The following is a 115,343-nucleotide window of genomic DNA, read 5'->3' on the forward strand; positions in this document are numbered from 1 at the left end:
ATCTTACAACTATAAATTATAGACTTAATTCAGTAGCATGTAGTTCATTAAAATAATACTTTGATTTCTTTAAGCACTACAGAAACAACTTTATTATTTTTTAAGCGACTTTATTTTAAATTAAACAACTTTTTTGTCACTTTACAGTACCCCTGATTTGAAAAATTCACTTTACTGTACATAGCAAGAATCCTGTTATCTCCACTTATAAGTACACTTGTAAATATATTTGCAAGTGTACTTATAAGTGGATTATTTGTATTCCTGTCTATATAATTTAAACGAATAAATAGCTCCAATAAAGAATACAAAAGCTTCAAATAATATAAAGATTTGACGGAAATTCTCAATATCTTTACCAACTAAAGAAATAAATATAGCATTCATTAGAATTTGAGTAGTAAACATACGAGAAGTAATTTTTAAATAAATAGCATTTGTTCTTTCATCTGGTTTACCAATTTTTTTGTAAATAATAATAAGTGCAATTACTGAACCCAAAAATAGAAGTGCTGTAAGTCCTACAACGATATTGAAATTGCCTGTACTTTCTAACATCCATTTATTTAATAGATCAATCATTATTATCTTCCTTTCCTACATAAGAGAATATTTCGTTCTTCTTTTTCACTATAATAAAAAATGAAAAAGGAAAACATCGAACTTTCTTACAAACATTCGTGCATTCTTACAGTTTTGTCACTTTGTAAATGTATTCATCGTCTTGCCTTTCGCTATTTTCTTTGAAAAACATAGTGAATTACGAGAAAGAGTGCTACAAGATCAACTTCAAAGAAGTAGTGCACTAAACCTCTTAATTAATGCAATTAGTATGTGGAATATTATTTATTTAAGTGAAGCAATAAAAGCTTTGAAGAAAAAAGAACAATTTGATGAAGAATTATTAAAACATAGTTCTCCAGTAAGGTGGGAACACATTAACTTTCTAGGAGGATACCGATTTAGCAAAAGAGAAAGTGCACCAGTAGACTCTCTACAACCACTAGAAACAACTAAACAGTAAGAAACCGATGATCTCTTAGCGTACGAAATTCGCGTTTTGTTGGTGCTCCCCCATCGCTATCAAGCTAAGGTTAGATTGGGAAGAGAAAGAGAGCTATTATGAATGATTCTCTTTCAAAATCAAATAAATTTATTATTCCTGAAATATTGTACGATGAAAGCAGAAAAACGATTTTTAAATAACTTTAATAACCACCTATCCAGTAAATTTGATAGGTGGTTATTGTATTTCTGTGGCTTTAAAATAAAGATTGATAATTTATAAAAAGTCTGAATATTTAAAATGAAGATTGATAATATGCAAAAAAACACGGCTCTCTTTTTTTTATTTTCATTCGACAAAATATGACAATAATATGATTGATTGTTTGATACGATAAGTTCGGAAATCTTACATTTTACATAACTGGAGGAAACATAATGTATAAAAAAATGGGTACAATTGCATTAGCTGGAGCACTTACTTTTAGTTTAGCTGCTTGTGGTGAAACAGAAGTAAAGGAAGTAAGTAAAACTGATGCCCCTAAACAAGAGGAAAAAAAGGACAAAAAAGCATCTACTGAAAACAAAGTTTATAAAATCGGGGATACGGTAGAAGTTAATGGTCTACAACTAACTTTCAGTTCAGCTAAATTCGTTGAACCTAACGAATACATCAAGCCTGAAAAAGGAAAAGTTCTAGAAATCGCGTTCAATGCTAAAAATAATGGAAAGAAAGATATATTTTTCGGAACTTCTGAATTAAAAATCGCTGATGCAGAGGGTAACCAATTCAAAGAGTACTTTGGCGGAGAAAACACTTTTGTGACTGAAAATATTGCACCAGGTAATCAAATCACAAACAAAATGTTGTACGATGTACCAGAAGGCGATAAATTCACAGGTACATTCAAACCTACATTTACATTTGATGAAAAATCTGTGAAATTCGAATTCGAAGTAGCTAAATAAGGAGAAATTAAAATGAAAAGAACAACTGAATTTGTATTAGGACTTATTGGTGGTATTTTTGGTATTATTTGTGCGTTTATCGCTTTAATGATCGGTGGTATGGGAGCTGCGTTTGAAGCTGAAGGTGCAGACAGCATCATTGGTTTAGGATGGGGAGCTGTTGCTCTATCTATCTTAGGAATCGTTGGCTGCGTAGTAGTTAAGAAGAACGCTAAAATTGGCGGTATCATGATGACAGTTGCTGCTATTGGCGGATTTATCTGTATCTCTATCGTTTACTTATTACCAGGAGTATTATTATTAATTGGCGGGTTAATGGGTATCTTCCGTAAAGATAAAGCTGCTGTATCTGCTTAAAATAGGCACTCGAAAGAGTGCTTTTTTTATTTCTCAATAATCGAAATTACTTAACGTGGTAAAATAATATTTGGATTGGCATCCAATACCATATTACTATATGATGGTTCAAGTCGCAGGAAGGCACCTTAGGGTGTCTTTTTTTATTTCATTTCGACATAATATGACAAAATAGTTGTGATTATATTTGTTATGATAGTTCAGGTAAATCTTACATTTTAAACGCTGGGGGATACATACTATGAACAAAAAACTATTAACAACACTTACTTGTTTCACTTTATTTATGGGATTAGCAGCATGTTCATCTAACGAGACAGCAAGTACTTCCAAAGAATCTAAAGCTGAGCAAGAAGCACAAAAGGAAGCTGAGAAAGCGAAGAAAGCTGAAGAAAAAGGGACTGTGAAAAAGGAGAAAGCAGAACAAGAGACGGCTGAAAAGCAACGCAAACAGCAAGAAGAGGCTACAAAAAAGGAACAACCAACAACTACTTCTGGTAACACTATTAAAGGCTTAAAAGACGAACTATCCATTGGTATGCCATTTAAAGATTATCTTGCTAAAAAGAAATCATTAAATGTAGAGAATCCCTTCAGTATTTCACTCGGAAAAGGTAATGTAGGTAGTGTTCTTCAAGCTCAAGATGGAGTATTAGTTGTATGTATTGATGGAGAAAAGATATTCGATTTAAAAACATTTAAAAATGTTGATGAAGCTAAAGAATACGAAAAGAGCTTAAAAGTAAAACAATAGATTCGATTCATATTTTTCAATGACCAACATTACTTAATATGGTAAAATAATATTTGGATGGAAGTCCAATACATATTATTAAAATTAAGATGGTTCAAGTCGGAGGAAGGCACCTTAGGGTGTCTTTTCTTTATTTCTTAAAGGACCTTCTCATTCATCATTAAAAAGCATAAGGTTATGTAAACTTCATTTTTATTTTTAAAACAAATTGGTTAATTGATTTAGATCATTTTAATAAAGTATTGCATACTATGAAACTATAATCTATAGGTTATTAATCCTTTAATTTAGTGGGAGGTGAATTTAATATGCCTTTCTCTACTGGTCCAATTGAAAACGTAGGAAATCAACCTACTAATGCAACTAGAGCTAGGGTTAAAATTCTCAATCGTACTGCAGGTCCACTTACTGGGGTAGTTAGATCTTTTAGACTTGACGGTACAAGAACATTAATCGAACAGATAAACTTTAATGTGGCTGCTAATGCTTCTGAATTTATAAATCTAAGTTTAGTTCACTCTACTTTGGGACAAGCACTTCAATATGAAGTTGAAATTGTTCCTAATCAAAACGGTGGTTTATACAGTGTCTACGGAATAGCACCTGGTAATGTTATTATTACTGCACAACGAGTTTTGAATTCAGAACTAACGCAGATTCTTTAGTTTTAAAATTAAAGTGGTTCAAGTCGGAGGAAGACACCTTAGGGTGTCTTTTCTTTATGCCAAAAAATGTTATATTTAACTTATGGAAAGGGGAGAAAATAATGTTAAACGAATTAATAGCAATGGATAAGGATTTAAAAGATTTTCTTTGCAAACAAATATTCGAAAATCGTAATGCTGTAGAAATGAACTTAATTTTTGAAGGTGAAGATTATGGACATAGTGAACAAGCTATAACAAATGCGTTATACATCTTTAAGAATACGGGATTAATAAATCAACCTCCAATGGGAGTATTAGGAACAGTTCCTGGAAACTATGATTTTCTAATTGACGATCCAAGGTTCAACGAATTAAAGGGACAAGGATATCTATAAGGGGTACCTCCACATGCCCATCAAGTTAATATTTTGAGTACCCCAAAAACAAAAATTTTATCTCTCCACAGTTAGTTGTCTATGAGAATTCAGTTCATTTTTTTTTTTTGGATAGTTGCTTTTCTTAGCTTGATGGGTGTGTGGTGCTCCCCCTGTTAGTAGTAATTTTAATATCACTATGGATAAATTACTTTTAAAACTTTACTTCCGAGAACGATAATTATGTAAATAAGCTGTCCATATGGGCAGCTTATTTTATCTTTTGTTTAGCACGGGGATTTTTTCGTGAAGAAAAGACACCCATATAAGAGTGTCTTTTCCGATAGTTTTTTAGCAGAAGCAGCTAGCTCCAACTATGATTAATAAAATAAATAATACAACTAATAAAGCAAATCCTCCAGCGAAGCCGCCGCCGCCGCAACTACCACAACTACCACCAAAGCCCATAATAGTTCCTCCTTTAGATAAGAGGATAAAACAAGGGGTCACTCATGTATTTTAACGGGTTCACTTTACTTTATGTTTTTAAGCATGAATTGAGCAGGTCCTTTTGAAAATAAAGAAAAGACACCTTATAAGGTGTCTTCCTTCGATTTGAAACATTTTAAGTTTAATAATATACGGTCTCGCCACAGACCTATTAGGCTGGCATTTTATAGTGTTTCTGAACAAAATTTTGTGCTGATTTTGAATCCTTAAGTTGATGGGGATCCTTTTACGTTTTATCATTTTTAAAAAAATCCTTCATTATCTTAGCGCCTTTAATATTCACCGTCACACCTTCAACTTTATCTTTCTTCTCATCTTTAGCAATCGTAATTTGTTCCTTATTATCAACCCACACAAGAAACTCTTCTTTTGAGTCATCTTTATATGTAACGGTTATAGTAGAATGCGCAGATGCCCTCTTTTTTTGATCTAGTGTGATTGTTTTCGGTGTTCCTTTTTGGACTGCTGAAGCGATTGATTGTATCATTTCCTCGTTATCTGTTTGAGATTTGGAACTAGTATTACTTGTTGTTCTGAACATCTCAATGTTGGTAATGTCTGCAGAGTTTAATTGAATGGCATTTTTCGTATTTTCTTGCTTAGTTGTTGGAGTATTGTTTGTAGTAGAAGTGCTTGTACAACCTATTAAAGTGAAAGATAGAACACTTAGAGCGCATATAAATATGATTTTTTTCATAGTATCCCTCCTTATGTTTAATTATAATAATTTTCTGTTATTTTAGGTAGTTATTGTAAGGAGATAATTTTGTAAATCATAGGGAGACATGTTTACTAGTTTTAATGATGTTCGTATGAATAATATGAAGCGTATATATGAAAAATATGCGGTTCATTCTCTATCAAAATCAAAATTCACATAATTTTTTTCATATTTTATGTTTAACATTTCGAAAATGGGTGTATTACATATAATATAACAAATAATTCATTTTAGAGGAGGAAGTTAAAGATGGAAACGAAGTATAGTAAACCTTTTGTATATGAATTTATTACGGAGAAAGAGGTCATGAATGCAGCGAATGATCTAGTGAAGAAAGGAATAGACCAAAAAGATATTTACGTATTAACACATGAGAAAGAAAGGACAGATAGAATCGCAGACAATGTAGACGTGAATACAATTGGAATAAAAGAAGAGGGACTTGGGACAAGTATTATTAATGTTTTTCAAAAAACAGGAGATCAGTTAAGAAATAAGATGCAAGAATTAGGACTTAATGAGGAAGAAGCTAACTTTTATGAAGAAAAACTGGATGAAGGGAAAATCTTGTTATTCGTTAAGGATTTAGAAAGAGTCGGTGAATGGTTACAAGAAAGAAGATGCACGTATTCTATTTAAATTCATACTCTTTAAATCTACAAATCTATTACGAAAAGGAGATTGGAAATATGAGTGAGAGCGGGCTAAAAGAACAAATTACTGGTAAAGTTGAAAAGAAAAAGGGACAAGTAAAAGAAGGAATTGGTGAAGTTACAGAAGATAGAGAGTTGAAAAATGAAGGGAAGTGGGAGAAGACGAAGGGAACTGTAAAAGAAGAAGTCGGAAAAGTGAAACAAAAGATAAGTGATGGATTGGATAACAAAGAATAATACATGTTTATCAAGCTTTGGTTAAACGCCAAAGCTTGATAAATCCATTATAAAAATATATAGGAGGTCTAATTGTGGGACTTATTATTACGTGTATTGTAGGTGGACTTATTGGTGCGTTAGCTGGAATGATTACGGGAAAAGACTTTCCTTTAGGTATAGTTGGTAATGTTATTGCCGGATTAATCGGATCTTGGGTAGGTAGTGCGTTATTTGGTCACTGGGGCCCTGAATGGGGAGGCATCTTTATTCTTCCAGCTTTATTAGGTGCAATCGTCTTTATTTTAATCGTTACATTCTTTTCTAGAATGCTACGGAAAGCGTAAGTATGATAATGAATAGTAATCTTAAGTTTATTATATGTAGCTATAAAGTTAATAAACTGATAAAAATACATAAAAAAGCATCCAATTAAAATAATTTGGATGCTTTTTTAATGTATTTTACATAGGAATCAGTGAGGATGGCCCCACTGATTGAGATTACATATTAAGCTATCGTTACTTTTTTACAATTATTTATTCTTACGACCTGCCTTGGTTCTATATGAGATAAGTCCTCGCTATTACCTATATCAACTACAATTGTATTCGTTAGTATGTTAATAATGGAACCAATTAATTTTGTAGCATGATCGTGTCGATAAGAAAATTGAACAAAATCTCCCTTTTTAAAGCTGTGCTCTTCCATAGATAGATCCCCCTAAAAATAATGTTTATACATTATACATACACAAATTTATAAGGTTTAAACATTTGGTAGTATTTTTTTTAGTGTTAAGCTGAGAAAGGTGTAGAAAATTTATTTACAATTAAAATGAAAAAATATGTTTAAAACTAATTTTTATGGGTAATTACATAGTAGTAGTTTGAGATAAGGGGGCGGAAATGATGAATTTGGCAATAAATATTTTGCAAAATGATTTAGGTTATACGGTACAACTTAATGGTGAGATTGATGCGTATACGGCATCAGATTTAAAAAATAAGATTATGCCTATTGCAAGCGAAAAAGAGGTTCATATTGTAGTAGATTTTACTGAGGTAGAGTATATGGATAGTACAGGTTTAGGCGTTTTTATAGCTCTATTAAAAGCAATTAAGAAAAATGATGGAAAACTAGAGTTTATTGGTGTATCTAAAAGACTAAAAAGATTATTTGATATTACAGGACTAACAGAAATATTAAATTTGAATTCAGATATTGAAAAAGTAGAAAGAAGGTGACTAGGGATGATGGAGAAATTTGAAAAGATAGAAATGAAAATTCCTGCAAAAGCAGAATATGTGGCTATTATTCGTTTAACAATGGCTGGTGTTGCGAATCGAATGGGCTTTGCTTATGACGATATAGAAGATATGAAAATTGCTATTAGTGAAGCATGTACAAACATTGTACAACATGCGTATAAGGAAGACATTGGAGAAATTACAATTGTCTTTGGTCTATATGAAGATCGATTAGAAATTATGGTTGCGGATAATGGAGTTAGCTTTGATTTTAGCACTTTAAAAAGGAAAGTTGGTCCGTATGATATTAATAAACCAGTAGAACATTTGCCGGAAAATGGTTTAGGTTTATATTTAATAAATACGTTAATGGATGATATACAAATTATGCATGATGAGGGCATGACAGTTTTAATGACAAAATATATACAAAGAGAGCAGGTGGAGAATGATGGAAATCCAATCTCAACCTACAAATCTTACTAAAGAAGACGTTATTAAACTAATTGCAGAATTCCAACAAAACCAATGTGATGAAGCGCAGGAAAGGTTGGTTGATCACTATAAAAACCTCGTACATTCCATTGCATACCGCTATTCAAAAGGTGGGCCGATGCATGAGGATATTATACAAGTAGGGATGTTAGGGCTCTTAGGCGCAATAAGAAGGTATGATTATTCGATAGGGAATGCTTTTGAACCGTTTGCAATACCTACGATAGTAGGGGAAATAAAGAAGTATTTACGTGATAAAACTTGGGGCGTTCATGTTCCAAGGCGAATTAAAGATTTAGGCGGGAAAATTAAACTTGCGATAGAGGAGCTAACAGATCACCTACAACGTTCACCGAAGATTATAGAGATTGCGAATCATTTAGGACTATCCGAAGAGGAAGTTCTAGAAATTATGGATGCTAAAAATAATTATCAAGTATCTTCCTTAGATGATGTAGTTGAAAATTCATCTGATGGAAGTTCGGTAGCGAGAATTGAATCTGTAGGTGAAGTAGAGCAAGGATATGAAGAGACAGAAAGACGTCTCGTTTTAAAGGATATTTTTAACGTATTAAATGATACGGAAAAGAGTGTCATTCATTATATATTTGGAGAAAATTTAAATCAAAAGGATACAGGGGAACGGTTAGGTATTTCACAAATGCACGTTTCTCGTATTAAAAGACAAGCGATAAGTAAATTGAAGCAAGCGGCGTTTTTAGATACATAAAAATTTTAAAAAATTATGTTTAAAACATGAGAAAAGGGGTAGTTATTAAGTATAGGAGGAGATATTAAAATGTCACACGATGTGAAAGAACTAATCGAAGGATTGAATGAAGATTTAGCAGGAGAATACTCGGCAATTATTATGTATAACCATAATGCAGCTACAGTTTCTGGTATATATAGACAAGTGTTAAAACCTTTCTTTGAATCTGAAATTAGTGATGAACAAGGACATGCCCTATATTTAGCGGAGAAAATTAAGACGCTAGGTGGTACACCTACTACAATCCCTTTACCAGTGAAACAAGTAGAAGATGTTAGAGAAATGTTAGAAGCAGCTAGACAATCAGAATATGAAACAATTAAGCGTTATGAAACGAGAAAAGAACAGGCAGCGAAATTAAATATGACAGAGTTAGTTGTAAAGTTAGAAGATATGATTGCAGATGAAACAAATCATATGGAAGAATTAGATCGCCTTTTAAATGACAAAGCAATGGTGTTAAATTAAAAGTGGAAATTTATAGAGTGAAAGAACAAACTCTCATTTCTAGGGGGTTTGTTCTTTTGCTGTGTAAATATGTTTGAGTAGGAAATTTTCATTTTATAACTGAGTATGCAATACTAGAAAAATAGAAAATGATAATAGATTTACATTTTAAATAAGAAAAGGGGAAATAACTTGTGTCCATTTTAATTGTCGATGATAATCCGGTTAACATCTTTGTAATTGAAAAAATTTTAAAACAAGCCGGATATCAGGATCTTGTATCGCTTAATTCTGCACAAGAGCTTTTCGAATACATCCATTTTGGAAAAGATTCTTCCAGGCATAATGAAATTGATTTAATACTATTAGATATTATGATGCCTGAGATTGATGGACTTGAAGTTTGTAGGCGATTACAAAACGAGGAGAAGTTTAAAGATATTCCTATTATTTTTGTAACAGCTTTAGAAGATGCGAATAAATTAGCTGAAGCGCTTGATATAGGCGCAATGGATTATATTACGAAACCTATAAATAAAGTTGAATTGTTAGCTCGTATGCGTGTGGCATTACGCTTGAAATCGGAATTGAATTGGCATAAAGAACAAGAGGAAAATCTTCGTAATGAATTAGATTTAGCTACACAAGTACAAAGAAACTTATTAAGTAGCCCATTAAGAGAAGATCATATAAAAATTGAAGCAAGTTACTTACCTTCATTCAAACTAGCTGGAGATATGTATTATTGGTATAAAATCGATGAAAACCGCTACGGTATTATATTATTAGATGTGATGGGACATGGTGTATCTGCTTCATTAGTTTGTATGTTTATTTCGTCTGTATTACGTGAAACGATTAAATGTTTAATCGATCCAGAACTTGTCATTAAAGACTTAAATAAATATATGACTCTTTTACATAATGAGAATGACAATATTCCATATTATTTTACAGCAATATACTTAGTAGTGAATACAGAAAAGAGAACAATTGAATATGTAAATGCAGGACATCCTTCTGGATACGTTTTAGTTGATGAAGAGAATGTAGTGGAACTAAATCGCGGGAGTTGTGCGGTAGGATTTTTTGATGAAATAAAAGTTGAGAAGACAGTCATACCTTTTGAGAAAAACGCTCAAATATTATTGTTTACAGATGGTGTTCTTGAATCAATTGCAAATGATGAATTTGAGTCTGAAGAGAAATTACGTACTTTTACAGAAAGAAAATGGGGAGATTTAGAAGAAGAGATAGAAGGGTTTTATAAGGAAGAACAGAAGAAAACACAATCAGATGATATGTGCCTAATTATGATACAAACGAATGCGAAATAAAAAGCGTATGAAATCCAAACAGAGGATTTCATACGCTTTTTATTGTATTTTTTGATAGATTTGTTCGTTAGGGTTAAATTGGATATAATGCGGCATTATACCTGAAAAACGAAGAGTTTCTTTATTTCCTAAACATAGGAATCCATTGTGACCTAAGCTTTCATAAAATAGTTGCTGTACTTGGTTTTGAAGTTTACTCGTAAAGTAAATTAAAACGTTACGGCAAAGTATAATATGAAATTCGTTAAAAGATTGATCGGTTACTAAATTATGTTGCGCAAAAATAATGTTTTGTAACAGGGGTGGATTAAAATAAGCAAAACGATTATCTGTTGAATAATAGTTAGAAAATGCTTGTGTACCGCCAGCTTGTAAATAGTTTTTCGTATAAGTTTGCATTTTATTTAACGGAAGGATGCCTTGTTTTGCTTTTTCTAACACATTTGTATTCATATCTGTTGCGTAAATAACAGCTTTTTCACTTAATCCTTCTTCGTGAAGTAAGATGGACATTGATAACACTTCTTCACCAGTTGCGCATCCAGCATGCCAAATTCTAATTTCAGGATACTTTTTTAATTCAGGAATAACATGCTCTCTTAACGCTTTAAAAAAAGTAGGGTTACGGAACATTTCAGTTACATTAATGGAGAAATCATTTAATAACTGTTCTAAAAAACCTTCCTCATGAATTACTTTTTCAATTAATTTTGAAATGGTTGGGATATTAGAGAGCTGCATTCGATTACAAATTCTTCTATAAATAGATGTGCGAGCATATTGGCGAAAATCAAATCCTGACAGTTTAAATACCGCTTCCAATAGTAATTCAATTTCTAAGTTCGTACGCTTATCCATATCTACGGATGGATCAAAATTATAATACTTATTTTCCACTTAAACTAAACCTCACTTATTTTATTAACCATACACTCATTACCGAATAGAGTTGATGTAAATTTAATGGTTTACTTATATAATCTGAAGCGCCAGCAGATAAACATTTTTCTTTATCATTTGGCATTGCTTTCGCAGTTAATGCGATAATAGGTATTTCATGTAACCCTAAATTCATTCGGATATGTTCCATCGTTTCATAACCGTCCATATTTGGCATCATAATATCCATTAAGATAAGGTCAATATTTGTATTGCTTTTTAGTATTTCTAAACACTCTATGCCGTTTTGTGCAGTAATAATGTTGGCATGTTGTTTTTCTAATGCATTTTGTAATGCAAATATATTTCGGTGATCATCATCGACAATTAAAATAGTTTTCTCTTGGAAGACGTTATTTGTTTCTGGAGTAACTATAGTTTCCTCAACAACTTCAACAGGAATAATGTCATCTATCGTTGCTGCAACTTCTAAATTGGATACTTGTATATCAGTTAATCCATTTGGAAGGTTAGGAATATATACAGTGAAAGTACTGCCTTCTCCTACATGACTCTCTAACGTAATCCAACCACCTAACAATCTAGCAAACTCTTTACAAATCGATAATCCTAAGCCTGTACCACCATATTTTCGAATCGTTGCGCCATCTGCCTGTTGAAAGGCTTCGAAAATGAGTTGATGCTGTTCTTTTGCAATACCAATACCAGTATCTTTTACTGAAATTGTCATCCAATCATTACTTATAGACTGCATATCATGACTTAAATTAGTTGTTTCTATCGAATCGAAATGTAAAGAGACGGATCCTTTTTCCGTGAATTTAAATGCATTGGATAATAAGTTTTTTATAATTTGTTCAATCCGTTTTGCATCTGTATAAAACAGATCAGGAATAGCATCACTGTCTTCAATAGTAAATTCGACATTTTTTTGTGCAGCTATATGTAAAAACTTTTGATGCATACTTGCTGCCATGTCACTTATGTTCGTTGCTTCAAAAATAACATCTAGTTTTCCGGCTTCTACTTTAGATAAATCTAGTATGTCATTAATTAAAGTAAGTAAATCTTTCCCTGATGAATGAATAACGGTTGCTAATTCAATTTCATCATCGGATAAATGATTATCATGATTTTCTTTTAACATTTCTGATAATAGTAAAATACTATTTAACGGTGTGCGTAATTCGTGTGACATATTTGCTAGAAATTCTGATTTGTATTTTGAGCTACGTAATAACTCACTTGCTTTTTCCTCTAATTCTGATTTAGTAATTTGTAAGTCAGCTGTCTTTTGCTCGGCCTCTTCCGTTCTAGACTCTAGTTGTTCATTCGTTGTTCTTAATTCTTCAGCTTGCATTTGTAGTTCTTCAGCTTGCGTTTGCAATTCTTCTGATTGAACTTGCAACTCTTCTGTCATTGCTTGTGATTCATGTAAAAGAGTTTGAATTCGCATACGTCCCATAATACTATGGATCGTTAGACCTAGGTTATCAACGGTTTGTTGAATTAAATCTTGATGTAAGTCTGAAATCTCAGTTACACTTACTAACTCCATTACTGCGATCACTTCATCTTCAAATAAGATAGGGACGACTAGTAGGTTTTGAGGGCGTATTTCTAATAAGCCGCTAGTGACATAACGAAATTCTTCTGGTATTTCTCGAAGAATAAAGCTTTGTTTTTCTAAAGCACATTGCCCAATTAAACCTTCACCCATTTTAATGGATTGTTTTCCAATATCAGCACCTTGATCAGCGAAAGAAGCTTTCTTTACATAGTAGACAGTTTCTTCAATTTCTTCACGTACATAGAATGCACCGCAAGAGGTTTGCGTTTTTTGTATAACTCCACTAAGAATTTTTTTACCTAACATCTCAATAGAAGGTATACCTTGATACATTAAAATTAATTCTGCAAGCTCGGTTTGTAACCACTCTCTTTTAGATATTTCGTCTAGTAGGTGGTTCGTTGTATGAGCAAGCTCTTTTATTTCATCTCGCGTGTTTACATGAATTCTTTCAGTAATTTTTTCTTTAGAAGAAATGGATTTAATAGCTTGAATTACGTTTTTAATCGTTTTTGTAATGGAATTCGAAATATAGAGTGAAATGATAATAGAAATACAAGAAAGTAAGAACAATAAACTGTATAACCAAATCTCTAATTTATTATTTTCAGTATCTAATTGTGCAGCTCTTTTTTTCGTTAGTTGCTCCTCTACACCACGGAAGTTAGTTAGCTGCGATTGTAATGACTGAATTTGAGTCGTGTCGATTGCTTGTATGTTATTACTATTATGATTTGTAATTAATGGATGAATCTCTTTATTAATCCAACTATTAATATTTTCGTTAATCTGTTTTAATTTTTCTTGCTGAGAGGGGTTATCCTCTAATAGAGCCAAAAGATCTTGATAATGTTTTTCGTAATCCTTTTCCGCAGTGTTAAGGGATTGCACGTAATTTGCATCATTAGAAGTAATAAATCCTTTCGCTTTATTTTCAATTGTTAGCAATTCTTTCTCCACTTGATTCGTTAAATTAAGAACTTTAAAATCGTGATCAATAATAAAATTACGAGATTTTTGTAAATTGGAAATCTCATTGTTTAACATAATGAAAGAAATAAGTAAGAACAAAATCATAACTAAATAACCAGTCATAATTTTGTAGCGAATACTAAATTTTGCTTTCGATTTCATTAAAAATTCCTACCTTCAAGGTTATTCAAAGTTTTCTATTGTAAAGGATGAAAAACGTAATATATATTATATCAGTTTTCATAAGGCCAAACTAGAAATCCCCCTATTGTATTAGGGGGTCCCGTTTTGAATAGAGGAAATCATTTTGAAATATAAAAACATATATGAAAAGTAACGATCGAGGGAATAGGGGGATAATAAAACTTTTAAGAAGGAAAGAGTGTTCTTAAAGCTTTTTTTGCATCTATTCCTTCAAAGATAAATAATACAAGCTCTCTCTTTTTTACAGTAAGGAAAAAGGATATTAATGTGCTTAAGCTTTTAATAGAAGTAAGTGTTCCGTGTTTACTTATAAATAAATTAGTTTGAAATGTTGTCATTAAAGCATAAAAATGATGAATCTGCTTTATTGTAGGTGTTTCATTATAAAGAATAGTAGTAGATTGGATTGCATTCATCGAAATATTCCTTTCTGTATAGTAAGCATAACAATATAAACATACCCGTTTTAAAAAATGTTAAACATATAAATAAGAAAAAATATAATTATAGTTTTTTACGTTTAGAAAGGGTTACGAAGGGTATACATATACTACAAAGAGATTGACTGAAGATGAATTGTAAGATTTCTAGTCTATAAAAATATACTTTTACTTTAAATAAAAAGGAGTCTGGTATACATGAATGAAATGATGATTGATATTACATTTGATTTAATTTACTTGTTAAGTAGTTCGCTTGTAATGCTTTTACTATTCGCTTTTTTCGTAAATGGTTATGTTAATAAGAAGGTTAGTGTATACAGAAATGAAGAAAGATAAAGATACATTATATAAAACTTTAGGAGGTTAATAGTTATGGATGTAGATAGAAAAATAGTAGGTATTTTTAGAACAATTGATGATGCGGCATTCGTTATTAATGAATTAAAAGATAAAGGATACTCGGCGGGTAACATTTCAGCTATTGCGAAGGATCAAAAGGAAATTGAACATCTGGAAGAAAAATCGGGTGAAAAAGTGAATAGTGAAACGGCACATAAAGCGGATATCTTTTCAGCGACAGGGCTTGTGGCAGGAGGAGTAGCAGGCGGACTCGGTGGTTTATTAACAGGTCTTGGTATACTTGCCGTTTCTGGAATGGGTCCAATCGTAGCAGCGGGACCTATCGCAGCAGCTATTGGAGGAGCCGGTATTGGCGGAGGAGCTGGAAGTTTAATAGGAGCATTTATCGGATTAGGAATTCCCGAAGAACATGCTAAGAAATATGAAGAATACATTTACGATGGAAATATATTAATTTTAGTAGATGCAAAATTAGATGATAAGTTAGAAATCTATAAAATATTTGATAAACATAATGCTTATAACTCTGATTACTTTAAATAGTATGTACTTCATATATCATTTTTGGATCTTACAACTTTGGCGCGGCCGAGGAGTCGTATGAATATAAGAGAGGAAGGGCTTATATTAGCAGATCAAGTTCTATCATGTTATCCCGCATTAACGGGCAGTAAGACCCCCACCTCAAAATTCAGCGAAAGCAAAGAAGTTAGGTGGGGGTCGGGCTGCCCGTAAAAGCCCGATTGGTTCAACTAATAATCAGTGGGGGATGAACAAAACCCCCACTGATTAAAGTTTCACTTTATTGAAAAGGGAAGAGGTGTCTTTTCGTGATTGTAAAAATATTAAAGGATAGTAGTAATAGTTTCCTTTGTACGGTTCAAAATAAAAATGGAGAGAAGTATGTGAAGAAATGGTTTAGTAAACATGAAAACAATGAAGAATTAGGGCGACCAACCTTTAAAGAAGTAGAAAAGGACTGGAAAGAAAATAGAGAATCATTTGTGTATCCCGATATTAAAGCGCTTCATTCTTACAAAACTGTCACATTCATGTAAGGTAATTGAATAGATTCGTTACTTTTTTCATGTCATAATAAAGACATAAGAAAGCTAATCAAAAAACTATAAGTTATTAGGAGAGTGTCAGTCATGATTGTAACAACAACGTCTGGAATCCAAGGTAAAGAAATTATTGAGTATATTGATATTGTAAATGGTGAAGCTATTATGGGTGCAAATATTGTTCGTGATTTATTCGCTTCCGTTCGTGATGTTGTCGGTGGCCGTGCTGGTTCTTATGAAAGCAAGCTAAAAGAAGCTCGTGATATCGCGATGGATGAAATGAAGGAACTTGCAAAACAAAAAGGTGCGAACGCTATCGTTGGTATTGACGTAGATTATGAAGTTGTTCGCGATGGAATGTTAATGGTTGCTGTAAGTGGTACAGCTGTACGTATATAATTAAATAAAAAACAGGCTCACCCCTTGAAGCGTATGCTTTAAGGGGATTTTTTTGTTTTCAAGTAGTAGAAGTAAAAAGAATGAGCTTGATCCTTTAGGAAAAAGCTCATTCTTTTTATTTAAGCTATAAGATCTTTTGCTTCTACTTTCTTTTTGTTCATGACTAAAGTTAAAATGAACAAAATTAAGTTTAAAAGTGCCATTATAATAAAAATTTGCGTATAACCATCAAAATAGTCACGAGCGATTCCTGCTAGGACAGGAATGACTCCGCCCATAATGTATCCTCCGGACTGCATCATAGCGGTCCATGCACTCGCATCTTCTGAAGTTTTTGTTTCATATAGCGGTAGCATGAGAGCGAGTGGGAATACGCCGCCGAGTCCGATACCTAGTAAAATAGAAGGAATCCATGGTGTAGTTAGTGGGTAAATCATAAGCGATAAACCTACGAGTACGAAGCATATACTCCCTAATAACCAAAGTGCTCGGTTTTTATAAATATCCGCTAATGTTGGAATTAAAAAGCTGCATATCATTTGAACAACTGTAAAAACAGTTATGAGAGTACCAGCTTGTTCGCTACTGACACCCATATTTTGATTTGCGGGCGCAAGCCAAGTCGTAATGGAGTAAAAGATTCCTGATTGTAGTCCGAAAAAGATTGTGAACAACCATGCTTTTTTATTTCTTAAAGGTAAACTATTATTCTTTTTATCTTGTGTACTCGTATTCTTTTTTCGTTTCATAACCGGATACCAAAATATAATAGCGATAATAGTAAGTACACCCCAAAAAGCGAGTGCCATATTCCAATCGTCTTTTAATACATGTTGTAAAGGAATCGTTAACCCTGCACTTAAAGAAGCACCAGTTCCCATACCTACTGAATATATGCCAATCATTAAGCCGATTTTCGTAGGGAATTTTTCTTTAATAAAACCTGATAGTAACGGACCTGCAAGTGCAATTCCAATGCCGATAAATAAAGAGCTCGCGAATAATGTGGAAATGGAAAAGGTAAAAGCTCTCATGCATGTTGCCAAGCCAATTAAAATAAGACAAGCCATAATTGATTTTTCTGCCCCGTATTTCCTAATTACCTTCCCAGTCAGTAAGGCGAATGTCCCCATACAAAAAACAGGAATAGCTGTTAAAAAGCTAACGGAAAAATTGCTTATATTTAAGTCTTGTCGGATTGTTTCTAATACAGGTGAAACAGATGTAATTCCGATACGTAAATTAATAGAAACAAAAAATAGTGCTAGTATATACAAATAAGTTCGTTCTTGATGTTTCAATTTCATTTTCTCCTCTCTTAAACATCAGATGTTATTGAGTATATCATCTGATGTTTAAGTGTAATATATAAGGAGCTTATTTCAGCTCCAAATTTTGAACGGCGTATGTTCGTGCCTCTTCGGCATTTTGTTTTAAAATAGCTTGGAATAATTTTTCATGAATTTCAGAGTTATCTTCATAGTTCACTGTATTTAATATTAATTGGCTTAAAATGTGGCGAAGGGCAGGTACGAAAGATTGATACAAATCAAGTAGAACTTCGTTTTTGCTCGCCTTTGCAATTGCTAGATGAAACTGAATGTCTGCATCTATGTATGCCACATAATTTCCTTCTTGAAGGGTATTTTTTCTTTTATTCAAATGTCCTTTTAAGTATAAAAGATCCTCTTCACTTCGGCGCTGTGCCGCTAACATAGCTACTTCTTTATCTAACATATTTCTTGCTTCATACACATGATTAATATTAGCTGCTTGCAGTCGTTTTTCAAATGAATCTTGCGTTGTATTTAGTGAGACAATACGAGTACCTTGTCCTTGTCGAACTTCTAATATGCCGGCATGTACTAATATCTTTATGCTTTCTCGCAGCGTTGAACGTCCTACTCCTAACTCTTCCATTAATTGCGGCTCTGTAGGGAGGCGATCGCCAACTTCATACTCGCCAGAAAAGATTTTCTCTTGTAGACGTTCCAACACTTCATCGACTAATTTCCGCCGAGAAACTTTTGAAAAAGATTTCTTTTCTTTTATATTCATCTGCTCATCTCCTGTTATATTCGCTTTTATGATAACCAATTTAAGTTCTGTTGACAATGTTATTTTTTAGGTAGTTGAAGCGGGGATACTAAAATAGGGTTTATAAGACATAAAAAAATCTATTTTGAAAAAATCAATCAAAATAGATCTTTCAATAGCATTTACTAACCCGTCAAAAACACTTTCCCTTTCGTTTTTTCAGCAGACTGTACGACATCAACCGCACTTTTCACATCCGCTAAGTCATACGTAGAATGTACCGTCATAAAATATAATTGCTTATTTTCCACTAAACGAATTAAGTGATGAAACGTTTCTTGCCATTTATATGGTGACACTTCATTATTCCAATATCGTAAATGAAATATATTCGCGTGCACTTTTGCTTTCGTGATAATCTCTGACCAGTTTACTTGTATACCTGATAGAAGGCCGATAGTTAAAAAGCACCCATTTGGACGTAAGGAGAAAGCTAATTCATTTCCATCCGGTCCCCCGATAGAATCAATGGCAGCATCTGCACCAAGCCCGTTTGTTAACTCCATAACTGTTTCATAAAGCGGGGCAGTGGAAGTATCTATTACATATTCGGCACCAAGCTGAAGTAATTCCTCTGTATGTTTACTATTTCTCGTAACTGCAATTAATCGGAAGTTTAAAATTTGTGATAACTGAGCAAAAAGATGACCAATAGCGGATCCACAAGCATTTACTAATAAAACGTCATTCTGTTTTAAGTTTAGCGTTTCTGTGCATGTGACCCACGCCGTAAGGGGATTAATATACATTTGCGCCGCTGTAAAATCATCGATGGAATCAGGAATAGGCACTACAAAGTCAGCTGGCGTCTTCACATATTCTTGCCAAGTACCTTCTCCGCGTAACGGTAAAACCCGTTTACCGATAAGGTCTCTAGTAACGCCCGCGCCAACATCTTCTACAATACCAACACCTTCATAACCAGGAATGTTAGGTAAAGGGATTCTATGTGCATACGCTCCGGTTACGGGAATTAAGTCAGATGGATTAATCGGTCTAACTAACATACGAACTAAAACTTCATTATCTTTTAATGGTTCTATATTTTTATATTCAACCTGTAACACATCTTTTGGATTGCCAAACTCATGAAATTGAATGTGTTTTCCGTGCAAGATAAATGTTCCCCCTTAGTTTGATTGGGTTAATTATAGCATTTTTGGTTTAAATGATTATTTCATTAGCACTAAATAAAAGGGAACAGAAAGTCGTCGTTTATACTTTGAGGAGATTTTGATTGTGCAAACTTTTAAAATATACATTAATTATGTAGCATTGTATGGATTGCTGAATAATAATCTTACATAAACATCAATGCATTTCGATATACAATATTTCATATTTATATTTGGTAATGAGGATGAAGAGGAATCAGTGACTTATCCCGCTATTTGTGGGAGTCGGGCTGTATGTAAAAGCCTTCACTTTATCAAAATGTAAGTTGCATCTTGTATAATGTAATAGTGGAGGTCAGATATGAAAAAAATAAGTTTAAATATAGATTTGGATACAAATGTATTGGAAGTGGTATTTATTCCAAGAAGGTTTATTATTTTATGGGTTACACTCGTATATATAGCTTCAATGCTTTTAGAATTTCGTAATAATATTTTCTCTATGGATAGTTTTTTCTTTACAATAGTCATTGTTATTCATACTATTTTTCATTGGTATGCGAGTTCATTAAAAAATAGGCAATTGTTGTACTTCTTTTTTGTACAACTTTTCATTGTGTTTTTGGCTGCATTTATTGCAACAAATGCTTCGATAGCGATTTTTGTTGGATTAACTCCTATTTTAATCGCCCAAAGCTTATATGTTTATAACAATATATTTAAAGTAATGGCAGTTTTTACTCTTATGTATGCAATATTTTGTGCTGCAATTAGTATCAATTATGGTGTGAATAAATTAGCTATTCTTATCTCTATGTTTCTTTTAGTGTTAGCAATTATTATTCCTTTTTCTTATATTAATAAGCAGCAATTTGATGCACGTAATCGTATACAGAGCTATATTCAAGAGTTAGAGTCTGCATATATGAGAGTGGAAGAATTGACATTAGCTAATGAAAGGCAGCGTATGGCAAGAGATTTACATGATACGTTAGCGCAAGGTTTAGCAAGCTTAATTATGCAATTGGAAGCAATAGATGCCCATATGCAAAAAGGGAATACAGGACGATCTCAAGAGATTATGAAACAAACTATGATAAGAGCGAGACAAACTTTACATGATGCAAGGTTGGTTATTGATGATTTGCGTCATACTACTAATTCATTTAATGGAGCAGTAAAAGAAGAGGTTCAACGTTTTTCTGAAGCTACGTCTATACATGTGAGATTTACTATCCAAAGCCCACCGTATATTTCAAGCGTAGTAAAAGAGCACTGCTTATATGTAATTAGTGAATGTTTAACGAATATCGCAAAACATTCACAGGCAGCAGATGTAAATTTAAATGTTGAATATATCGATGATCTTGAAAAACTTACTATTGAAGTTGAAGATAATGGAATTGGTTTTGACACTAGATATATCGGTAAGAATCCTGGACATTATGGTTTAATTGGTCTAAATGAGCGTGTTCGATTGATTAAGGGAGAAATACATATATTGAGTGAAAAGATGAAAGGTACGAAAGTGTATATTCAAGTGCCTATAAATAAAGAAGGAGATAGCCATGAAGCATAACGTATTAATTGTAGATGATCATTTTGTTGTAAGAGAAGGTCTGAAATTAATAATAGAAACGAGTGATTCATTTCAAATTATAGGTGAGGCTGCAAACGGAGAAGAAGCCCTTTCTTTCATAGAAAAGAAGAAACCTGATGTCATTTTAATGGATTTGAATATGCCTAAAATGAGTGGTTTAGAAACAATTGAGGCTTTGAATGAAAAACAAAACCATACGCCGATTATTATATTAACTACTTATAACGAAGATGAATTAATGTTAAAGGGAATTGAGTTAGGGGCAAAAGGATATTTGCTAAAAGATACGGATCGTGAGAATTTGTTTCGAACATTGGAAGCGGCTATTCGAGGTGAGATTTTACTACAACCAAATATTATGGAAAAGATAGTGAAGTATAAAAGGAAAGAAGTACATGCTGATAAGGTTGCAGAAAATAACTTAACGGTTAAAGAATTGTTTGTGCTGAAAGCTATTGCGCGCGGATATAAGAATAAAGAAATTGCATTTGATATGGGAATAGCTGAGCGAACGGTAAAAGCATATTTAACAAATATATACAATAAATTAGGTGTTAATTCACGGTCAGAAGCAGTAGCTGTATCTATTGAAAGGAAGTTAATTCATTTTTAAAACATTATATATGCCCAATCGTACATTATAGGCTTGCCCTTTTGTACGATTTTTTTATTTCTTTCTCATGTTATGCTTCAGAAAGTATGAGAGATTTAAGAATAATCTAATTGCATTACAATTATAGACGTTTCTAATGTAGGAAAGGAAGAAGAATAATTAAATGGAAACTTTGCTTTTAATTCCTGTATTAATTTTCTTTATTTGGCTGCAAAGCAAACAAAGAAAATTAAACTGGATAGATATTATAACTTTTCTCATGATGATAGGGATTATTACTTATACGGCGCCGCAACCAATGACTAGGGATTTACAAGCAGAGTTACTGGCAGTTACGCTTATTTCTTTCGCTATTGGTGTTTGGCAAGGTGGGGGAATTACAGTCTGTTATGAGGATGAAATTTTATATATTACAAATGGAAAACAGTATTCCATTTCATGGATTCTCTTAATAATTGGCAACATAATTATTATTAATATATTTGAAGGTGGATTTACATTTAATGGACCGTGGTTTCTTTTGTGTAGTGTTGTCATTACATCTGGGGTGAAAACCAGTATTCTATGTGTTCTGTACAAATTAACAGTGCGAAATTGAATGGAAAATCAAAGCTGTTTTCTTTTATCCCGACATAAAACGTATTGCTGTAAGTTCATTAAAAGACTGTAGTTGATAAAAAATGAGAAGGAAGTATTGGAAGAATGGGGGAGTTAACGTAGATGTTTCTACCTATTACTATATTTGATAGGTTTAGTTGGCTGGGGAATGTTGCTTTCTCTTCAGAAAAGACTAGCAGGAATCGAGCGCTTTCGAGGGCTGAAGAAAGAGATGTTAATTTGTGTAATAAGAACTGTATAGGTTCAGTTAATAATATGCATCAAAAAATAACGATAGATTCTGTGGAATATGGTGATAATTGTATATTGGGCCGTGCAGAACCTCATTCAACAATTGTCATAACAAGTAGTGATATGTATGTTGGAAGCGGACGGGTTAATAAGTGTGGGGAATTTAAAATATATACAAATGATTATCTGGAAGAGTATTTGGTACTAGAGATTCAGTTGATAATGGGCGGTTTTTATCAAGGAAGTATAACGGTAAAGTTAAAGTATGATGATTTTCTTTTTATTTACTAAATAAAAAGGAAGCAACCGTAGTCGCTTCCTACATCTATTAAGCCGAAGCTTTCTTCATTCTCTCAAGTAAACTAGATAAAATATGTGTACGATAAGATTCTAGTTTTTTACCTTCGTAAGTACGAATCCCTAATTTTTTAAGTTCTTTTACATACCAACCTTTGCTTCCGAAATACATGTGATCGCTCCCCTTCAACTTTGTTTACTTGTCCTGATTGTACTTGGAGGTACGGGTAATATAATGAAGGAAATGAATTTCGCGCGAAAATGGTTAACTTTGTTGCAAAAGACATATATACTAAGGGTAGTATATAACGAGGTGGGCAAGACGTGATTATAGAGAAGCACGAAATTCAAATTGACCAAATTACGAGCGGTAAAGTGAATATCTTTACTTTCTATAGAAATAGAAAGCAAGTTGATGATCATTTTTTACGATTGCAAGAACCATCGCTTACAGCAAACTACTTCTTCCATTTTCATTTTGATGCAGAGAGCTTGCATCTTCTGCAGGAAGAATTTCCAGGCGTATATCCGTACGACCGTAGTGACACGATTCACGACTGGACGGAAAAGATGAAAGCGGAATTGCAACATCAGATCCAAACAGGAAAATGGAATAAACGCGTACGTATCGGTAATCGTATTCTAGATGTGGCGTTTACGTGGTGTGACGAAGATATAGTAGAGTGAAAAAGAAGCGGATGACGCTTCTTTTTTTAGCGCTGGAATAAAACGAGCTTACCTGCAGAAGATGTGCAGCGATGTGTTTTTTCATACAATCCTTTCTCTTGTAAAATAGATTCACCTTTTGCTTTCGCTTCTTTTTCAGTTGCCGCCTCGAATGATTCGTCTAATGCTTTAGAACCATCTTTTTCAAAGACTGTTAGAACGTATACTCCCATGAAAATTCCCTCCAATAATAAAAATCAGAATCTTATAACTATTTTGGCATAAATCACTAGAATATGCAAAGAAATATATGACATTGCGTGGTAAAATAAAGGGGAAGTTTTATGGGCACTAGATTTACTATTCGTAGTAAAGTACGGAAAAAGAAAGGATCGTTATTTGTGAAACAAGTGAAGTTTATACATGCGGCTGATTTGCATTTGGATAGTCCGTTTAAAGGAATGGAAATGAATGTTGCGCATTCTGTTTGGGAGAGAATGAAGCAAAGTACGTTTGAATCGTTCGAACGTATTGTTGATAAAGCGATTCAAGAGCGCGTTGATTTCGTATTACTAGCCGGGGATTTGTATGATGCGGAGACGAGAAGTTTGAGAGCGCAAGTGTTTGTGCGCGAGCAAATGAAGAGACTGTCGCAGTACGATATCCCTGTTTTTATTATTCACGGTAACCACGATCATTTAGGGGGAAGCTGGGCAGCAATTGAGTTTCCAGAAAATGTTCATGTGTTTACGGAGCCTTATGTAGAAGAGAAATCATTTTATAAAAATGGTGAGCTATTAGCTTCTATTTACGGGTTTAGTTATTTGCAGCAAGCGGTAACGGATAATATGACAGCGCAGTATACGAAAATGAGTGATGCGCCTTTTCATATTGGCATGCTTCACGGAAGTGTGGAAGGGGATGCAGAGCATAATCGCTATGCACCGTTTCAAATTCGTGAGCTAAAAGAAAAGCAGTTTGATTATTGGGCTCTTGGCCATATACATAAACGTGAAATTCTATCAGAAGATCCATGCATTATTTATCCAGGTAATATACAAGGACGTCATCGTAAGGAAACAGGAGAAAAGGGTGCGTACCTGATTGAACTCACGAAACAAGGAACGCAATGTTCATTTTTCCATACGGCGGATGTTGTATGGGATGAGATAGAAGTAAATATTGATGGACTGGAAACTGTTGATGACCTTATGACGAGCGCGTCAAGTGCGATGAATGAATGCAGAAGAGAAGAGGAAGGTACGCTTTTAACTGTCATATTTACAGGACAGGGACCACTTTCTCCTTATTTGCGTGAAGACAAGCGCGTGGAAGAGATTTTTCATATTTTAGCAGCTGGCGAAGAGCGAAAAGACTTTGTGTATGCGATGAAGTGGAAAAATGAGACGGTTTCTTTTGCGGAAATTGAACGTTTGAAAGAAGAAAATCATTTCGTCGGTAGTGTTCTGAAAGAGTTAGAAGCTTTCACAAATATGGATGGAGTATTGCGCACGATTTGGACATCTCCTGTAGCACGTAATAGTATTGAAGCTTTTACGGAAGAAGAGAAGAAAGAGATTCAAAAGGAAGCGGAAAATATTATTTTAGAGCAATTATTCCAGCAAGAGAGGGATAAAAAATGAGAATTGAAAAACTCCATATTTATGGCTATGGAAAACTAGAAAATGTGGAAATGGATCTGTCAATGTTGACGGTACTGTACGGTGAAAATGAAGCGGGGAAATCGACAATTCGCTCGTTTATGAAAAGTATTTTATTCGGTTTTCCGACGAGAGGACAGCGTCGTTATGAGCCGAAAGAAGGCGGGAAGTACGGCGGAGCGATGACTGTTCAAACAGAGAAGTACGGCCGTTTAAAAATTGAACGATTGCCAAAGACGGCAGTTGGTGAGGTGACCGTTTATTTTGAAGACGGGAAAACTGGCGGCGAAGCTATTTTAAACGATATATTAAGCGGTGTGAATGAAAGCTTATTTGATTCTGTTTTTTCATTTGATATGCATGGTCTTCAAAATATTCATCAGCTCGGCGAAGCGGATATCGGTAATTATTTATTTTCGGCAAGCGCAGTCGGAAGCGATGCGTTATTGCAGTTAGATAAAAAATTAGAAAAAGAAATGAATCAGCGTTTTAAGCCGAGTGGTCGTAATCCTGAAATTAACGTGTCACTGCAAGAGATGAAGAAAATTGAGGAAAAGATGAAAGAATGGCAAGGGAAGATTGGCACGTATGAAAAACAGGTCGAGCAGTTAAAAGAAAGTGAAGAGAAACTTACTTCTGTTCGTGCGGAAAAAGAGTCAGCCGAAAAACGAAAGCAAGATTATGAAATATTAGCGGCGCTTGAGCCTCTTGTTATTGAAAAGAGTGCGCACGAGAAAGTGTTAGAAAATGAGAACGGGCAGTTTCCTGTAAACGGAATGGCGCGCTATGAGGCGGTAAAGGCAAAGATAGAACCGCTCCAAGTACAAGTAGATTCACTTCAAAAAAAGATAGAAACAGTGCAATCAGAAATTGATTCCACAGAAATAGATGAAGCATTTTTACAAAAAGAAAGTTACGTAGAAGAACTTCGTATGCAGCACATGTCTTATGAAAATGCACGCCAAGAAATGCGTGATATGACGGGAAGTATTGCGAATATAAAAGAAGAAATCGCAGAACTAGAGCAACAAATTGGTGCTACTTTTGAACAAGAGACTGTTCTTTCATTTGATATAAGTTTAGCGACGAAAGAGTTAATTACGCAAACTGTGCAAAAAGCGAGAGAGTTAGAAACGCAAAAAACACAGCTTGATGAACGTTTTAAAACGGCTCAAGAGCAATTAGAAGAGCAAGAAGAAAATATAAGACAAATCAGCCAGCAAATGTTAGCTGATGAAGAAAAAAATATGTTAGTTGAGAAAGAAAAATCATTTCAGGATGCGGCATTTTTAGGAATGGGCGCAGAGAGAATGAAGCGCAAGTATGAGGAAAAAGCAGGGGCAGCTCAGCAAAAGAAAAAACAGTGGCAAAGAATTTGTCTTCTGTTACTTCTTATTAACACGCTTGTTTTATTCACGAGTCTATTTATAGATAACCGCGTGCTGTTATTTATTAGTGTGATTGTGTTTGTAGGGATTGTTTTAGCACTCGTTTTATATAAAGATCCTTCGGGTGGATTACAAGAAGAGCTTCTTACTCTTCAGCAAAGTGCTGGCGGGCGTCAAAGTGAAGAAGCGATGTCTGTTCGTTATCAGTTAGAAAAAGATGAAGAGATTCGTAAGCTATTTGAGCGTGAGTCGTATAAGTTGCAGCAAATGGAACGAGCTTATGATAAAGTCGTTTCATCGTATGAAGAATGGGAGAGAGAAACTTTCCAAATAGGAGAACAAGTAGATGCGTATAAAACGCGCTATATGTTCCCAGAATTTTATACGTATGCGCACATATTGCCGGCGTTTGAGCGTATTGAAAAAATGCAGCAATTATATCGTGATTTAGAGAAGCAAAGTAAGCGGAAATCTTCATTGTATGAAATGATTTCGCACTTTGAGCATAAACTAGAAACTGTTATCGGTAGCACGGAGTATAGCAATTTGCATGAGGCGCAAAGTCGTATGCAAAACGAGAAAGAGAAGCGCCAAACTTGTAAGCAGCTGAAAGAGAAGCTGGCGGAATGGCAAGAAGAATATGAGTTCATGCAAGAGCAATTAAAACAACTACTAGTAGAGCGAGATGGGTTATGGCATATCGCAGAATCTACAGATGAAGAGATGTTTTTAGAAGCAGGAAAATTGGCAGAGAAACGTGAAGACGCGGATAAGCAAGTGGGGCGTTTATTACCTCAAATTGATTTGTTAGAACAGCGCTTAACGAGTTTGTCATTAGCTGAGCATTATGAGGCTGACGGTTATGATGAAAAATTAAAGCAAGAAATTACAGCCGCGCAAAGCTGTCTTGCAGGGGAGAAAGAACTGACAGAGCGTATTGCGAAGCATCGAATAGAAATTGCGAATTTAGAAGAAGGCAGTACGTATGGTGATTTACTACATGAGTGGGAAATGAAAAAATCACAAGTGCGTGAACAAGTGAAGAAGTGGGCTGCTTATGCGGCCGCAAAGACAGTATTAACGAAAACGAAGCAATATTATCATGAAGTACATTTGCCGCGCATTTTACAAAAATCTGAAGAATATTTCGTGTATTTAACAGGCGGAAGATACAGTAAAATATTCTCACCGTCAGAAGCGGAACCTTTCATTGTCGAACGTAACGATGGTATGCGTTTTTACAGTCATGAACTAAGCCAAGCGACAGCGGAGCAGTTATATTTATCGTTACGATTTGCACTAGCGAAAACGTTTGAGCATGACTATCCATTTATTATTGATGATAGCTTCGTACATTTTGACGCGGTAAGGACGAATCGAACGATTGAACTTATAAAGGAAATTGCGAAAGATAGACAAGTTATCTTCTTTACATGCCATGCGCATTTACTAACGTATTTTACAGAAAATGAGATTATAAAATTAACACATAAGCGTAAAGAAAATGAGTTGTAGTATGCTATACTAAAAGTAACTGATTTGGTGGAGGAATTCGAATGAAAAAGAAAATTGTAGAATATGAAGTTGGTGAACAAGTCGATGTTTTCTTGTTAATTAAAACAGCGACAAAAGGTCTCGCAAGCAATGGTAAGCCGTTTTTAACAGTAATCTTACAAGATCCAAGTGGAGATATTGAAGCGAAGCTATGGGATGTATCACCAGAAGTTGAGAAACAATATGTAGCGGAAACAATCGTTAAAGTAGCTGGAGATATTTTAAACTACAAAGGACGTATTCAATTACGTGTGAAACAAATCCGTGTTGCGAATGAAAATGAAGTAACAGATATCTCGGATTTCGTAGAAAAAGCTCCAATAAAAAAAGAAGATATGGTTGAGAAAATTACGCAATACATATTTGAAATGAGAAACCCGAACATACAGCGTCTAACAAGACATTTATTAAATAAGCACCAAAACGAATTTTTAGAATATCCAGCAGCGACAAAGAACCATCACGAGTTCGTATCTGGACTAGCTTACCATGTTGTATCAATGTTAGATTTAGCGAAAGCTATATCAGCTCTATACCCATCGTTAGATAAAGACTTACTATATGCGGGCGTTATTTTACACGACCTTGGTAAAGTATTCGAACTATCTGGCCCGATCTCTACGACGTATACGTTAGAAGGAAATTTACTTGGCCACATCTCTATCATGGTGAACGAAATTGGTAAAGCAGCAGACGAACTACAAATCGATGCAGAAGAAGTATTAATCCTTCAGCACATCGTCCTTTCCCATCACGGAAAAGCAGAATGGGGTAGCCCAAAACCACCATTAGTAAAAGAAGCAGAAATTCTGCACTACATCGATAACTTAGATGCAAAAATGAACATGATGGACCGCGCATTAGGACGTACAAAACCAGGCGAATACACAGAACGTGTCTTTGCACTTGATAATCGTTCGTTCTATAAGCCAACTTTCCATAATTAAGATTGTGAATAGAATGGCCTCATTAAGTGTGGCATGACAATAAAATTGTTTAAAAAGATGGTGTGAAATTAAGTTTTCACACCATCTTTTATTGCCCTGATAAGGGAAGACACTGCAAACAGTTTTAAAAACCATTATTTATTCCTTGATGAGGAAAGAAATAATGAGAGAAAAAGATGTAAATCATACGGCAAATTTATATTGCATTAGCTCGTGTAAAGCTAATGGATGAGGGTCTGTTGTTAATAAAAAAACGGATCTTAAACAAAACAATTCTTTTACATATCATGTGATGCAAGAAAACGTGTTCGTTGATTGGAAATCTTTTGTAGAGTATTCTAAATATAGAGTTGTAGTAGGAATATTCTTTTAAGGAGAGTGATTACTTTATGCTAGGAAAATGGATGGATAAAGTAAGAGAACCTAGATGTATACACAATTATAAATTTATTAAAACTCAGGATAGTGAAAATTTTAAAACAGGGCAGATTGGGACAGCTAATATTTATAAGTGCGAAAAATGTGGTAAAGAAAAGGTTGATTATAAATATAACAGTGATATAAATAGTGATTTTTGGAATATATAAAGTGAAACTATAATCAGTGGGGGTTTTGCTCATCCCCCACTGATTATTAGCCCTCACCAATCGGGCGTTTACGGGCAGTGGGATCTCCCACCTAACTTCTTCGCTCCAGCCGAATTTTGAGGTGGAAGTCTTACTGCCCGTTAATGCGGGATAAAATAAATCATTTAATGAAACAGAGAATTACTAATATTAATTATTCGCTAAAATTACAAGTTATTGTAAGGATATTTAACTATTAAAGAATTTTAATAGCCTATGATTAGTTCATTGATCGTAGGCTATTTATTTTGGCGAGTGAAAAGGTTTTATTACCAGTAGATATGAAAATAATTACGCCACAAAACATATAGCATTTTAAACTAATACTGAGATATTAAAAATTATCTCGAATTCAAGATAATTTACTTGCTTTTTAATCACTTGAGTTGTAAAGTGAAAGTAACGAAAGGAATTATTACTTTCGGACGAATCGTTTTACACATTGAATTATTTTTTTAACTATCACTTGACTAGTAAAATGAAATGATTACTTTTATAAATACACGCTTTGTTGACCAGCGAGCAAAAATAAAACAGTTAAATATAAATTAAAACTATTGGAGGAATATAAAATGAACCAATTAAAAGGAATACACCACGTTACAGCAATTACAAGTAGTGCAGAAAAGAACTATGAATTTTTCACTCACGTTTTAGGAATGCGTTTAGTTAAAAAAACAGTAAACCAAGATGATATTCAAACGTATCATTTATTCTTTGCAGATGATAAAGGTAGTGCAGGAACAGATATGACATTCTTTGACTTTCCGGGCGTTCCGAAAGGAGTACACGGTACAAATGAAATTTCAAAAACTTCGTTCCGAGTTCCAAGTGATGCGGCATTAGCATATTGGGTGAAACGTTTTGACCGTCTTGAAGTGAAACATACTGGAATTAAAGAGCAATTTGGTAAGAAAACTCTTTCTTTCGCTGATTTTGATGATCAACACTATCAATTGATCTCAGATGAATTTGATAAAGGCGTGGAATCAGGTACACCTTGGCAAGACGGGCCAGTCCCATTAGAATATGCAATTACTGGCTTAGGACCTGTATTTATTCGTATCGCGAACTTTAGTTATTTCAAAGAGGTGCTAGAAAAAGTTCTATTATTTAAAGAGATTGCTCAAGAAGGAGAGTTCTACTTATTTGAAGTGGGTGAAGGTGGAAACGGTGCCTCTGTCATTGTAGAACATAATACGGTTCTTCCTGAAGCACAACAAGGTTTTGGTACAGTGCATCATGCAGCATTCCGCGTAGAGGATCGCGCTGTATTAGAAGAGTGGATTGAGCGACTAAGTCGAGTTGGACTCCCTTCATCTGGTTATGTAAATCGTCACTTCTTTGAGTCATTATACGCAAGAGTTGCGCCGCAAATTTTATTCGAGTTTGCGACAGATGGCCCTGGTTTTATGGGAGATGAGCCTTATGAAACGCTTGGAGAGAAATTATCTTTACCTCCGTTTTTAGAGCCAAAGCGTGAAGAAATTGAGAAGTTAGTTCGTCCGATTGATACAGTGAGAAGTACGAAGGAGTTTATTAAAGAGTAAAAATAGAAATAATAAGTAGAAGAGCAAGTAGTTTTAGCTGATAGCTGGAATTGCTTGCTTTTTTTATTTTCACTTTATAAGTATTTTGATAGAATGTATGTATGAAATTGATGGAGGAATAAAATGACGAAAATTAGTGGGTATACTTGTAGATGCTGCGATACATATCATGAAGAAATTCCAACGAGTTATGGATCATCAGCTCCTGTTTATTATTATGATGCTGAACCTGAAGAGCGAGAAGATAGATTTGAAATGAACGATGATTTATGTGTGATGGATGGAGAACACTTCTTCATTCGAGGGAGTATTGAAATTCCTATCATTGGTACAGATGAACATTTCATATGGGGTGTATGGGTTTCGTTAAGCGAAGCGAATTTTGATAAGGTGAATGAATTCTGGGATAAGCAACAATTATTAGAGCCGATGTTTGGTTGGCTTTCGACAGATTTACCATATGAGTTGGAGACAGTAAGCTTGAAAACGATGGTTCATCCGAGAGCAGATGGTATTCGTCCTTATATTGAACTGGAACCGACAGACCATCCTCTAGCAGTGGAGTTTAGAGAAGGAATAACGATGGAACGGGTACAAGAAATAGCTGAACAACTTTGCATAAATAACGATGATGATGAAAAAGAGTGCTGATGTCTGTTCGGCGCTCTTTTTTCATCATATGAAAATTAAGAGTGGAAACAAAGTGTACTATTTCATAAACCTGTCTTGGTTTTAAGGTATCCATAATGTGCTCTAAATTAACTTTGATGTAATAAGATTGTTTTTATGGTTCTAATTCGACAGTATTCAGGAAATACATTTTTGATATACACCCTATTGTTTAACTTGAGCCGAGATATAATAAGAATCATGAACATTGTACTTAAAGTAACCTTAGTTCGGGTATTCGCTGAGCCAAGGTTATTTTTATCCCGCTTTAATGGGCAGTAAGACCCCCACCTCAAAATTCAGGGAAAGCAAAGAAGTTAGGTGGGGGATCAACTGCCCATAAAAGCCCGATTGGTTCAACTGATAATCAGTGGGGGGATGAAGAACCCCCCACTGATTAAAGTTTCACTTTATTTAGAATTTCGTGCAACCATTTTAAAGTATATACAGTCTAATAGTTATATAAAACATAAATGGTAGATTTCTAAGGGGGAATTTAAAATGGAGCTGCTCATAAAGCGGGCTCAAAAAGGTGATGAGGAAGCCTTTATTGAGGTAATTGATATATTAATGCCACAAATCTATAAGGTGGCAAAAGCACGCTTGAAAAATGAAGAAGATATAGGAGATGCAATACAGGAAACAATTTTGTCTGCTTTTACAAATTTAAAAAGGGTAAAAGAACCAGAGTATTTTAAAACATGGATTACGAAAATATTAATGAATAAATGTAATGATATAGTACGAAAAAATAAAGTTTTATATGTGGATGATTATGGAAAAGTACAGGGAGATCAAATCGTAAAAGACAATATTGAACAAAAGCTTGAATTTGACAATCTGCTTAGTTATTTAAGTGTGGAGTATCGTTTAGTAATTGTACTCTATTATGTAAATAAATTTAAAACAAAAGAAATTGCAGAGATTTTAAATGAAAAAGAAGGAACAATCAAATCAAGACTACATAGAGCAAGGCAACAGTTAAAAGAATATTATTTAAAAGAAGACTGGGAGAATGTAAACAATGGGGGGAATTTAAAATGAATGATCAATTCGAGCATAAATTAGAAAAAGCATTAAATGATGATGTAACAATTCCTACTAGTGTTTTGAAGAAAAAAGAACTTGCTTTTGAAGAAATTAGAAAAAGTAAGAAACAAAAACAAACATCCTCCCATAAAAAAATAGTTGCAGCAATGATAGCAGGGTTAACGATTGTTGGAGCAAGTGTCGGAGTTGGCGTGTATGGTGATTCAGCATTAGCTGTGGTAAAGGAATTCTTTTTTGCGAAAGATCAGGGAGTTCAAAAAGCGGCAGATAATGGGTATATACAAAAAGTAGATGAGAATAATGTGATGAAAGATAATGGGGTTACAATCCAAATTAAAAATGTACTGTATGATAAATCTAAAATAGCAGTTTCCTTACAATTGAAATTTGAAGATAAAAGTTTAATAAGTAAATTGACAGATTTAAGAATGAAGTACGATTTAACAGATGATAAAGGACGATATATAGAGAAGGCGGAATACACAGAAGGGTTAACAAATGAAAATAGTAAGATGTTGGGAGGTAGCGAATGGAGTATTCAGGCAGGTGAAGAAGAGGGAGAAATAACTTATAATTTAATATTCCATCCTATGAATTCAATTGATAACATTGATAGTCTAAACTTTAATATTAGTTCTATATCTTTGTTTACGCCATTAGAAAATAAAGATGTTTCTTACAGGACAGTAGCAGAATCTCAATCAAATACTGTAAAAGAAAATATAGAAGTTTGGCATCAGAATGGTATGCAGCTTAATAAGGAAATTCAAGGGAAGTGGCAAGGGGAAATAAAATTAGACTCGAAGTTTAAAGGAAATCAAGAGATTCATTTTGTTCCTAAACAACAACCTGAGTCTGTAAAAATAGTGTCTGCAGAAGTACTACCAACAGGGACAAGTATTACATTTGAACGTGATACTTTTGGAGATGAGGAAGAAATAAAACGTCAGATAAAGACAATTGATAGTGTTATTCTTATGGATGAAAAAGGGAAAACATATAAGTCAACGTTGAAGGGGTACTCAAGAGCTGGGGATAATGGGAAAGTAATTAAGGTGAAAACGTTTGATGTTACTACTTTTGATAATGTGAATCATTTTAAAGTATTATTAAAAGATGGTGATGGAAAAGATGTTGTAATCGATTTAGCTCGTGAAGAGAAAAAATAAAGTATATGATAAAAAACGCAAACTTCTAATCAAAAGAAGCTTGCGTTTTTTATTAACTAAAAGAAGTAAGGGACACTAAGTATAGTGATAACAAGCCTTCTTTCGGATATCCAATTGTCCGACCAAGTCAAAGGAAGCTAGCACCAAATAGCGCTGAGCAAACAATTTTTGATGGTTCATCTCACACTGATTATTAGCTCACACTAATCGGACTGCCCGTTAACGCAGATAAAATAATTGACTTACTTTTTATATGTAACTATAATAGTTACAAAGTGACCATTAGTAGTGGCATTGAGTAATATTTTTTAATATAATTGTAACCGATGTAGTTACAATTAAAAAGAGAACATAAAACAACCAAAAAATGTAAAAACTTTAAATAGCAGCATGAGAAAGGAGACGGGAATTTTGAAACGGTTTAAGTTTTATATGATTAGCGGTATTGTACTCGTTTTGTTAATAGTATGTAACTTCGTTGATAAGCCGATTGCGAAGGTTGAAGAAGTGAAAGATACTGTTATGATGAAGATAAATACGAAAGAGAGTATGGCGCAGATTGATGGACAGACGATTTATTTTAAGCAAATTGGTGAGGGGAAACCGCCCTTACTTATGCTTCACGGGTTCGGTGGTTCTTCAGATGGGTTTAATGATATTTATCCGGAACTTGTAAAGGATCATACGATTATTGCGGTTGATATTTTAGGGTTTGGGCGTTCTTCTAAGCCGATTGATTTTCAGTATTCGTTTCCCACACAAGTGAATTTATATTATAAGTTAATGAAGAAACTCGGATACGATCAATTCGCAGTACTTGGTCATTCGATGGGCGGAGAGATGTCTCTAAATTTAGCGTATTTATATCCGGATGCAGTAACGCATCTCGTTTTAGCGGATTCTACAGGAATAGAGTCTTTCCAGCAAAAAGAAAGTTATGAAGTGCCGCCACTATCGACAGACTTACAAACTGTAACAGAGATTACGGATTATAATAAAAATGAAGTGAAAAATAGTCGCGATGATAAAGAGCATTATGATCAGCTTACGAAAATGAGAGAGCGCCGCATTGCGATGGAAGCAGATAAAATTAAGGTACCGACTTTAATTATATGGGGACGACACGATAAGAGTGTTTCTTGGAAAAATGGTGAACTGTATCATGAGCTATTTGCAAATAGTACGTTCCATATCATTGAAAAAGGATACCACGCACCGTTTCGCCAGGAACCAATAGAGTTTATGGAATATGTACAAGCGTTCTTCGCGAAGAATCCACAATAAAATTTTAAGCATAAAACCACTTCTTTCCTCATAAAGTGAAACTAATAAGGCTTGTCTAAGGAAAGGGATGAACGAAAGTGGAAACTTTACCATGGTGGATTTATCTTGTAATCATTGGGATTGTACTAAGTGGCTACATGGTTTTATATACTTCGAAAAAAGAGCAAGAGATGGATAATGATTTTATCGAAAAAGAAGGCGAAGTATATATGAAGCGCTTAGAAGAAGAACGAGAGAAACGGAATCAGGATAGTGATAAAGATTCGGTATTGCTTTAATAGAAACTTGTAAAGAAGAGAAAGGGATTTCTCTTCTTTTTTATATGTTAGTTTGCTGGATACTCCCTTTTAAATTAAGATCGCATCAAGATTTAGCGGATTGTTAAGGCAGAACCCCTTGTATCCATAGTCACAGTAACCATCCAAAGCCCAATTCATATACTATGCTGGAGGCTTTTTACTTAATAATCGGATGAAAAAGGAGTGTAATGATGAAAAAACGTACTGTTAATGAAGCGGGAGGGAGTATACCACAGCCAATCCGTAGCGATGGAGCTGGTGCGATAGATTCTGGACCTCGTAATGTTATGCGGGATATTCAAAATCCGAATATGCTCGTTCCGCCTATAACTGATGCTGGCTTAGTTCCTAACTTGAAATTTTCGTTCTCAGACACTTCTATGATTTTAAAACACGGTGGGTGGTCCCGGGAGATTACTGTTAGAGAACTTCCGGTTTCGACTACGATTGCTGGTGTAAATATGAGTTTAACGGCCGGAGGAGTACGTGAACTCCATTGGCATAAACAAGCAGAATGGGCATATATGCTTTTAGGAAAGGCACGCATAACTGCCGTTGACCAAGAAGGGCGAAATTTCATTGCTGACGTTGGTCCAGGTGATCTTTGGTACTTTCCCCCTGGCATCCCGCATTCGATTCAAGGATTGGAACATTGTGAATTTCTGCTCGTTTTCGATGATGGACATTTTTCTGATCTATCTACTTTAGCTATTTCTGACTGGTTTGCACATACGCCAAAAGAAGTGTTGTCGGCTAACTTCGGAGTGCCGGAAAGTACTTTTCACTCCATTCCTTCAGATCAAGTTTATATTTATCAAGGGGAGGTACCGGGTTCGCTTGAAAATCAGGAAGTTCAGTCGCCAGAAGGAGAAGTTCCTTTAACATTTAAACATGAACTGTTAAAACAAAATCCGATTAAGACTCCTGGTGGTAGCGTCCGAATTGTAGATTCTACGAATTTTCCTATTTCCAAAACAATCGCAGCAGCGCTCGTTGAAATTGAGCCTGGTGGAATGAGAGAGCTTCATTGGCACCCGAATAATGATGAGTGGCAATATTATCTTACCGGGCAAGCGAGAATGACGGTGTTTCTTGGAAATGGTACAGCTCGTACATTTGATTATAGAGCTGGTGATGTTGGATATGTACCGTTTGCGACTGGACACTATATTCAAAACACAGGCAATGAAACATTATGGTTTTTAGAGATGTTTAAAAGTAACCGTTTTGAAGATGTATCGTTAAATCAATGGATGGCACTGACTCCTAAAGAAATAGTGGAAAGTAATGTACATGTTGGCCCGCAATTGATGGATTCTTTACGTAAAGAAAAGTGGCCTGTTGTGAAATATCCGGGTTTTTCTTATAAACCGAAAACGGATGAGTAAACATGGATATATGCGTTATTCTTTCTGGAGAACTATAGGAAGGAATGGCGTATTTTTTATGTCTAGTCCTGTCTTTACTAGTATTCGTTATTTGTATTATTGTTCGGGAAATTATTATAGAAGAAAAACATATGAAATCTGCATGACATAGAGTATGAAATGGCGCCATTTTAAAGTGTAACGCACAAGTTGCACAACCTATGCAACGATAACTAGCTTTACTCTTCATCAGTTATTTGCCCATACTAGACGTAGAGAGGTGATAAACAGAGTATGATTTTTAGTGAACGTTTAAAAGAGGAACGAGAAAAACGAAATTGGTCGCAAAATGATTTGGCTGAAAAAATTCATGTAAGTAGGCAGTCTGTTTCGAAATGGGAGACGGGAAAGAACTATCCGAGCATTGAAATTATTATTCATCTAAGTGACCTGTTCGGTATTACGATTGATGAGTTGCTGAGGAGCGATGAAGAGTTGACGCAGAAAGTAATAGAGGATAGTAAGCAATTAGCGTATCCAAAATGGAAGGTGTTTTTCGATAGTCTATTTATGATGGGCGTATTTTTGTTTATTACAAAAATCGTTGTATGGACATTAAATAAGTTTGCAGGAGCAAGCATTACAATTGTCGCAGATGCACCATATGTAATGAATTTTTTACCGCTCCTATTAATGGTTGTAGGTGGCATGGCTTCTGATAAGTTGAAGGAAATATATAGGTAATGAAAGAAATTCCCCACACTAGCTGTTCTTTCCACTTAAATTGTGTACTATAAAGGATAGATAGGAAGGGGACGTTTAGAATGGAATTTCATGAGCAAAAGATTTTGCCGGCAGTGAGGCAAATTAAAGATTTGGAAAAGCTATTACATAGTTCGTATGAGTATATTGTTATTTTAGATATTCATGTCGGTCAATTGAAGAGTGTTGTGTCACTTGCGAAGCAGCATAATAAAAAAGTATTTTTACATGTTGATTTGATCCATGGATTACAAAGTGATGGGCATGCGACGGAGTTTTTATGCCAAGAATATAAACCGTACGGGTTATTATCGACAAAGGCGAGCGTAATTATGAAGGCGAAGCAAAAAGGTGTCGTCTCCATTCAACGCATCTTTTTAATTGATTCTAGCGCAATGGAAAAGAGCTGTAATTTGCTAGAAAAGACGAAGCCGGATTATATAGAGGTGCTTCCTGGTGCGTTAACAGGTGTGATCGCTGAAGTGAAAGAGCGTACAGGTGTACCAATTTTAGCAGGTGGTTTTATTCGAACGGTAGAAGACGTTGAAAGAGCGTTAAATGCTGGTGCGACAGCAATTACGACATCGAAAAAAGAATTATGGAAACATTACCAAAAAAAGTGACGAAAATGTGAAAAAATTCTGTTGACACCGCTTTCATTAAGGGTTAACATTATAGACAAGTTAATAAACGTGACGGAGAAAAGAAGAGATCCACATTTTATTGTTTCTATATATATTATATAGAAGCATGTAAGCTGTGGATCTTTTTCTTTTGAAAAAAAACGAATGGCCATTCATTTTACCTCTATCACTTTTCGAAAGCATTTAAATTGACTGTGGAGGGATTTTATGTCAGCATTTTTAGGGGAATTAATAGGGACTGCGTTGTTAATCTTACTTGGTGGCGGCGTTTGCGCTGGTGTAAGTTTAAAGAAATCGTTTGCGAAAGATTCTGGTTGGATTGTAATTACAATGGGTTGGGGTCTAGCGGTTGCTATGGCAGCGTATGCAGTTGGATCAATTAGTGGGGCACATTTGAATCCGGCTTTAACGATAGGACTTGCTTTTAAGGGAGCGTTCCCATGGAGTGATGTACCTATGTATATCGCAGCACAAATGATTGGGGCAATTATAGGGGCAGTTCTTGTATATTTACATTACTTACCACACTGGAAAGAAACAGAAGATCCAGGAACAAAGTTAGGTGTGTTTGCAACAGGTCCAGCAATTCCGAACACATTTACAAACCTTTTAAGTGAAATGATTGGAACATTCGTTTTAGTATTTGGTATATTAGCAATTGGAGCAAATAAATTTGCAGATGGTTTAAATCCATTTATCGTAGGTTTCTTAATTGTAAGTATTGGTTTATCATTAGGTGGAACAACAGGATACGCAATCAACCCGGCTCGTGATTTAGGTCCGCGTATTGCACACTTCTTCCTTCCGATTGCAGGAAAGGGCGGTTCAAACTGGAAGTATGCATGGATCCCAGTAGTTGGTCCAATTCTAGGTGGATCACTTGCAGGATTATTCCATCAAGTTGTATTTGAAGGAAAACAAAATTCAGCACTTATTTATGTGATTATTACAACTGTGATTGTACTAGCAATCTCTTATATGACAAGTAAAAAAAGTGGAGCTACTACAAATAGTAGAAAAGTAGCATAGGGGGAAACTGATATGAAAAAATATATTCTTTCATTAGACCAAGGAACAACAAGCTCACGCGCAATTCTTTTCAATAAAGAAGGAAAAATCGTTCATTCAGCTCAAAAAGAGTTTACGCAACATTTTCCAAAGCCAGGCTGGGTTGAGCATAATGCACAAGAAATTTGGGGATCTATTTTAGCAGTTATCGCAACTTGCTTAAGTGAAGCGGATGTAAAACCAGAACAAATCGCTGGTATCGGTATTACAAACCAACGTGAAACAGCGGTTGTATGGGATAAAACGACTGGAAAACCAATTTATAACGCAATCGTATGGCAATCTCGTCAAACAGTTGAAATTTGTGATGAGTTAAAAGAAAAAGGTTATAGCGAGATGGTTCGCGAAAAAACAGGTCTTTTAATTGATGCATACTTCTCTGGTACGAAAGTAAAATGGATTTTAGATAACGTTGAAGGTGCAAGAGAGAAAGCGGAAAATGGCGAGTTATTATTCGGAACAATTGATACATGGCTTGTATGGAAATTGTCTGGCGGTAAAGCGCACATAACAGATTACTCAAATGCATCACGTACATTAATGTTTAACATTCACGACTTACAGTGGGATGATGAGCTTCTAGACATGTTAACAGTACCAAAGAGCATGCTTCCAGAAGTACGTCAATCATCTGAAATATATGGAGAAACAATTGATTATCACTTCTTCGGTCAAAATATACCGATCGCAGGTGTAGCTGGTGACCAGCAAGCAGCATTATTTGGACAAGCTTGTTTCGGTGAAGGTATGGCGAAGAACACTTACGGAACTGGTTGTTTCATGTTAATGAACACAGGCGAAAAAGCAGTAGCTTCTGAGCATGGCCTATTAACAACAATTGCATGGGGTTTAGATGGTAAAGTGAATTACGCATTAGAAGGAAGTATTTTCGTAGCAGGTTCTGCAATTCAGTGGTTACGTGACGGCCTGCGTATGTTTAAAGATGCGAGCGAGAGCGAAGTGTACGCTAGCCGTGTTGAATCAACTGAAGGTGTATACATAGTACCGGCATTCGTAGGACTAGGTACACCGTATTGGGATAGTGAAGTACGCGGCGCTATGTTTGGTGTAACGCGCGGTACGACGAAAGAGCATTTCATTCGTGCAACGCTAGAATCTTTAGCATACCAAACGAAAGATGTACTATGCGCAATGGAAGCAGATTCAGGTATTGAACTAAATACATTACGCGTTGATGGCGGGGCAGTTAAGAATAACTTCTTAATGAAGTTCCAAAGTGATATTTTAGACGTTCCTGTAGAGCGTCCAGTGATCAATGAAACGACAGCTTTAGGTGCAGCATACTTAGCTGGTCTTGCGGTTGGATACTGGAAAAACCAAGATGAAATTAAAGCACAGTGGCATATGGACAAACGCTTTGAACCAACGATGGAAGCGGAAACAAGCGAAGAGCTATATGCTGGATGGAAAAAAGCAATTGAAGCAACTAAAGCTTTCAAATAATCATAAACAGTGTTATAATGATGACAAGTTAATAATTCGGTAGGAGATTTGGAGAGACCACAACACGCTATAGAGGCGAAATCTATAGCGGAGCTTGTGGTCTCTTTTTTCGTTATCAAAGGGAGGAATTACCATGAAATTTTCAAGTAAACAACGTAAAGACGTATTAAATGGAGTAAATAAACAAGAGTTAGATGTGATCGTAATTGGTGGAGGTATTACTGGTTCTGGTATTGCATTAGATGGGGCAACACGCGGTTTATCAACGATTGTGTTTGAAATGCAGGACTTTGCAGCAGGTACATCAAGTCGTTCAACGAAACTTGTACACGGTGGTCTACGTTATTTAAAACAACTTGAAGTGAAAATGGTAGCAGAGGTGGGGAAAGAGCGTGCGATCGTATATGAGAACGGTCCCCATGTAACAACACCAGAGTGGATGTTACTTCCGTTCCATACAGGCGGCACGTTCGGGTCATTTAGTACATCAATTGGTCTTCGTGTATACGACTTCTTAGCAGGCGTAAAACGAAGCGAGCGCAGAAAGATGTTTAACCGTGAAGAAACGCTAAATAAAGAGCCTCTTGTAAAACAAGAAGGATTAAAAGGCGGCGGTTACTACGTAGAATATCGTACAGATGATGCGCGTCTTACAATTGAAGTAATGAAAGAAGCGATTGAACACGGTGCGAAAGCTGTTAACTACGCAAAAGTAGACAGTTTCTTATATAAAGATGGAAAAGTATGTGGTGTACGTGTAAGCGATTTACTAGACGGAGAAGTGTACGAAGTTTACGGTAAGAAAATTGTAAACGCAGCTGGTCCTTGGGTAGATACACTTCGTGAAAAAGATAACTCTAAAAAAGGGAAAGTACTTCAGTTATCAAAAGGTGTGCATTTAGTAATTGACCAAAAACGTTTCCCATTAGGGCAAGCAATTTACTTCGATACACCGGATAAACGTATGGTGTTTGCGATTCCTCGCGAAGGAAAAACGTACGTAGGTACAACAGATACGTTCTATGATAAAGACGCAGCTGTACCGCACATGACAACAGAAGATCGCACATATATCATTAATGCGATTAATTACATGTTCCCAAGCGTGAAAATTACAGAAAAAGATGTGGAATCAAGCTGGGCTGGTGTACGTCCGCTAATCTATGAAGAAGGTAAGAATGCATCTGAAATTTCTCGTAAAGATGAAATTTGGACTTCTGAATCTGGTTTAATTACAATCGCGGGCGGTAAATTAACAGGATACCGCAAAATGGCTGAAATGGTAGTAGACTACGTAACGAATCTATTACAAAAAGAAGGCCATAGCGCATATAAGAAGAGCGATACGAAACATATGCCAATCTCTGGTGGTCATGTAAGTGGTTCACACGGATTCCCAGCATTCGTTGCGAAAAAAGCAGACGAAGGTACGAAATATGGTTTAACGAAAGTACAAGCAGAAGAATTCGCGAAATTCTACGGCTCTAACGTAGACGTACTGTTTGACTTAGCGAAAAAACATAAAGACGAAGCGAAAGAATACAACATGCCGCTAGACGTTCTAATCCCACTTGTATACGCAATGGATTACGAAATGACAGCGAAACCAGTTGACTTCTTCGTACGCCGCAGAGGCGCTGTATTCTTCAACATCCACTGGGTATACGAGTGGAAAGAAGCAGTAATCAACTACATGGCTGCGAAACTAGGCTGGAGCAAAGAAGAGCAAATGAAATACACAGCTGAATTAGAAAAAGCATTAACAGACGCTGTAATTCCTGTAGATCAACAAGAGCAGGCAGCTGCGTTAGCATAAAATAGAGAACCACCTGAAGGGGAGCCTTTAGGTGGTTTTTTATGAAATATTATTCTAACTATGTTGCATAACGACATATGTTGTTATACGATGTATATAAGGAGGTGGTATTGTTGGACAAAGAAATCTTGAAGGGAAGTATAGATATTTTATTACTTTCTATCATTGCAAAACGTGATACGTATGGATATGAAATAGCCCAAAGTTTAAAGGATACAAGTGGAGATTTGTATAGTATGGGGCAGGGAACTTTGTATCCAGCTTTAAAGCGATTAGAAAAAAAGGAATTTCTTGAATCTTATTGGAATCAATCTGAGAATGGGATGAAAAGGAAATTTTATACTATTACAAGTAAAGGGAAAAAAGAATTGCAGAAGAAAGTGAACTCTTGGGAGCGTGTAACATCATTAATTCAAACTTGTCAGAAAGGAGTTATTTATGAGTGAATTTGATGAGTATATTAAGTCCATTTTAGCTTATTCAGAACTTAGTAATATTGAACAGGATGAGCTATTTCTAGAAATATATGATCACTTGAACAGCTTGAAAGAAGAATATATGGAACAAGGTATGAATGAAAAAGAAGCGGTGTATAAAGCGATTCAAACTTTTGGCGAATCAAAAGTTATTGGTTTAGGGATTAATCAATCGGTATACGAAGTTCCTAGACCATTAAAGATATTATCAAAAATTTTATGTATTCCTTATATAATGATTTGTTTTATTGTCTTTTTGGGAACATTTATTTCAACTTCTACATTTGACTCTATTCGTAGTTTGACAGGTGGAACTGTCTATCATCCTCTTGAATTTTGGCAGCAATTTTTACATATATCTGATTTAGAAACGTTATTACAACTTTTTGGAATAACACTTTGGCAAATTAAAGATTTTATTGCGCATCCGGGTCTGTGGGGGAACTCAACTTATTGGTTAATCGTTTTACAACATATAATATTGTTAGTTCCATTTGGATTTTTCGTTCCAGTGTTGATTAATAAAGTGACGAACTATAAGAAAGCTTGTAAGTGGTATGCTATGACCTTTTTTGCTTGGGAGTTATTACATTTACTAACTTTGTCTGATGTTTTTGATGTGTGGCGGATTGCTATAAATATGATTGGTGCATCGATAGGATATCTTTTATTTATAAGCATGATACAAATGGATAATAAATTTAGGGTTATGTGCAAGAAGATATTTGAAAATTAACTTGCTATCATGAAGTTAAAATTATATACATTTAGTTCGATGGTAATAGAGTATCACTGAAAACATAGGTATTATGTATTGAGCCGATTTTTTATACTCGTAATAAGTGTTGTTAGTTATTTATTCATACTGTTATGAAACTGCTGCATAATCCGTCTTTATTGGTGCTATAGAAGATGAGAGCGTCGAAATGAAATACACAGCTGAATTAGAAAAAGCGTTAAGCGATGCTGTAATTCCTGTGGATCAACAAGAGCAGGCGGCTGCGTTAGCTTAAAAATAAACCGCGTGAGGGAGAGCCCTCGTGCGGTTTTTTGTTTTATTATATTTGTACAGAGTGTACTGAAATTAACTGAGTGTAGATTTTTGTTGCTTAACAGGATATGGATACGAAAGGTATAATAAGTATTATTATATCGTTTGAATAACTTAACAATTGTAGTAGTGTATTAGAGTTGAAATGAATCAATTTATTAATTTGCTTCTACAGTTAGGATTTATTGAGAAGGATTAATTTAAAGAGGTGAATGGTATGAATACTAATGTTCAAAAAGAGTTAAATCAATTAGTAGATAAAATGACTTCCTCTCTTTCTGATGTTAATAAAATTATTTTATTTGGGTCTCATGCTTACGGTATGCCTAATGAGGATAGTGATTTTGATTTGTGTGTAGTGGTTGATGGTATTGGTAAGAGGAAAAGAGAAGCCTTAAAGAAATTGAATTTAAGTATATTCGATGTAATGAAAACACCGGTCGATTTACTTGTTTACGGTTCTGAAGAATTTAATGAGAGTTCTGGTAATCCTGTAACAATGGAATACAAGATTGCTGAAGAAGGTAAGGTATTGTATGAAAAATTTCAGTGAGGCAAATTTATGGTTTGAAATTGCAGATTCAGATCTTAGAGCTTCTAATCATTTATTGTCTTTAATGCCTATTCCTTTTGCAATTATCTGTTATCATTGTCAACAGTGTGCTGAGAAATATCTAAAGGGGTATTTAACGTTTAAAGGAACTCATCCGCCTAAAACGCATAATTCATTGCTGTTAGCAAAGGAATGTGCTGAATTTAATATGGAGTTCAATGATTTAATAGATGATTGTGCAGAGTTAAATAGTTATGCGATTGAAGTCAGATATCCTTATTTTGAAGAACTTAATAAAACAGACGTATCGTAAGCTATAAAAAGTGCGGGGAATATTAAAAGTTTTGTTTTAGAAAAAATTAAATAGTAGAGGATGAACAAAACGGTATGGACATTTCCAACCGTTTTTTTATGAATTTATAAAACTTTTCCATACAGTGCGTCGTCTAATAAATGGGAAGGAGGAAATGATGTGGATGAATTAACGGTAGAAGCGTTTGAAATAGAAGATAAGGAACTCTTTATCGATGAAATAATGAACAAGTATGGACAAGAAGTCTTACAGCTTGTGTATTCATATGTGAATAATAAAGAAGTCGCTGAGGATTTAACGCAAGATATATTTGTGAAATGTTATAAATCTCTTCATACATACAAAGGGAAATCGAATGTGAAAACGTGGTTGTGGAGAATTGCGATTAATCAATGTAAGGACTACATAAAAAGTTGGTATAACAAAAAGGTGATCGTGACAGAGGATGAAGCTGCTTATATTGGGGTTCAAAATGATAGTGTCGAACAAACTGTTATTCAAAATGCGAAGGATCGTGAACTGGCTTCTGCAGTAATGAATTTACCGATAAAATATCGAGAAGTCATTTATCTATTTTATTATGAAGAACTATCAATTAAAGAGATTGCTATTGTAATAGACGTGAAAGAAAACACGATAAAAACGAGACTGAAAAAAGCGAAGGAGCTTTTGAAGAAAGGATTGGAGGAATAATCAAATGGAAGATCGATTAAAAGGCCTGCAAAAATCAATGGAGAATACAACGTGTAAACATTTGAGTTTTTCTGATCAACATCGAAAGCAGGTGCGCGAAAAAATCAATGCTTCAAACGAAAAGGAAGAGGACATCTCTTTAGCGATTTTACAACTCCTCAGTCATGAAAAAACAGGATACGAATTGTCACAGTTACTACGAGGGAGAGGGATTCGAAAATTCGAAGGAAATGAAGGGTTTTTATATACTGTATTACATCGTCTAGAACAGAATCGTTTTATCCAATCGAGTTGGGATCATGCAGGAGCGAAATATTATCAATTAAATTATAAAGGAAGAAAGATGCTGCGAAAGGCAGAAAAAGATTCTACGAAGGCACGGTTTATATTAAAAGGATTAGTACAGGAGTGAGATAAAATTGAACAAAAAAGGGGAGCGTTTTTTAAGCGAAGTTACTAATCACATTAAATCAAAAGAAGCAAAGAGCTTTGTAGCAACTGAACTAGATTTTCACTTGAAACAGGCGAAGAACACGTGGATAGAGAAAGGGTTAAGTGAGGAAGTTGCTGAAAATAAGGCTGTTGAACAAATGGGAAGTCCGATCAAGCTTGGCAGGGAACTTAACAAACTTCATAAGCCAAAGGTGGATTGGTTCTTAATTATTTTATTAGTGGCTGCTATGGGGCTAGGGTTTTTACCAATAATCGCTCTTGGGCATACGAATGATTTACTAATGAACAAAGTAATTTTTGTTATTCTTGGCATTGCAGCAGCTCTTGGGATGATGCTGATTGATTATCGGAAGTTAGAAAGAATCGGGTGGCTGTTTTATACAATTGGAATACTTATCTTGTTAGCTATAAAATGTTTTCCGACTATTTCTGTGAATGGAGAAGCATTAATAAAGATTGGTCCTCTCACAATTGACTGTTTAATGACGATACCATTCTTCTTTCTAGCTTGGGCTTCTTTTTTCAATAATAGTAGGTTAAAGTTTATGCACCTTCTCATGTTGTACGTATTTTCTTTATATCTATTTTCAACTACATCAATTCTGGTGCCAATTTTTATTTATATTACGATGGTATTCGTTATGCTTTGGTGGAGTAAGCTAGGAAAGAAAACGGCATGGCTCATTACAATTTTACCAATTTTACCCTTTGTTATTAAGGATCTATTTTCCTGGTCTGCCGTAAAAGAATACCGGATAGCTAGAATTTTAGGTTTTTTAAACCCAGAGCATGATCTATGGTATTTACGTTTAAAAGAGGCAATGTCGTCGGCAGGTTGGTTTGGTACATATGGAAATATAAAGTCTATCCCTGCTGCGCATACTGATTTTGTATTCGCGAGTTTGACTTACTATTATGGATATGTGCTTGCGCTGATTCTTGTCTTGATTCTTTCTCTTTTTGCAGTGAGAATAATGACCATATCGTATAGAATAAATGATGGTTATGGTAAATTGCTACTCGTTGGTGGAGTAACTCTTTTTGTAGTCCATTTCATTTGTAACGTTGGCATGATCCTCGGGATATTACCACGTGTTTCTATATCATTACCCTTTATTAGCTACGGATTGATACCAACTCTGTTCCATGCATTTATAATGGGGATTGTGCTGAGTGTATATCGGCGTAAAGATATTTCATTTAGAATGAAAAAAACACCTTGATAAAAATCAAGGTGTTTTCGTTATACATTCAAAACTCTCCGAAGCAGCCCCCGTTACAAAAGGACTAACCTCACCAACGCTATAAAGCTGCAATTCATGCATTGCGCGTGTACAAGCAGTGTAGAACAATCTACGTAGGCTCTCATCGCTGTACACATCTTTAGAAGCATCGTAAATAATAACAGCATCAAATTCGATACCTTTCGCTAAGTAAGCAGGAATCACGACAATTCCTTGCTCATACTCGGCTGAGTTACTTTTCACAAGTTTAATATTCTCGATATGACTGAGTGCCTCGTATGCAGCGGCACTTTCAGCTGCGGATTTACATATAATTGCGATCGTATTGTGCTGTTGTTTTTGTAGTTCAGCAACTTTAGAAGTGATACGATCATGCAGTTCGCTGTAATCAGAAACTTTAGTCACTGTAGGTTTCTCACCGTCACGTTCAAAGGCGTTAATGTTCTTTCCTTCCGGTACGAGATAGCGTGTGAATTCAATAATCGGTTTTGTTGATCGATAGCTACGAGTTAAGTTGATGCCGTTTGTTTCATCTGGTCCGTATAAGCTAGTAAGTGTATTGAAATTAACTGTTTCACTCGCATGAGCAAATATCGCTTGGTTAAAGTCTCCGAGTACTGTCATTTTTGCGGCAGGGAAGAGACGTTTTAAAAACTCGAACTGAAACGGAGAATAATCTTGTGCTTCATCTACGAGTACGTGTTTAATTGATCTGTTCGTTTGGAAGCCTTCAATTAATTCTTTTAAAAGTAAAAATGGAGTCGCATCCTCGTAATGTAGCTTTCCTTCATCAAGCATGTTCAAAGTTAGTGAACAAATGTCATCCCATTCTTTAGGCTTTTCGCCAGTAACCCATGATTCATCTGTGAAGAGTTGTTTATATATGCCTGTAAAATTGATAAAACGCAATGTTTGAACGCCTTTACGTAACGGTTTTAATTTTTTACGGACAATCATACGACCGAGTACTTTCGTTTCTTTTTCATAATCATTAAAGGAGTTGTCATCAAACTCGCCTTTTTTCTGTAAGTATTTATAAGCTTTTTGATACTCATCTTTACTAAGTAGTTCAATTTCTTCTTCTACCCAAGGCTTTTTCAGTTCTGTTTTTTCAATTGTGTCTATTTGTTTGTTTAGCCAATCCGTTAACTTCTCGATTCGATTATGGAAGCGGAGGGAGGAATCAGTATTATAAAATTGCTCTGTAATTTCTTTAGCAGAGGCAATCAGTTTTCCTCTAAATTTCATTCCTCTAAATAGCATGCCTGAAGATTCAAGAGATTGTCTGTACGCTCTAATCATCTCGAAAAATTGAGTAGATGCTTTAAATCGAATGCTCGCATTTCGAGTTTTATAATTTGCGCTATTCGTTTCAGTTAGCATATATTCTAATTGCTCGTAAGGATCCTCAACGTCAAATGACTTACTTAGTCTATGGTTTAAATATTCTTGGAATGTGACTTGCTGCATATTTTCTTCGCCGAGTTCTGGCAGTACGTTAGATACGTAGCTGTTGAACATGGAGTTAGGGGAGAAGAGAATGATTTGATCTGCTTTTAGCCATTCGCGATATTTATATAGTAAGTAGGCGATTCGCTGCAGGGCAGCTGACGTTTTACCACTACCAGCAGCTCCTTGAACGATAAGTAGTCGCCCTTCATCGTGACGGATAATTTCATTTTGCTCGCGCTGGATAGTAGCAACGATACTTTGCATATGTTTGTTTGTTCCTTTTCCGAGCGCTTGTTGCAGAATTTCATCTCCAATTGTGAGGCTCGTATCGAACATTGAATCAATCTCACCATTCTGAATAATATATTGTAATTTCTTCTCCACATTGCCGCAGATTACGCCTCCTGGTGTGCTGTATTCAGCCGGTCCTGGTGGATAATCGTAGTAAACACTTGAAATTGGTGCGCGCCAATCGTATATAAGAAAGTTTTCTCCGCTTGCATCGGTAAGTGTAGCCACCCCGATATAAATTTGTTCTACGCCAGATTCGCCTTCTTCTTTGAAATCAATTCGTCCAAAGTAAGGTGCTTTATGCATACGGCGTAGTGCGGCAAGTCGATTAAAGGTGTGCTTATGGGTAATTTGTGTTACGGCTAGTGACTGAGCTTGTTGTCTTAAGTTGATAACTGTTTCAAGATAATCGTCAAAAGTATCAGTATTAACTTTTACATCATCCCAAAAGTGTTTACGAATGTTGATTACTTCTGCCCGGCGTCTGCCAGTGTCGCTTTCCAGTTTATTAATTTGCTCCGTAATCGTTTCTATTACGTTATCCAATCGTTTTTGCTCTTGATCAAGTTTTTTGTTCATACGTAAGCACTCCTTTAAAAGTGAAAAATAGAGGTTGACTGAAGATGTGTTTTGTTGTACAATTAAGATACGGATAAATACATTCTTTTGTTTTTAACGAATGCGTTTCTGTACTAATTTAACATAGTTTTTTAATTTAATCAATGATAATAAGATAAACCTTGGTTTCGTGCTACACGAAACCAAGGTTTTTTTGGGTTGAATGGAGTAAGGTGAGGGAGTACATCAATTTATCGGCAAAAAAACTACTACAAAATAAAAAAGCTTGGGGCTACCCAAGCTTTTTTCACTTCATTATTTCTTTGCGTCTTTTTTAGCGTCAGCTTTTGGTTCTTCGAAAAGATCTTTCAAATCTTTATCGTCAACTTTTACGTCAGCTTTTTTGATTTCTTTCATCATAAGATCGTTCATGAATTCGCCGTCTTGTGCTTTCTTCGCAACTAACTCTTTTTTCAGGTCAGCTTTTGATTGCTCAAATGATTTTTCTGGTTCTTTAATGTCTGTTACTTTAATGATATGGTAACCAAATTGTGTTTTTACAGGCTCGCTTACTTCATCTTTTTTCAGTTTATAAGCAGCATCTTCGAATTCTTTAACCATTTTACCATGTTCGAAGAATCCTAAGTCGCCACCTTTTTCTTTTGAAGCAGTATCTTCAGAGTATTGTTTCGCTAACTCTTCGAAAGATTTACCTTGTCCAAGTTCTTCTTTAACCTTTTTAGCAGTCGCTTCATCTTTTACAAGAATGTGGCTTGCCTTAACTTGAGGCTTGTAGTTATCTTTTAATTCTTTATCAGTGATTGTTTTCTCGATAGCTTGTTCTTGAGCTAATGAAGCGCGAACGCCATTTTTAACTGTTTCTTCTTTAAGGCCTTGTTGTTTCATTAGTGTATCGAATTGGTCACCGACTTGCTTTTTCATTTCATCGAACTTTTTGTCTACTTCTTTGTCATCGACTTTGTAGTTTTTAATAAGTACTTTTTCCATAACCATGTTATTTAGTACTTGTTTACCAGCTTGTGTCTTCATTTGATTGTAGAACTCTTCTTTAGTGATGTCACCAGCTTTAGATGTAACAATTTTGTCTGATGATGATGTTCCACATGCTGATAATGCGATTACACTTGTTGCGGCTAAGGCAAGCATAGCTTTCTTCATTCAATAAACACTCCTACTATTATGTATTTTTAATTTATCCCATACGAATGAAGAAACGCCTTATGATAGGTTATTTTCGTTCATAAGAACCTGATTAAGTCTCACTGATGTCTTTGCTTTTTTTATATGTAAAAGCACGCTTAACAGGGCTTACCGAGGCTTTAGGATAAAGTTTAGATGCGTGTCGTTTGTTTCATAGTATAAGCAATATGTACAAAATTTAATATATCATATTTCGACGGGTTTTCCTATTGATAAAGAAATTTTAACCAGTTTGTGTCAGATTTTGAAAGGGTACCATATTGGGCGCATGTCGCATATACAGAAAAGAGGAGGGGATGGGGGATGAATTCAAAACTTATTTTATTACTTGTACTGTTTATTTTATTAGTTATAGTAGGTATAATTTGCTTATAGAGGAAAAAAATGAGGAAGGGGCTTCCTTCCTCACTTTCCATGAAATATAATTTCTACATAACTAGAAATTAATAGAATGGTAATACATACATTAATAACTCGAAAGACACCGGGCTGGCGGCTCGCAGATATTTGTTTTCGCTCACACAGTGTATGTGTCATGAAATTCGTGTAAAATATAACAAGAAGTGCGAATGCAACAAAAACAACGGTTATAAGAGTCATGAGGCGAGACCTCCTTTTGGCTAAAATACATATACTTTATATATTGTATCATACGATATTTTATTCGTGTTACAAAATTCAGAAATAGAAGACTTTGTGTTAGGAAGCGAGGGAGAAAATGGACGTTGTAAGAAGACTAGAACAAGCTGAATACTACGTAGACCTACTATTTAAAATGATTGATGAAGAAAAGTGTCCATTTTATTCTTTAATCATAAAGAAAAAAGCTCGTAAAAAAGACATTGAACGTATACTAAAACTTTGTGAAAAACTGAACGAACAATATGTAGTGGAGAAAGCAGAAGGCCTTCTATTGTTTGATGCGCTATTAGATCAATTTGAAAAAGCGCTTCCACATCAGCTCGAAGTACACGAAACTGCGGAAGCGCTAGCAAAACAGGGCTTATTTGTGCCACTTATGAATGAATTCTTACGCATGATTGCGAAAGGATAAATAGATTATTTCTTAACTAATTTTTGATCGGTCTCCGTAAAGTTCTCCTCAATATTCTCTAATGATTTCTCAAAAATATCGATGAAGTCCTGTCCGTAAATATTGCGAAGGATCGCAATAAGTTCGATATTTTCTGGGAACTTACCGTAAAAATTACGAAGTTCAAGTGCCCCATTAAAAACAGAATTATTTTCAGGGTCATACTCCTCCATTAAGCGAAGTAGTAATTCTTCCCCTTTGTCTGTAATTTCAATGTACGTATTTCGTTTATCATCTTCTTTTTTAGAGAATACAAGATAGCCGCGTTCTTCTAGCTTTTTAGAGAAGTTAAACGCCGTTGATACGTGCATAACTCCAAACTTAGCAATCTCAGAAATAGAAGCCCCTTTTAAATGATAAGCGATTGATAAAATATGATGCTCGTTAATGTTTAAATCGTAAGGTTTAATCCATTGTTGCCAATCTTTCTCTACGCATTTCCATAACGCTTTCGATAATTGAGCAATACGTTGGCTGAAAATCATCGCTTCTTTTACCGAGTAATTTTTTTCTCCACTTTTCATTTACTCACCCACTTTAACATTCTTTTTTCATTATTATCTATTATGCCAGTAAAATAAAAATTAATAAAGTCTTTTTGTGAGAATTGTGAAAATTTTTCGGAAAAATAACATTCTATACAAATCATGCATAACTATGGAAGCGTTTTATGAGTCAAGAATACATGTGTTGTCTTTACATGTTAAGGGATAACATATATTGTAAATGCATAAAAACACGGCATATCTATGTGATATGCCGTGTTAAGGTCAATTCGTATGAAAAATATTTGTTATATGCAAAAAACTAAGCAGGAATATGTTTACGCTTTTTCTGGAACGGCTTCTTGTAGTTTCTCAATTGACTTTTGAATGTCTAAAATTTTTTTTTCGATATGTCGTTTGTTTTGAGAAATATCTTGTTTCCAGTTAGAAAGCGTGTCATGCATATCGTCTTTTAGTTCTTGGAATACTTCTTTACCTTCTGAAGCAGTTTCAACGATTTGACGCTTTAATAACTTCGTATCAGCTGTAATATCAGCTAATGTTTTTTTAATATCAGTTCCTTTTTCTTTCAGCTTACCGCGCATAGCTTTACCAGAAGAAGGAGTTGAGAAAAGAACGGCTAGTCCAGCAACTGCTCCGCCGCAAAGTACACCTGTAATAAAGGATTTAGCTTTTGACATAAAAGGAAACCTCCTTATTTTTCGCTCGTATTCATGATGTATAAAAGTGTGCATATCTTTAAGACAAGGGGAAGAAAAGTGAGCTTTTCTCTCTTGTACATGCTATGCACAAAAAATCATATCCCCGGCATTTTTTGTGAAGAAAGAAGCCATACAATAAATGCCAGAGGAATCGGCTTATTATGTATTACTTCTTATTATAGTGGCACTATTTCACACTATTTGCAATTGTACTTGCGATGTTTTGTAAATTTTCCATTGTATATTCATTTTGGTGTGATTTCCAAACAGCACCGAAACCATCGTTTTCACCGTAGCGTGGAATTAAATGAAGGTGAAAGTGGAATACAGTTTGTCCAGCTTTCTCGCCGTTATTGTTAAGTAGGTTGAAGCCAACTGGATTAAATTCTGCTTTCATTGCATTTGCGATTTTTGGAACGACAGCAAAAATATGTGATGCGATTTCTGGCGTTAACGCAAAAATGTCTTGTTTGTGAACTTTCGGAATAACAAGAGTATGTCCTTTTGTTACTTGACTAATATCTAAAAATGCAAGTACATGTTCATCTTCGTATACTTTTGAGCAAGGGATTTGCCCGTCAATGATTTTACAAAAAATACAATTGTCCGCTGTATGATTCATCGATCTCATCCTTTCAAATGGTCTTAGCCGTATTTTACCATAATTACATAGGAGAACAAACACGAAAAACAGGAAGCTGACTCAGCTTCCTGTTTTCTGAAGAGGGATTGAAAAAGCATTTTTTATAATTTACGGTTCGCAGACACCTCATTTATATAAGAAATACATGGTAAATCGGCTGAAATATCTACCGTAGACACCCCATTTTCAAGTGAAATGAATTGCAATCTTGTATTAAATGAAATTGTTAGTGTTTAAAACAGTATATGCTCTTTCACAGACACCTCATTTATTTAAGAAATGCACGGTAAATCGGCTAAAGTCTCTGCCGTAGACACCCCATTTTCAAGTGAAATGAATTGCAATCTTTTATTAAATGAAATTGTTTATTTTTTAAAACAGTATATGCTCTTTCGGAGACACCCCGTTTCGAAAATGAAACAAATTATCTGGTTATGTGTAAATTTCATTGTCCAACTTGGACACCCCATTTCATGATGACTTCACTATGTTGTTGTACTCATCAATTGGTGGTTGCTTTTTCAAGTGTGTTCCTTCTTCCTTAATTATGATGTCCGCTTTCGTAAAAATATATGCGAAGAAATTTTAATTTTTTTTGGAGACATCGATACTATGTAGTACAGCACAATTTTTGGTAAGATGAATATAGAATGAATACTAATGAAGAAAGTGGTGTCGTATGAGCGAGTTATTGCGTGTAGAAAATGTTACAGGAGGATATACGAAACGACCTGTACTGCAAAATGTTTCGTTCTCTGTTAATAAAGGCGAACTTGTCGGCTTGATCGGTTTAAATGGGGCTGGGAAAAGTACGACAATTAAACATATCATCGGTTTAATGGAGCCGAAAAAAGGAACTGTCACAATTAATGGGAAAACAATTCGTGATGATATGACAGCGTACCGTTCTAGTTTCTCCTTCATTCCAGAAACGCCAGTATTATATGATGAGTTAACGTTAGAAGAGCATTTGAAATTAACGGCGATGGCGTACGGCGTAGATGAAAAACAATATGAAGAACGTGTAGGACAATTATTACATGAATTTCGCATGAAAAATCGCTTAAAATGGTTTCCGTCTCATTTCTCAAAGGGGATGAAACAAAAAGTGATGATTATGAGTGCATTTTTAGTTGAGCCATCACTTTACATTGTGGACGAACCTTTCGTTGGGCTCGATCCGTTAGCGATTCAATCACTTCTTCAAATGATGGATCAAATGAAAAAGAGTGGTGCGGGCATCTTAATGAGTACACATATTTTAGCGACAGCAGAGCGCTATTGTGATTCATTCATTATTTTGCATCAAGGTGAAGTGAGAGCGATGGGAACATTATCAGAACTTCAATCTGGGTTTAATATGCCTGGTGCAACACTTGATGATATTTATATTGCGTTAACGAAGGAAGAAGATTATGAATAGCACAGCGTTATGGAAAGAACGATTTCGGCACTTTCTAAAAGAAGTTCGTACATATAGTAAATACGTATTTAATGATCATTTGAAATTTATTTTCGTATTTATCATCGGTGCAGGAGCGTATTATTACCAGCAATGGTTACAAACGTTAACACCTTCGTTTCCGACAGCGATTGTTATGGCAGTCTTACTTGGCCTCATATTAACAGCTGGGTCCATCCAAACGTTATTAAAAGAAGCGGATCTCGTGTATTTGCTGCCAGTTGAAGAAAAGTTAAAGCCTTACTTTACGAAGGCATTTCTCTTTACGTTTATGATTCAGTTATACATAATCGCAATGGTAGCCGCTGCGCTTGCCCCGTTATACTTCCAGCAAATGAAACAAACAGGTGCCAATTACATATGGATTGTAATCGCGTTTGTCATTGTAAAAGCGTGGAATTTATTCGTAGCGTGGGAAAAATCATTTTTAACAGATCAAAATGTACAAAGAGCGGATTGGTTTATTCGTTTTATTTTAAATGGCTTATTTGTGTACGTCCTTGTAGAACGTACTTCAGTCATTTTTACCGGTGTGATTGTCTTTTTAATGGCGCTATACCTTGCTGTTATGCATCAAAAGGTGAAAGGAAAGCCGCTAAACTGGGAGTATTTAATTTCTGAAGAGGGTAAAAAAATGATGCTGCTGTACCGCATTGCGAATATGTTCGTTGATGTACCAGCGTTAAAAGAGAGAGTATCACGTAGGAAATGGCTTGATTTCATTCTTTCGATGATCGGTGAGAAACGTACATATTTATACTTATATACGAGAACATTTTTAAGATCGGGTAACTATTTCGGATTATATATGCGTTTACTCGTTCTTGGGGGAATTATTCTTTACTTTATCCCATTTTTATATGGACGTTTTATCGTAAGCATTGTTTTCTTATACTTAATCGGCTACCAGCTCTTAACCCTTTGGAAACATCACCGTATGAAAGTTTGGCTTGATTTATATCCGGTAGGGGGAGACGAGAAGAAGAGAGATTTCCTTACTTTATTAAATGCGATTCTTATCATTGGTAGCGTTGTATTTACAATTATATTTGCACTTGCGACGAAAGACTTCATAATGACCGGCATTTTATTTGTCGTAAGTATAATATTTAGTATCGGTTTCGTTTATCAATACGGTGCGAAACGAATTGAGCGTTTAAACTGAAAGGAATGAACCTATGATTACATATGAAGAGAAGGTTAGAAAAGAATTGGAGCAGTGGAAAGCTACATTCATGAAAGATTCTTCTATGATGACACGGTTCTCTAAAAAAGTGCAGGTGAAAGTGCAACAACTAGTGCCCGCGAAAGTGCAAAAGGTACTAACAGAAACGATTCGGATGATGGTGCAAACAATTAGCGCTGGATCAAACTTCATAAAACCGAAGCTAAAAGAAACGAACTGGTCACTGCAAAGACGAGACGATGAAGTACGTAAAAAGATGGACGAATATAAAAAAGTCGCAGCGGCAGAAGGGGCAGGAACAGGAGCAGGTGGTATTCTCCTTGGCCTTGCCGATTTCCCGTTATTACTGACCATTAAAATAAAATTTTTATTTGATGCAGCAACATTGTACGGATTTGATACGAGTAAAAAAGAAGAACGTCTTTTTATTCTTCACGTTTTCCAGCTTGCTTTTTCAAGTGACGATTACCGAAAAGAAGTATGGAAAGCGATTGAAACGTGGGATACAGAAGAAGAAAATCATATGGACTGGGAAAAGTTCCAAACAGAATACCGAGACTATATCGATTTAGCAAAAATGCTCCAGCTCGTCCCAATCATCGGTGCCCCGGTCGGAGCATATGCGAATTATCAATTATTGCAAAGGCTTGGGGAAGTGACGATGAATTGTTATCGAATGCGATTGCTTAATAGAAATTGATTTGTTTTATCAAAAAAGAAAGCCTCTTAAATGTGTAATTTAGGAGGCTTTTCTATTTATCCCGCATTAACGGGCAGTAAGACCCCCACCTCAAAATTCAGCGGAAGCAAAGAAGTTAGGTGGGGGATCAACTGCCCGTAAAAGCCCGATTGGTTCAACTAATAATCAGTGGGGATGAACAAAACCCCCACTGATTAAAGTTTCACTTTATTATTTTGGCTGTTTTCGTAGATATTGTTGCTTTTCAAAAACGAAGAGGGGCTTGCCGACTCTTCGTTCCTACTTCCTCATCGAACTCCCTACGATCTTACCTGATGGTTCGTCCACGAGTTTATTTATATCGCCTAACAACTCTCGCTGTTTAGCCGGAATGGTAACGAGTGTTACTTCTTTTCCTTTGAATGACGTATCAGCGAGTTGATATTTGGTTGTATCCGCTATTACTTTGCTGACTTTTGCATCTTTCCAACTGCCATCTACTTCATCTTTCTCTGCTTGTGATAACGAGCTCCAAACCAATTCCCTTACATCCTTTTTCGTTTGTCCCGTTTCTGTTTTCGGGGTTTCGTTGGTTTTTGTTGTTCCACAACCGCTTAAAAGGATGGATACACAAGTGAATGCAGATACAATCATGCCGATTTGTTTCTTCAAGATGCAAAACTCCCTTCATCGCATATATACTTCTATATTTCATGTCCTGCTGGATGGCTCGGAACAATTCGTGATGTTCTGTTTTGGAAAGTGTTGCAAAATCTTTGTACACATTACGCCACATCGCCTCCATTGATATAGTAATATCAATGGAGGGAAGGGTAGGCAACGTAGTAACAATCTTTACGAAAACAGTCATTATTTTCTGACGGATGAAGGAATGGAGCGAGCACGGTTTAATGTCTCGGTAGTTAAAGTAGTATATAAGGTGAAAATGTTCAGTCGAAATATATTTTTGAAAGAGATAGAGGACTTCGACAGTTAACCCCTATGCTAAGGTGTGGTCTCTGTCTTTTCTAACTAGAATGAGATAATGACCGTTATAATTATTTATATTTCTAAAACCTAATTTTTCATAGAATGAGGTTTTATCTTCTGTTCCTAAGGAAATGGTACGAACTCGTTTCACTTTAGGATGGTTAGTTAGATGTAGTATTAACTGTTTGCCAATCCCTTTACCTTGATACGATTCATCCACTACTACATCGTAAATCTCTCCCCAACGCACATAATCTGTGAGCATACGTGCAAAACCAACAATTTTATCATCATCGAATGCTGTAATTAATAGCGGGGTATTTTCCAACATTTCCTCCCATTCCTTTATGTCTGTTGGCATTTTCCAAGTGGCTACCCTTTGAAAAATTTCTTTAAGTTCAATTACGTTGATATCTTCTTTGTTATGACTGTAGTGAATATTCATAAATTATCCCCTTTAATCTAAAATATAAAATATTAGATTCTAGATAAGGAAACCAAATTCCTGTATATGTAGTCGTTATTAAACAAGGAATGAAGGAAACCTTTCGTTCAAACTTTATTTTAATCCTACATTAATAACAATCTCAAATAAATTATAGTGTTGTATTTAGTTTTGTTGGAGAAAATACCTACCGAGAAAAGGTAGGTGACCTTATTTGAAAAAAATTTTATGTATTATTTTTAGCGTTTTATTTTTTATCACTACTTCTACTGTTTTTGCAAAGCAAGAAGCACAGAGTCAAGAATTTATTAATCAGTATTATTTTGATATTGATTTAAAAGGGGTTAAAGATATCTATTTCTTTAGGGAGTTCCCTTTTTATAATGATAAAGGACAAGTTTCACCTTTAGGTAAGGTAGTTTTATCTGTATTACAGGGTGATATATGGACATGGGTTAGAGAACCAAGGATTTATGTTAAAGAAAACATTGCTTATATGCACGCAGTCAAATTAGATGGATTAAATCTGTTATATACGTTAAAAAAAGAAAATAACGTTTGGAAAGTCGTTAAAATTGAGAAAAAGAAACTTCCTACGGTTGGTAGCGAAGTTATATTGGAGCAAGCATTTCTAAGAGCGATTGGAATAGAGATACTTAATGCAACAAAAACGTATTATGGTGAATAAAAGCTTTTTGATTCGGCAAGAGTTATTGATATTGTCCGAGATGAATTTAATGATAAGTATGATATAACAATTCAAATTGTTACGTATGAAGGACCTATAATGCCACCTTATGGTTTTGATACAATTACTTTACGAATACCAGGTTTTAAAGTAATAAAATACGAGCATAAAGATGTTTCGGATATTGGGAAAATACCATTAGAAACACATTAAAATGTTTAAGGTAATGTGGAGTATTAGTTAAAAAGGAAAAAAGAGGTAATTACATATTAAAAGTGATTGAGATAGTCCTCAATCACTTTTTTTATATTTTTATTCATATTTTTTTAATACTTACCAATAATATACAACAAAGGAAGATTTGGTTATAAAGTTACTTGAGCTTACTTTACTGTATTTAGGGGTGCAAAATATGAAAGTATCAATATTTATTACTTGTGTTGCAGATGTTTTTTATCCAGAAGTAGGGAAAGATGTTGTGGAAATTCTTGAAGATTTAGGGTGTGAAGTTGATTTTCCAAAAACTCAAACTTGCTGCGGACAACCTGCTTATAATAGCGGGTATGTGAAAGAAACAAAAACAGCTACAAAACATATGATTGAAGCCTTTTCTAGTTCAGAATATGTTGTGGCACCATCGGGGTCTTGCGCTATGATGGTTCACGAGTTTTCTAGCTTGTTTTCTGAAAGTGAAGCGGATTGGAAGAAAAAAGCTACTGAACTTGGAAATAAAACATACGAATTCACACAATTTCTTGTGGAAGTATTAGGGAAAGAAGACTTAGGTGCAGAGCTTCATAAAAAAGCAACGGTTCATACATCTTGTCATATGAGCCGATTAATGGGGATTAAGGAACCACCGCAAAAACTATTAAAGTGTGTAAAGGGACTGGAAGTTGTTTCATTGCCGCATAATTATGATTGTTGCGGATTTGGAGGGACATTCTCGGTGAAAATGCCAGAAATCTCTGAGCAAATGGTTGAAGAAAAAGTAAAGCATATTATGGAAACCGGTGCGGAATTGTTAATTGGGATGGATTGTAGCTGCTTAATGAATATAAAAGGACGTTTAACACGCAATGGTTATCAGATTGATGTAAAACATATTGCTCAAGTATTAAATGAAGATCGAAAACAAGGGGGATATAGAGATGGGGATGAAAATTGGGAACGATCCCTTTCATAAGCGTACTAAAACAGGTATTGGGGATCAATTTATGCGACAGGCTGTCAGGAAAGCGCAAGATGGTCTGAGAGTCAAGAAATTAAAAGCTACTGAGAGTCTTGGAAACTGGGAAGAATGGCGAGCTTTAGGAGAAGAAATTCGAAAGCATACATTAGAAAACCTTGATTATTATTTATATGAGCTGAGTGAAAATATTGAGAAAAACGGTGGTTTCGTTTATTTCGCAAAGACTGCAGAAGACGCAAGGGAATATGTAAAAGAGATTGTAAAAAAGAAAAATGCGAAAAAAATTGTGAAATCAAAATCGATGGTAACAGAAGAGATTAGTTTAAATGAAGCGATTGAAGAAGCTGGAGCAGAAGTGTTAGAAACAGATCTTGCTGAATTTATTCTACAAGTGAACGACCACGATCCGCCGTCACATATTGTTGTTCCGTGCCTTCACAAAGATAAAGAACATATTTGTGAAATATTTAAAACAAAGTTAAATTATACTGGAACATCTGATCCTACGGAAATGGCGAGGTTTGTAAGAGATTATTTACGTGATGATTTTTTTGCAGCGGATATAGGAGTGACTGGATGTAACTTTGCTGTTGCAGAGTCTGGATCAATTTCTATCGTAGCAAACGAAGGAAATGCAAGACTTACTACGACACTTCCGAAAACGTTGATTACAGTTATGGGGATGGAGCGTATTGTTCCGACATGGGAAGAGCTTGATGTTTTAGTAACACTTCTATGCCGAAGTTCTGTAGGACAAAAGTTAACAAGTTATATTACAGGGTTAACTGAGCCTGGCGGGGAAGATGGACCTGAGGAATTTCATTTAGTCATTGTTGATAATGGTCGTTCCGATATTGTAGGAACGGAATTCCAAAGTGTCCTCCAGTGCATTCGTTGCGCGGCATGTATTAATGTGTGTCCTGTATACAGGCATATTGGTGGACATGCATATGGCTCTATTTATCCAGGACCAATTGGAGCTGTGTTGACACCGCTTTTAGGGGGATATGATGAATATAAGGATTTACCTTACGCATCTAGCCTTTGTGGTGCATGTACGGAAGCGTGTCCAGTGAAAATCCCGTTACATGACTTATTAATTAAACATCGCAGCCGCATTGTAGAAGAAAAACGATCACCTGTAGCTTGGAACGTGGCTATGAAAGGTTTTGAAAAAGCGGTGAAGAGTCCTAGACTATTTTCTTTTGCAGCGAAGAGCGCTCCGTATGCATTAAAACCTCTTGCAAAAGGGGATAAGATCGAGCGTGGAATTGGGCCGTTAAAAGCTTGGACGGATGCGAGAGATTTTCCAGTTCCGAAAAAACAACCGTTTCGAGAGTGGTTTGAAAAACACGAAAAGGAGAACAATGATGGCCATCCAAAACCGTGAGGAATTTTTACTCCAGTTATCAGAAAAGCTTGGTAGGAAACGTCCAGAAGCAGTGAAAAAACCGAACTGGTCTTTTTCCCCGCAGTGGAATGTTTTTGACGGACTGGCGCAAGATGAACTTGTATTAAAGTTAATAGAGCACTGCGAAGTTATTCATACAGAAGTAAAGCGAACAACAAAGGAAAACCTTGTTGAAACATTGGGGGCTTTTATAAAAGATTGGAATATCAAATCTGTTATATGTTCGAATGATGAGCGCTTTAATGAGTATGGTCTTACGCCATGTTTCAGCAATGAAGGTACAACAAATTTTCGTACATGGGGATTAGATCATAAAGAAGAGGACATAAAATTTGCGAAAGCTGCTGACCTTGGCATTACGTTCAGTGATATGACTTTGGCAGAATCAGGAACCGTTGTACTATTTAATGACGGGTTAAAAGGAAGACATGTGAGTCTTCTTCCGGAGTCATATATTGCAATCGTTCCTAAAAGTACGATTGTACCAAGATTAACCCAAGCTACAAAACTGATCCATAATCAAAATAAAGCGGGAGAAAACTTGCCGGCTTGTGTGAACTTCGTTTCGGGTCCGTCAAATAGCGCGGATATTGAAATGAACCTTGTCGTAGGTGTACATGGGCCAATTAGAACAGCGTATATTATTGTGGATGATCAATAATGATTTACGTGTGCGGCAGAGCGTGAAATATAGCTGAAACATTATAAGAGTACTGAAAATAGAAAGTGCTGGCTGTTAAATATAACCGGAGCTTTCTATTTTGTGTGCCCTTACTGGTGAAAGTTAAAGACCAAGTCCACTATAGCTGACTCCAACTACGATTAATATGATAAAGAGCACAATGAGTAATATATAACTGCTACTAACTCCCTTACCATCTTGTCCAGCTTCACCGCCGCCGCTACCACCTTTACCGCCAGATCCCATATGAAAACCCTCCTTATCGTTATACATTGTTTTTACTTTATATTTTTCTAGGTTCATCAAGAAGTTCCTTTTAAAACTCTAATTAACTTGCAAATCATTCATTTTCATTTTACAATTTACTTACCGACCGGTAAGTAAAAATAAGTGAGGTACAGTATGACAAAGAATTTACAAACATCGCAGCACATTGTAGAGGCATCATTTAAACTAATGGCAGAGCATGGCATTGAGAAGATGAGTCTTTCAATGATTGCGAAAGAAGTAGGTATATCAAAGCCAGCTATTTATTATCATTTTCCGTCTAAAGAAGCGCTAGTTGATTTTTTATTTGAAGAGATTTTTTCTGGATATTATTTCGTGGGTTACTTCGATAAAGAACAATATACGAAAGAAAACTTTGCAGAAAAGTTAATCGCAGATGGTTTACATATGTTGTCTGAGTATAGAGGCCAAGAAGGCATATTACGCGTTATAAATGAATTCATCGTAACTGCGACACGAAATGAAAAGTATCAGAAACGCTTATTTGAAATACAAGAAGATTTTTTAAATGGATTCCACGATTTATTAAAGAAAGGTGTGGAACTTGGTGTTGTGTCACAACATGCAACTGAAGAAAACGCGCATACGTTAGCGCTCGTTATTGATAATATGAGTAATTACATATTAATAGGATTCCAGTTAAAGTATAAAGAAATTTGGATTCGAAATGTGAAAAACGTAATTAAGGAGGGGGAATAAAAATGAAAATGCAGAAAAACTGGTGGCTCGGTTTTCTGGGGTTAATTGGAATTTATAAAATCCCAGGTATGATTGAAGCTTTCCAAGCGGATAAAGGTTGGTTCGCGTTAATCGGTTTCGTGTGGTTACTTTGGTTCGGGTATTTTATTCCTGAGAAAAAAGAGGATAAATAATAAATTTTCAATTTTATGTAAAGTTATGTAAAATATAGATTGAGACAATTCATATATTAGATTAATAGATTTGGAGTGGTTACATGGATCCATTGAAAAATGAAATTCATCCTGACATGATCAAGGTGTGGAAAGTTCGTGCTGTAATTGAGGAAGGGATCGGTATTCTCGTCATTTTAGTTTACCTGTTCCTTATGATAAAGTTTGATTGGTGGGCGTGGATTTTGTATGTGCTGATCGGGTTAACAGTTGCACTAGCACCATTTGAGTACTTCCTATTCCCGAAACTGCGTCAGCGTTATTATAGCTACCAACTAAATGAAGAAGAACTTGAAATTCAGCACGGTCTTTTCGTTGTAAAGCGCGTATTAGTACCGATGATTCGTGTACAGCACGTTACAATTGAACAAGGACCAATTATGAGAAAATATGGATTAGCAGAATTACATATTTCAACAGCGGCAACTTCTCACAGCATTCCAGGCTTAATGATGTATGAAGCAGAAATGTTAAAAACGAGAATCGCAGAATTAGCGAAAGTGAGTGATGAGGATGTATAAGAGGCAGCATCCCATTACGATGTTATTAGAATTAAAAATAACAGACTTTATACCATTGCTTATTTTCATGTTTAGTTTAAATGGAAAGTTTCCATTTTGGTATTTAATTCCCGCTGGATTCGGTTTACTCACCGTCTTTTCAGCTTTTGAAAAATGGTATTACACAACATACTGGGTTGAAAATAACGTATTACATGTTAAACAAGGGCTCTTTGTGAAGAAGGAGAGCTACTTAAATAAAGAACGTGTCCAAACGATTAATACAAGTTCAAACGTGTTATATCAAATGCTCGGTTTAAAGAAAATTCAAATCGAAACAGCTGGCGGAGGCGATGATGCCGAAGTAAGCCTAGCTGGTATTACAGAAGATGAGGCGAAGGAGCTTATTTCCTTACTAAATGAGCCAACTCCAGAAGTAAAAGCAGAAGAAACATCAGAAGAATTAGTAGAAAAAGAAGTTATGACAGAGGAAAAGCAAGCGACAGAGTACAAATTAACTTTGAAAGAAATTTTATTAGCATCTGTTACATCTGGTCAGTTTGGACTATTATTCTCATTAATCTTTTTCGTGTATCACCAAGTAGATGAGTACATTCCGAAATGGATAAAAAATAGCGTAGAGTCGTATGTAATGGATCATGATATATACGGCTGGATTTACATGGTAGCTATTTTACTCGTCCTTTCGTGGATTATATCTACAATTGGTTACGCGTTAAAACATGGTAATTTCACAGTAAATCGAAAAAACGATGAAGTGCGTATTTCTCAAGGATTACTTGAAAGGAAAGAACTTGTACTAAAGTTACACCGTATTCAAGGGATTACGATAAAAGAAGGTATTTTCCGTCAGATGTTCGGTTATTGTGCTGTGCAAGTCGAAGTTATTCAAAGTAAGGGATTGGGAGAAGAGAAAGACAAAGTTACGCTGCATCCGATTATTCGAAAAGATCGTGTGCAAGAGTTACTCGCTCATTTACAATTGCCATATGAACTGAATACAAATATTACTGCATTACCAAAAGCAGCCTTGCGCCGTTATTTAATTGATAGTTTCATTTTCTTCGCAATGCTAGCAATCCCGCTTACTGGGATAAGCATATACTTTGAAAAGTATTTCATCATGTGGGCGTTGTTACCGCTAGCTATCCTCATCTTTACACTTGGATACGCAACATTTAAAACAAATGGTTACGGTGTAAACGGAGAACAAATTACGATTATACATCGTAGTATTGGGAAACATACAGGACTTGTAAGAAGAAGACACGTCCAATCAATTGAAAAAACACAATCATATTTCCAGCGCCGAGCGGATTTATGTACGTATACGTTTTCTAGTGCATCATCGAATTATAAACTAGAGCATACGAGAGTAGAAGATGCGGAGAGAATGCAGGATTGGTATAAGAAGAGAATATGTGAGGATTAAATGAAATGGCTTGCCTAGTATGAAAGGCAGGCTTTTTTGTTATGGAGAAATGAGTAGTTTGATTCATATATGGGTGCAAATACAGCTCACATTTCTCAATACGTATCAGAAAAAAAGGTAGTATACTTCTATTTCAGGAAAATCTGTGGAATTTTTGATATAAATGGTATACTAATATAGAAAAAGTATTAGGAGGCTATATATGATAAGTCAGTTAAAAAGAGAAGCACTTGATGCATTAAAAGGAAAATGGGGATTAGCGGTAGGGGCAACCTTATTAGTCGGAATCCTTATTGGAGCTGTTGAACTTCTAATTACAGGTGTTTTCTCGATGTTTTGGGGTTGGGAAGAAGCAGGTGATTCGCTTACAGTAAGTATTATTGCAATGCTTGTTATCGGTCCGTTAACAATAGGCGCCTACTATCTTGTTTTAAATGTAATCCGTGAGACTAGTGCTCGCATTGGTGATTTATTTAGATGGTTTAGCGATGGAAGTAAGATTATGAAGTCGTTTTTAACATATTTACTAATGTATGTATACTTGATGCTATGGACATTACTTCTTATTATTCCGGGTATTATTAAATCATTTTCTTATTCTATGACGTATTTTATTTTGAATGATCGTCCAGAATACACAGCGAATCAAGCGATTACCGAAAGTCGCCATATGATGAATGGACATAAAATGGATTACTTTTTACTATGCTTAAGCTTCCTTGGCTGGTTCCTTTTAAGTATTCTTACCTTAGGAATCGGTTTCTTATGGTCTGCACCTTATTTCTACGCGACATCGGCAGCATTTTATGAAGAGATTTCAAAAGAATATTACAAAAAAGAAGGTACTACCTTCTAATAAACCACCTAAACCACTTGCCCCCTAAAGAATATAGGGAACAGACGGTTTAGGTGTTTTGATATGTGTTCTGTTTTCGGGTTCACTTCAAAGCTCTTCCCTCTATGTTTTATCATAGAGGGTTATTTTTTTATGTAAAAATGATAGAAAATAATGAATAATATATGTGAAGGGAAAAGTGAGGTGAATGAGATTGAGCAAATTTTTAATTCCGTATTCATTTTCTATATTAAGTTTTTTTATTTCAGTAACGGTACTTGATTTATATGATAGGATGGGAAAAAATAATGAGATGATTTCACCGACTATACTTGGAAAGGTAATTCAAGCTACTTCGCAAATGGGAGTCCTTACATTGTATTTCGGAGTACCTATTATTTTAGGTGGCTGTCTACTTGGTGAGCTATTGTTTAGAGGTATCATTTTACGTTTTAAACTAAGCTATATTATATCTTTATTATTATATTTGCTTTTAGCTTTTAGTATTGTTTTTGTAACGGTAGGAATTCCAACTACATACGAAGATTCTAATACCTTTTTCATGGGAATAACTATGATTTGCGCTGTTACATTCTTTGTGGGCCGAAATATATGGGAGAAAAAATCAGTTAATAATGGAGTGACAAAATGAAATACACTTGTCCATGTTACGGATATAAAGTGAAACTTTAATCAGTGGGGATTTTGTTCATTCCCCACTGATTATTAGTTGAACCAATCGGGCTTTTATGGGCAGTTGATCTCCCACCTAACTCCTTTGCACTAGCTGAATTTTGAGGCGGGAGTTTTACTGCCCGTTAATGCGGGGTAGAACGTTAGAAGAAGAACCACCAGGTACATATGAAATTTGTAACATATGTTATTGGGAAGATGATCCTGTTCAGTTTAACGATCATGACTTTGAAGGCGGAGCAAATGAAGTTTCGTTAAGACAAGCACAGAGAAATTTCATTGTATTTGGTGCTTGCGAGGAATGCTTTGTTGAATCAGTTAGAAAACCGACTAACGAAGATATAAAGGATGCTAGTTGGAAGCCAGTTTGTTAAGTAGTTTTTAAATGAAAATGTTATTACTCAATTTAATAAGAGTAATAACATTTTTTTATGCAATGATGAAAGAATTAACGACGTCTTATAAGATAAAACAATAAAGATGATACAGTAATAGGAAGGCCAGTATCCAGAAAGGCATTTAAATTAAAGGATAGAAAATCTCTGTCGTTAAACCACGTAAAGAATAAATGATTGTAGGAAATACCTAGCAGTATAAATAAAGGAATGCCGATTTGTAATTCATGACTTCTTTTTATTTTTTTATAACAAAATTCACCTAATAAACAACCGATAAGAGCGGGGATACTGCCAAGAATAATATACATAATGATTGATATCCAAATTGGTCCCCATGAATCTGCAAAATTGGGAACTTGTGTATACTGTAAAACATTTACAATGACAGAAAAAACTAGTAAGCATGTTAAATAACTAATTATGAATTTTTTCAATAGAATCATCCTCTTACTATAGAAGTTATGTAAAATGATATAAAAAAAGCATCTAGCAAAAGTACTAGATGCAAATAAAAACACAAGGGAAGATAAATGTCTTCCCTTTTCCCGTAAGTAATTATATCAAAAAAATTATAAAAAACTAGCTTTATTTTTAATATAATGAATGTGTGAAGCTATGAAAGTAAAAGATTACACTATTTTCGTAGTGTTTTTTATTAAAAGGAGTGAATTATAGTGCTCGGAGTAAAATTTTATGATTGGAAAAAACAACGTCCTAAAAAACATTATTTGCGTGTGCATGAAATTAGGATTTTTGAGTTAATTTTCTCAAAGAAAATTAACGAGTTTGAAATGGGATTGGGAGAGATTGAGCAAGTTACTGTCTATTGTTTAGCTAATGAAAATACTGATATTTCATATAAAGTGAATAGAGATTTAGGTGAAATTTGTGTATATGTTCCTTACGATTTTATGAAATTTTTAACACTTGATTCAGTTGAAGAGAAATACAATGAGTTTTGTAAATTAGTACATCAATATGTTATCCCCGGACTTGAAGAAAACTCTACTCTCTCACCATCTATTGTTAGAAAGTATGTCGAAGAGTCTTTGGGAGAAATTGTGAAACGAAACTATGAAGGGATATTTTTAGTAGGAAAGACACCTAAAAAAAGCCCAAGCCGTAAGAAGATAGCGATATTAAAAGGAATTCATCGTGTTAAAGGTTTCCAACTACGATGTGAGGTGTACGATGAAAAGGGTTTAAAGATTCGCGATCAATTATTGGTGGAAGAGGTAGGTAACGAAATGGTGTATTCAAGATTTCTAGGCACATTAAAATGGGAAAGTGAAAATTTAATTGTGGTCAAATCAAAATCTAGTAGTTGGAAAGAAGAAATTTATATTTAATAATAAAGCTATTATAGAAGAAATGATTTGTAGAAAGAAGAGATGCTAGTGCTTCTTCTTTCTTTATGTTTATTCGATTAATGAAGGGAATTTTGAAGAAATGCTCGATATGACGTGATAACTATAATTTTACAAAATTGTATATAAAGCCTTATTTTCTGCTAATATATAATTAATAAATTCATATAATTGGAGTGATGAGATGCAGCCGTTAGAAAAGGAGATTCATTCTAATATGCTGAAAGTGTGGAGAATTCATGCTTTAATTGGGGCGGCAGTTATACTAGCAGTCGTAATTGCGTATTTCTTTTTTATGATTAACTTTAACTGGTGGGGCTGGTTGTTTGGATTGTTAGTGACAGGAGCAGTTATATACATACCACTCGACTATTTTGTATTTCCAAATTTACGTCAACGTTATTATAGTTACAGATTAAATGAAGAAGAGATTGAGATTCAAAAGGGAATGTTCGTTGTAAAACGCGTACTTATTCCGATGATCCGCGTGCAGCACGTAACGATTGAGCAAGGGCCAATTATGAGAAAGTATAATTTAGCAGAATTACATATTTCAACAGCGGCAACTTCTCATAGTATTCCAGGCTTAACGAAGGAAGAAGCAGAGCAGTTGAAAAGACAAATTGGAGAGCTTGCGAAAGTGAGTGATGAGGATGTATAAGAGGCAACATCCAATCACGATATTATTAGGTATTAGGATTTCTAGTTTATTTCCACTTATTATCCTTGTTATGTTTAAACCTGAAGAACAAGTGAAACCCTGGTATTTATTTTATCTTTTCATCTTGTTTATTATATTCATTATGGCGATATTTTCAGCTATAAAATGGTATTTCAAAGTGTACTGGATTGAGAGTAATATTTTACATATAAAACACGGTGTTTTTGTGAAGAAGGAAAGTTATTTAAATAAAGACCGTGTGCAAAATATTAGTACATCTTCTAATGTCATTTATCAAATGCTTGGACTTACGAAATTAAATATAGAAGTAGCGGGCGGCGGTAGTGAGCCAGAAGTGATGTTAGCTGGTATTAGAGAAGATAAAGCGAAAGAACTGATTGCTTTATTACATAAAGAGAGAAGCGTTTTGAGTGAAGATGCGCCCGCAGAAGAAGAAAGTAAGACGGTTTATCGGTTAACGGCGAAAGAAATTTTATTCGCATCTATTACATCTGGCAGATTTGGATTAGTGTTTTCTATGTTAGTAATCCTTTACACAGAGTTTAATCAATTTCTTCCAGAATGGCTCATAAATAAAGTGGAAGCTTATGTTGTGGATAACGGTGTATATGAATTAATCGTTATGGCCGCGATTTTAATGGCAATTTCGTGGGTCATTTCTACGGGCGGCTATGCATTAAAATACGCGAACTTTAAAATAGAGCGAAACGGAAATGAAATTCGTATTGTGCAAGGGTTATTTGATAAGAAAGAGTTTGTCTTAAAGCTCCACCGCATTCAAGCGATTACTGTAAAAGAAGGAATTCTCCGCCAGCCTTTCGGTTATTGCTCTGTCGAAGTGGAAGTCATTCAAAGTATAGAAGCGGCAGGGAATGAAGTGATGTTACATCCTTTTATGAAGAAAAAAGATGTACAGCAGCTACTTGCCTATTTACAGTTGCCATATGAAATAGAAGAGGAAATCGTTCATTTACCGAAGGCTGCATTACGCCGTTACGTCGTAATGGGCTGGATTACAAGCGCTGTGCTCGCTGTGCCAATCGCTGGTGCGAGTATATATTTTAAACAACATACTGCGTTGTTCGTTCTTATACCGCTATTTATTGTATTTACAATACTTGCATACGCTAGATATAAAAGTGGTGGATATATGATACGAGACAATCAGTTAGTAATGGTGCACCGAGGTCTCGCGAAATATACAGGGATCATGCGAAGAAGGCATATTCAAGTGGTCGGATACAATCAATCTTATTTTCAAAAGAAAGACGAGTTATGTACAGCTGCTGTAGCGGTGGCGGGACATGGTTATGAAGTGAAGCATATGCGAAAAGAAGACGCGCTTCGCATATATAATTGGTACAAAGAAAAAGGAAACACCGTGTAATGGTGTTTCCTTTATTTGTGTCGTCATTTGTCGATAAGTCGATATATTCGAAAAATCGCCGATATAATTTCATATACCGCCGACTCCGAACTCCGAAAATTAAACTAAAACATCAAAAGTAGTCACGAACGACGGGCGAGAGAAAATACTTTTTTGCTGTTCTGCATGTGGATGCGCCTGAGCCTGAGCTTGTCCCTCTGCTTGTGCAGGACGTTTTTTATGAGCGTTTTCGAATGAACGTGATTCTGTCCAGTCTTTAAAGTTTTGCTCAGTTTCCCACATCGTTAAGATGACATATGTATCATTACTTAATGGACGAAGAACGCGGATTGCTTGGAAACCAGGTTCGTTTTCGATTAGACCAGCACGGTTTTTAAAACGGTTTTCAAATACAGGGCGACCTTCGTCTGTTACAGAAATGTTGTTACAAACGATGTAGCCAGGTTGTCCTTTAAATTCTCCAACAGCGTCTAATACGTCATACTGAAGTGTGGATTCCACAGATTCTTCAGTATTTTCTTTATAAAACATATCTTTTTCGTTATTTTTTGCAGTGAAATGTGCTTGTTCTAGAGGTGTTTCGTATGAAATAATAGCCTTCATTTTAATGCCCCCTTTATGGTTTGTCTCTATTATATCAATTCTCTTAAAAAACTTCGAAGATTATATACATAAAGATACTTCTTTTTCAAATAATAAATGTACCATCATTTGGAAAGAAGGCCGATGTATGAAGAAAGCAAAGTGGACTTTATTAGGCGGGATAGCAACGTTCGTAGTAGCGATTGTACTCTATAAACTTATTGTGTTAACTGGTGGCTATATGATGGATGAAAAGCAGCTTGTTTTCCACTCTTCATCACGTATCGTTGACCAGAAAGGAAAAGAAATTACGAAGTTATATGTAGAAAATAGAGAGCTCGTGCCGATTGAAGAAATTCCAAAGTACGTGCAGCAAGCATTTATTGCTGTGGAAGATTCTCGTTTTTATGAGCATCAAGGAATTGATTACCCTTCTATATTTCGGGCGCTTTATAAAGACGCGTTAGCTGGAGAGAAGGTAGAAGGCGGTAGTACGATCACGCAGCAACTAGCTAAAAATGTCTTTTTAACTCGCGAAAAAACATTTACGCGTAAATTGAAAGAGGTCGCAATTTCTCTTCAATTAGAGCAAAAATATACGAAGCAGCAAATTCTTGAAATGTATATGAATCATATTTATTTCGGTCATGGGGCATATGGTATTCAAGCGGCAGCAAAGTTGTATTTTAATAAAAATGTAGAAGATTTAACAGTGGAAGAGGGAGCTATGCTTGCAGGGCTTCCGAAAGCGCCAAATGGCTATTCACCGTACTTATCCCTAGAAAAGAGTAAAGGGCGCCGTGATCTTGTTTTGTCACTTATGCATAAACAAGGCTATTTAACAGCGGAAGATAGTGTTCGTTACCAAGGGAAAACAATCGCTCTTTATAAAAATTCAGATGAACGTGAACTCGCATATATGCCTTATATCGATATGGTTATAGATGAAGCGGCGCGTTTATATGGTTTATCGCATCAAGAAGTACTGCGCGGAGGATATACGTTTGTCGTACCGATGGATGAAAAAGTTCAAAAGGTAGCATATAACCAGTTTCAAGATGCGAGAAATTTCCCTGGTAAAGAAAACGGGGCGCAAGGTGCATTTTTATTAATGGATAATCAGACTGGCGGAATTAAAGCCGCGATTGGCGGAAGAGAGTATGTTCCGAGAGGGCTTAATCGCGTTTTTGCAAAGCGGCAGCCTGGTTCTGTTTTAAAGCCGCTTATCGTATATGGACCTGCACTTGAGACGAAGAAATATAATCCATATTCTTTATTAACGAATGAAAAAAGTTCGTTTGAAGGTTATGAACCTCGAAATTATAATCATGAGTATACGAAAGAGATGACGATGTACGATGCGGTATTAGAATCAGCAAATGTGCCAGCTGTATCTTTATTAAATGAATTAGGGGTAGATGAGGGAAAGCAATATTTAGAGAAAGGGAATGTTCATATTGCGGACTCAGGTTTAAGCACAGCACTTGGCGGGCTGAAAAATGGTGTTTCTCCATTTGATCTTGTCAAAATGTACCGATCTTTTTTAGCAAACGGGAATATTATCGAACCGCACGTTATCGATAAAGTGTTAAATAGACACGGGGCGGTCATTGGAGAATCATCAAAAGCTGAAACGAAAGTCTTTTCGAAGCAAACGGCATGGTATATGACAAAGATGCTTGAAGGAGTTGTGAAAGAAGGTACGGCAAAAGCTGGCGTATATAATGGAGCTTTAGCTGGAAAAACAGGCACAACTTCACTGCCGAATGATGACAATGGTGCGCGTGATATGTGGTTCGTTGGATATACACCGAATTTAGTAGGTGCAGTTTGGATTGGCTATGACCGCACCGATAAAGAGCATCAATTACAAGATGGAAATGCATCTGCAACGATGTTATTTAAAAAGATTTTAACGAAAGCAAATATACAAGATAAAGCGAGTTTTCATAGGCCAAAAGGTGTTGAAACAATTGGACTGCCAATTCGTTTAGATAAGATTCAAAACGTGGAAGCAAAACTAGCATTTAGTCCTTTCGGTTTATTTGCAATGAAACTAAGCTGGACGCCGCTTCCTGATGAGCGAATTATGTATCGGATTTATAAAGTTGAAAAAGGAATTCATACTCACGTTGGAACGGCAAAAGGAACGGGGAAATATGAGGAGAAGTTTATTAATATATTCTCAAAACCAAGTTTTTACGTTGTGCCATATAACACACAAACGAACCGTGAAGGAGAAAAGTCAAAAGTAGCTAAACCGTAGTTTTTCTCTGTGCTATAATAAGAATGTTGTGAAAATAGTAAACGTTTTTACGAACGTTTGTGTCAATTTAATGAACAACGTACATAATGTTATGCATTTTGTTTTTACAAGCTGTATAGTAAAAAAAGATAAATATCGGAATAGAGCATATTTAAAGAAAAAGCATTGGTAAGGAAGGGAGCTAGGGTCTTGGTAAGAACTATAAATGAGACATTTTTAAAAGCATGTAGGGGGGAACGTACAGAGTATGTACCAGCATGGTATATGCGTCAAGCAGGTCGTTCACAGCCGGAATATAGAAAGATAAAAGAGAAATATTCTTTATTTGAAATTACACATAATCCAGAGTTGTGCGCTTACGTTACAAAGTTGCCAGTTGATCAATATAACGTAGACGCAGCAATTCTTTATAAAGATATTATGTCACCACTACCTGCAATTGGTGTTGATGTGGAAATTAAATCTGGCATTGGTCCAGTTATCGATAATCCAATCCGTTCTTTACAAGACGTAGAAAAATTAGGGGAAATCAATCCAGAAGATGACGTACCTTACATACTAGATACAATTCGTTTATTAACGACAGAAATGTTAGATGTACCGTTAATCGGTTTTTCAGGAGCTCCATTTACGTTAGCGAGCTATATGATTGAAGGCGGTCCTTCTCGTAATTATCATAATACGAAAGCGTTTATGTATGCAGAGCCGAAAGCTTGGTTCGCTTTAATGGATAAGCTTGCAGATATGGTTATTACATATTTAAAAGCGCAAATTAATGCAGGAGCAAAAGCGGTTCAAATTTTCGATTCTTGGGTTGGAGCAGTAAATGTAGCGGATTACCGCATATTTATTAAACCAGCGATGGAGCGTATTTTTGCAGAAGTTCGCCCGATGGGTGTTCCAATGATTATGCACGGCGTAGGTGCTGCACATTTAGTGAATGAATGGCACGACTTACCGCTTGATGTAGTAGGTTTAGATTGGCGCTTACCGATCGAAGAAGCACGCGCACGTGGTGTTCACAAGGCGGTACAAGGAAATATGGATCCTTCATTCTTATTAGCACCTTGGCCTGTTATTGAAGAACATGTAAAAGGTATTTTAGATCAAGGGATGAAGCAGCCAGGTTATATCTTTAACTTAGGTCACGGCGTATTCCCAGAAGTAAATCCAGATACATTAAAACGCTTAACTACATTTATTCATGAGTACTCTAAAGAACAGTTAGCGAAGTAAAGGAGATTGTCTGTATGAAAAAGAAAATTGGTTTGCTTGTAATGGCATACGGAACGCCATATAAAGAAGAAGATATTGAACGTTACTATACACATATTCGCAGAGGAAGAAAGCCAAGTCCTGAAATGCTAGAAGATTTAACAGAGCGTTACCGTGCAATTGGTGGTATTTCTCCTTTAGCTACTATTACATTAGAGCAAGCTAAAAAGTTAGAAACGCGTTTAAATGAAGTTCAAGATGAAGTAGAGTACCACATGTATCTTGGTTTAAAACATATTGAACCGTTCATTGAAGATGCAGTACAAGCTATGCATAAAGATGGAATAGAAGATGCAATTGCACTCGTTCTTGCCCCTCACTATTCTACTTTTAGTGTGAAGTCGTATGTAGGACGAGCGCAAGAAGAAGCAGGAAAACTTGGGAACTTAACAATTCACGGCATCGATAGCTGGTACAAAGAACCGAAATTTATTCAGTATTGGGTCGATGCAGTGAAAGGTATATATAACGGTATGTCAGAAGCAGAACGTGAAAAAGCAGTGTTAATCGTATCTGCACATAGCTTACCAGAAAAAATTATCGCACTTGGCGATCCATATCCAGATCAATTAAACGAAACAGCTGACTATATTGCACGTGGTGCTGAAGTAGCAAATTATGCAGTTGGCTGGCAAAGTGCCGGAAATACACCAGATCCTTGGATTGGTCCAGATGTACAAGATTTAACGAGAGAATTAAATGAAAAGCACGGCTACAATTCATTCGTATATGCACCAGTTGGATTTGTTGCGGAACATTTAGAAGTTTTATATGACAATGACTTTGAGTGTAAAGTGGTAACGGATGAAATTGGCGCGAAATATTATCGTCCAGAAATGCCAAACGCATCGGACGCATTTATCGACTGTTTAGCAGATGTTGTATTAAAGAAAAAAGAATCTGTAATGTAAGTAGAAAGGGGGAGCTTACTTGAGGAAAAAAGTTGTGATCATCGGCGGTGGCATCACAGGATTGACAACAATGTATAACTTACAAAAAGAAATTCGTGAAAAAAACTTGCCGATAGATGCATTGCTTATAGAAGCGTCTGGTAAACTTGGCGGGAAAATTCAAACCGTTCAAAAAGATGGATTTACAATTGAACGTGGCCCTGATTCTTTCTTAGCAAGGAAAGAGAGCGCAGCTAAGTTAGTGAAAGAATTAGGACTTGATGCTGAAATTGTAAATAATAAGGCCGGTCAATCGTTCGTTCTCGTAAACAATCGGTTACATAAAATGCCGAGCGGTTCAATGATGGGAATTCCAACGCAAATTACGCCGTTTCTATTTTCCGGATTGTTCTCCCCAATTGGTAAACTAAGAGCTGGTTTTGACTTATTAATGCCTAGATCAAAACCAGTTTCTGATCAATCACTCGGGCAGTTTTTCAGGCATCGCCTTGGAAATGAAGTCGTTGAAAATTTAATTGAGCCATTATTATCTGGTATTTATGCAGGGGATATTGATGAAATGAGTTTAATGTCAACATTCCCTCAAATTTATCAAATTGAACAGGAGCACCGTAGTATTTCACTCGGTATGCGTACGCTCGCTCCAAAGCAAGAGAAGGCTGAATTGAAAAAAGGAATCTTTAAAACTGTGAAAACCGGTTTAGAATCTATAGTAGAATCTCTTGAAGTGAAGATTCCTAATGATATGGTAATGAAGGGAACTCGTATCGAAAAGGTTGCAAAACTTGGTGATAGTTATACGATTACGCTTAGTAACGGAAAAGAAATGGAAGCAGACGCGATTGTAGTTGCGACGCCGCATAAAGTATTACCGTCTATGTTTGCGCAGTATAAGCAGTTTCGTTTCTTCCGTAACATTCCGTCTACATCAGTTGCAAACGTGGCACTTGCTTTCCCAAAGTCTGCAATTCAGCGTGATATTGAAGGTACCGGATTTGTCGTATCAAGAAATAGTGATTATACGATTACAGCGTGTACGTGGACACACAAAAAATGGCCACATACAACGCCAGAAGGAAAAACGCTTCTTCGCTGTTACGTCGGACGCCCAGGTGATGAAGCGATTGTTGAACAAACTGACGAAGAAATTGTGCAGCTCGTACTCGAAGACTTACAAAAGACAATGGATATTACAGAGGATCCAGAGTTTACAATTGTAAGCCGCTGGAAAGAAGCGATGCCTCAATATACAGTAGGCCATAAAGAGCGAATGAAAAAGCTCACAACATTTATGGAGGAAGAATTGCCAGGTGTGTATTTGGCAGGTAGTTCTTACGCTGGTTCTGGTCTTCCAGCTTGTATTGAGCAAGGTGAGAGAGCTGCAAAGTGTGTGCTAACTCATTTAGAGAAAGTAATGGAGACTGAATTAGTCGCACATTAAAATATTTCAAACAAAACGCCTTCAATTATATTGAAGGCGTTTTGTTTATTGGATAACATACCTTTAGTTAATAAAGCTATATAAGTTATTTTGTATTATAGTTTGAAAACTTGTAAATTAAATAAATTTTGTGTAAAACTTGTCGAAATATAGTTCTATATAACGAATCATTTGATATGATAGAAATGTTGAGAAAATATGAAATAGGGAGAGGGAAATGGCTGTGAAGAAATTATTAAGTGTCTTTTTATCATTGATGTTATTGCTTTCATTTACTGGAACTTTAGCGCAGGCGGAAGAAACTACTTCTATGTCAGTAGAAAAAGCAATTCAAGTATTTAAGCAGCAAGGGAAAACGAAGGGGATAGTGGAAGGATATATCGTTGGGTATACGCAAAGTCCTTCTAAATACACGAAAGATCCGGCTAAGTTTGACGACACAAACGTGGCAATTGCCGATTCGCCAAACGAAACGAATCCAGACAAAATCATGCCTGTTCAATTGCCAAAAGGCGATGTGAGATCGGTAGTAAATGTGAAAGACCATCCTGAAAATATCGGGAAGAAAGTTAGGTTGACAGGGACGCTTGAGTTATATTTCGGTAGCCCAGGTTTAAAATCAGTAACAGCTCATAAGTTTCAAGGAGAAGAACAAAACCGCGTTAGCGATGTAGTGGCATCACCAAATGGTGGGGAAGTTGCAAAAGGAACAGCAGTAACATTAACAACGAATACAGAAGGAGCAACAATCTACTATACGTTAGATGGCTCTAATCCTACAAACAAAAGTGTTCGTTATAACGGACAAATTGTAGTGAATGAAAATAGTGTAGTGAAAGCAATCGCTGAAAAAGAAGGGCTTACTTCTTCAGCAGTTTCGACATTTTCATTTATAATCGTAACAAATGAACCAGTTCGTATTCATGATATTCAAGGGAAATCACATATTTCTCCTTACAATGGGAAGAAAGTAAACAATGTGGAAGGCGTTGTCACAGCGCTTGATAAAAATGGTTTTTATATAGAAGATAATCAGCCGGATAATGATCCAGCTACTTCTGAAGGTATTTACGTATACAAAAAAGATGTGAATGTAGCAGTAGGAGATCTTGTCCAAGTTGATGGAGAAGTAGAAGAATATGTTGGGCCTGGATATGCAGAAAGGTTTGACACAGATTTAACGACGACGGAAATTAAAGCGAGCCGCGTTGCTGTCATCGCAAAAGATCAACCTTTACCAGCGCCGATTGTACTTGGAGAAAACGGTGTGAAAATTCCTGATCAAATTATCGATAATGATGCATTCGGTTTATTTGATCCAAATGAAGATGCAATCGACTTTTATGAAAGTGTAGAAGGTATGCGCGTTACGATGCCAACGCCAAAAATTATTGCCCCTCAGAAAAACGGGAATTTATATGTAACAGTAGAAAATGGCGGGAATAAAGTCGTAACGAAATATGGCACACCTGTATTAGATGAAAATCAATTAAACCCAGAACGTCTTTCTGTAAAAGTACCTCGTGATTATGTAGCAAAAGTAGGAGATACTTTTACTGGAGATATAACAGGGGTAGTCGGATATGATTACGGTTCGTTCCGCATTGCGCCAATAACGGAATTACCATCTGTAGTGGACGGCGGATTTAAGCAAGTAGGGGCAAATATTCAGCCGCGTCTTGATAAGTTAACAGTTGCTACATATAACATTGAAAACTTCTCAGCGAACAAAAAAGAAACAACAGATGAAAAAGTAAAAGCGTTAGCTTATTCTATTAAATATAATTTAAAAATGCCTGATATTATCGGTGTACAAGAGATGCAAGATAATAATGGAGCAATCAATGACGGTACGACTGATGCATCTTTAAGCGCAAAACGTATCATTGATGCTGTATTAGAAATTCGTGGACCGAAGTATGAGTATGTAGAAATTGCGCCGAAAAACAATCAAGACGGCGGGGCACCTGGAGCGAATATTCGCGTCGGTTTCTTCTATAACCCATCTCGTGTGAAATTAGCGACAGTACCGAAGTTACTAGATAAAAATGTAGTTCGTATTGGAGACGAAAATCCTTTATTTGAAAGTACACGTAAACCGTTAGCGGCAGAATTTACGTTCCAAGGACAAAATGTTGTTGTCATTTCAAATCACTTAAACTCAAAACTAGGAGATGCAACGCCATTTGGAAAAGTGCAGCCGATCGTATTAAAGAGTGAAGAAAAACGAGTTCAATTAGCACAAGAAGTGAATCATTTCGTACAAGGTATTCAAGAAAAGAATACAAATGCACCAGTTGTTGTATTAGGTGATATGAATGACTTTGAATTCTCTAAACCTTTAGAAGCACTAGAGGGAACGATATTAAAAGATATGTTAAACACAGTGCCGAAAGAGAACCGCTACACGTACATTCATGAAGGTAACGCACAAGTGCTAGATCATATTTTAGTAACAAATAACATCGCACCGCACACAATTGTAGACCCTGTACACTTAAACTCAAACATTATGAAAGAACATGGACGTGTAAGTGACCACGATCCAGTACTTGCTCAAATTGATTTGAAGAAGGCTTCTTAAATAGTCGAGAAAGAACGCTTAGAAATATACTAAGCGTTCTTTTTCTGTAAAAATCATGTTGAAATTAATTTAAAATTCAGTTTTTTATAATGAGGAGGTTAAAGATGCAAGCATGGTTAAATGGAAAGTTAATGAATCAGCTTGCAATTTTTTTTAGTACGATCGTCATGCTCCAATTTGTAGCTGATGTAACAGGGCTTACACAGAATCTAGATAGTATGTATTACTTAATAAATACCGCAACTTCCTATATAACGTTTAGTTTGGCGATTATTTTTACTTTAATCGGTGCAAGAAGAGAATTAAGTAAATATGCAATTATTTCATTATGTTTAGTGGTAGCTATTAAAGCAATTTACTTTGCGACTGTTGTTATTTTGTGGGGGTTGGCTGGCACGCCGTAAATGAATAAAAAAACCTAATTTCCAAGATAACGTGAGGAAATTAGGTTTTTACAATGGCTGAAAAGCTTTTCTACATCGATCTCGTTTTTGAAGTCTTCTCATATATCTTTTTTTGTCCCGTTGTAATCCTTTTATGTACATAAATAAGCTGACAAGGAAGAAAAATGTACATTGTAAAATGTATGGTGACATCCCGTGTAATGGTTGTTTTGGATCATATAAGTGAATAGGTGCTCCGCCTATTGTAGGGAATATTGTATTTAGCAGGACGAAAGGAATGGAAGTAACTGCTAATGGGAATAGAAGTGCCATGTAATCCTTTTGTGACCATGTGGACGCTGCTAAACCTAAGAGGGCCATTAAACCAGCGAATAAAAAATTAATCCCAATATATAGATAAATATAAGTGATGGGAGAAGAGAAATATAACTCTGCGAACATTCCGTTGCCATTTATCATGCTAGTACCGACAGTTGGATCTCCATTTGGAATTGTTAATTTGCAAAGTAATAAAGAAAGAATGAACGGTAAAGTATAAAGAAATCCACCGCAGAAAAATGTAACGATATACTTTGTAAAGGAATACGAGAATAGGGAAATTTCCTTACTTATAAAAGTTTTGAAACCATCGGATTTATCGGAATTATAACTCGTACTAAATGGTAAACTTGCAATAACAGGCATTAATAATAAATAAATATCCATTTCATTATTACGAAACCCGATCCATTTAAATGCAGTTGCTATAGCCCCATTCCTTGCGTCTCCTAAATAACGAATTACATAATAATAATGATAAATAGAAATAAGAGCTAATCCACTAAACATAATAATTAAAGAAACACGATTACAAAAAGCTTGCCTTATATTTAAACGAAGCGCACGCATCATGACTGAAAAAGCCTCCACTATTTTTATAAATCTGTCTACTTTCTATATTACTATTAAATGTAAAGATTTTCTTGTTTTTTTATTTGATTATTTGAAAAAAGGGAATTTCGTTGTCGTTAAGTAAGGTTTAACGGAAATTATATTTTCTAAAATATGGTTGACAATTTAGTATTACATTTGTAATCTTAATTGTAGATTACAAATGTAATACGAGGGGTGGAAAACAATATGACAAATAAATTACCTAAAATATCTGAAGCAGAATTAGAAATTATGAAAGTGTTGTGGTCGAATTCTCCACAAACAGCGAATGAAATTATAGAAGAACTGGAAGATACAATGGACTGGAAACCGAAAACCATCCGTACATTAATTAATCGGTTAGTACAAAAGGAAGCCGTTTCTTACCATCAAGATAAAGGGCGCATGTATGCTTATTTTCCGCTAGTATCACAAGATAATTATTTACAAGTTGAAACGAAATCTTTACTAAAGCGCTTTTGCGGCGCGGCGTTTAAGCCATTACTTGTCAATTTCTTAAAAGAGGAAAAATTGTCTTCAGAAGATATTAACGAACTGAAACGCATTTTAGATGAGAAGACAGAGGAGAACAAGAGGAAGGATAGATAACAATGATAGACACGCTTATAAATGTATACCTTCCTCATTTTTTTGATTGGCTTATAGAAACGTCACTTATGGCTAGCATATTAGTTGGATTTATTTTATGTATAAAAGTTCTATTTAGAAATAAATTAACGCCCCGATGGCAATATATGCTGTGGATCGTACTAATGATACGACTTTTTTTACCGTGGTCACCAGATAGCTCTTATAGTATTTATTCATTACTTTCCTATAGTTCTAGTGTATCGGAAGTTATTCCAAAAAATATGCCGTCTACTGAGAGTATAGTGAACATAGAAACCAATCATACAGTGGAATTGGAATCAAATTCTGAAACTGTGACAAAAAATGGTGAACCTGAAGTAAACGCGAGTGCGGAACAACAGACTACATTTTCTTTATACAAACTTGCTCTATATGTTTGGTTAGCTGGGGTAATCGTATTAGCAATCATCACGTTTATTACAAATAGACGGTTATATTCTTACATAAAGAAACAATCAGATATTACGGATGAACAGGTCGTTACAGTGTTTAATCGCTGTAAGCAGTCTATGAAAATGAAGAAGGCAGTTTCATTACGTCTAGCAGGAAAGATTGCGAGCCCAACTGTTTTCAGTTTCTTTCGTCCGAAAGTATTACTATCAAAAAAACATATGAAAGTATTAAATGAGCAACAATTACAATATGTCTTTTACCATGAGTTAGCTCATATTAAGAGAAACGACGTAGCTGTAAATTGGATTATGTACAGTTTGCTCCTATTAAATTGGTTCAATCCGATTCTTTGGTATGCCTATTTCTGTATGCGAGAAGATCAAGAATTAGCCTGTGATGCATATGCGCTTACTTTTATAGATAAAGAAGAGCAAATTGCATACGGCCATACAATTATTACCCTTTTAGAACATTATTCCTATCAAGCACCCAGCCTAGCAAATTTAAGTAGAAATAAACGGACACTAAAAAGGAGAATCGTTATGATTAAAAAGTTCCAAAAGAAATCGTATCGTCTTTCTTTACTTGGAATCATTGCTATAGCAGCTATAGCAGGCGGATTCTTATTAAATGCAAGGATAACTGAGGGGGATGAAAGACAGAAAGAAAAAGTTGTAGAAAAAAAGCAATCTAAAGCGGCTTTTGAAAAAGCGATAGAAACAGTATTAGGTACACCGGAGAATGCAAGTAGAGAATGGGGGATGTCAATAAAGTCATATAAAAGGAATACAGATTTTTTGTATTTGGCAGAAAAGAATTTTACAAAAGAAGAATTTGAGCAGTATGTTTAATTATTTAAGGAAGCGCAAGAAATTCATAAAAAAGCAATGGTTAAGAAAAATGTGCCTGAGAATTATGATGGAGATACAATGGAATATAAACCTGAACGCTTGAAGAAAGCTGATCAAGAAAGACTAGCTACTATTGAGAAGACATTAAAACCGCTTGGAGATAAGCTGGAGAAGTCTTTAACATATACTATAGAAGAAGCGAAAGATCATGTACCATTTCAAATTAAGCAGCCGACTTATATGACTGAAGGTTATGAGTTAAAAAGAGAATGGGCTGATTCATATTTTGGAAGAGATGTAGAATTAGTTATTAAATCAGAATATACAAAAGGGAAATATGGTTTTACAATTTATCAGTCAAGAATGTATGTAGGTGGTAATAAGGATCCACTACACTACATGATGCCTGGAGAAGATAATCTAGAAAGTTATAGTTTAGACGGGAAAGGAATGGTCTATAATAAATCTTCTCATGGAGAGGGTAAGTTAAAAGGTGTCAAAATGTTTGTACCAGCACAAGGTAAGAATAGTGAGTATCAAATTGTTATAGTGAATGATATTTTTACAAGAAGTACAAAGATATACGAAGAGATAATCGATGATGAGCTAACTAAGAAAGAGATGGAGAAAATATTACTTTCTATGTCAAAATAAAAGACAGTGTTCTTAAACTTTTGGTTTTAAGAACACTGTCTATTTAATTAGATTTCTAGTGTGATTTAGCCAGCAATTATTATGAATATATACTTGCTTTCCATACAAGTATACTTTTTGATACACTATGGACAGTATGATATAACTTGACTGGAATTTTTTTATACTGGGAATAATAAAAAAGAGAACTTGTATAGAATGTAAGCGTGTGGTAATATCAAAGATGTACTGATTGACTATATTATCCAATTGGTCATTTTTGGAGGTGACGATGTGGCGATAGATCGAAAACGTTCTATTATTGAAGCTGCAACAAAGTCTTTTTCAGCGTTCGGTTATAAGGCGACGACGATGGATCAAGTTGCGAAGTTAGCGAATGTAGGAAAAGGAACGATTTATACTTTTTTCAAAAATAAAGAAGAGCTATTTGGTGAAATTATTTCTAATTTAATTACAGAAATGAAGCAAGTTGCAGAAAATGCAATTCGTTCAGATATTTCATTTTTTGAAAATGTACATAGAGCATTATATAGTATATTAGAATTTAGAAAAGAACATCAGCTTATGATTAAACTAATTCAAGAAGAGCGTGATATGGGAACGAAAGAAGTACAAGAAGTGATGCAACAAGTAGATGTGGAAATCGTTTCTGTTATTCAATCGTATTTAGAAATTGCGATTGAAAAGGGGGAAATTAGCAAATGTGATCCAGAAATTACAGCGTTTATTATGCTTCGCCTATACGTATCGCTTATTTTTGATTGGGAAAAAAATCATGAACCGTTAGAAAAAGAAAAAATATCGGAATTATTCGAACTTTATTTACTAAAAGGATTGTCAAATTAAGATAATCCTTTTAATATTATAAAAAATGACTAATTGAACAAATTGGTCAATCGTATAAGGAGGATGGTTAAATATAATCATGTAGATGAAAATGTGCATAGTATAAATTCGGGGATAAGGCATATGTATGAACAGATATAGCCTTTTTATTTGGGTAAAAATGACCATGAATGAATTTTGGTCATTTTTAAAAAGGGGGATAAATTATGAAATGGCATAAGTTGCTTAGTAAAGAATTTGCAGAGATTATAAAAAGCAAAAAAATATTAATCCCAATCATTGCGGTTTTATTTGTACCGATTTTATATGCGGGTATGTTTTTATGGGCCTTTTGGGATCCGTATGAACAGCTAGATGACTTGCCAGTTGCGGTAGTCAATTTAGATAAAGGTGCAGAACTTGATGGGAAACCAATTGAGGTCGGGAAAGGGCTCGTTGATAACTTAAAAGATAATAAAAGTTTTAAATGGGAATTTGTAAGTGAAAGAGAAGCGAAAGAGGGAATGGAAGGCAGAAAGTATTACATGTTAGTACGTATTCCAGATGACTTCTCAAGTAACGCTACAACGTTATTAAAAGACGATCCGAAACCATTAAACTTAGAATACATTCCAAATGAAAGTTTAAACTTCTTATCTTCACAAATTGGCGGAACAGCCATTGAAAAAATTAAAGGTGAAGTATCAAGCACGTTAACGAAAACATATGCAGAGAAAATGTTTGATTCCATTAAAGACGTCTCAAAAGGATTAGCAGATGGGGCGGAAGGAGCAAATAAACTACACGGTGGATCAAGTGAGCTGCATGATGGTTCAAGTAAAGTGACGGATGGCCTTCATACACTTCAAGGGAAATCTGGAGAGATGAAGGATGGGGTTCAGAAATTAGCAGATGGATCTAATAAATTACAAGATGGGTCCGGAAAAGTAACAGATGGTTTAAATACGTTAAATAGCAAAACAGGTGAAATGCAGACAGGTATAGGTAAATTACAAGATGGGTCTGGAAAAGTAACAGATGGTTTAAATACGTTAAGTAGCAAAACAGGTGAAATGCAGACTGGTATAGGGAAATTACAAGATGGATCCGGAAAGGTGACAGCAGGTTTAAATACGTTAAATAGTAAAACAGGTGAAATGCAAAAAGGAATTGATGAATTACAAGGTGGATCGGAGAACGTGACCGGTGGTTTGAACAAATTGGTAAGTAAATCAGATGAATTAAAAACAGGAACAACTGAACTATCAAATGGTATGGAACAACTTGTTGGAGGACAAAGTGAATTAGAAAAAGGTTCCCAAGAGATTCAAACAGGTTTGCAGGAGTTAAATAGTAAAGTACAAAATTCTGTTGCAGGCCTAGAGAAAGCGCAGTCGAATATTCCTTCTATATTAAATACAGTAAATGAGAAAATGACTGGGGCTGAAGAAAACGTAAATCAGTTAAATGAATTTACTCAATCAACAGCAGGGGATGCAACAACTGCAGCGCAAGATGTAGCGAATTTGCAAAAGCAAATTGAAAGTTTACCAAAAGAATATCAAGAGCAGTTACAACCATTTATAGCAAATGCGGCAAAAAGTACAGCGACAGTTCAGCAAAAAGCTGCCGGAGTAGCAGGTGGAACAAACAAATTAAATGAAGAAGTAAAACAATTAAAAGGTGAAATACATCAAACAACAAGTGGATTGCAAAATAAACTATCAAATCCAGCAGAGGTGAAGAATTTAACGGAGGGTATTGAGAAACTAACGAACGAACAAACCAAATTTGTTAGTAAGTTTCATGGATTTGGTGAAGGTTTAGCTAATGTGAAAATAGGTGCCGATAAACTAAAAGACGGATCAGGTCAACTAATTGATGGAGTAACTCAATTACAAAGTGGATCTGGAAAGGTGACAGCAGGATTAGGTCAATTATCGGTAGGAGCCAACCAAATGTCAGGTGGAGTAACCCAATTAGTGGACGGTTCAAGTCAAGTAACAGGCGGTTTAGGTACATTATCTGCAGGAGCAAATCAAATGTCAGGTGGTGTAAATCAATTAGTAGGTGGATCAGGTCAAGTGACAAGCGGTTTAGGAACATTATCTGTAGGAGCAAATCAAATGTCAGGTGGAGTAAATCAATTAGCAGATGGATCGGGTCAAGTAACAACTGGCTTAGGTACTCTAAATGGTGGCCTAAATAAAATGTCCACTGGCTCAACCCAGCTAATCGACGGAGTAAATAAACTAGCAGATGGATCAGGAAAAGTAACAGATGGCCTCGTAAAAGTAAATGATGGTTCAGGTGAACTTGCTGAGAAACTTGGCGAAGGGGCAGAGAAAACTGGTGAAGTGAAAGGAACGGATAAAACGTATGATATGTTTGCAAGCCCAGTAAAAGTGAAGACGGAGAAAATGGCGGAAGTTCCAAACTACGGAACAGGATTTACGCCGTATTTCTTATCACTCGGTTTATTCGTTGGGGCATTACTATTATCTATCGTATACCCATTACGCGATACAGTCGGCGTTCCGAAATCAGGATTCAGCTGGTTTATTAGTAAGTTTGGTGTTTTACTATCAGTCGGTATTATTCAAGCAATAGTAGCAGATGTCATATTACTATTCTGGTTAGGTGTAGAAGTACAAAGTATTCCATACTTTATACTCTTTAGTATTGTTACGAGCTTAGCGTTTATTTCATTAATTCAATGTTTAGTAACAGCATTCGGTGATGCAGGGCGTTTCATCGCAATCATCACATTAATTATTCAGCTTACAACAAGTGCTGGAACATTCCCGCTAGAGTTGATTCCGAAGTATTTACAACCATTTAATGCTTGGCTACCGATGACATACTCTGTATCAGGATTTAAAGCAGTCGTATCAAGCGGTGATTTTAATTTCATGTGGCAAAATATAGGGATATTAATGATCTTTATCGTTGTATTATCACTTGGAACAATTGCTTCATTAACTTGGATGCACAAACGACAGTTTAAAAATATTGCTGAGAATCAATCGATTGAAGCTTAAATAAGACCAATAAAAAAAGGCACCGAAATGGTGCCTTTTTTATTGGTCTTGTTTTATTGGTTGAGAAAGTTCATTTGTTTTTCTATTTTTACGGAACAAGTATATAACAATACTTATAAGAATAATTGTTGCTACAATCCAAACAAATGGACCATATCTTTCAGCAAAAGTATATAGTTTCATGTTGCTGGAAATGTCCTCTTTTGTTTTTCCTATTAGAATTTCAGAGCCACTATAACCTTCAAGTGTATCTCCTTTTTTTATACCAAAAATAAGAGTGTCTGATTTGTTTTCTATTCCTGTATATCGGTATCCTTTACCTTTAATTGTTAATTGAGTATCATCTTTTTTTAGTGTGTAGTCTTCGGCGGAAATATCTTTTCCTGACAGTGTAATTGGTTCCATTGAGAAGCGGATTTCTTTTAATGCAGGAAGAGCCTCATTGTTTAGTAAGAGCTGCTTTGCAATATGCTGCTCCGTATCAATGTTTTTCCAATTTGCCTTTCGTCGTTTATATGTATTAATTTCAAGAAGTGCAAATTCTTTATTTTGAAGTTTTTCCTCTGTAATAGGTTGCGCGGTAGTTAATGTTCCTTTTAATAAAATCACACCGTCTTTTGCAGATTGAAATGAAGAGACTTCCTTCGTTTCTTTTAATGTATTGATAGCACCTCTATAATCTTCTTTTCCTAAAAGAACAGCTCCCGTATGTACGGTTAAAATAAGATATAGGATGCTTAATACTATAATAGCTTTTTTCACTATTTTCCCTCCAAAATATGTATAAGTTAATTGTAACATAATTTCCCATATAAAATTTATTAATTTTAATAATAGGTTATAAGAATTAGGGTGATAAGTAAATTAAGAGAAGTGTGGATGAGAGAGAAATACAGTTGTAAGAAAGGTGAACTGTACTTCTCTTTTAGATGAAAAGTATTTTATTCCGTAAAATCCCGATTGGTGTAGGCTAATAATCAGTGGGGGATGAATAAAATCAACGACTGATTAAAGTTTCACTTTATTGAATTCTTTTTCTCTGTATTACATTTAAAAAACCCTCAATATTTGAGCTTAAAATTTGTCCCACCGTTATATATTCGTCTTCATAGTAAAATATTAGTTTTTTATCAAAGAATGTTCTTTTCGTCTCTATGGATAGAATTTTTTTATATTCAAATTCCACAATCAATGCATCTTTACAACATTTGAATGATTGTCCATAAAAAATAACCCTCCTATTAGTGGCAAGTAACACTCCGGAACGAGGGACATTATGTGTAATAATATAGCCAGTAAGTGAACATTTTAAAGTAGATACAATAACTTCGCCTTTATGTAATAGTTGTTTTGCAACTGTTACAATTGGATTCATTGTATACATTCCTTTTGAAAAGGCTCCCAATATTGCATATTGGGAGCCTTTTTTTAGTAGAAGTGTTTACACTTAGCAAATCTTAAGTTCCAATCTTTCTTTCTGACGAAGATGATGTGCAAAATGCATAGAAATGAGCAGGAACCATTCTGCCGCATTTAAGTAACCAAGTCCAGGGTGCTGTACTTTACAATCATTAGGAATAGAAGTTAGCGTTGGCTCAGCGTTTTTCACGATTGTAATTAATTTCAGAAAACGCTCTTGTATTTCTTCTTTGTTAGTTGGATTTTCAGGTGTGTATCCAGGGTGATTAGGTACCTTTATTTGTATGTCGGGGAAACCTCCCAGTATATATACTTTTTCACCCATATCCGTTTTGCTGTTAGCTACAGATGGTGTTTCAGTTTCACATTTCGCGATTGCATCTAACTGCATATACGTAGCCGAAAGTAAATGATTATACATTTGACCGAGAGACCATTCCTCATTAGAAGGCTTCATCCTAAATTGTTCTATAGAGTACTTTTCTAATTCCTCTAAGTAATATGTTGCTAAACTTTCAAATTTCTCTAAAGTGGTAGTACTGTTCATATCGTTAGCTCCTTTTTATGAAAATGTATATGTTGATACTTACTATAAAGGAGGGCTACTGACAACATTATGTCAGCAGTAAAATGAAAAAATTAAAGTTGTAACATTTTTTTTGCTTCATCACGGATTTTCTCAGAAAGAATTTTTGGCTCTAGTACTTGCACTCGGCTCCCCCAGCTTAATACCCATTGAAATACTTCGTCTATGTTTCTGGATTTCAAAAAGACATGAAAATCATTATCTTTATACTCGTAGGAATCTATAAAAAAGTATCGTGACTCAATAACTTTATGTGCAATATGAGATGAGAACAATAAATGAATTGTAACAGTGCGATTGTTTTCAGGTTGATAGTCTTGTAAAGAAAAGTCTTTAGGTTTTGTAAAAAACTCTTGTTCTTGTTGCAATTCATCCATACGATCTAAACGGAAATTACGTATTTGTTTTCGAAGTAGACAATGAGCAACGATGTACCAAATTCCTGAAATATTGACTAAACCGTAAGGGTGAACGGTCCGTTTTATTTTTGTAATATCTCTTGGTTTACGATAGTAAAAGGAGATAGATTGCTCTCTTTGAATAGCTTCTTGTAACAAGAAAAGTTGGCTCTCTAGTTTTTCTTGCTCGGCTTGCTGGTTTGAAAATATAGGAGAAAGAAAACGAAAAGTTCCTCGTAACTCTCGGGCTTTCTTTTGTTGATCAGTAGGGAGGACTACCTCAAGTTTCTCTTTTGCTGATTGCGCATGTACAGAAAAAGAAGAATTGAAAGTTTTCTCGATATAATCACCGCCTAATAAAAGAGTAACAGCTTCTTCAGGCGTAAGGTGAATGGGTGGTAAGAAATAACCATCCATTAATGAGTAACCGTGGCCAGGCATTGCGAAAAGCGGGACACCAGATTCACTAAGTGCATCCATATCTCGATAAATAGTGCGTATACTTGTCTCAAATTTTTCAGCTAAGCTTTGTGCTGTAACGGTTTGTTTTCTTTGTAATTCAATTAATATAGCTAATAAACGATCCGTCCGATTCATGAAATATCATCCTTTATTTTATAAATATTCTTATTGTGAAATTCTAAAAGTAGTGTGTAATTCCCTGCCATTAACAGACTTTTCCCTATGTATAATATTAATATAGTAAAATCATAAGAACCTATATTGCAGTTTCCAATAATATACTATATAATCAGTATAAGAAAACGTTTTCATGCAAAGGGGGAAATTTCGTGTCGACTATCGAGGACGTGGCGAAATTAGCGGGGTTATCAAGGACAACGGTTTCTAGGGTGATCAATAATCATCCATATGTTTCAGATGAGAAGAAGAAAAGGGTTCAATTAGCAATGAAGCATTTAGGCTTCGTTCCTAATTCTGCGGCGAGAAGGCTTCGTAAACAAAAAACAGAAACAATTGCGGTGCTTGTTCCAAGGATTACAAATCCTTTTTTTAGTAGATTTATTGAAGCAATCGAGATTGCTGCTTCTGAACATAAATATAAACTGATTATTTGTCAAACAAGATATTTACCGGAAAAAGAGATGGAGTATTTACAATTATTATCTACGAAACAAGTAGATGGGATTATTCTATGTTCACTAGAAAATCCATGGGAGAATGTGGAGCCATACTTGCAACACGGTCCAATCGTGTTATGTAATGAATATATTGAGGAAGCAAATGTTCCAACAGTGAAGTTCGATCATGCACAGGGTGCATACATAGCTGCCAATCATGTATTAGAACAAGGATATCGTAATCTGATATTTTGCCGTGGTAACGAAACGAAAGTAGTGAGCCAACAGCGAAAAATGGGCTTTTTACGCGCTATTACTGAAAAGAGTAGAGAAGTGGAAGCGATCGATTTTCTTGAAAACGCTTTCTCTTGGGATGATGGAAAACGAATATTCAATGAAGTATTAAAGGACAAAAAAAATCCTACCGCGATTTTGGCAGGAGGCGACGAGGTTGCAGCTGGAATTATCTCAGAGGCGAAACGCCATGGTTGGAGTATTCCAGAAGATCTCGCTGTGATCGGTTTTGATAATCAAATTTTAGCGCAGATTACAGAGCCAGGTATTACGACAATTGAACAACCAATCGACGAGATGGCCCGAAAAGTTGTCGACTTAATGATGGATAAAATCCATACGAAAAATTATCGACAAAAAGAATTATATGAGTTTGAACTGGAGCTCTTGGTGAAAGGTTCAACGATGAAGGATAAGATGTTATTAGCCTAGTAGACTATGTCTGCTAGGTTTTTTTATGTTTACAAACTACTATTCTTCGTGAACGCAATCGTCACATTTGTTATGGTATGCTTCGTGCTGCTCATCAATTTCCTTCCCGCAATGAGCACAAGTTTTCGTCGGTAAATTTCGGAAAAACTCCATTGGTTGATCGATCATGTCAATCCCTCCATTTCCATTTCTTACTATCATTGTATTAGTACAAAAAACAAAAGTCAACAACTGTTTTATAACAAAAATGAAAATTAATGAAAAAGTTTAGGAAATGGATTATAGTTAACAATGTAGGATGTAAGTAAAAAACTTTCTCAAGTACGGAGAAAAACGGCATTCCTACGCGGTTTTAGAAAGGATGGATACATATGAAGATGACTGTTATCGGCTTTTGGGGCGGCTTTCCAGAAGCGGGAGAAGCAACGTCGGGGTATTTGTTTGAACACGATGGTTTTCGTTTACTTGTAGACTGTGGCAGTGGTGTACTAGCACAGCTTCAAAAATATATAACACCATCTCATATAGATGCAGTTGTACTGTCGCACTATCATCACGATCATGTTGCAGACATTGGGGTATTGCAATATGCGAGATTAATTATGAGCGGGGCGAAGGGACAACTACCGGAATTACCAATATACGGTCATACGTTTGACGAGAATGGATTCCGTTCTTTAACGCATGAGCCGCATACGAAAGGAATCGCCTACAATCCAGAAGAAACACTTCAAATTGGACCGTTTTCGATTTCATTCTTAAAAACTGTTCATCCTGTTACATGTTTTGCGATGCGCATTACAGCTGGTAGTGACGCTATAGTATATAGCGCAGATTCCAGTTATATTCCTGAGTTTATTCCGTTCACAAAAGATGCTAATCTTTTCATTTGTGAGTGTAATATGTATGCACATCAAGAGGCTGCAAAAGCAGGGCATATGAATAGTACAGAAGTAGCAAGTATTGCGAAAGATGCAAATGTAAAAGAACTTTTATTAACGCACTTACCGCATACAGGCAACCCATCTGATTTAGTAACAGAAGCAAAACAAATTTTCAGTGGCCATATTACGCTAGCGCATAGTGGCTACATTTGGAACTCATGAGGTGATACGATGTTATTTATTGATAATAAAGGGATTACAGATCCTAGAATAAACTTAGCAATTGAAGAATATTGTGTGAAGAATTTAGATATTAACGAAACATATTTACTGTTCTACATTAACAAACCTTCGATTATCATTGGTAAAAACCAAAACACAGTAGAAGAAATTAATGCAGATTACGTAAAAGAACAAGGAATTCATGTCGTTCGTCGTCTATCAGGCGGAGGCGCAGTATATCATGATTTAGGAAACTTAAACTTCAGCTTTATTACGAAAGATGATGGAGATAGTTTCAGCAACTTCAAAAAGTTCACAGAGCCTGTAACGAAAGCGCTTGGTAAATTAGGCGTAAATGCAGAACTAAGTGGTCGTAACGATATTTTAGCTGAAGGTAGAAAAATTTCAGGTAACGCGCAGTTCTCAACGAAAGGTCGTATGTTTAGTCACGGTACGTTACTATTTGACTCTGAAATCGATCACGTTGTATCAGCACTTAAAGTGAAAATGGATAAAATTCAATCAAAAGGCATTAAATCAATCCGTAGCCGCGTTGCGAATATTACAGAGTTCTTAAACGAAAAAATGACGACAGAAGAGTTTAGACAACTTCTTCTAGAAACAATTTTCGAAGGAGAAACAGAAATTCCAACGTACGAATTAACAGAAAATGATTGGAAAGAAATCCATAAACTTTCTGAAGAGCGCTACCAAAATTGGGATTGGAACTACGGAAAATCTCCGAAGTTCAACTTACAACATTCACACCGCTTCCCAGTTGGACAAGTTGACGTTCGTCTTGAAGTGAAAAAAGGAACAGTAACAGAATGTAAAATTTACGGTGACTTCTTCGGATCACTAGATGTTCATGACATTGAAGAGCGTCTAACAGGTGTACAATTTGATAAAGATGCATTCACTGTAGCTTTAGAAGGTGTAGATATCGTACGCTATTTCGGTAATATTACAACAGAAGATTTCTTACATTTATTCTTCTAAAAGAAGAAGCCATCCCGAAATATCTTTTGGGATGGCTTTTTTTATTATGAATTCATTTACCGTTAAAAGCGTCCCTAAAAACATCTACTAGCAGGACATTCTTTTATTATAAAGGAAGTATATATAATTAAAGGAGGATGATCGAAATGAAAAGGATAATACACTTTATATTATTGATCAGCTTCGTTATTGGAATGACAGCTTGTAACGATGAAACTTCTTCAAACCGTACGACTTTGTCTATTGGCAAGCCAGCGAAGGATAATGTCATATATTATACGCATACAAATAACAAACAAAAAATAAATGATATACAAACTATGTTTCAAAATAAGAAATGGAAAAGAAATGAAACGTTTAGTACCGTTGGTAAAACGCCAGATTTCGGCTTGTCGATAGATGAGGATAACAAAGGATTGCCGACATTATATGTTACAGTGTACATTCATGAAAATGGAGCGGACGCTCTCAATTTGTATGGAGAGTATACGGCTTTAAATAAAGAGGAAGTTGAAAAACTTAGGGGAAAGATGAGTGCATATTATCCTAAAATGATTTTAGCTATAGTTTAACTATATGTTTGTACCTGCTTTTTTTACATGTAATTCTCGTATCTTACTAAAGTGTTCTGGAAGAAAGTGGTTTATGTATATTCGATTAATAGAATATCACTTGCTACTTTAATTTTCTTTTAATATAATTAATTTAGAATTTTTAAATATTCTAAATTTTATAAAGGTGGGATTTGTGTGAATCTCGTTCAATCTTTGGCTGAAACGGCAAAAAATAAGGGGGATAAACCGGCATACATATTTATGGATCAGTCGGTCTCGTATGACCAATTAAACAAAATGGTCACTAGGTTTTCTAGCAATTTAGCAAAAATGGGCATTGGAAAAGGGGACAATGTCGCATTAGCTGTAGGCAATTCACCACATTTTTTAGTCGGTTTATACGGAACGATGAAAGCTGGAGCAACTGTCATTCCGATTAATCCAATTTATACAGCAGACGAAATACATTACATATTACAAAATGGAGATGTAAAAACAATCATCGTACTCGACGTCCTTCTACCTGTTATACAATCTCTTACAACAAGACTTCCTTCACTTGAAAATATCATCATATGCGAAACCTCATCAGATTTTACTCATACAGAAACTGAAAAAATGAAAACGTTTACTAGTTTTATAGGAACTGGAGATGTAACTTACGAAGGTCCTGAACTAGATGAAGAAGATGTAGCTGTTATTTTATACACTTCAGGTACAACTGGAAAGCCAAAAGGCGCTATGTTAACACATAAAAATTTATATAGTAATGCTAGCGATGTGGCGTCGTATTTACAATATACTGCGGACGATCGCGTCGTTGCGGCACTGCCGATGTTCCATGTATTTTGCTTAACAGTGGCGGTCAATGCGCCGATTGTGAACGGGGCGACTATTTTAATGTTACCGAAATTTAGTCCGAAAGAAGTATTCCGTATTTGTCGCACGTACGAACCAACGATTTTTGCTGGTGTACCGACAATGTACAATTACTTATATTTATTCGAAGAAGCGAGCGCAGAAGATGTGAAGACGCTTCGCCTTTGTATTTCAGGTGGTGCATCGATGCCTGTTGCGCTTCTGCAAAACTTTGAAAAACGTTTTGACGTTATCGTTTCAGAAGGATACGGTTTATCAGAAGCATCACCAGTTACTTGTTTTAACCCGTTAGACCGTCCTCGTAAACCAGGATCTATTGGCACGAATATTTGGCACGTAGAAAATAAAATTGTGAACGAACTTGGGGAAGAAGTACCTGTAGGCGCAGTTGGGGAATTAATTGTTCGCGGACCTAACGTTATGAAGGGTTACTATAATGCGCCAGAAGATACTGCAGCGACAATTAAAGATGGCTGGCTATATACAGGAGACTTAGCGAAAATGGATGAAGAAGGTTACTTCTATATCGTCGATCGCAAAAAAGATATTGTTTTAGTTGGTGGTTATAACGTATATCCTCGTGAAGTAGAGGAAGTATTATATACTCATGATTCGGTAGCTGAAGTTGTCGTAATCGGCGTTCCTGATGAAAACTTAGGAGAAGCAGTGCGAGCTTACGTCGTTCTGAAACAAACGAACGTAACAGAAGAGGAGCTTATGCATTATTGCGCGTTACATTTAGCAAAATATAAAGTGCCAAAGAGCATTGAGTTTTTAACAGAATTGCCGAAGAATACAACTGGTAAGTTGTTACGAAGAGCTTTGAGAGAGAAGGCATTGCAAGTGTAAAAATAAAGATATCCATCTCTATGACTGCATGTTTAGAGATGGATATCTTTTTGTCCTGTAAATGCTGGATTAGTTTGGATGGACAAAATTCCTACTGATTGAAGTCTCACTTTATTTTTTAGAATTGGTTAAGCTATAAGCCCATATATTTAAAACGTAATATGACTAATAAGGAGGAGATATACGTGGAGCAGAAGGAATTACGCTTACGGAAAGTACAATATCTTATTTGTGACATTATGGATGAAATGAATATGCAGAATGAAAAGAAGAACTTAGAAACATTGCAAAAAGTAATTGATCACCTTTCAGGGGCGATTGGGGATTTAGTGGATCCATCGGGTACGTATTCATTAGACTATTTAGAGAGAAAAGTGCATACTGCTCATTATTTATTGTTTAAAAATGATCGGAAAGCATATTTATGTAATAAATAGGTAGTATTCGTTTAAATTTTTATTTGACATTGATAATCATTATCAATATGATAGTTATGTTGGGTATATTCATATAAAGGGAGATGTCGTATTGATAATGATTAAGAAAAAATATATTAATGCATTCGTTATAGCCGCAACTTTAGCAGTTCCACTAAGTGGTTTCAATGCGCCAATTGCAAAAGCAGATGTGATTGAAATGAAGGCAGCTAGTAAACTTGCAGATGGCACATATGACGTTATTTTAAAAACTTATAAAGATCAAACGAATGAAACATCTGTTGCTTCTACATATTTAAAAAATGCAAAAGTAACAATTCAAGGTGATAAAAAAATCGTTACGTTAACAATTCAAGATAGTAGCTATTTCCAGTACCTTAGAGTAGAAGATACTAATAAAGTAGGGACATTCCATGATGTGAAAGTGATCTCTGAAGATAAAACAAATAATGGCACGAAAGTTGTTCAATTTGAAATCGATGAGTTCTCGAAAAAATATAATATGCAAATGCACATATTAATTCCAGCAATTAAATATGACCATAAATATCAAGTGCAGTTTGAAATCGATGCCAGTGCAATTGAAAAGAAATCTAAGTTCTCAGATGTACCGACTTGGGCACAAGAGTCAGTTCAATATTTAGTAGACAAAGAGGCAGTACACGGTAAGCCAGCTGGTACATTTGCACCAGCTGAAAATATCGATCGTGGTTCAGCAGCAAAAATATTAGCTACTGTTTTAGGGTTAGAAATTAATAAAGATGCGAAGCCATCATTCCGCGATGCTCAAAATCATTGGGCTACACCTTATATCGCAGCAGTTGAAAAAGCTGGCATTGTAAAAGGTGATGATAAGGGTAACTTTAATCCGAGCGGGCTAATTAACCGTGCATCAATGGCTTCTATGCTTGTGAATGCATATAAATTAGAAAGAAATGAAAATATTAAACTACCAAAAGAATTTGCTGACTTAAAAGATCATTGGGGTACGAAGTATGCGAACATTTTAATCCAAGAAAATATTTCAGTTGGAACAGATAATGGATGGGCTCCAGATAAATCAGTAAGCCGCGCAGAAGCAGCTCAATTTATTGCGAAGACAGATAAGTTAAAGAAATAAATCGAAACTAAAATCAGTGGGATTCCATTCCCGCTGATTTTTAGCTTGTATGAAGTTTCTTATATAATAATTCTAAATTCCAAGTTGACACATGTGAATTACGGAATTAAAATGGAAAGAAATCAAACAGAATACAATAGAAGCTCATCAGAGAAACTGAAGGCGCACAACGTTCACTTTTGTGAATAGATTGTGTGCCTTTTTCTATTGTACAAACTAAGGGGGCTTTATATATGAAACAGTGGAGTAAGACAGCATTAATGAAAAGTACAGGTGTTTTATTATCAGCATTTGTCCTTTTGTCAGGGTGTGGTTCGGCAACATCCACTAACAATTCTGAAGGAAGTGCAGATAAGAAGACAGTCGAACTTTTAAATGTTTCATATGATCCAACGCGTGAGTTATATCAAGATTTCAATAAAGACTTTGCGAAGTATTGGAAAGAGAAGCATGGTCAAACAGTAAATGTAAAGCAATCACACGGGGGATCTGGAAGTCAGGCACGCTCCGTTATTGACGGCTTAGAAGCAGACGTTGTAACACTAGCGCTCGCTTATGATATTGACGCGATTAGTAAGAAGAAACAACTAGCAGAAGATTGGCAGAAGCGACTTGCGGATAATTCTACTCCGTATACATCAACGATTGTATTTCTTGTTAGAAAGGGAAACCCGAAAGGAATTAAAGATTGGGATGATTTAACGAAAAAAGGTGTGTCTGTCATTACACCAAACCCGAAAACATCTGGGGGAGCACGGTGGAACTATTTAGGGGCGTGGGGATATGCACTGAAGAAATATAACAATAGTGAAGATAAAGCGAAAGAGTTTGTCGGTCAAATTTATAAAAACGTGGAAGTACTAGATTCAGGAGCACGCGGGGCAACGACGACTTTCGTTGAAAAAGGAATTGGTGATGTGTTAATCGCTTGGGAAAATGAAGCGTTATTATCACAAAAAGAACTTGGAAAAGATAAATTCGAAATTGTAACACCTTCGATTAGTATACTTGCCGAGCCGCCAGTAGCAGTTGTAGACAAAGTCGTTGATAAAAAAGGAACGAAAAAAGTAGCAGAAGGATATCTTGAATATTTGTATTCAGAAAAAGGGCAAGAAATTGCGGCGAAAAACTTTTATCGCCCTCGTAATGAAAAAGTAGCAGAAAAGTACGCATCACAATTTCCGAAAGTTCAATTATTTACAGTTGATGAACTATTTGGAGGCTGGAAAAAAGCACAAGAAAAGCATTTTAATGATGGCGGCGTATTCGATCAAATGTATAAAAAATAAGGGGGGATGAGGTGACGTTATATGAGGAAGAAGCGTGTCTTACCAGGGTTTGGATTATCTCTTGGATTTACAATGCTGTATATGAGCTTATTCGTACTTATACCACTTTCTATCGTATTTATTCAAACTTCGCAGCTAGGCTGGAAGAAGTTTGCTGGGGTTATAACGAGTGAGCGCGTGTTGCATTCCTATCAAGTAAGTTTCACAACTTCACTTGCAGCGGCAATCGTAAATGCCATTTTTGGTTTATTAATTGCTTGGGTACTCGTTCGCTACACATTTCCAGGGAAGCGGTTATTAGACGGACTAATCGATTTACCATTCGCTCTTCCGACTGCTGTAGCTGGTATTACACTTACGACGCTTTATGCGGAAAATGGCTTTATTGGAAAAATATTTAGTGTGTTTCATATAAAAGTAGCTTTTACCCAGCTCGGCATTATTGTGGCGCTTACGTTTATTGGCTTACCCTTTGTCGTTCGAATGGTGCAACCAGTGCTGCAAAGTATTGATAAAGAAGTAGAAGAAGCAGCTTCTAGTTTAGGGGCATCACGCTTTCAAATATTTGTGAAAATCGTTTTGCCAGAAATATTCCCGGCCTTGCTTGCTGGTTTTTCACTCGCCTTTGCTCGGGCGTTAGGGGAATATGGATCTGTCGTGTTCATTGCAGGTAATATGCCGATGAAAACAGAAATCGCACCGCTTATGATTATGACGAAACTAGAACAATATGATTATGCAGGCGCAACAGCTGTAGCGGCTGTGATGCTTATTATTTCTCTCCTTTTCCTACTATTTATTAATATGATTCAAACTTGGAGCAGAAGGCATGAACTGAAAAGTGAATAGGAGGGGAGAAAATGGAACCAACATTATTAGAAAAGAAAATAGTAAAAAGCGTATCAGTTAAAAAAGAATCTAAGTTTGTACCAATTTTATTCATTACGATAACAATTTTATTTTTATCTCTCTTTCTATTACTGCCGCTCGTGACAATTTTTATGAAAGCATTCGAACGAGGAATTGATGTATATATTGCCGCTGTAACAGATCAAGAAGCATTTTTGGCAATCAGGTTAACACTTCTCGTTGCATTAATTGTTGTGCCGCTGAATACGATATTCGGAATAGCAGCAGCTTGGCTTATTACGAAGTTTCAGTTTAAAGGAAAGCAACTATTATTATCTCTTATTGAACTGCCGTTTGCTGTATCACCAGTTATCGCAGGATTAGTATTCGTTTTACTTTTTACACCTCGTGCAGCCTTTGGCGGATGGTTAATGGAACACGGGATAAAGCTCATCTTCTCTGTCCCTGGCATTATCATTGCGACGATCTTTGTTACGTTTCCATTCGTTGCGCGTGAATTAATCCCGGTAATGCAGGCGCAAGGGAAGAGTGAAGAAGAAGCGGCGCTATCACTTGGCGCAAGCGGCTGGAAAATGTTTTGGCACGTTACGCTTCCGAATATAAAATGGGGCCTTTTATACGGCATGATTTTATGTAATGCCCGGGCCATTGGTGAATTCGGCGCCGTTTCCGTTGTGTCTGGTCACGTGCGCGGCATGACAAATACGATGCCGCTTCACATTGAAATTTTGTACAATGAATATCAATTTTCAGCAGCGTTCGCTGTGGCGACTTTAATGTCACTCATCGCAGTTTTTACGCTCGTTATAAAAAACTGGATTGAATGGAGAATGGAAAAACGACAATAAGGAGTGAGTGCGGTGAGTATTCAAATTCAAAATGTATCAAAACAATATGGCACATTTCAAGCGCTGACAGACATTCATTTGGATATTCCAAAAGGAGAACTTGTTGCCTTATTAGGCCCATCAGGTTCTGGGAAAACGACGTTATTACGAATTATTGCAGGCCTAGAAGAAGCGGATGGAGGTTCGATTTCTTTTGATGGGGAAGATTTAACTGATATTCACGTGAAAAACCGGCAAGTCGGTTTCGTCTTCCAGCACTATGCACTTTTTAAACATATGAATGTATTTGAAAATGTCGCTTTCGGTTTAAAAGTAAGAAAGAAAAACTTACGACCTTCAGCTGAAGTAATAAAAGAAAAAGTAACAGAACTATTGAAACTAGTAAAAATGGATGGTTTCGCAAAACGTTATCCAGCGCAATTATCTGGCGGACAACGCCAACGTATCGCACTAGCCCGGGCACTTGCAGTCGAACCGAAAATTTTATTGCTAGATGAACCGTTTGGTGCACTTGATGCAAAAGTACGGAAAGAATTGCGAAGATGGCTTCGGAAACTACATGACGAATTTCAAATTACGAGCGTATTCGTAACGCATGACCAAGAAGAAGCGTTAGACGTTGCGGACCGCATCGTTGTAATGAATGAAGGACGCATTGAACAAATGGGAACGCCGGAAGAAGTATATGAAAAACCGGTAAGCCCGTTCGTATACGACTTTTTAGGAAACGTGAATTTATTTCACGGCCGCGTTCATAAAGGTAAGCTAAATGTAGGATCAGTGGAGCTAGAAGCACCAGAGCATAAGCACGTTTCAAACGTAGACGGAGTGGGATATGTAAGACCACATCACTTATCAATCGATCGTACGAAACAAAGTATAGATGCCATCCCGGCGAAAGTAACATACTCTCACGCAGTTGGCCCTGTCGTATATGTAGAATTGAAGCGCGACGGAACAGATGAGTATCTAGAAGCAGAAATTAGTAAAGAACAGTTTAGACAACTAGGCATTCAAACGGGTGACTTTGTATACGTACAGCCGAGAGAAGTGAAAGTGTTTATTCCGGAGGATTTTGTTATTTAATAATAAGGTGCAGTCCCTATATGAGTACGTATAGGGGCTGCATTTTTTTGTTTTTGGGATAAGGATTTTTAGAAAAAATTGATGCTACTGATTGGTATATTAAGGGGAATAGGTAATGAAGGAAAGTTATTTTATGGGTTTAATTTCTTGTGTTTCCATTATTCATTCATCGCAAATAAGATAGATAGTACACCTTGTTTGATGTTTATTCGTATAAGAAAATATTTTAATTCATTTGCGCTAACGTTTTAAACGCGACATTACAAAATGGAAGAAGTAAATCTTGCATATATGATAGTTTTAGAAACCGTACAAGTGTTAAAGTTGTAGAGAGTGGAAAAGAAATAAAGTCTGTAACAGCAACATTCAGTGATGGAATCAGCTTGTATCGATTGTAAAAGTATAAATATAAAGAAGGTTTTCAGGAGTGAGGGGAATTAGATTATTATTGATTCATTGGAGGATTGTTAGTTGTGGAAAAACTAGTATTTAATAAGCGGATGGATTTTTCATATGTAGAAGGAGAAATTCTCTGTATTACAACGGGCAATAAACAAGATATTATAATTTTAGTATTGGATAAAAAGGTTACTGACACTTATTATTATAAAATTATACACTCGTTAAAAGGTGGCGTTTGGAAAGAGTATACTATAGAAAATAATCAATATTTTAACTTCATTCAATATTTGGGAGAAAATTGGATTTTGGTTAAAAGTTTCGTTGAGAAAAAGGAAGATACAACGGCTACAATTTTTGATAAAAAAGGAAATATCATTACTTCATATTATTTGGGAAATGGAATAAAATATTTTCAAGTTGATGAAGAAGAACATTTATTGGTTGGCTATAGTGAAGAAGGTATATTTACTTCGGTAGATGAATTGTTTATTTCAGATGAAGAGTTCGATTCGATAGATTGGGAAAATATATATGATACTAATAAATTGGAAAAGAGCGGACTAGCTATTTTTTCTAAGAATGGCGATTTAATTACTAATGAATTTAATAATTCAATAAAGAGATCTGTCTGTGATTGTACAGCGATACATATACAGAAGACAGGTGATATTTTAATGTCTTACTATAACGAGCAAGGAACGTATTCATTCACACAGATTAATAAAGAACGATGCGAACAAGTTATTCTGTATGAAACAACATTGAATCATACATCACTATATTTAAAAGTGCAAAATAATATTATCTTTGGTGTAGATAACAATCAAATACATGCATATTCACTTGTAAATAAAAAATTAGCAACTCTGTTAACAGTAGATAGCGATGGAAATCCTATTCAATTTGAGTATATTTTTTCAAGGGATCAAACAATATATGCTGTTAAAGGGAAACGAATATTTTGTTGGGTGCAATATGGGATTTTAGAAGAGGGAGAATAAATAGAGAAGTGATTGAGAGAGAGAAAAGCTGATGTAGATTTTTCTCTCTTTTGTACACATTAATTTTTGTTGGCTATAAAAACATAAGGATAAACGCTATACTATCATTATAATTCTAAATCAAAAAAAGGTCAGACACCTTCATTACCAATAAGAGATTAGATGAACTTATAAATATAAATTTTCCACAATTATACTTTAGATTAGTTATTTATTAGCCAAGCTGTTATACGTATTATAGGGAGGTATAAATAATGGAATGTTTTCATATAGGCGAGCAGGATGATAATTTCATCAAGATTGTTATAACTGACTTCTCAGGTGAAGGAGATAGTTATTTTGGTGGAGCTTATTTCAAAGGAGAATGCGAACTAGGTTGTTCTGGTTTCAAAGTGAAAACGACATCATTTTATTTTGACAATAATGATATATATCACTTTTACAAAGACCTCCAAAAAATATATACCTTGGGATCTGTGACAGTACATTTTAAATCAGAATCAAATGAGTTATCTTTAACTTGTCACTTGGATATTGATACATCTTTCAAAATTTCAGTTAGTTTTAAAGAGCTTGAAGGAGATAGCACGCTAAGTTGTTATATATATGAATTCCATGAATATATACTTAGTATTAAAAGTCAGCTTTCTTCATTTTTAAATACTTTTAAATTCAATGGAAATGAGTCTTGAAGGTTTTTCTGCCGCACCAATCTGGGAGTGGGATTAGGAGAATGAAAGGGTAGTATTTAAAATAATAATTGAGAGCGAGTGTCAAACTTATTAAAAGTATAGAAGTTTGACGCTTATTTTTATGTTTAGAATCAATGAGAGGATTTTCATCTATATGAAAGATATTGTATGTAAAGAGTTAATAAGTTTTAAGGATATTGTTGAAGCTTATCAGTTAAAAAAAGTGAGTTTGGATTATAAACAAAATGTGATTTTACTAGTACAAGATAATACGAATCAACCTTGTATTATTTATTTGGATAAAAATAATGTGAATATAAGTAAATTCAATTTAAACGTAGATATCGATGTTGAATCTGTGCGATGTATGCAACGAATCGGAGAGAAATGGTTACTTATATTTAATTATGAAGAGGATAATGCGGTTATTTATAATGCGGACGGAAGTGAACATTGTAAGTTTTATGCCGGAGAAGGGATTCAAGATTGTCAGGTTGATGTGAACGAAGATATATGGATTAGTTATTGTGATGAAGGAGTTTTTGGAGAGTCCTCGATTGGAGCAAACGGGATAGTTGCTTTTGACTCTACAGGTCACTTGATTTTTAATAATTATGATCAATATGTGGAAAGGTTTAATGTACCTCCTATAGATGATTGTTATGCAATGAACGTTATAGATGGAGACGTTTGGCTCTATTATTATTCAGAATTTCCTTTAGTCCAAATGAAAGATAAAAAAATTCATATGTCATGGAATGAAATAAATTTAATTAGGGAAATATGGTCGGAAAGTTTTGCGGTTGCTCAAGATAAAGTAGTATTCATTACTCAAGATAAAAAATTGGTTGTTTATGATTTAAATAATAATCATGTGCATGATATGAATCTTCGTAATGAACTAGGAGAACCGATTCAATTTGTTACTTATTATAGCCGCGGATCTGTTATGTATTTTCAGACGGATGATACGCTGTACTATGTTGAGTTACTTAAATAAATATAAAAAAGTGCACCCAACAATTCGGGTGCACTTTTTCATAACCGTTATATATTCCTCTTCATCAATTCCCCAACTTGCGTCGCAACGTACTCAACATCATTATCAATCTCATCCAACACGTAAGATTCTAAAATGCCCATGACAGCTGTTCCTAAAAATTTTAAAACGATGTGTTTATCAATGTTTTTATTTACTGACGTATTCGTATTTAGTTTTTTCTCTAGTTCCCCCATGATGAACGTTAGGAACTTTTTTTGAAATGATAATGTGCTGTTGCTTCTAAATAACGCTGCGAAAAATGGTTTGTGTTCTTTGAAGTATTCAAACCATATGACAGTTCCTTCTATATAACCTTTTGTTTGTTTTATATCGCATATTTCTCTTAATTGATTTAAATGGTCGTCCACAATTTTGTCTAGTAAATTGTATTTATCTAGGTAGTGTAGATAGAAAGTTTTTCTTCCGATGTTTGCTTTTTCTGTAATGTTTTTTACTGTAATGTCGTCAAAGCCATTTTCAATTAACATTTCGATAAATGCGGATTGAATGGCGTTTTGTGATTTTATAATTCTTCTATCGATTTTCTCCATATGGTGTTCCTCCGTTATTGATACACATATTTCTTTATGTGTGTATTATCACCCAAATGCGTAAATGTGGTCATTGAAACAAGTTGTTGCTCGTTTTATTATAAATATACACGTGAGTATTAAATCTCACAAGTGTAAATTAAAAATAAAGTAAGGGTGGTTTTATATATGGCAGTTACGAAGAGAAATGTACGTTTTTATGCAAAAGGATTACAAGTTGCAGGTGTTTTAAATATTCCTGTAGGTGCTGAGGAAAAGAAACAAAATGCGGCGATTGTTTGTGTGCATCCAGGTAGTAGCTGTAAAGATCAAACAGCAGGGTTATATGCGGAGAAGTTAGCAGAACAAGGTTATGTAACACTTGCGTTTGATGCGTCATATCAAGGTGAAAGTGAAGGGGCACCGAGATATATTGAAGAACCAGCTGCGCGAGTTGAAGATATTCGCTCAGCGGTAGATTATGTAACTACTCTTCCTTATGTAGATGAAGAACGTATCGGTGTGTTAGGCGTTTGTGCAGGCGGAGGTTATGCGGTAAATGCTGCGATGACAGAGCGCCGTATTAAAGCAGTCGGCACAGTTGTTGGTGCAAATATTGGGCGATTAAATCGTGAAGTTGATCCGATTGGGGTGTTAGAGGCAATTGGTAAACAACGTACTGCTGAAGCACGCGGAGCAGAAGCGATGATTACAAACTGGATTCCTAAAAATCAGGAGGAATTAAAGGCAGCAAGTATGACGGATATAGATATTGTAGAAGCAGTTGAGTACTATACAACACCGCGAGGGCAAAGTGCTAACTCTCCAAATAAGTTAAACTTTACGAGTATGGGATCGGTAATTGGTTTTGATGCGTTCCATTTAGCTGATACATTATTAACACAGCCGTTGCAAATTATTGTCGGTAGCAAGCAAGGTGCATTCGGTTCTTATAAAGATGGTCATGAGCTTTATGAGAGAGCTGCTTCCGAGAAAAAAGATTTACTTGTTGTGGAAGATGTGAGTCATTACGATTTATACGACCAACCAGAACCAGTGACAATAGCAGTTGAAAAATTAACAAGTTTCTATAACGAAAATCTGTAAAAGTAATGTTGTCTTGAATTGCACCTCTAATTGTTAGGTTTGCATCTAGCAGTTAGAGGTTTTTATTGTGAAGATTGCTGTGCTTAATATTTACGTTAAACGTGCATAACAAGATATAATAGAAGAAATTATTAAGGAGGCTGATTGTGAAGAATCTTCGTTATTTCAATATATTTACTATGTTACTTGTATACACACTACTTATGTTTTACATCGGCTGGAACGGATGGGTTTGGCTTCATGCGGTGTTCGGCTGGGAATCTTGGGGATATTACGCTTTCGTAGTTGGTTTCATTTCATATGCGTACATTCTCGTACAAGTGTTTAAATTCCTTCCTTTCCTGCGAACGGTCGGTTCAATTTGGTTTGCGGTTATACAATACGCGCTTATGTTATTGCCGTTAGCCGATATTGCCGTCTTATTATTACAGTTTTCAGTGGAGAAAGAGACGGCAATTGTTTGGACAGGATCGGTCGTGTTACTTGCGTTCATCTTTATTTTTGCGTATGGAGTATTCAACGCATATAGTCCAGTAGTAAGAAAGTACGAAGTGCACATACCGAAAAAAGTAGAAGGGCGTAAAAGTTTACGCATTGCGATGGCCTCTGATATGCATTTCGGTAAACTGTCTGGAGTTGCTCATTTAAAGAGACTCGTTCGTCATGTAAATGAAATGGAGCCCGATATTATTTTACTGCCTGGTGATATTATCGACGATCATCCAGGTGTGTTCATTCAAAAAAATATGGGACCAATCATGAAACAGATGAAAGCTCCATTAGGCGTATATGGTGTGTTAGGAAATCATGAATATTACGGCAGAGCTGTTCCTGAGTTTTTACAAGAGATGGATAAGATTGATATTCGTATTCTTTTAGATGAAGTCATTACAATTGAAGATGATTTTTATCTCGTCGGAAGAAGGGATAAAACAGAGCGTGATCGTCAAAGCTTTGAAAATCTAATGAGTACGGTAGATAAATCGCTTCCTGTTATCGCAATGGATCACCAACCATTTGAATTAAAACAAGCAGCGGACGCCGGCGTTGATTTATTATTATCCGGTCACACGCATCGCGGACAAATGGCGCCGAACCATATTGTGACGAGAAGAATGTACGAACTAGACTGGGGATACGTACAAAAAGGTGCATTCCACGCAATTGTTTCTTCTGGATTTGGATTCTGGGGACCACCGCTTAGACTGGGAAGTAGATCTGAGATCGTGCAGGTTGAAGTTACATTTGAATAGGATTATGAAATAGAGAGCTGAGTGCTCTCTATTTTTAAAAATGAAAAAAGGCTCCATATAAGGAGCGCTCAATAAAAAAATGAATTAAAACGAATAACAGACATTTATAATATAATTAAAAATAAACGTAAAATCAATATATTTTTAATTATAGATATATAAGGGCGGAATGTCCGTATTTACTCTACTTGGAAAAAGAGATACTATAAGAAGACGCTGCTTAAAAAGGGGGATTTTAAGTGATCATATCAGATGTCATATACGGTGAGTTTAAAGTAGATAAAGTGTTAGAAGAATTAATTTTAAGTAAACCTGTGCAAAGGCTGAAAGGGGTTCATCAAGCCGGAGCAAGTTACTTAATGAATGAGAAATGGAATGTAACACGTTTTGATCATTCAGTTGGTGCTATGTTGTTAATTAAAAAGCTTGGTGGTTCAGTAGAAGAACAGATTGCTGGTTTACTGCATGACGTATCGCATACTGCTTTTTCTCATGTGATTGATTATGTTTTTGATAACGAAAATGAAAGTTATCATGAAGAAATATTTAGTGCTGTCGTGAAAAACTCGGAAATTCCGGCGATTCTTTCAAAACATGGTTATAACTATGAAGATATTTTGTTAGATGATTCGAAGTGGACATTACTTGAAAGATCTGCGCCAGAATTATGTGCAGACCGAGTGGATTACACATTACGGGATATGTTTACATATGGATATATTTCTTTAGAAGAAGTTCATAGTTTTTTAGAGGACTTAATCGAAGTAGATGGGAAAATGGTTCTTCAAAGTATCGAAATGGCAGAGTGGTTTACGAAGACGTATTACAAAGAAGTAATTGATTTCTTTATGAAACCAATGAATATTTATGGAAACGATATGTTAGCTAAAACGTTAAAATTAGCTCTTCATAAAAAGATAATCCATCCAGATGATTTTCTTCTTGAAGATCATGAGCTTATTACGAAATTGCGGCTATGTAAAGATCAAGAAGTAGATGCTTTATTAAGAAAAGTTCATCCAAGTATAGAAGTAAAAGAAGATAGAAATGAGTATGATCTACATCAGAAAAATAAAGTGCGTCTTATTGATCCTCCATTACTTCGTGAAGGTGAAGTTGTTCGATCGTCTGTTGTATCGGAAAAAATAAGACAGATGAGCGATATCGCTTATGAAAAGGCGATAAGAGGGATGTATGTGAAAGTGATTTCTAATTAGTTTATTTGTAATAGGAAAAGGTGTCATCAATTATGATGACACCTTTTCGCTTTAAAGGGTTGTTCGTATGGAAATGTGTTACATTTTTACGAGACTATAATATTTTACCAGAGAAATACCTTTTATAGTAAAAAATAAATTTTATAAAGTTTTCCATTGAAAATAATTTGTGAAAAAAGTACTAATTTTTAATGTGATAAAAATAATATATTTTTCAATAATCGCTTTAGAATCTTTCGTTCTTTATATATGGATTGTTATATTTTTTAAGGTAATTTAAAGGTTTTTGTCGTTTTTTGTTGTAATTTTCATATTATGATAAACGTAATGTTCGGAATCAGCCATTATAACAGAAAAAATTTTAAAAAACAGAATTGAATCATATTGCTTATTTTAATATAATTTATTTGTTAATTAATAACATATTTAGGGTATGATTCTTTATTGCGGTGAGAATTCTTTTTAGCATAGGAGGATTTACAGAATGGTTAAAACGGCAAAACCTGAAATGATGAATGAATTAAAAGAAACAGTTTACAAATTCTTTCCGAAAAATATTGTGAAAGAAGAAGGATTGTACGAGGAGTCCAAAGAACATAAAAAGTTTGTAGACTTGAAAGAGAGTTTTATAAAAAACGAAAGCTCTCAAAAGGAAATTTTGTCTTTAATCGAGTCAACATTTTGTGATTATCACGTGTCAGACTATACAGATTTAAACCTATATAATTGTCTAGAATATAATGTGTTACTAAATGGAAAAGAACCGATGTTAAATGATGATATTGATTGGATACGAAAATCAAGAGGTGAGCGCCTTGATTTAGGGGTTTTTGTTAGCTTACTTGATAAATATTATTATTACTACGTATTAAAAACAACATATGATGAAGATGTAAGGGAATGGACTTTTGAAACAATCGATGTAGAAATGGATACCATTTGTGAATTTGAGAAACTAATGAATACAAAAGGATTTGTAAGAGTAGAACGAGAGGTTGCTAGAACTGCAATTCCTGATATAGAAACAGAATGTTTACGTATGGGGGAAGTTAACGTATTCCACGCTTTATTCACGGATTCTGTTAGTGAAATATAGGTTTTAAATTATTAAAAAGGTTGTGTAGAAAATAGCTGCTATTTTCTACACAACCTTTTCATTTTCACTAATCAAACCAATTCCAAACCTCAATATCTCCAAGAGTCGCATAACGTACGTGCGGGGAGTTTTGTAATTTTAATAATTCTTTCGACGGCCCAGTAATGACAATGCCGTATACTTTTACGCCGTTATCTTTTACATATTTATAACGTTTATCTAAGTTTAGTTCTTTCTCAGGAAGTGCTGCTATTTTACTTACCGTTTTTTTATGGATAGAAAGGACGCGCATCATTTCGATTACTTGATCTTCTGGCGTTTTGTACTTGTCTGCGTTACTACCTAGAAATCTTACATGTTCTGGGAATCCTATAGCTTCTCCGCCATGTAAGATATAGTCATCTACATTTTTTCTTTCTTGTCCTGTATCTAAAGCGTACCATACAGGAGTTGGAGGGAGTTCTTGTGCTTCGAATATGCTATATAAAAGCGGTTCTAATTCTTTTAAAGTGTAAGTTTTATCAAAAGAAATTGCTACTTCTGCAACGGTTCCATCATGTACTTTTGCAAGTGTATCCCATACTTTTTTTGAGGAATCCTTTAAATAATCACCCTGCTTTGTTTTGGGATGAACAAAGAAGAGTTTTGGTTGATAGAACGGATTCATCCAAGTTTGTTTCGTGACATCTACAGATGATAAGAAGCTTTTTGTTTCTACTGTACCGAGTGGCATTTCTTTTTTACCGACGGTTCTTACTAAATCGAAGCTGCTGTTCGTACGGAAAAAAGCTTCTACACTTGTTCCGCCCCCCATAACGCGGCTATTTGGGATAGTTGCTTCAAGTGCAAGAGAGGGAACGCTTCGTATTTGTTCTAACCTTTTATCGTTATTAGATTGAAAATAAAAGGCAGATAATATTCCACCGATTATATATATAACGATACAAATGGATAGGATGAAACCAAGCGTCTGTAAGCGATGTTTCCACTTTATTCTCCAAAACGGGACTTTCAAATTTTGTGGCGGTAACCTTTTCTTTATTGGTTCACTTTTCGAAAGCAACGCATCTAAGTAAACTTCACATTCTTCACATGTCTCAATATGACTTTCTAACTGCTCTTGTTCATCATGCGTGAGCGTTCCGTTTTCGTACTTTTCCCACAGTTTTTTAAACTCTGTACAACCCATCCTGATCACTCCTTTATGCTTTTCGTTTCTTTTCGTCCTCGGTGTAATTCAATTTTTACTTTTGCTAACGAGAGACCAGTCATTTCTGCTATTTCCTTATAAGAGAATCCGTAGTAATCTCGTAGTAGTAACACATTTCGTCTTTCGAGCGGAAGAGAGGATATACTTTGTAACCAACTAGCAATCTCATGTTTTACGAAATAAGAGTGTTCTGTACTTGGCACGTTTGGTAAATGGAATTCTTCAATTTGCGTTGTTTTATACTTCTTTTCTTTTCGGTACCAATCGATAAAGGCGTTGTAGGCGATTGTAAATAACCACGGCCTAATTTCTTCTCCTTTATAATAGTCAATATGGACGAGCATTCGATAAAATGTTTCTTGCATGAGATCTTCAGCACTATGAGAATCTCCGGTTAGGGAGAGAAGATAGCGAAATAAATCTTGCATATGCTCTGAGTAAATTTCTTCTAATGATTGTTTACGTTTCACTACATTTCCCTCCCTTCATACATAACAACGAAATACATATAAAAAAGTTACAATTTTTACGAAATTATAGTAAAAAACGTCAAGAATTGGATAGGATTCTCTTTTATCATAATACATATAAGGCGGGTGAACAGAGATGGAAAGCTATGAAGCACAAATTCAAAGGTCAATTGATTATATTGAGGAAGATGTAATGGAAAAACAAACGCTGCGTAATTTAGCACGTGTTGCAGGTTTTTCTGAGTCGCATTTTCATCGTGTATTCCAGGCGTTAGTAGGCGATACAGTAATGGAGTATGTTCGAAAGAGGAGGTTAGCCCGGGCAGCTTATCAACTTTCTCATACGGATGAAAAAGTTATTGATATCGCATTTGAGCATGGCTTTCAATCTCACGAAACGTTCACGAGAGCCTTTAAAAAATTATTTCAAATGACACCAAGTGAATATCGAAAACAAGAAATTGAAACACCAATGTATTATAGAGTGAATGTAAAACAAAGAAAATTAAATCCATATTTAGGGGGCATACAAATGGAATATCGTATTGTAAATAAACCAGAATTTTTAATGGCGGGTTATGAGCTGAAGACGACAAGTAAAGAAGGAAAAAACCATCAAGATATCCCAGCATTTTGGGAAGAATATTTACAAAAAGATCTTGGAACGACGATTCCGAATCGTAAAGATACGAGCCAATGGGTAGAGCTAGGATTATGTACTGATTTTAATTTAGAAACAGGGGACTTCACTTATATTATTGGAATGGAAGTTACAGACTTTGAAAATGTACCAAATGAAGTTGCAAAGCGTACATTCCCATCCGCAACATATGCAGTATTTACAACGCCGAAAGTTCCTCATGAAGAAATGGTATCGTCTATTCACCAAACGTGGAATGCTGTATTCTCAGAATGGTTCCCGCATTCAGGATATGAACATTGCGGAGTTACAGAGTTTGAACAATACGATGAGCGTTGCCATGCAGATAAGAGTGAGTTTGCTCAAGTTGAGCTTTGGATACCAGTGAAGAAGAAATAATAGAAAGAAAGACCGTTCAAAAGGTATTTTTGGACGGTCTTCTTTTATTAATAGGTTGCTACTATTGTTGTATTTTATAGTTAAGTCGATATAATTTCATTTACTAGCGCGCTGCTCCGAAAAGAGAAAGGTGCTTTATAAAAGCGCCTTTTCTACGAACTAAACGGAAACACAAGTATAATCGTCGTTCCTTTTCCAAGTTCACTATCAATGAAAATCGTTCCGTTATGGGCATGAACGAGCTGTTTTGTAATGGCGAGACCAAGTCCAGTTCCGATGTTGCTTTCTTCTGTATTCGTTCCTCTGTAATATCGCTCGAATAGAAGTTCTTTCGTTTTATCATCCATGCCTTTTCCATTATCTGAAATAGATAGTGTAAATGAATTTGCATTTTGCGAAAGTTTTACGATTACGTTTGTCGTTTCATTATTATGTTTTACAGCGTTTGCGAGTAGGTTTTCGATAATACGTTGGAACCATTTTTCTTCAATAAAATATTGGATTTTGCTTGAACTTGGCACGAATTCAATGTTTTGATTTTGTAGTGTCGGGTTATTAATAAATTGTAATAGTACTTTTCGGACGAACTGATTAATTTCAACATTTACGTGTTGCGCAGGAAGAGTATCATTTTTTAATTGATATGTTAAACTTAAGTCGTCAATTAATGTAGTCATATATTGAGATTTTTCTTTCATTACATGGCCAAATTTTTGAATGTCTTGATCCGTCCAATTATATTGCTTCGATTCTAGTAATAATGCATAGCCGTATATAGAGCTAAGCGGTGTTTTTAGATCATGCGTCAGGCCCGTAATCCACTCTTCACGTGTTTGTTGCAGTACTTTTCTCATTGCATCGTTCTTTTTCAAAGTAATAGAAAGGTGCTCTAGTGAGTTTGTAACGTCTTTGAATATACGGAACGACCATTTTTCTTTACCAGAGCGCCGAAACCGAACAGGTTTGCCTTTTTTACTAACAGGTTCTTCATATTTTCCTCCGGCTATGTTTTTAAGCCAGCGCATCGTGTGTAATAAAGGCTTTCCAAACTTATTTCCATACCAAATTGAAAGAATGACTAAATAAACAAACACAATAAGGAGGATTAAGCTGCATCCGATTAGAAGTTTCTTGGTAAATACATCATCTAATACATCATCTGGATAATAATGAGCGTTTGGGGCGGATACAACGACGAGATGACCGCTATTTGAATCGTAAAAACTAGATGTATTTTCTTTATAATTCCACGGTTCTTTTTCATTAAGAGCCGTTTTTATAGCCGAAAATGTTTTTTTCTTCCCAGTTGGATAGGAAAAAACTTCTTCGCCATTGTTATTAAATATTTGCAGTGTTGCTTTTTCTTTAGAAAGTAATTGTTTTTCTTGTTCAGTTAATGCAAATTCATTTAATGATAAAGAAGGGTGTCCTTGTTGTATCGTTTTTAGTAATGCATTACTTTTTAGTTTGGCACCGTAAATAACGATCACTGGTTTCTTTTCTAATTTAATTTCCCAATAGTTAAATTTATAAATATTGTTGTTGCTATTCTGTAAATACGTAAGTAAGGATGTCTTTGTGTAAGAGGTCGGAACATCGTTAGGCGTATTAAAGTTGTAAAGGACCTTTCCATCTTCATCTACAATTTGAAGCCAATCACTCTTTTCTGTTATTAAATCTTTTACCTCAGATTTTAAAGTAATGTTATTGTCTTCAGAAGAAATATATTCGGAGATTGTAAAGGTATCATAATCAGAAATATTAGGTTCATATAAAGT

125 protein-coding genes and 3 pseudogenes (1 of these 128 running past the window's edge) are annotated in these 115,343 nt (G+C 35.3%); 94 read left to right on the plus strand and 34 right to left on the minus strand.

The genetic code is table 11. The features are described 5' to 3' along the window. Positions 1 to 252: 252 nt before the first annotated feature. Positions 253 to 582: a hypothetical protein gene (locus tag ABH960_RS20835; RefSeq protein ID WP_016083241.1), complete on the minus strand. Its 330-nt coding sequence runs from the start codon at positions 580 to 582 to the stop codon at positions 253 to 255. A 151-nt stretch (positions 583 to 733) separates the two neighbouring features. Between ABH960_RS20835 and ABH960_RS20840 the strand changes: the two are divergent. From ABH960_RS20840 to ABH960_RS20865, 6 genes and pseudogenes are all read left to right on the plus strand, one after another. After that, positions 734 to 1,024, plus strand: a pseudogene (locus tag ABH960_RS20840) (Tn3 family transposase); the annotation flags it as partial. Positions 1,025 to 1,443: 419 nt separating this feature from the next. After that, positions 1,444 to 1,974: a DUF4352 domain-containing protein gene (locus ABH960_RS20845; RefSeq protein ID WP_107888461.1), complete on the plus strand. Its 531-nt coding sequence runs from the start codon at positions 1,444 to 1,446 to the stop codon at positions 1,972 to 1,974. 12 nt (positions 1,975 to 1,986) lie between these two features. Next, a complete protein-coding gene (locus ABH960_RS20850) occupies positions 1,987 to 2,331 on the plus strand; it encodes a DUF4064 domain-containing protein (RefSeq protein WP_107888460.1) in 345 nt (114 codons plus the stop codon). A gap of 241 nt (positions 2,332 to 2,572) precedes the next feature. Continuing rightward, on the plus strand, positions 2,573 to 3,085 hold the full coding sequence (locus tag ABH960_RS20855) for a hypothetical protein (RefSeq protein WP_001035636.1): 513 nt from the start codon (positions 2,573 to 2,575) through the stop codon (positions 3,083 to 3,085). A gap of 308 nt (positions 3,086 to 3,393) precedes the next feature. Continuing rightward, positions 3,394 to 3,750, plus strand: coding sequence for a hypothetical protein (locus ABH960_RS20860; protein WP_033728813.1), 357 nt, complete (start codon positions 3,394 to 3,396; stop codon positions 3,748 to 3,750). A 101-nt stretch (positions 3,751 to 3,851) separates the two neighbouring features. After that, positions 3,852 to 4,127, plus strand: a complete 276-nt coding sequence (locus ABH960_RS20865; RefSeq protein WP_107887138.1) for a hypothetical protein — start codon at positions 3,852 to 3,854, stop codon at positions 4,125 to 4,127. 330 nt (positions 4,128 to 4,457) lie between these two features. Here the strand turns inward: ABH960_RS20865 and ABH960_RS20870 are convergent, their stop codons facing one another. Next, positions 4,458 to 4,574, minus strand: coding sequence for a YjcZ family sporulation protein (locus ABH960_RS20870; protein WP_002069235.1), 117 nt, complete (start codon positions 4,572 to 4,574; stop codon positions 4,458 to 4,460). A 268-nt stretch (positions 4,575 to 4,842) separates the two neighbouring features. Further along, positions 4,843 to 5,313, minus strand: a complete 471-nt coding sequence (locus tag ABH960_RS20875; protein WP_404448120.1) for a hypothetical protein — start codon at positions 5,311 to 5,313, stop codon at positions 4,843 to 4,845. A 273-nt stretch (positions 5,314 to 5,586) separates the two neighbouring features. Here ABH960_RS20875 and ABH960_RS20880 point away from each other — a divergent pair, with 273 nt between their 5' ends. The 3 genes from ABH960_RS20880 to ABH960_RS20890 all read left to right on the plus strand — a co-directional run bounded on the left by ABH960_RS20880 (position 5,587) and on the right by ABH960_RS20890 (position 6,553). Next, on the plus strand, positions 5,587 to 5,976 hold the full coding sequence (locus tag ABH960_RS20880) for a YflT domain-containing protein (RefSeq protein ID WP_242311198.1): 390 nt from the start codon (positions 5,587 to 5,589) through the stop codon (positions 5,974 to 5,976). A 50-nt stretch (positions 5,977 to 6,026) separates the two neighbouring features. After that, positions 6,027 to 6,227, plus strand: a complete 201-nt coding sequence (locus ABH960_RS20885; RefSeq protein WP_404448123.1) for a CsbD family protein — start codon at positions 6,027 to 6,029, stop codon at positions 6,225 to 6,227. A gap of 74 nt (positions 6,228 to 6,301) precedes the next feature. Next, positions 6,302 to 6,553 (plus strand): GlsB/YeaQ/YmgE family stress response membrane protein, encoded by a 252-nt coding sequence (locus ABH960_RS20890; RefSeq protein WP_000522902.1) that lies wholly within the window; start codon positions 6,302 to 6,304, stop codon positions 6,551 to 6,553. Positions 6,554 to 6,716: 163 nt separating this feature from the next. Here the strand turns inward: ABH960_RS20890 and ABH960_RS20895 are convergent, their stop codons facing one another. Then, on the minus strand, positions 6,717 to 6,917 hold the full coding sequence (locus tag ABH960_RS20895) for a methyltransferase (RefSeq protein WP_002140674.1): 201 nt from the start codon (positions 6,915 to 6,917) through the stop codon (positions 6,717 to 6,719). Between the two features lie 197 nt (positions 6,918 to 7,114). Here ABH960_RS20895 and ABH960_RS20900 point away from each other — a divergent pair, with 197 nt between their 5' ends. From ABH960_RS20900 to ABH960_RS20920, 5 genes are all read left to right on the plus strand, one after another. Further along, on the plus strand, positions 7,115 to 7,453 hold the full coding sequence (locus ABH960_RS20900; protein WP_144613273.1) for an STAS domain-containing protein: 339 nt from the start codon (positions 7,115 to 7,117) through the stop codon (positions 7,451 to 7,453). A 6-nt stretch (positions 7,454 to 7,459) separates the two neighbouring features. Continuing rightward, positions 7,460 to 7,942 carry an anti-sigma B factor RsbW gene (gene rsbW / locus ABH960_RS20905; protein WP_088047893.1) on the plus strand — a complete coding sequence of 161 codons (483 nt, stop codon included), beginning with the start codon at positions 7,460 to 7,462 and terminating at the stop codon, positions 7,940 to 7,942. Then, on the plus strand, positions 7,905 to 8,681 hold the full coding sequence (sigB, locus tag ABH960_RS20910) for an RNA polymerase sigma factor SigB (protein ID WP_404448130.1): 777 nt from the start codon (positions 7,905 to 7,907) through the stop codon (positions 8,679 to 8,681). Before rsbW ends, sigB begins: the two co-directional genes overlap by 38 nt. A gap of 69 nt (positions 8,682 to 8,750) precedes the next feature. Continuing rightward, positions 8,751 to 9,191 carry a ferritin-like domain-containing protein gene (locus tag ABH960_RS20915; protein WP_002011070.1) on the plus strand — a complete coding sequence of 147 codons (441 nt, stop codon included), beginning with the start codon at positions 8,751 to 8,753 and terminating at the stop codon, positions 9,189 to 9,191. Between the two features lie 173 nt (positions 9,192 to 9,364). Beyond that, positions 9,365 to 10,507, plus strand: coding sequence for a SpoIIE family protein phosphatase (locus ABH960_RS20920; RefSeq protein WP_404448133.1), 1,143 nt, complete (start codon positions 9,365 to 9,367; stop codon positions 10,505 to 10,507). A gap of 39 nt (positions 10,508 to 10,546) precedes the next feature. Here the strand turns inward: ABH960_RS20920 and ABH960_RS20925 are convergent, their stop codons facing one another. The 3 genes from ABH960_RS20925 to ABH960_RS20935 form a co-directional block, all read right to left on the minus strand. Beyond that, complete coding sequence (locus ABH960_RS20925) at positions 10,547 to 11,404, minus strand: CheR family methyltransferase (RefSeq protein ID WP_404448136.1); 858 nt, start codon at positions 11,402 to 11,404, stop codon at positions 10,547 to 10,549. A 16-nt stretch (positions 11,405 to 11,420) separates the two neighbouring features. Continuing rightward, positions 11,421 to 14,111, minus strand: coding sequence for an ATP-binding protein (locus ABH960_RS20930; RefSeq protein WP_404448139.1), 2,691 nt, complete (start codon positions 14,109 to 14,111; stop codon positions 11,421 to 11,423). A 206-nt stretch (positions 14,112 to 14,317) separates the two neighbouring features. Next, positions 14,318 to 14,569, minus strand: coding sequence for a hypothetical protein (locus tag ABH960_RS20935; protein WP_002168986.1), 252 nt, complete (start codon positions 14,567 to 14,569; stop codon positions 14,318 to 14,320). Between the two features lie 222 nt (positions 14,570 to 14,791). Here ABH960_RS20935 and ABH960_RS20940 point away from each other — a divergent pair, with 222 nt between their 5' ends. From ABH960_RS20940 to ABH960_RS20955, 4 genes are all read left to right on the plus strand, one after another. After that, entirely contained in the window at positions 14,792 to 14,932 is a 141-nt protein-coding gene (locus ABH960_RS20940) for a hypothetical protein (RefSeq protein WP_002011076.1), read from the plus strand. Positions 14,933 to 14,968: 36 nt separating this feature from the next. Then, positions 14,969 to 15,499, plus strand: coding sequence for a general stress protein (locus ABH960_RS20945; RefSeq protein ID WP_340850911.1), 531 nt, complete (start codon positions 14,969 to 14,971; stop codon positions 15,497 to 15,499). A 287-nt stretch (positions 15,500 to 15,786) separates the two neighbouring features. Continuing rightward, positions 15,787 to 16,014, plus strand: coding sequence for a DUF4028 family protein (locus ABH960_RS20950; protein ID WP_078178460.1), 228 nt, complete (start codon positions 15,787 to 15,789; stop codon positions 16,012 to 16,014). A 93-nt stretch (positions 16,015 to 16,107) separates the two neighbouring features. Continuing rightward, entirely contained in the window at positions 16,108 to 16,419 is a 312-nt protein-coding gene (locus ABH960_RS20955; protein ID WP_000637510.1) for a YbjQ family protein, read from the plus strand. Between the two features lie 119 nt (positions 16,420 to 16,538). Here ABH960_RS20955 and ABH960_RS20960 read toward each other — a convergent pair whose 3' ends face one another. The 3 genes from ABH960_RS20960 to ABH960_RS20970 all read right to left on the minus strand — a co-directional run bounded on the left by ABH960_RS20960 (position 16,539) and on the right by ABH960_RS20970 (position 19,631). Then, positions 16,539 to 17,726 carry an MFS transporter gene (locus ABH960_RS20960; RefSeq protein ID WP_404448145.1) on the minus strand — a complete coding sequence of 396 codons (1,188 nt, stop codon included), beginning with the start codon at positions 17,724 to 17,726 and terminating at the stop codon, positions 16,539 to 16,541. Between the two features lie 70 nt (positions 17,727 to 17,796). Further along, a complete protein-coding gene (locus ABH960_RS20965) occupies positions 17,797 to 18,477 on the minus strand; it encodes a FadR/GntR family transcriptional regulator (protein ID WP_404448149.1) in 681 nt (226 codons plus the stop codon). A 164-nt stretch (positions 18,478 to 18,641) separates the two neighbouring features. After that, complete coding sequence (locus tag ABH960_RS20970; protein WP_404448152.1) at positions 18,642 to 19,631, minus strand: zinc-dependent alcohol dehydrogenase family protein; 990 nt, start codon at positions 19,629 to 19,631, stop codon at positions 18,642 to 18,644. A 361-nt stretch (positions 19,632 to 19,992) separates the two neighbouring features. On the opposite strand from ABH960_RS20970, the gene ABH960_RS20975 reads away from it, so the two are divergent. The 4 genes from ABH960_RS20975 (at position 19,993) to ABH960_RS20990 (ending at position 22,984) form a co-directional block, all read left to right on the plus strand. Further along, positions 19,993 to 21,210 carry a sensor histidine kinase gene (locus ABH960_RS20975; RefSeq protein WP_404448155.1) on the plus strand — a complete coding sequence of 406 codons (1,218 nt, stop codon included), beginning with the start codon at positions 19,993 to 19,995 and terminating at the stop codon, positions 21,208 to 21,210. Continuing rightward, entirely contained in the window at positions 21,200 to 21,844 is a 645-nt protein-coding gene (locus ABH960_RS20980; protein ID WP_002087211.1) for a response regulator, read from the plus strand. The genes ABH960_RS20975 and ABH960_RS20980 overlap by 11 nt, the downstream gene beginning before the upstream one ends. A 163-nt stretch (positions 21,845 to 22,007) precedes the next feature. Then, positions 22,008 to 22,442: a hypothetical protein gene (locus tag ABH960_RS20985; RefSeq protein WP_002064089.1), complete on the plus strand. Its 435-nt coding sequence runs from the start codon at positions 22,008 to 22,010 to the stop codon at positions 22,440 to 22,442. Positions 22,443 to 22,564: 122 nt separating this feature from the next. Further along, positions 22,565 to 22,984: a hypothetical protein gene (locus ABH960_RS20990; RefSeq protein WP_404448160.1), complete on the plus strand. Its 420-nt coding sequence runs from the start codon at positions 22,565 to 22,567 to the stop codon at positions 22,982 to 22,984. A 37-nt stretch (positions 22,985 to 23,021) separates the two neighbouring features. Here ABH960_RS20990 and ABH960_RS20995 read toward each other — a convergent pair whose 3' ends face one another. Continuing rightward, positions 23,022 to 23,162, minus strand: a complete 141-nt coding sequence (locus ABH960_RS20995; protein WP_000273535.1) for a YflJ family protein — start codon at positions 23,160 to 23,162, stop codon at positions 23,022 to 23,024. Positions 23,163 to 23,314: 152 nt separating this feature from the next. Between ABH960_RS20995 and ABH960_RS21000 the strand changes: the two genes are divergently transcribed. Next, the gene (locus tag ABH960_RS21000; protein WP_002011092.1) at positions 23,315 to 23,677 is read left to right on the plus strand and encodes a hypothetical protein; all 363 of its coding nucleotides are present in this window, start codon (positions 23,315 to 23,317) and stop codon (positions 23,675 to 23,677) included. Between the two features lie 26 nt (positions 23,678 to 23,703). Here ABH960_RS21000 and ABH960_RS21005 read toward each other — a convergent pair whose 3' ends face one another. After that, positions 23,704 to 23,889 carry a YhzD family protein gene (locus ABH960_RS21005; RefSeq protein ID WP_000539551.1) on the minus strand — a complete coding sequence of 62 codons (186 nt, stop codon included), beginning with the start codon at positions 23,887 to 23,889 and terminating at the stop codon, positions 23,704 to 23,706. 168 nt (positions 23,890 to 24,057) lie between these two features. On the opposite strand from ABH960_RS21005, the gene ABH960_RS21010 reads away from it, so the two are divergent. The 6 genes from ABH960_RS21010 to ABH960_RS21035 all read left to right on the plus strand — a co-directional run bounded on the left by ABH960_RS21010 (position 24,058) and on the right by ABH960_RS21035 (position 32,033). Then, complete coding sequence (locus tag ABH960_RS21010; protein ID WP_404448342.1) at positions 24,058 to 25,299, plus strand: metallophosphoesterase family protein; 1,242 nt, start codon at positions 24,058 to 24,060, stop codon at positions 25,297 to 25,299. Next, the gene (locus ABH960_RS21015; RefSeq protein ID WP_404448166.1) at positions 25,296 to 28,220 is read left to right on the plus strand and encodes an ATP-binding protein; all 2,925 of its coding nucleotides are present in this window, start codon (positions 25,296 to 25,298) and stop codon (positions 28,218 to 28,220) included. Before ABH960_RS21010 ends, ABH960_RS21015 begins: the two co-directional genes overlap by 4 nt. Before the next feature lie 41 nt (positions 28,221 to 28,261). Continuing rightward, a complete protein-coding gene (gene yhaM, locus ABH960_RS21020) occupies positions 28,262 to 29,206 on the plus strand; it encodes a 3'-5' exoribonuclease YhaM (RefSeq protein ID WP_002011096.1) in 945 nt (314 codons plus the stop codon). A 389-nt stretch (positions 29,207 to 29,595) separates the two neighbouring features. After that, positions 29,596 to 29,793 carry a hypothetical protein gene (locus tag ABH960_RS21025; RefSeq protein WP_002150116.1) on the plus strand — a complete coding sequence of 66 codons (198 nt, stop codon included), beginning with the start codon at positions 29,596 to 29,598 and terminating at the stop codon, positions 29,791 to 29,793. 611 nt (positions 29,794 to 30,404) lie between these two features. Then, complete coding sequence (locus ABH960_RS21030) at positions 30,405 to 31,382, plus strand: ring-cleaving dioxygenase (protein ID WP_404448170.1); 978 nt, start codon at positions 30,405 to 30,407, stop codon at positions 31,380 to 31,382. A 123-nt stretch (positions 31,383 to 31,505) separates the two neighbouring features. Beyond that, on the plus strand, positions 31,506 to 32,033 hold the full coding sequence (locus ABH960_RS21035) for a DUF2199 domain-containing protein (RefSeq protein ID WP_404448173.1): 528 nt from the start codon (positions 31,506 to 31,508) through the stop codon (positions 32,031 to 32,033). Positions 32,034 to 32,091: 58 nt separating this feature from the next. On the opposite strand, the pseudogene ABH960_RS21040 reads toward ABH960_RS21035, so the two are convergent. Further along, a pseudogene (locus tag ABH960_RS21040) lies at positions 32,092 to 32,251 on the minus strand (IS4 family transposase); the annotation flags it as partial. Positions 32,252 to 32,552: 301 nt separating this feature from the next. On the opposite strand from ABH960_RS21040, the gene ABH960_RS21045 reads away from it, so the two are divergent. The 17 genes from ABH960_RS21045 to ABH960_RS21125 all read left to right on the plus strand — a co-directional run bounded on the left by ABH960_RS21045 (position 32,553) and on the right by ABH960_RS21125 (position 47,736). Beyond that, the gene (locus tag ABH960_RS21045) at positions 32,553 to 33,095 is read left to right on the plus strand and encodes an RNA polymerase sigma factor (protein WP_404448176.1); all 543 of its coding nucleotides are present in this window, start codon (positions 32,553 to 32,555) and stop codon (positions 33,093 to 33,095) included. Beyond that, the gene (locus ABH960_RS21050) at positions 33,092 to 34,270 is read left to right on the plus strand and encodes a DUF4179 domain-containing protein (RefSeq protein WP_404448179.1); all 1,179 of its coding nucleotides are present in this window, start codon (positions 33,092 to 33,094) and stop codon (positions 34,268 to 34,270) included. The genes ABH960_RS21045 and ABH960_RS21050 overlap by 4 nt, the downstream gene beginning before the upstream one ends. 411 nt (positions 34,271 to 34,681) lie before the next feature. Continuing rightward, positions 34,682 to 35,554: an alpha/beta fold hydrolase gene (locus tag ABH960_RS21055; protein WP_215560241.1), complete on the plus strand. Its 873-nt coding sequence runs from the start codon at positions 34,682 to 34,684 to the stop codon at positions 35,552 to 35,554. 77 nt (positions 35,555 to 35,631) lie between these two features. After that, complete coding sequence (locus ABH960_RS21060) at positions 35,632 to 35,832, plus strand: sporulation YhaL family protein (RefSeq protein ID WP_002087191.1); 201 nt, start codon at positions 35,632 to 35,634, stop codon at positions 35,830 to 35,832. Positions 35,833 to 36,044: 212 nt separating this feature from the next. Further along, a complete protein-coding gene (locus ABH960_RS21065; protein WP_050001273.1) occupies positions 36,045 to 37,241 on the plus strand; it encodes an oxalate decarboxylase family bicupin in 1,197 nt (398 codons plus the stop codon). Positions 37,242 to 37,514: 273 nt separating this feature from the next. Continuing rightward, positions 37,515 to 37,964, plus strand: coding sequence for a helix-turn-helix domain-containing protein (locus ABH960_RS21070; protein ID WP_404448183.1), 450 nt, complete (start codon positions 37,515 to 37,517; stop codon positions 37,962 to 37,964). A gap of 80 nt (positions 37,965 to 38,044) precedes the next feature. Continuing rightward, complete coding sequence (gene glpP, locus ABH960_RS21075) at positions 38,045 to 38,605, plus strand: glycerol uptake operon antiterminator GlpP (protein ID WP_000394293.1); 561 nt, start codon at positions 38,045 to 38,047, stop codon at positions 38,603 to 38,605. Between the two features lie 228 nt (positions 38,606 to 38,833). After that, a complete protein-coding gene (glpF, locus tag ABH960_RS21080; protein ID WP_002030197.1) occupies positions 38,834 to 39,655 on the plus strand; it encodes a glycerol uptake facilitator protein GlpF in 822 nt (273 codons plus the stop codon). A gap of 12 nt (positions 39,656 to 39,667) precedes the next feature. Then, the gene (glpK, locus tag ABH960_RS21085; protein WP_016094611.1) at positions 39,668 to 41,158 is read left to right on the plus strand and encodes a glycerol kinase GlpK; all 1,491 of its coding nucleotides are present in this window, start codon (positions 39,668 to 39,670) and stop codon (positions 41,156 to 41,158) included. A 133-nt stretch (positions 41,159 to 41,291) separates the two neighbouring features. Further along, a complete protein-coding gene (gene glpD, locus ABH960_RS21090; protein WP_404448187.1) occupies positions 41,292 to 42,974 on the plus strand; it encodes an aerobic glycerol-3-phosphate dehydrogenase in 1,683 nt (560 codons plus the stop codon). A gap of 113 nt (positions 42,975 to 43,087) precedes the next feature. Beyond that, entirely contained in the window at positions 43,088 to 43,420 is a 333-nt protein-coding gene (locus ABH960_RS21095) for a PadR family transcriptional regulator (protein WP_404448190.1), read from the plus strand. Next, on the plus strand, positions 43,413 to 44,186 hold the full coding sequence (locus tag ABH960_RS21100; RefSeq protein WP_404448193.1) for a permease prefix domain 1-containing protein: 774 nt from the start codon (positions 43,413 to 43,415) through the stop codon (positions 44,184 to 44,186). Before ABH960_RS21095 ends, ABH960_RS21100 begins: the two co-directional genes overlap by 8 nt. Positions 44,187 to 44,718: 532 nt before the next feature. Then, complete coding sequence (locus ABH960_RS21105; RefSeq protein WP_078178143.1) at positions 44,719 to 45,054, plus strand: nucleotidyltransferase domain-containing protein; 336 nt, start codon at positions 44,719 to 44,721, stop codon at positions 45,052 to 45,054. Further along, a complete protein-coding gene (locus ABH960_RS21110; RefSeq protein WP_404448196.1) occupies positions 45,038 to 45,367 on the plus strand; it encodes a HEPN domain-containing protein in 330 nt (109 codons plus the stop codon). The genes ABH960_RS21105 and ABH960_RS21110 overlap by 17 nt, the downstream gene beginning before the upstream one ends. A 159-nt stretch (positions 45,368 to 45,526) precedes the next feature. Beyond that, positions 45,527 to 46,060, plus strand: a complete 534-nt coding sequence (locus ABH960_RS21115) for a sigma-70 family RNA polymerase sigma factor (protein ID WP_404448199.1) — start codon at positions 45,527 to 45,529, stop codon at positions 46,058 to 46,060. A gap of 4 nt (positions 46,061 to 46,064) precedes the next feature. Continuing rightward, positions 46,065 to 46,472 carry a PadR family transcriptional regulator gene (locus ABH960_RS21120; RefSeq protein ID WP_404448202.1) on the plus strand — a complete coding sequence of 136 codons (408 nt, stop codon included), beginning with the start codon at positions 46,065 to 46,067 and terminating at the stop codon, positions 46,470 to 46,472. 7 nt (positions 46,473 to 46,479) lie between these two features. Further along, positions 46,480 to 47,736 carry an FtsW/RodA/SpoVE family cell cycle protein gene (locus ABH960_RS21125; RefSeq protein ID WP_404448205.1) on the plus strand — a complete coding sequence of 419 codons (1,257 nt, stop codon included), beginning with the start codon at positions 46,480 to 46,482 and terminating at the stop codon, positions 47,734 to 47,736. Positions 47,737 to 47,742: 6 nt separating this feature from the next. Here the strand turns inward: ABH960_RS21125 and helD are convergent, their stop codons facing one another. From helD to ABH960_RS21140, 3 genes are all read right to left on the minus strand, one after another. Further along, positions 47,743 to 50,079, minus strand: a complete 2,337-nt coding sequence (gene helD / locus ABH960_RS21130; RefSeq protein ID WP_404448209.1) for an RNA polymerase recycling motor HelD — start codon at positions 50,077 to 50,079, stop codon at positions 47,743 to 47,745. A gap of 294 nt (positions 50,080 to 50,373) precedes the next feature. After that, positions 50,374 to 51,237 carry a peptidylprolyl isomerase PrsA gene (prsA, locus tag ABH960_RS21135; RefSeq protein ID WP_016119763.1) on the minus strand — a complete coding sequence of 288 codons (864 nt, stop codon included), beginning with the start codon at positions 51,235 to 51,237 and terminating at the stop codon, positions 50,374 to 50,376. Positions 51,238 to 51,684: 447 nt separating this feature from the next. Next, a complete protein-coding gene (locus ABH960_RS21140; RefSeq protein ID WP_000172693.1) occupies positions 51,685 to 51,879 on the minus strand; it encodes a hypothetical protein in 195 nt (64 codons plus the stop codon). 118 nt (positions 51,880 to 51,997) lie between these two features. Between ABH960_RS21140 and ABH960_RS21145 the strand changes: the two genes are divergently transcribed. Next, entirely contained in the window at positions 51,998 to 52,333 is a 336-nt protein-coding gene (locus tag ABH960_RS21145) for a YhaI family protein (protein ID WP_002030209.1), read from the plus strand. Between the two features lie 5 nt (positions 52,334 to 52,338). Here ABH960_RS21145 and ABH960_RS21150 read toward each other — a convergent pair whose 3' ends face one another. The 3 genes from ABH960_RS21150 to ABH960_RS21160 all read right to left on the minus strand — a co-directional run bounded on the left by ABH960_RS21150 (position 52,339) and on the right by ABH960_RS21160 (position 54,201). Continuing rightward, positions 52,339 to 52,896, minus strand: a complete 558-nt coding sequence (locus ABH960_RS21150) for an HTH-type transcriptional regulator Hpr (RefSeq protein ID WP_002011118.1) — start codon at positions 52,894 to 52,896, stop codon at positions 52,339 to 52,341. Positions 52,897 to 53,195: 299 nt separating this feature from the next. Further along, positions 53,196 to 53,558, minus strand: coding sequence for a YtxH domain-containing protein (locus tag ABH960_RS21155; RefSeq protein WP_404448215.1), 363 nt, complete (start codon positions 53,556 to 53,558; stop codon positions 53,196 to 53,198). Positions 53,559 to 53,766: 208 nt separating this feature from the next. After that, positions 53,767 to 54,201, minus strand: coding sequence for an HIT family protein (locus ABH960_RS21160; protein WP_001016832.1), 435 nt, complete (start codon positions 54,199 to 54,201; stop codon positions 53,767 to 53,769). 700 nt (positions 54,202 to 54,901) lie between these two features. Here ABH960_RS21160 and ecsA point away from each other — a divergent pair. Genes ecsA through ecsC form a run of 3 tightly spaced genes read left to right on the plus strand, consistent with a single transcriptional unit; the run spans position 54,902 to position 57,570 of the window. Then, positions 54,902 to 55,645 (plus strand): ABC transporter ATP-binding protein EcsA, encoded by a 744-nt coding sequence (ecsA, locus tag ABH960_RS21165; RefSeq protein ID WP_061674035.1) that lies wholly within the window; start codon positions 54,902 to 54,904, stop codon positions 55,643 to 55,645. Continuing rightward, a complete protein-coding gene (locus ABH960_RS21170; protein WP_404448219.1) occupies positions 55,638 to 56,849 on the plus strand; it encodes an ABC transporter permease in 1,212 nt (403 codons plus the stop codon). Before ecsA ends, ABH960_RS21170 begins: the two co-directional genes overlap by 8 nt. A gap of 13 nt (positions 56,850 to 56,862) precedes the next feature. Further along, a complete protein-coding gene (gene ecsC, locus ABH960_RS21175; protein ID WP_002125776.1) occupies positions 56,863 to 57,570 on the plus strand; it encodes an ecs operon protein EcsC in 708 nt (235 codons plus the stop codon). A 279-nt stretch (positions 57,571 to 57,849) separates the two neighbouring features. Here the strand turns inward: ecsC and ABH960_RS21180 are convergent, their stop codons facing one another. Both ABH960_RS21180 and ABH960_RS21185 read right to left on the minus strand, forming a co-directional pair. Next, on the minus strand, positions 57,850 to 58,221 hold the full coding sequence (locus ABH960_RS21180; RefSeq protein ID WP_404448222.1) for a hypothetical protein: 372 nt from the start codon (positions 58,219 to 58,221) through the stop codon (positions 57,850 to 57,852). A 328-nt stretch (positions 58,222 to 58,549) separates the two neighbouring features. After that, complete coding sequence (locus ABH960_RS21185) at positions 58,550 to 58,984, minus strand: GNAT family N-acetyltransferase (protein WP_404448225.1); 435 nt, start codon at positions 58,982 to 58,984, stop codon at positions 58,550 to 58,552. Between the two features lie 214 nt (positions 58,985 to 59,198). Between ABH960_RS21185 and ABH960_RS21190 the strand changes: the two genes are divergently transcribed. The 5 genes from ABH960_RS21190 (at position 59,199) to ABH960_RS21210 (ending at position 62,936) form a co-directional block, all read left to right on the plus strand. After that, positions 59,199 to 59,672 carry a hypothetical protein gene (locus ABH960_RS21190; protein ID WP_404448228.1) on the plus strand — a complete coding sequence of 158 codons (474 nt, stop codon included), beginning with the start codon at positions 59,199 to 59,201 and terminating at the stop codon, positions 59,670 to 59,672. 30 nt (positions 59,673 to 59,702) lie between these two features. Next, positions 59,703 to 59,885 carry a DUF3888 domain-containing protein gene (locus tag ABH960_RS21195; RefSeq protein ID WP_404448344.1) on the plus strand — a complete coding sequence of 61 codons (183 nt, stop codon included), beginning with the start codon at positions 59,703 to 59,705 and terminating at the stop codon, positions 59,883 to 59,885. Positions 59,886 to 60,084: 199 nt separating this feature from the next. After that, positions 60,085 to 60,858 carry a (Fe-S)-binding protein gene (locus ABH960_RS21200; RefSeq protein WP_404448230.1) on the plus strand — a complete coding sequence of 258 codons (774 nt, stop codon included), beginning with the start codon at positions 60,085 to 60,087 and terminating at the stop codon, positions 60,856 to 60,858. Beyond that, on the plus strand, positions 60,824 to 62,254 hold the full coding sequence (locus ABH960_RS21205) for a LutB/LldF family L-lactate oxidation iron-sulfur protein (RefSeq protein ID WP_404448233.1): 1,431 nt from the start codon (positions 60,824 to 60,826) through the stop codon (positions 62,252 to 62,254). The genes ABH960_RS21200 and ABH960_RS21205 overlap by 35 nt, the downstream gene beginning before the upstream one ends. Then, on the plus strand, positions 62,235 to 62,936 hold the full coding sequence (locus ABH960_RS21210) for a LutC/YkgG family protein (protein ID WP_404448236.1): 702 nt from the start codon (positions 62,235 to 62,237) through the stop codon (positions 62,934 to 62,936). Before ABH960_RS21205 ends, ABH960_RS21210 begins: the two co-directional genes overlap by 20 nt. Before the next feature lie 123 nt (positions 62,937 to 63,059). On the opposite strand, the gene ABH960_RS21215 is transcribed toward ABH960_RS21210, so the two are convergent. Beyond that, entirely contained in the window at positions 63,060 to 63,203 is a 144-nt protein-coding gene (locus ABH960_RS21215) for a YjcZ family sporulation protein (protein WP_106408435.1), read from the minus strand. Between the two features lie 156 nt (positions 63,204 to 63,359). On the opposite strand from ABH960_RS21215, the gene ABH960_RS21220 reads away from it, so the two are divergent. From ABH960_RS21220 to ABH960_RS21250, 7 genes are all read left to right on the plus strand, one after another. Beyond that, on the plus strand, positions 63,360 to 63,944 hold the full coding sequence (locus ABH960_RS21220) for a TetR/AcrR family transcriptional regulator (RefSeq protein WP_404448239.1): 585 nt from the start codon (positions 63,360 to 63,362) through the stop codon (positions 63,942 to 63,944). A gap of 2 nt (positions 63,945 to 63,946) precedes the next feature. Further along, complete coding sequence (locus ABH960_RS21225) at positions 63,947 to 64,117, plus strand: hypothetical protein (protein WP_404448242.1); 171 nt, start codon at positions 63,947 to 63,949, stop codon at positions 64,115 to 64,117. 83 nt (positions 64,118 to 64,200) lie between these two features. After that, positions 64,201 to 64,677, plus strand: coding sequence for a PH domain-containing protein (locus ABH960_RS21230; protein ID WP_404448244.1), 477 nt, complete (start codon positions 64,201 to 64,203; stop codon positions 64,675 to 64,677). Next, positions 64,670 to 66,109 carry a PH domain-containing protein gene (locus tag ABH960_RS21235; protein ID WP_404448247.1) on the plus strand — a complete coding sequence of 480 codons (1,440 nt, stop codon included), beginning with the start codon at positions 64,670 to 64,672 and terminating at the stop codon, positions 66,107 to 66,109. Before ABH960_RS21230 ends, ABH960_RS21235 begins: the two co-directional genes overlap by 8 nt. 202 nt (positions 66,110 to 66,311) lie before the next feature. After that, positions 66,312 to 66,965, plus strand: a complete 654-nt coding sequence (locus ABH960_RS21240; RefSeq protein ID WP_404448250.1) for a DUF975 family protein — start codon at positions 66,312 to 66,314, stop codon at positions 66,963 to 66,965. A 193-nt stretch (positions 66,966 to 67,158) separates the two neighbouring features. Further along, the gene (locus ABH960_RS21245) at positions 67,159 to 67,596 is read left to right on the plus strand and encodes a hypothetical protein (protein ID WP_404448252.1); all 438 of its coding nucleotides are present in this window, start codon (positions 67,159 to 67,161) and stop codon (positions 67,594 to 67,596) included. Between the two features lie 169 nt (positions 67,597 to 67,765). Beyond that, on the plus strand, positions 67,766 to 68,011 hold the full coding sequence (locus tag ABH960_RS21250) for a CPCC family cysteine-rich protein (RefSeq protein ID WP_404448255.1): 246 nt from the start codon (positions 67,766 to 67,768) through the stop codon (positions 68,009 to 68,011). A gap of 74 nt (positions 68,012 to 68,085) precedes the next feature. Here ABH960_RS21250 and ABH960_RS21255 read toward each other — a convergent pair whose 3' ends face one another. Then, entirely contained in the window at positions 68,086 to 68,469 is a 384-nt protein-coding gene (locus ABH960_RS21255) for a hypothetical protein (protein ID WP_404448257.1), read from the minus strand. A gap of 240 nt (positions 68,470 to 68,709) precedes the next feature. Between ABH960_RS21255 and ABH960_RS21260 the strand changes: the two genes are divergently transcribed. From ABH960_RS21260 to ABH960_RS21270, 3 genes are all read left to right on the plus strand, one after another. Beyond that, positions 68,710 to 69,384, plus strand: coding sequence for a hypothetical protein (locus ABH960_RS21260; RefSeq protein WP_404448260.1), 675 nt, complete (start codon positions 68,710 to 68,712; stop codon positions 69,382 to 69,384). A 202-nt stretch (positions 69,385 to 69,586) separates the two neighbouring features. Next, a complete protein-coding gene (locus tag ABH960_RS21265; RefSeq protein ID WP_199659762.1) occupies positions 69,587 to 70,063 on the plus strand; it encodes a PH domain-containing protein in 477 nt (158 codons plus the stop codon). Continuing rightward, positions 70,056 to 71,471: a PH domain-containing protein gene (locus tag ABH960_RS21270; RefSeq protein ID WP_404448263.1), complete on the plus strand. Its 1,416-nt coding sequence runs from the start codon at positions 70,056 to 70,058 to the stop codon at positions 71,469 to 71,471. The genes ABH960_RS21265 and ABH960_RS21270 overlap by 8 nt, the downstream gene beginning before the upstream one ends. A gap of 99 nt (positions 71,472 to 71,570) precedes the next feature. Here ABH960_RS21270 and hmoB read toward each other — a convergent pair whose 3' ends face one another. Continuing rightward, complete coding sequence (gene hmoB / locus ABH960_RS21275; RefSeq protein ID WP_002087141.1) at positions 71,571 to 72,074, minus strand: heme-degrading monooxygenase HmoB; 504 nt, start codon at positions 72,072 to 72,074, stop codon at positions 71,571 to 71,573. A gap of 127 nt (positions 72,075 to 72,201) precedes the next feature. On the opposite strand from hmoB, the gene ABH960_RS21280 reads away from it, so the two are divergent. From ABH960_RS21280 to ABH960_RS21305, 6 genes are all read left to right on the plus strand, one after another. Further along, positions 72,202 to 74,319, plus strand: a complete 2,118-nt coding sequence (locus ABH960_RS21280; RefSeq protein ID WP_404448266.1) for a transglycosylase domain-containing protein — start codon at positions 72,202 to 72,204, stop codon at positions 74,317 to 74,319. Positions 74,320 to 74,508: 189 nt separating this feature from the next. Beyond that, positions 74,509 to 75,555 (plus strand): uroporphyrinogen decarboxylase, encoded by a 1,047-nt coding sequence (gene hemE / locus ABH960_RS21285; RefSeq protein ID WP_078202947.1) that lies wholly within the window; start codon positions 74,509 to 74,511, stop codon positions 75,553 to 75,555. 14 nt (positions 75,556 to 75,569) lie between these two features. Continuing rightward, the gene (gene hemH / locus ABH960_RS21290) at positions 75,570 to 76,505 is read left to right on the plus strand and encodes a ferrochelatase (RefSeq protein ID WP_113936582.1); all 936 of its coding nucleotides are present in this window, start codon (positions 75,570 to 75,572) and stop codon (positions 76,503 to 76,505) included. 19 nt (positions 76,506 to 76,524) lie between these two features. After that, positions 76,525 to 77,946 (plus strand): protoporphyrinogen oxidase, encoded by a 1,422-nt coding sequence (hemY, locus tag ABH960_RS21295; protein WP_404448271.1) that lies wholly within the window; start codon positions 76,525 to 76,527, stop codon positions 77,944 to 77,946. Between the two features lie 217 nt (positions 77,947 to 78,163). Next, a complete protein-coding gene (locus ABH960_RS21300; RefSeq protein WP_404448274.1) occupies positions 78,164 to 80,530 on the plus strand; it encodes a DUF6359 domain-containing protein in 2,367 nt (788 codons plus the stop codon). Positions 80,531 to 80,634: 104 nt separating this feature from the next. Next, positions 80,635 to 80,934, plus strand: coding sequence for a hypothetical protein (locus ABH960_RS21305; RefSeq protein WP_404448277.1), 300 nt, complete (start codon positions 80,635 to 80,637; stop codon positions 80,932 to 80,934). Between the two features lie 48 nt (positions 80,935 to 80,982). On the opposite strand, the gene ABH960_RS21310 is transcribed toward ABH960_RS21305, so the two are convergent. After that, complete coding sequence (locus ABH960_RS21310) at positions 80,983 to 81,825, minus strand: hypothetical protein (RefSeq protein ID WP_404448280.1); 843 nt, start codon at positions 81,823 to 81,825, stop codon at positions 80,983 to 80,985. A 228-nt stretch (positions 81,826 to 82,053) separates the two neighbouring features. Here ABH960_RS21310 and ABH960_RS21315 point away from each other — a divergent pair, with 228 nt between their 5' ends. The 4 genes and pseudogenes from ABH960_RS21315 (at position 82,054) to ABH960_RS21330 (ending at position 88,261) form a co-directional block, all read left to right on the plus strand. Beyond that, entirely contained in the window at positions 82,054 to 82,455 is a 402-nt protein-coding gene (locus ABH960_RS21315) for a BlaI/MecI/CopY family transcriptional regulator (RefSeq protein ID WP_002168942.1), read from the plus strand. 2 nt (positions 82,456 to 82,457) lie between these two features. After that, a pseudogene (locus tag ABH960_RS21320) lies at positions 82,458 to 84,395 on the plus strand (M56 family metallopeptidase). Positions 84,396 to 84,668: 273 nt separating this feature from the next. Continuing rightward, positions 84,669 to 85,241, plus strand: a complete 573-nt coding sequence (locus ABH960_RS21325; protein WP_000963368.1) for a TetR/AcrR family transcriptional regulator — start codon at positions 84,669 to 84,671, stop codon at positions 85,239 to 85,241. A 206-nt stretch (positions 85,242 to 85,447) separates the two neighbouring features. Continuing rightward, positions 85,448 to 88,261 (plus strand): YhgE/Pip family protein, encoded by a 2,814-nt coding sequence (locus ABH960_RS21330; RefSeq protein ID WP_404448284.1) that lies wholly within the window; start codon positions 85,448 to 85,450, stop codon positions 88,259 to 88,261. Positions 88,262 to 88,300: 39 nt separating this feature from the next. Here the strand turns inward: ABH960_RS21330 and ABH960_RS21335 are convergent, their stop codons facing one another. The 4 genes from ABH960_RS21335 to ABH960_RS21350 form a co-directional block, all read right to left on the minus strand. Further along, positions 88,301 to 89,062 (minus strand): hypothetical protein, encoded by a 762-nt coding sequence (locus tag ABH960_RS21335; protein ID WP_404448287.1) that lies wholly within the window; start codon positions 89,060 to 89,062, stop codon positions 88,301 to 88,303. A gap of 220 nt (positions 89,063 to 89,282) precedes the next feature. Then, positions 89,283 to 89,636 carry a PH domain-containing protein gene (locus ABH960_RS21340; protein ID WP_404448290.1) on the minus strand — a complete coding sequence of 118 codons (354 nt, stop codon included), beginning with the start codon at positions 89,634 to 89,636 and terminating at the stop codon, positions 89,283 to 89,285. 72 nt (positions 89,637 to 89,708) lie between these two features. Continuing rightward, complete coding sequence (locus ABH960_RS21345; RefSeq protein ID WP_113733983.1) at positions 89,709 to 90,227, minus strand: DinB family protein; 519 nt, start codon at positions 90,225 to 90,227, stop codon at positions 89,709 to 89,711. 92 nt (positions 90,228 to 90,319) lie between these two features. Then, on the minus strand, positions 90,320 to 91,261 hold the full coding sequence (locus ABH960_RS21350) for a helix-turn-helix transcriptional regulator (protein ID WP_002134866.1): 942 nt from the start codon (positions 91,259 to 91,261) through the stop codon (positions 90,320 to 90,322). Positions 91,262 to 91,455: 194 nt separating this feature from the next. On the opposite strand from ABH960_RS21350, the gene ABH960_RS21355 reads away from it, so the two are divergent. After that, a complete protein-coding gene (locus ABH960_RS21355) occupies positions 91,456 to 92,469 on the plus strand; it encodes a LacI family DNA-binding transcriptional regulator (protein ID WP_098167236.1) in 1,014 nt (337 codons plus the stop codon). 39 nt (positions 92,470 to 92,508) lie between these two features. Here the strand turns inward: ABH960_RS21355 and yhfH are convergent, their stop codons facing one another. Next, on the minus strand, positions 92,509 to 92,637 hold the full coding sequence (gene yhfH / locus ABH960_RS21360) for a protein YhfH (protein WP_000567010.1): 129 nt from the start codon (positions 92,635 to 92,637) through the stop codon (positions 92,509 to 92,511). A gap of 203 nt (positions 92,638 to 92,840) precedes the next feature. Between yhfH and ABH960_RS21365 the strand changes: the two genes are divergently transcribed. The 13 genes from ABH960_RS21365 (at position 92,841) to ABH960_RS21425 (ending at position 105,601) form a co-directional block, all read left to right on the plus strand. Beyond that, on the plus strand, positions 92,841 to 93,575 hold the full coding sequence (locus ABH960_RS21365) for an MBL fold metallo-hydrolase (protein WP_404448297.1): 735 nt from the start codon (positions 92,841 to 92,843) through the stop codon (positions 93,573 to 93,575). A 9-nt stretch (positions 93,576 to 93,584) separates the two neighbouring features. Next, positions 93,585 to 94,574 carry a lipoate--protein ligase gene (gene lplA / locus ABH960_RS21370; RefSeq protein ID WP_002030357.1) on the plus strand — a complete coding sequence of 330 codons (990 nt, stop codon included), beginning with the start codon at positions 93,585 to 93,587 and terminating at the stop codon, positions 94,572 to 94,574. A gap of 146 nt (positions 94,575 to 94,720) precedes the next feature. Next, on the plus strand, positions 94,721 to 95,146 hold the full coding sequence (locus ABH960_RS21375) for a hypothetical protein (protein ID WP_404448300.1): 426 nt from the start codon (positions 94,721 to 94,723) through the stop codon (positions 95,144 to 95,146). Positions 95,147 to 95,323: 177 nt separating this feature from the next. Further along, positions 95,324 to 96,856: a fatty acid--CoA ligase family protein gene (locus ABH960_RS21380; RefSeq protein ID WP_404448303.1), complete on the plus strand. Its 1,533-nt coding sequence runs from the start codon at positions 95,324 to 95,326 to the stop codon at positions 96,854 to 96,856. A gap of 185 nt (positions 96,857 to 97,041) precedes the next feature. Beyond that, positions 97,042 to 97,293 carry a hypothetical protein gene (locus ABH960_RS21385; RefSeq protein WP_404448305.1) on the plus strand — a complete coding sequence of 84 codons (252 nt, stop codon included), beginning with the start codon at positions 97,042 to 97,044 and terminating at the stop codon, positions 97,291 to 97,293. Positions 97,294 to 97,390: 97 nt separating this feature from the next. Next, entirely contained in the window at positions 97,391 to 98,413 is a 1,023-nt protein-coding gene (locus ABH960_RS21390) for an S-layer homology domain-containing protein (RefSeq protein WP_404448307.1), read from the plus strand. A 233-nt stretch (positions 98,414 to 98,646) separates the two neighbouring features. Then, positions 98,647 to 99,702, plus strand: coding sequence for a sulfate ABC transporter substrate-binding protein (locus ABH960_RS21395; protein WP_002011197.1), 1,056 nt, complete (start codon positions 98,647 to 98,649; stop codon positions 99,700 to 99,702). A gap of 21 nt (positions 99,703 to 99,723) precedes the next feature. Then, complete coding sequence (gene cysT, locus ABH960_RS21400; protein WP_404448309.1) at positions 99,724 to 100,551, plus strand: sulfate ABC transporter permease subunit CysT; 828 nt, start codon at positions 99,724 to 99,726, stop codon at positions 100,549 to 100,551. An 11-nt stretch (positions 100,552 to 100,562) separates the two neighbouring features. Next, positions 100,563 to 101,420: a sulfate ABC transporter permease subunit CysW gene (gene cysW, locus ABH960_RS21405; protein WP_404448311.1), complete on the plus strand. Its 858-nt coding sequence runs from the start codon at positions 100,563 to 100,565 to the stop codon at positions 101,418 to 101,420. A gap of 12 nt (positions 101,421 to 101,432) precedes the next feature. Next, entirely contained in the window at positions 101,433 to 102,506 is a 1,074-nt protein-coding gene (locus ABH960_RS21410) for a sulfate/molybdate ABC transporter ATP-binding protein (protein ID WP_404448313.1), read from the plus strand. A 473-nt stretch (positions 102,507 to 102,979) separates the two neighbouring features. Beyond that, complete coding sequence (locus ABH960_RS21415; RefSeq protein ID WP_404448315.1) at positions 102,980 to 103,909, plus strand: hypothetical protein; 930 nt, start codon at positions 102,980 to 102,982, stop codon at positions 103,907 to 103,909. Positions 103,910 to 104,163: 254 nt separating this feature from the next. After that, a complete protein-coding gene (locus tag ABH960_RS21420) occupies positions 104,164 to 104,601 on the plus strand; it encodes a WapI family immunity protein (RefSeq protein WP_404448317.1) in 438 nt (145 codons plus the stop codon). Positions 104,602 to 104,755: 154 nt separating this feature from the next. Next, positions 104,756 to 105,601, plus strand: coding sequence for a hypothetical protein (locus tag ABH960_RS21425; protein ID WP_404448346.1), 846 nt, complete (start codon positions 104,756 to 104,758; stop codon positions 105,599 to 105,601). A 47-nt stretch (positions 105,602 to 105,648) separates the two neighbouring features. Here ABH960_RS21425 and ABH960_RS21430 read toward each other — a convergent pair whose 3' ends face one another. Then, positions 105,649 to 106,194: a TetR/AcrR family transcriptional regulator gene (locus tag ABH960_RS21430; RefSeq protein ID WP_404448319.1), complete on the minus strand. Its 546-nt coding sequence runs from the start codon at positions 106,192 to 106,194 to the stop codon at positions 105,649 to 105,651. A gap of 168 nt (positions 106,195 to 106,362) precedes the next feature. On the opposite strand from ABH960_RS21430, the gene ABH960_RS21435 reads away from it, so the two are divergent. The 4 genes from ABH960_RS21435 to ABH960_RS21450 all read left to right on the plus strand — a co-directional run bounded on the left by ABH960_RS21435 (position 106,363) and on the right by ABH960_RS21450 (position 110,846). Continuing rightward, complete coding sequence (locus ABH960_RS21435) at positions 106,363 to 107,280, plus strand: alpha/beta hydrolase (RefSeq protein WP_404448321.1); 918 nt, start codon at positions 106,363 to 106,365, stop codon at positions 107,278 to 107,280. A 146-nt stretch (positions 107,281 to 107,426) separates the two neighbouring features. Next, positions 107,427 to 108,533 carry a metallophosphoesterase gene (locus ABH960_RS21440; RefSeq protein WP_404448323.1) on the plus strand — a complete coding sequence of 369 codons (1,107 nt, stop codon included), beginning with the start codon at positions 107,427 to 107,429 and terminating at the stop codon, positions 108,531 to 108,533. A 239-nt stretch (positions 108,534 to 108,772) separates the two neighbouring features. Continuing rightward, entirely contained in the window at positions 108,773 to 109,750 is a 978-nt protein-coding gene (locus ABH960_RS21445; RefSeq protein ID WP_404448325.1) for an HD domain-containing protein, read from the plus strand. 484 nt (positions 109,751 to 110,234) lie between these two features. Next, positions 110,235 to 110,846 (plus strand): hypothetical protein, encoded by a 612-nt coding sequence (locus tag ABH960_RS21450; protein WP_061674920.1) that lies wholly within the window; start codon positions 110,235 to 110,237, stop codon positions 110,844 to 110,846. Between the two features lie 67 nt (positions 110,847 to 110,913). Here the strand turns inward: ABH960_RS21450 and ABH960_RS21455 are convergent, their stop codons facing one another. Beyond that, on the minus strand, positions 110,914 to 112,035 hold the full coding sequence (locus tag ABH960_RS21455) for an anti-sigma factor (RefSeq protein ID WP_404448327.1): 1,122 nt from the start codon (positions 112,033 to 112,035) through the stop codon (positions 110,914 to 110,916). Between the two features lie 5 nt (positions 112,036 to 112,040). Continuing rightward, on the minus strand, positions 112,041 to 112,526 hold the full coding sequence (locus ABH960_RS21460; RefSeq protein WP_002125854.1) for an RNA polymerase sigma factor: 486 nt from the start codon (positions 112,524 to 112,526) through the stop codon (positions 112,041 to 112,043). Positions 112,527 to 112,662: 136 nt separating this feature from the next. On the opposite strand from ABH960_RS21460, the gene ABH960_RS21465 reads away from it, so the two are divergent. Further along, the gene (locus tag ABH960_RS21465; protein ID WP_404448329.1) at positions 112,663 to 113,565 is read left to right on the plus strand and encodes an AraC family transcriptional regulator; all 903 of its coding nucleotides are present in this window, start codon (positions 112,663 to 112,665) and stop codon (positions 113,563 to 113,565) included. A 152-nt stretch (positions 113,566 to 113,717) separates the two neighbouring features. Here the strand turns inward: ABH960_RS21465 and ABH960_RS21470 are convergent, their stop codons facing one another. Continuing rightward, a protein-coding gene (locus tag ABH960_RS21470; RefSeq protein WP_404448331.1) for an ATP-binding response regulator crosses the window boundary here: on the minus strand, positions 113,718 to 115,343 show its 3' portion. 117 nt of this gene lie beyond the right edge of the window; only the last 1,626 of its 1,743 coding nucleotides appear in the window; its start codon lies off the right edge, out of view — the gene reads right to left on this strand; the stop codon is at positions 113,718 to 113,720.

Source organism: Bacillus sp. RC252 (genome assembly GCF_044909215.1).
GTDB classification, from domain to species: domain Bacteria; phylum Bacillota; class Bacilli; order Bacillales; family Bacillaceae_G; genus Bacillus_A; species Bacillus_A mycoides.

Bases quoted from the DNA above. Each gene is read 5' to 3' on its own strand.
- ABH960_RS20835 (WP_016083241.1), bottom strand. From the start codon at position 582: ATGATTGATCTATTAAATAAATGGATGTTAGAAAGTACAGGCAATTTC.
- ABH960_RS20845 (WP_107888461.1), top strand. From the start codon at position 1,444: ATGTATAAAAAAATGGGTACAATTGCATTAGCTGGAGCACTTACTTTT.
- ABH960_RS20850 (WP_107888460.1), top strand. From the start codon at position 1,987: ATGAAAAGAACAACTGAATTTGTATTAGGACTTATTGGTGGTATTTTT.
- ABH960_RS20855 (WP_001035636.1), top strand. From the start codon at position 2,573: ATGAACAAAAAACTATTAACAACACTTACTTGTTTCACTTTATTTATG.
- ABH960_RS20860 (WP_033728813.1), top strand. From the start codon at position 3,394: ATGCCTTTCTCTACTGGTCCAATTGAAAACGTAGGAAATCAACCTACT.
- ABH960_RS20865 (WP_107887138.1), top strand. From the start codon at position 3,852: ATGTTAAACGAATTAATAGCAATGGATAAGGATTTAAAAGATTTTCTT.
- ABH960_RS20870 (WP_002069235.1), bottom strand. From the start codon at position 4,574: ATGGGCTTTGGTGGTAGTTGTGGTAGTTGCGGCGGCGGCGGCTTCGCT.
- ABH960_RS20875 (WP_404448120.1), bottom strand. From the start codon at position 5,313: ATGAAAAAAATCATATTTATATGCGCTCTAAGTGTTCTATCTTTCACT.
- ABH960_RS20880 (WP_242311198.1), top strand. From the start codon at position 5,587: ATGGAAACGAAGTATAGTAAACCTTTTGTATATGAATTTATTACGGAG.
- ABH960_RS20885 (WP_404448123.1), top strand. From the start codon at position 6,027: ATGAGTGAGAGCGGGCTAAAAGAACAAATTACTGGTAAAGTTGAAAAG.
- ABH960_RS20895 (WP_002140674.1), bottom strand. From the start codon at position 6,917: ATGGAAGAGCACAGCTTTAAAAAGGGAGATTTTGTTCAATTTTCTTAT.
- ABH960_RS20900 (WP_144613273.1), top strand. From the start codon at position 7,115: ATGATGAATTTGGCAATAAATATTTTGCAAAATGATTTAGGTTATACG.
- rsbW (WP_088047893.1), top strand. From the start codon at position 7,460: ATGATGGAGAAATTTGAAAAGATAGAAATGAAAATTCCTGCAAAAGCA.
- sigB (WP_404448130.1), top strand. From the start codon at position 7,905: ATGATGGAAATCCAATCTCAACCTACAAATCTTACTAAAGAAGACGTT.
- ABH960_RS20915 (WP_002011070.1), top strand. From the start codon at position 8,751: ATGTCACACGATGTGAAAGAACTAATCGAAGGATTGAATGAAGATTTA.
- ABH960_RS20930 (WP_404448139.1), bottom strand. From the start codon at position 14,111: ATGAAATCGAAAGCAAAATTTAGTATTCGCTACAAAATTATGACTGGT.
- ABH960_RS20935 (WP_002168986.1), bottom strand. From the start codon at position 14,569: ATGAATGCAATCCAATCTACTACTATTCTTTATAATGAAACACCTACA.
- ABH960_RS20940 (WP_002011076.1), top strand. From the start codon at position 14,792: ATGAATGAAATGATGATTGATATTACATTTGATTTAATTTACTTGTTA.
- ABH960_RS20945 (WP_340850911.1), top strand. From the start codon at position 14,969: ATGGATGTAGATAGAAAAATAGTAGGTATTTTTAGAACAATTGATGAT.
- ABH960_RS20955 (WP_000637510.1), top strand. From the start codon at position 16,108: ATGATTGTAACAACAACGTCTGGAATCCAAGGTAAAGAAATTATTGAG.
- ABH960_RS20960 (WP_404448145.1), bottom strand. From the start codon at position 17,726: ATGAAATTGAAACATCAAGAACGAACTTATTTGTATATACTAGCACTA.
- ABH960_RS20965 (WP_404448149.1), bottom strand. From the start codon at position 18,477: ATGAATATAAAAGAAAAGAAATCTTTTTCAAAAGTTTCTCGGCGGAAA.
- ABH960_RS20975 (WP_404448155.1), top strand. From the start codon at position 19,993: ATGAAAAAAATAAGTTTAAATATAGATTTGGATACAAATGTATTGGAA.
- ABH960_RS20980 (WP_002087211.1), top strand. From the start codon at position 21,200: ATGAAGCATAACGTATTAATTGTAGATGATCATTTTGTTGTAAGAGAA.
- ABH960_RS20985 (WP_002064089.1), top strand. From the start codon at position 22,008: ATGGAAACTTTGCTTTTAATTCCTGTATTAATTTTCTTTATTTGGCTG.
- ABH960_RS20990 (WP_404448160.1), top strand. From the start codon at position 22,565: ATGTTTCTACCTATTACTATATTTGATAGGTTTAGTTGGCTGGGGAAT.
- ABH960_RS20995 (WP_000273535.1), bottom strand. From the start codon at position 23,162: ATGTATTTCGGAAGCAAAGGTTGGTATGTAAAAGAACTTAAAAAATTA.
- ABH960_RS21005 (WP_000539551.1), bottom strand. From the start codon at position 23,889: ATGGGAGTATACGTTCTAACAGTCTTTGAAAAAGATGGTTCTAAAGCA.
- ABH960_RS21015 (WP_404448166.1), top strand. From the start codon at position 25,296: ATGAGAATTGAAAAACTCCATATTTATGGCTATGGAAAACTAGAAAAT.
- yhaM (WP_002011096.1), top strand. From the start codon at position 28,262: ATGAAAAAGAAAATTGTAGAATATGAAGTTGGTGAACAAGTCGATGTT.
- ABH960_RS21025 (WP_002150116.1), top strand. From the start codon at position 29,596: ATGCTAGGAAAATGGATGGATAAAGTAAGAGAACCTAGATGTATACAC.
- ABH960_RS21030 (WP_404448170.1), top strand. From the start codon at position 30,405: ATGAACCAATTAAAAGGAATACACCACGTTACAGCAATTACAAGTAGT.
- ABH960_RS21035 (WP_404448173.1), top strand. From the start codon at position 31,506: ATGACGAAAATTAGTGGGTATACTTGTAGATGCTGCGATACATATCAT.
- ABH960_RS21045 (WP_404448176.1), top strand. From the start codon at position 32,553: ATGGAGCTGCTCATAAAGCGGGCTCAAAAAGGTGATGAGGAAGCCTTT.
- ABH960_RS21050 (WP_404448179.1), top strand. From the start codon at position 33,092: ATGAATGATCAATTCGAGCATAAATTAGAAAAAGCATTAAATGATGAT.
- ABH960_RS21065 (WP_050001273.1), top strand. From the start codon at position 36,045: ATGAAAAAACGTACTGTTAATGAAGCGGGAGGGAGTATACCACAGCCA.
- ABH960_RS21070 (WP_404448183.1), top strand. From the start codon at position 37,515: ATGATTTTTAGTGAACGTTTAAAAGAGGAACGAGAAAAACGAAATTGG.
- glpP (WP_000394293.1), top strand. From the start codon at position 38,045: ATGGAATTTCATGAGCAAAAGATTTTGCCGGCAGTGAGGCAAATTAAA.
- glpF (WP_002030197.1), top strand. From the start codon at position 38,834: ATGTCAGCATTTTTAGGGGAATTAATAGGGACTGCGTTGTTAATCTTA.
- glpK (WP_016094611.1), top strand. From the start codon at position 39,668: ATGAAAAAATATATTCTTTCATTAGACCAAGGAACAACAAGCTCACGC.
- glpD (WP_404448187.1), top strand. From the start codon at position 41,292: ATGAAATTTTCAAGTAAACAACGTAAAGACGTATTAAATGGAGTAAAT.
- ABH960_RS21100 (WP_404448193.1), top strand. From the start codon at position 43,413: ATGAGTGAATTTGATGAGTATATTAAGTCCATTTTAGCTTATTCAGAA.
- ABH960_RS21105 (WP_078178143.1), top strand. From the start codon at position 44,719: ATGAATACTAATGTTCAAAAAGAGTTAAATCAATTAGTAGATAAAATG.
- ABH960_RS21110 (WP_404448196.1), top strand. From the start codon at position 45,038: ATGAAAAATTTCAGTGAGGCAAATTTATGGTTTGAAATTGCAGATTCA.
- ABH960_RS21120 (WP_404448202.1), top strand. From the start codon at position 46,065: ATGGAAGATCGATTAAAAGGCCTGCAAAAATCAATGGAGAATACAACG.
- helD (WP_404448209.1), bottom strand. From the start codon at position 50,079: ATGAACAAAAAACTTGATCAAGAGCAAAAACGATTGGATAACGTAATA.
- prsA (WP_016119763.1), bottom strand. From the start codon at position 51,237: ATGAAGAAAGCTATGCTTGCCTTAGCCGCAACAAGTGTAATCGCATTA.
- ABH960_RS21140 (WP_000172693.1), bottom strand. From the start codon at position 51,879: ATGACTCTTATAACCGTTGTTTTTGTTGCATTCGCACTTCTTGTTATA.
- ABH960_RS21145 (WP_002030209.1), top strand. From the start codon at position 51,998: ATGGACGTTGTAAGAAGACTAGAACAAGCTGAATACTACGTAGACCTA.
- ABH960_RS21150 (WP_002011118.1), bottom strand. From the start codon at position 52,896: ATGAAAAGTGGAGAAAAAAATTACTCGGTAAAAGAAGCGATGATTTTC.
- ABH960_RS21155 (WP_404448215.1), bottom strand. From the start codon at position 53,558: ATGTCAAAAGCTAAATCCTTTATTACAGGTGTACTTTGCGGCGGAGCA.
- ABH960_RS21160 (WP_001016832.1), bottom strand. From the start codon at position 54,201: ATGAATCATACAGCGGACAATTGTATTTTTTGTAAAATCATTGACGGG.
- ecsA (WP_061674035.1), top strand. From the start codon at position 54,902: ATGAGCGAGTTATTGCGTGTAGAAAATGTTACAGGAGGATATACGAAA.
- ABH960_RS21170 (WP_404448219.1), top strand. From the start codon at position 55,638: ATGAATAGCACAGCGTTATGGAAAGAACGATTTCGGCACTTTCTAAAA.
- ecsC (WP_002125776.1), top strand. From the start codon at position 56,863: ATGATTACATATGAAGAGAAGGTTAGAAAAGAATTGGAGCAGTGGAAA.
- ABH960_RS21185 (WP_404448225.1), bottom strand. From the start codon at position 58,984: ATGAATATTCACTACAGTCATAACAAAGAAGATATCAACGTAATTGAA.
- ABH960_RS21200 (WP_404448230.1), top strand. From the start codon at position 60,085: ATGAAAGTATCAATATTTATTACTTGTGTTGCAGATGTTTTTTATCCA.
- ABH960_RS21205 (WP_404448233.1), top strand. From the start codon at position 60,824: ATGGGGATGAAAATTGGGAACGATCCCTTTCATAAGCGTACTAAAACA.
- ABH960_RS21210 (WP_404448236.1), top strand. From the start codon at position 62,235: ATGGCCATCCAAAACCGTGAGGAATTTTTACTCCAGTTATCAGAAAAG.
- ABH960_RS21215 (WP_106408435.1), bottom strand. From the start codon at position 63,203: ATGGGATCTGGCGGTAAAGGTGGTAGCGGCGGCGGTGAAGCTGGACAA.
- ABH960_RS21220 (WP_404448239.1), top strand. From the start codon at position 63,360: ATGACAAAGAATTTACAAACATCGCAGCACATTGTAGAGGCATCATTT.
- ABH960_RS21225 (WP_404448242.1), top strand. From the start codon at position 63,947: ATGAAAATGCAGAAAAACTGGTGGCTCGGTTTTCTGGGGTTAATTGGA.
- ABH960_RS21230 (WP_404448244.1), top strand. From the start codon at position 64,201: ATGGATCCATTGAAAAATGAAATTCATCCTGACATGATCAAGGTGTGG.
- ABH960_RS21235 (WP_404448247.1), top strand. From the start codon at position 64,670: ATGTATAAGAGGCAGCATCCCATTACGATGTTATTAGAATTAAAAATA.
- ABH960_RS21240 (WP_404448250.1), top strand. From the start codon at position 66,312: ATGATAAGTCAGTTAAAAAGAGAAGCACTTGATGCATTAAAAGGAAAA.
- ABH960_RS21250 (WP_404448255.1), top strand. From the start codon at position 67,766: ATGCGGGGTAGAACGTTAGAAGAAGAACCACCAGGTACATATGAAATT.
- ABH960_RS21265 (WP_199659762.1), top strand. From the start codon at position 69,587: ATGCAGCCGTTAGAAAAGGAGATTCATTCTAATATGCTGAAAGTGTGG.
- ABH960_RS21270 (WP_404448263.1), top strand. From the start codon at position 70,056: ATGTATAAGAGGCAACATCCAATCACGATATTATTAGGTATTAGGATT.
- hmoB (WP_002087141.1), bottom strand. From the start codon at position 72,074: ATGAAGGCTATTATTTCATACGAAACACCTCTAGAACAAGCACATTTC.
- ABH960_RS21280 (WP_404448266.1), top strand. From the start codon at position 72,202: ATGAAGAAAGCAAAGTGGACTTTATTAGGCGGGATAGCAACGTTCGTA.
- hemH (WP_113936582.1), top strand. From the start codon at position 75,570: ATGAAAAAGAAAATTGGTTTGCTTGTAATGGCATACGGAACGCCATAT.
- ABH960_RS21300 (WP_404448274.1), top strand. From the start codon at position 78,164: ATGGCTGTGAAGAAATTATTAAGTGTCTTTTTATCATTGATGTTATTG.
- ABH960_RS21305 (WP_404448277.1), top strand. From the start codon at position 80,635: ATGCAAGCATGGTTAAATGGAAAGTTAATGAATCAGCTTGCAATTTTT.
- ABH960_RS21310 (WP_404448280.1), bottom strand. From the start codon at position 81,825: ATGATGCGTGCGCTTCGTTTAAATATAAGGCAAGCTTTTTGTAATCGT.
- ABH960_RS21315 (WP_002168942.1), top strand. From the start codon at position 82,054: ATGACAAATAAATTACCTAAAATATCTGAAGCAGAATTAGAAATTATG.
- ABH960_RS21330 (WP_404448284.1), top strand. From the start codon at position 85,448: ATGAAATGGCATAAGTTGCTTAGTAAAGAATTTGCAGAGATTATAAAA.
- ABH960_RS21335 (WP_404448287.1), bottom strand. From the start codon at position 89,062: ATGTTACAATTAACTTATACATATTTTGGAGGGAAAATAGTGAAAAAA.
- ABH960_RS21340 (WP_404448290.1), bottom strand. From the start codon at position 89,636: ATGAATCCAATTGTAACAGTTGCAAAACAACTATTACATAAAGGCGAA.
- ABH960_RS21345 (WP_113733983.1), bottom strand. From the start codon at position 90,227: ATGAACAGTACTACCACTTTAGAGAAATTTGAAAGTTTAGCAACATAT.
- ABH960_RS21350 (WP_002134866.1), bottom strand. From the start codon at position 91,261: ATGAATCGGACGGATCGTTTATTAGCTATATTAATTGAATTACAAAGA.
- yhfH (WP_000567010.1), bottom strand. From the start codon at position 92,637: ATGATCGATCAACCAATGGAGTTTTTCCGAAATTTACCGACGAAAACT.
- ABH960_RS21365 (WP_404448297.1), top strand. From the start codon at position 92,841: ATGAAGATGACTGTTATCGGCTTTTGGGGCGGCTTTCCAGAAGCGGGA.
- lplA (WP_002030357.1), top strand. From the start codon at position 93,585: ATGTTATTTATTGATAATAAAGGGATTACAGATCCTAGAATAAACTTA.
- ABH960_RS21375 (WP_404448300.1), top strand. From the start codon at position 94,721: ATGAAAAGGATAATACACTTTATATTATTGATCAGCTTCGTTATTGGA.
- ABH960_RS21390 (WP_404448307.1), top strand. From the start codon at position 97,391: ATGATTAAGAAAAAATATATTAATGCATTCGTTATAGCCGCAACTTTA.
- ABH960_RS21395 (WP_002011197.1), top strand. From the start codon at position 98,647: ATGAAACAGTGGAGTAAGACAGCATTAATGAAAAGTACAGGTGTTTTA.
- cysT (WP_404448309.1), top strand. From the start codon at position 99,724: ATGAGGAAGAAGCGTGTCTTACCAGGGTTTGGATTATCTCTTGGATTT.
- cysW (WP_404448311.1), top strand. From the start codon at position 100,563: ATGGAACCAACATTATTAGAAAAGAAAATAGTAAAAAGCGTATCAGTT.
- ABH960_RS21420 (WP_404448317.1), top strand. From the start codon at position 104,164: ATGGAATGTTTTCATATAGGCGAGCAGGATGATAATTTCATCAAGATT.
- ABH960_RS21425 (WP_404448346.1), top strand. From the start codon at position 104,756: ATGAAAGATATTGTATGTAAAGAGTTAATAAGTTTTAAGGATATTGTT.
- ABH960_RS21430 (WP_404448319.1), bottom strand. From the start codon at position 106,194: ATGGAGAAAATCGATAGAAGAATTATAAAATCACAAAACGCCATTCAA.
- ABH960_RS21435 (WP_404448321.1), top strand. From the start codon at position 106,363: ATGGCAGTTACGAAGAGAAATGTACGTTTTTATGCAAAAGGATTACAA.
- ABH960_RS21450 (WP_061674920.1), top strand. From the start codon at position 110,235: ATGGTTAAAACGGCAAAACCTGAAATGATGAATGAATTAAAAGAAACA.
- ABH960_RS21455 (WP_404448327.1), bottom strand. From the start codon at position 112,035: ATGGGTTGTACAGAGTTTAAAAAACTGTGGGAAAAGTACGAAAACGGA.
- ABH960_RS21465 (WP_404448329.1), top strand. From the start codon at position 112,663: ATGGAAAGCTATGAAGCACAAATTCAAAGGTCAATTGATTATATTGAG.